Raw genomic sequence first — 115,343 nt, 5'->3', positions numbered from 1 at the left:
TTTGGCCCGCACCGCGGTCGTCGTGAGCTCGAAGTCGGGTGGAACGATCGAGACCCGCAGCCACCTCGCCGCGTTCGAGGATGCGTTCCGCGTAGCCGGGATCGAGCCGTCTGAGCGCATCATCATCGTGACCGACCCGGGCTCCCCGCTCGACGAGGAGTCCCGTGCCGCCGGCCGTCGCGTGTTCACGGCCGACCCGAATGTGGGAGGCCGCTTCTCAGCACTGACCGCATTCGGCCTGGTGCCCGCCGGGCTCGCCGGAGCCGACCTGGGGCGCCTCCTCCAGGATGCGGAGGATGTGCGCGCCCGCGTCTCCTCAGACCACGCGGAGAACCCCGCGTTGCGCCTCGCTTCGGCGATCTACGCCGGGCTGCCGCGTCGCTTCGTGCTGGCTCTCGTGGAAGACGGTTCGGCCGCTTGGGGGCTCGGCCACTGGATCGAGCAGCTCGTCGCCGAATCGACCGGCAAGGAGGGGCAGGGCGTCTTGCCGGTCGCACTCGATGCGGGTGCTCCGGAGTTCGCGACCGTGCCCGCGAGCGTGACCGTGGTCGGGCTTGCCGACGACGGTGGCGAAGCAGCTGAGGTCTCCGGCCAGCGCGCGTCGATCGGCGTCGCAGGCACGCTGGGCGCTCAGATGCTCACCTGGGAAGTCGCAACTGCAGTGCTGGGCCGGCTCATGGGCATCGACCCGTTCAACCAGCCCGATGTCGAGTCGGCGAAGGTCGCTGCGCGGTCGGCGCTCGACAATGACACAGCTGCACCGGGCGGTGACGACGGAGCCGAACTCGCCGGCTCCGGAGGCGCCAGGGTACTCTCGACCCCGTCCGGAGTGGACGTGTCCGACGTGACGGGATTCATCGGGCAGGTGCGCCAGGCGGCTCAGCATGCGGGCTATCTCTCGCTCCAGGCGTACCTCGACCCGCAGGGCGACGAGTCGGAACCGTTGCACAAGCTTCGCGACCGGCTCGCGGAGGCGACCGGCTGCCCGGTCGCCCTCGGGTGGGGCCCGAGCTATCTGCACTCCACCGGCCAGCTGCACAAGGGCGGCCCTGCAGCGGCAGTCTTCCTGCAGCTCACGGAGTCGGATCCGGAACCGCTGCCGATCCCAGGCTCGGATCGCGGCTTCGACGCTCTGATCACAGCGCAGGCCCGAGGCGATCGCTCAGTTCTCGCCGAGCGCGATCGGCCCGTGTTCGCGATCGAGTGCGCTGACCCTGCAGCCACGGTCCGCGCACTCACCGAGGCGTTGTCGTCGCTCGACTGAGAGCGAAAGCGCCGATCGACGAAAACGGCCCCAGAGCGTAGTGCTCTGGGGCCGTTTTCGTCTGCGGGGCTACGCCGACTTGCGCGCGGTGCCTCGTCGAGTGCGCAGCTTCTGCAGCGCAGCCTCGAGAAGCTCTTCCGCCTCCTCGGGCGTGCGACGCTCCTTCACATACGCGAGGTGCGTCTTGAACGGTTCGTTCTTCGGAAGCAGCGGAGGATTCTCCTTGTCGCGCCCGGCGGGGAGGCCGGTCGTCGGAGAATCGATCTGCTCGGGAATCTCCTCATCGGGAACGTCGGATGCGAAATAGCGCACCGTTTCGTTTCCGAGGGCATCCCAGTATGAGATCTGCGTGCGTTCGGCGCGTGAGCCGTGATCCTTCTCCCCCATGGGGCCGGAACCGACTCGGGCGCCACGGATGGCGTTACTGCCTGCCACGAATTGCCTTTCTACTGCTGGATCGGGTGAGCGCGCCGTCTAGACGACGGAGAAGCGCGCGATGAGCCCGAGCGCGATGATCGAAGCTCCCCAAATGAGGGACACGACGACGGTGATGCGATTGAGGTTGCGCTCCGCGACTCCCGATGAGCCGAGGCTCGACGTCACCCCGCCTCCGAACATGTCGGAGAGCCCTCCCCCGCGCCCCTTGTGGAGCAGGATGAACAGGGTGAGCAGCAGGCTCGTGATCACGAGGATGACGAGCAGGATGATCTTCAGAATGAGCACGAAGTGCACCTTTCGAGGTCGCGGGCGCGTAAGGCCAACGACCAGTATAGCGTGGAGTCGTTTTAGCCGGCCGTCACATGCTTCTGGAACTGAATGATCCGAGTGAACTCATCGACCTTCAAGCTCGCTCCGCCGACAAGAGCACCGTCGACATTGGGCTGGCGCATGAATCCGGCGATGTTCTGGCTGGCGACTGATCCTCCGTAGAGAATGCGCGTGCGCGCGGCGCGGTCATCGCCTCGCAGATCGCGCAGGTGCTCGCGCAGCGCCCGAGCGACGTCTTCCGCCTGCTCCGGGGTGGCCGCCTGCCCGCTGCCGATCGCCCACACGGGCTCGTACGCAACGACGAACTCCGCATCCTCCGGGAGCTGCGCCAGAGCGGTCGTCAGCTGAGCGACGGGGATCGCCGCAGCGCCGTGCTCCTCCAAGTCCGCAGCCGTCTCACCGACGCAGATCATCGGCACCATTCCCGAAGCATGAGCGGCCCGGGCCTTCAGCCCGACGGTCTCATCGCTCTCGCCGTGTCCCTGACGTCGCTCGGAGTGCCCGACGAGTACATACGATACGTCGAGCTTCGCGAGCATCGCCGCGGAGATGTCTCCGGTGTACGCGCCGGCTTCGTGCGGCGAGACATCCTGTGCTCCGAGGGTGAGCGAGAGCTTGTCGGCTGCGAGCAGGGTCTGCACCGAGCGGAGATCGGTGAACGGAGGGAAGACGGCCACTTCGGCGGCCGAGAAATCATGCCGCACATCTGACAGGCCCCAAGCGAGCTTCTGCACGAGTGCGATCGCCTGAAGATGGTCGAGGTTCATCTTCCAATTGCCCGCGATCAGCGGCGTGCGCTCCGTGAACGGCAGCGGCTGCCTGGCATCCGCGCCTTCCTGGGTGTTTCTGGTCATGCCAGTACCTCCAAGCCGGGCAGTGACTTGCCCTCCAAGTATTCGAGACTCGCACCGCCGCCGGTGGAGATGTGGCCGAACTGGTCGTCCGAGAACCCCAGCGCGCGGACCGCTGCAGCGGAGTCACCACCCCCGACGACGGTGAAGCCATCGGTCTCCGTCAAAGCGCGTGCGACGGTCCGAGTGCCCGACGCGAACGCGTCGAGCTCGAACACGCCCATCGGGCCGTTCCAGAAGACGGTCGCCGATTCGGCGATGACGGCGGCAAAGGCGTCTGCTGACTTCGGCCCGATATCGAGACCGAGGCCCTTCGCTCCGAAGCTCGAGGACTCGATGGCATCGGCCGGCACCGTCTCATGCGCGGCGTCGGCGGCGAACTTCTCGGCCACGATGATGTCCGTGGGGAGCACGATGCGCACCCCGCGACGTTCAGCCTCCGAGAGGTACCCGCGCACGGTGTCGAGCTGGTCGGCTTCGAGGAGGCTCGCAGCGACCCTGTGACCTTGTGCGGCGAGGAATGTGAACAGCATCCCTCCGCCGATGAGCAGCGTGTCGACCCGCTCGAGCAGATGGGAGATCACACCGAGCTTGTCGGAGACTTTCGAGCCGCCGAGCACCACGGTGTACGGCCGAGCCGCGTTCACGGTCAGGCGCTGCAGCACGTCCAGCTCTGCGACGACGAGACGACCGGCAGCGCTCGGCAGCAACTGCGCGAGTTCGTAGACGCTCGCCTGCTGCCGGTGCACGACGCCGAAGCCGTCCGAGACGAAGGCGTCCCCGAACGCTGCCAAACGCTCAGCGAAGGCACGTCGCTCGGCAGCATCGGCGCTTGTCTCCGCGGCCGAGAACCGCAGATTCTCGAGGAGCACCACCTCGCCGTCGGAGAGACCGGAGACCGCAGCCGAGGCGGCGTCTCCGATCGTCTCTTCGACGAAGCGCACCGGTGCCCCGAGCAGTTCGCTCATGCGCTCAGCGACCGGACGCAACGAGTACCGAGCGTCCGGTTCGCCCTTCGGGCGACCGAGATGGCTGATGAGCACGAGCTTCGCCCCGGCATCGCGCAATTCGCGGATGGTCGAGAGCGAAGCACGGATACGGCCGTCATCCGAGATGACGCCGTCGCTCAGAGGAACGTTGAGATCGCATCGGACGACGACCGTCTTCGATCGCAGCGATCCGAGTGATTCTATGGTGCGCATGAACAGGTGGGCTCCTCGAGGTGCGGAATTCAGATCAGGCCGGAAGTCTGCGTGCGCGCCGCTTCGAAGCGACGTGCCACGTCCTGCCAGTTCGCGATGTTCCAGAACGCCTTGACGTAGTCGGCGCGCACGTTGAGGTAGTCGAGGTAGTAGGCGTGCTCCCAGACATCGAGCTGCAGCAGCGGAATCGTGCCTGCGGGGAGGTTGCCCTGCTGGTCGAAGAGCTGCACGATGTTCGGGCGCTGACCGAGCACGTCCCACGCGAGCACTGCCCATCCCGAGCCCTGAACGCCGAGAGCCGTCGCGGTGAAATGCGCCTGGAACCTCTCGAAACCGCCGAAGTACTCGTCGATCGCAGCGGCGAGCTCGCCTTCGGGGCGGTCTCCACCCTCCGGCGAGAGGTTGTTCCAGAAGATCGTGTGGTTGACGTGGCCGCCGAGGTTGAACGCGAGGTCCTTCTCCAGCTTGTTGACGGCCGCGAGGTTGTTCGACTCGCGCGCCTCTGCCAGCTGCTCGAGAGCGGTGTTCGCGCCGGTCACGTAGGCCTGGTGGTGCTTGTCGTGATGCAACTGCATGATCTTGCCGCTGATGTGCGGCTCGAGAGCGGCGTAATCATAAGGAAGCTCGGGAAGTGAGTAGGCGGCCATGTGGCGATCCAATCTCTCGGTGAACAGTTGTCGGATTCAGTCTATGGCGGGAGCTCTCCCCGTGGTGGGAAAGGCAGTCCGAGACGACCGTCTGATCGCCGCTGTTCGCCAGACGCTAAATTCTGTCGAGTTCGTCGGGCAGGCTCGCCTCCGTGCCCGGCACGCCGCGCACTTCCGCTTCCTTGTCGGCCATTGCGAGCAACCGCCTGATGCGGCCGGCCACGGCATCCTTCGTGAGGGGCGGATCAGCCCGTGCCCCGAGGTCGTCGAGGCTCGCCTCCCGATGTGTGAGTCGCAGTTCGCCGGCGTAGCGCAGATGCTCGGGAATGCTGTCTCCGAGCAGCTCCATGGCTCGCTCCACTCGGGCGCACGCAGCAACCGACGCCTGCGCGGAGCGGCGAAGGTTCGCATCGTCGAAGTTCACGAGGCGGTTCGCGGTTGCACGAGTCTCCCGGGCGCGACGCAATTCGTCCCAGTTCTTCCGCGCCTCCTGGGCGCCGATCAACCCCAGCATCTCGCTGATCGCTTCGCTGTCGCGAATGAGCACCTTGTGCTGCCCGCGGATCTCACGGCTCTTCGCGTCGACGCCGATGCGGCTCGCCGCTCCGACGAGCGCCATGGCGACCTCGTTGCTCGGGCACACGATCTCGAGGTTCGCGGAACGACCCGGTGCGGTCAGCCCGCCCCTGGCGAGGAACGCGCCTCGCCAGATCGCTGCGAGTTCAGCCTGCGCGCCCGTGGTCAGTCGATTCGGCAAGCCGCGAATCTGTCGGCGCCGCTGGTCGAGCAGTCCGAGCTGTCGGGCGAGTGTCTCGCCGTCGAGGACGCGGACGAGGAACTGCGGCGCGCCGGGTCGGGTGCTCGAAGGGGGCAGCTGCTTGGCGTCGGAGCGGATTCCGTACAATTCGGCGAGATCCTTGCGCACGCGCTGCACGATTTGGGGGGTGTGAAGCTCGGCCTCCAGAGCGATGCGGCCGGAAATGGTGTGCAGCCCGCCTGCAAGACGGAGGATCGTGGCGACCTCGGCAACGCGTTCGCCGGTGCTCTGCACCGGGAATCGCACGAGTTCGCTCTTGACCTCGGGGGTAGACAGCACGAATGAGTCCTTTCGGAGAGGGTGTTTCAATGAATCGGTCGACGTGCGGAACGTCGACTACTCGCGACCGAGGTCGCGGTGGCGCAGGCTCACGCTGACGCCGGGAAGCCCGGCAAGTCGGTCGGCGAGCTCTCGAGCGGTGGCGACCGAGCGGTGCTTGCCGCCGGTGCATCCTACCGCGAGCGATGCATGTCGTTTGTTCTCGCGCTGGAATCCGGCCAGGACCGGAGTGAGCGCAGCGACATAATTATCGAGGAACTCGGCGGCACCCTCGCGGCCGAGTACGTATTCTTTGACCTCGGGATCGACTCCGGTGAGGGCCCGGAGCTCCGGCTCCCAGAACGGATTCGGGAGAAAGCGCATGTCGACCATCAGGTCGACATCGGTCGGCGCGCCGTACTTGAAACCGAAACTCGACACCGAGAGCTGCAGCCCGGGGGTGTTGTCATCGGAGAACAGCTCCCGCGTTGCGGTCGAGAGATCGTGAACGTTGTAGCGCGAGGTGTCGATGACCACATCGCACGATGCGCGGAGCTCCTGCAGGCGTTCGCGCTCGAGGCGGATGCCCTCGAGCAGACTGCGCTCTTCGCCCTGCAGCGGGTGCGGACGACGCACCGACTCGTACCGGCGCACGAGAATCTCGTCGGTCGCGTCGAGGAAGACGACGCGCACCGTCGCGTTGTCGCGCAGCTCGTCGACTGTCGCCTGAATGTCGGCGAACAGGTCGCGGCCGCGAACGTCGACGACCGCCACGATGCGCGGCAGAGCGCCGCCCGAACGGTCGGCCATGTCGGCGAGCGTCTTCAACATCGGGAGCGGGAGATTGTCGACGACGTACCAACCGAGGTCTTCCAGCGTGTTGGCGACCGTGCTACGGCCGGCTCCGGACATGCCGGTGACGATGAGGATCTCCTGCTGGGATGCCGCGTCGTTCATGCGCCGAGTTCCTCTCCCTGCTTCGCGTCCACGTGAGCTTCTAGCTTAGCGCCCGCCCCTGCGTCCGATTGCAGATGGGCCAGGATCTGCTCTCCCAGTTTCGGTCCGACGCCTGGCGCGGCGGCGAGCTCGGCGAGTGACGCCGCACGGAGCCGTGTCACCGAGCCGAAGTACTTGAGCAGGGCCTGAACGCGTTTGGGTCCGAGCCCGGGGATTTCTGAGAGTCGGCTCGAGATCGAAGTACTGCGACGCTGACGCTGGAATGTGATCGCGAACCGGTGCGCTTCGTCACGGACGCGCTGCACCAGGAAGAGCGCCTCGCTGGTGCGCGGCAGGATGACCGGGAATGGGTCGCCTGGCAGCCAGATCTCCTCGAGTCGCTTCGCGATCCCGCACAGGGCGATATCGGTGATTCCCGCCTCTGCGAGCGCCCGAGCTGCGGCCTTCACCTGCGGCTCACCGCCGTCGACGATCAGCAGCTGCGGTCGATCGCGGTAGATGCCGCTCGGCTGCTCCCCCGCTTCCCGAGCGGCGTTCAGTTGTGCGGCACGGCGCGAAACGACCTGGTAGATGGAATCCGTGTCGTCCGTCGTCTGCTCGATGCGGTACTTGCGATAGGCGCCCTTCGCAGGCAGCCCGTCCTCGAAAACGACCAGTGACGCGACGACGCCCGTGCCCTGAAGATGCGACACGTCGATGCACTCGATGCGCAGCGGCGCTTCGTCCATGTCGAGGGCGCGCTGCAGCTCGGCGAGCGCGTCGGTGCGTGCGGTGAGGTCTGCAGCTCGTTTGAGTTTGTGCCGGATCAGGTGCTCACCGGCGTTGCGCATCGCTCGATCCATCAGTTGCACCTTGTCGCCGCGCTCCGGCACGCGCACGGTGACGCGCCCGCGACGAGGTCGGCGTGCGCCGAGCGCCTCCTCGAGCGCTGCCGAGTTCGCCGGGAGCTGGGGGACGAGGATCTGCGGCGGCGGTTCGCGATCGCCCTCGTACGCGGATTGCAGTACCTGCTCGAGCAGCGTCTCGGGCGAATCGTCGAGTTCGACGTCGACGATCCAGCTGCGTTCGCCGCGGATGCGCCCGCCGCGGATGATGAACTGATGCGCAGCGGCGGCGAGTTCGTCCGATCGGAGCCCGAACACGTCGAGATTCACGTCGAGCCCGAGCACGACGGCGTTCTTCTCCATGACGTGCTCCACCGCTTGCGCCTGGTCGCGGAGACGGGCGGCCTCCTCGTATCGCTGCTCGCTCGCGGCCTCGCGCATGGCGCGCTGCAGAGCCTTCAGATGGCTCGTGTCGCTGCCTCCGAGGAAGGCGACCAGTTCGCCCACTCGTGCGCGGTGCTCCTCCACGGTGAGCTTCTGCGAGCAGGGGCCGCTGCATCGCCCGATCTGCCCGGCGAGGCAGGGCTTGCCGGAGCTCATCGCGCGCTGGTAATCGGCGTCGTTGCAGGTGCGGATCGGAAACGCCTGCTGCAGCAACGCGGTGGTCTCGCGCAGCGCCCACACCTTCGGGTAGGGGCCGAAGTAGCGCGCTCCGCGGATGCGTTCGTTCCGGGTGATGACGAGGCGCGGCGCTTCCTCGCGCAACGTCACCGCGAGGTACGGATAGGTCTTGTCGTCCTTGAATTGGACGTTGAACGGCGGTTTGTACTCGGTGATCCACGTGTGCTCGAGGATGAGCGACTCGGTGTCGGTTGCGACGACCGTCCAATCCACCTTGGCGGCGATGGAGAGCATCGTGCGCGTGCGCGGCATGAGCGAGTGCAGCGGCTGGAAGTAGTTCGCGAGGCGGGCTCGCAGGTTCTTCGCCTTGCCGATGTAGAGCACTCGCCCATGCCGGTCGCTGAACCGGTACACGCCGGGCGACGTCGGGATCTCCCCCTGGGCGGGTCGGAACGACGCGCGGTTATCGGTGCCGTTCAAGCGGAGGCTTTCGCCCGACCGTTCAGCACCTCGTTCAGGAACTGACCGGTGTGGCTCTCGGATGCGTTCACCAGTTGCTCGGGTGTGCCCTCGGCGATGATCATGCCGCCGCCCGATCCGCCCTCCGGACCGAGATCGATGACCCAGTCGGCGCTTCTGATGACGTCGAGGTTGTGCTCGATCGTGATCACCGTATTGCCCTTGTCGACGAGACCGTTGAGCACGAGCAGGAGCTTGCGCACGTCTTCGAAGTGGAGACCCGTCGTCGGCTCGTCGAGCACGTAGATGCTGCGGCCGTTCGATCGCTTCTGCAACTCGGTGGCGAGCTTCACGCGCTGGGCTTCACCGCCCGAGAGTGTTGTCGCGCTCTGACCGAGCCGCACGTAGCCCAGTCCGACATCGACAAGCGTCTTCATGTAGCGATGAATCGAGGAGATCGGCTCGAAGAACTGCTCAGCCTCGGCGATCGGCATTTCGAGCACCTCGGAGATGTTCTTGCCCTTGTAGCGCACCTGCAGGGTCTCGCGGTTGTAGCGCGACCCACCGCAGACCTCGCATGCCACGTACACGTCGGGGAGGAAGTTCATCTCGATCTTGAGCGTGCCGTCGCCGGAGCACGCCTCGCACCGGCCGCCCTTCACGTTGAAGCTGAACCTTCCGGGAAGGTAGCCTCGTGTCTTCGCCTCCTGGGTCTCGGCGAAGAGGTTGCGGATCTTGTCGAAGACCCCCGTGTACGTCGCGGGATTCGATCGCGGTGTGCGACCGATGGGCGCTTGATCGACATGGACGACCTTGTCGAGGTGCTCGAGCCCGGTGACGCGCGTGTGCTTCCCTGGGACGAGTCGCGCACCGTTCAGCTGGTTCGCGAGCACCCGGTAGAGGATGTCGTTGACGAGCGTCGATTTGCCCGATCCGGAGACCCCGGTCACGGCGGTCATGACGCCCAGGGGGAACGTGGCATCGACGTTCCGGAGGTTGTTCGAGCGAGCGCCCACGACCTTGAGCTCTCGCTTGCGGTCTCGCTTGCGACGACGCTTCGGGGTTTCGATGCTCCGCCGCCCGGCGAGGTAGTCCCCCGTCATGGAGTCGCGGTTGTTCAGCAGTTCATCGTAGTGCCCCGAGTGCACCACGGTCCCGCCCTCGACGCCCGCCCCTGGGCCGATGTCGACGATCCAGTCGGCCGCTTCGATGGTCTCCTCGTCGTGCTCGACGACGATGAGCGTATTCCCGAGATCGCGCAACTTCATCAGCGTCTCGATCAGGCGCCGATTGTCGCGCTGGTGCAGTCCGATGCTCGGCTCGTCGAGCACGTAGAGCACGCCGGTGAGTCCTGACCCGATCTGCGTGGCCAGGCGGATGCGCTGCGCCTCGCCGCCGGACAGCGTCCCGGCCGCACGCGCCAGGGTGAGGTAGCCGAGGCCGACCTCGATCAGGAAGTCGAACCGGAGCCGGATCTCGCGGAGCACCTGCGCCGCGATCTTCGCCTCTCGCTCGGTGAGCACGACATCGTCGAAGAAGGTCTTCGCATTGAGCAGGCTGAGCTCGCCGACCGAAGCGATCGACCGATCATTGACCGTCACCGCGAGCACCTCGGGCTTGAGCCGCTGCCCCTGGCACGCATGACACGGAACCTCACGGAGGAACTCCGCCCAGCGATCGCGCTTGGCGTCGGATTCAGCTTCCGCGTACTGGCGCTCGATGAACGGGATGACACCTTCGAATCCCGAGGAGTACTTCACCTCCCGGCCGAAGCGATTGCGCCACCGCACGTTCACCTTGAAGTCGTTGCCGTACAGGACCGCCTGCTGCACGTCCTCGCTCAGGCCCGACCAGGGCGTCTGCAACGAGAACTTCAGATCGTCGGAGAGGCCGATCAGGAGCTTCTCGTAGTACTGGTAGAGGCTCTTCCCCTGGCTCGTCCAGGGCACGATGACGCCCTCTGAGATGGAGAGTTGCGGATCGCCGAGCACGAGATCCTCGTCCACGGACATGCTCGTTCCCAGCCCCGAGCAGACCGGGCATGCACCGAACGGCGCGTTGAATGAGAACGTTCGCGGCTCGATCTCGGTGAGCTGCACCGGGTGCTGGTTCGGGCATGAGAGCTGCTCCGAGAACTGCTGCACGCGATCGTCAGCCTTCGCCTCACGGTCGACGAAGTCGACGGCGACGATGCCTCCGGCGAGGCGCAGAGCGGTCTCGAGCGAGTCGGTGAGACGGCCGAGAATATCGGGGCCTGCCACGAGGCGATCGATCACGACCGAGATGTCGTGCTTGACCTGCTTCTTGAGCTTCGGCGGGTCGGAGAGCTGGATCACGTCGCCGTCCACGATCGCGCGGGAGTATCCGCTCGCGGCGAGGTCCTGGAAGAGATCGACGAACTCTCCCTTCTTCTTGCTGACGACCGGCGCGAGCACCTGGTACCGCGTCCGCTCCTCGAGTCCCATGAGGCGATCTGCGATCTGCTGGACCGTCTGCGCCTCGATCCGCTCACCGCAGACGGCGCAGTGCGGGACGCCGATGCGCGCCCAGAGGAGACGCATGTAGTCGTAGATCTCGGTGATCGTGCCGACCGTGGATCGCGGATTGCGGTTCGTCGACTTCTGATCGATGGAGACCGCCGGGCTCAGTCCCTCGATGAAATCGACGTCGGGTCGGTCGACCTGCCCGAGGAACTGCCGAGCGTAAGCGCTCAGCGATTCCACGTATCTCCGCTGGCCCTCCGCGAAGATCGTGTCGAAGGCGAGACTCGACTTCCCGCTCCCCGACAACCCCGTGAAGACCACCATCGAGTCCCGCGGGATGGCGAGATCGACGTTCTGCAGGTTATGCACACGGGCGCCCTGCACGCTGATCTGCGCGTGGGCTGCGGAGGATCGGATCGGAGTTGAGTGCTTCGAAGTCACCGACTCATTCTATCCGCTCCTGCGCCCGAATTCGAACATACCTACGATGCTTTCGCCAGGAGCGCACCGATCGACGGCATTATCGGTTACTATTGTCGTAAGCACATGCAAGGAGTACTCATGTCGATCGCGCATCTCAGCCCGTCCCCGATCAGCGCGGCGTCGCGTGCGGGCGACCCCACTCGGAAGCGTCTGATCGATCTCGTGGCTCACCTCGATTCGTCGCGGATGGATTCAGCGGAAGCGCTTCTCTCGGGGCTGCTCGCGCATCAGCAGGCGGGAACTCGGGCGCTCACGGAGACGGAGGTCTCGGCGCTCGCTCGGTTCGGGGTGTCTGAAGATGCGTTGCGTCGACCGGACGCACTGGAGGCGACAACACAGGGGCTCATGGCAGACCAGTCGTTGGCCGCTCGGAGCGCGACCGTGGCGGAGGCTGCGGACATGCTCGGCGTCACTCCGGCTCGGGTGCGTCAACGCTGCGCTGCTGGCACCCTCCTCGCGCAGCGACGCAGCCACGGGTGGCATCTCCCCCGCTTCCAGTTCCCCGAGGATCGTGAGCTGCCGGGGTGGGCGTCGGTCGCGCTGGTGATCCCGCGCGGCACCCCTCTGCTGTTCGCCGAACGTGTATTGACTTCGCCCGCCCCCGCGCTGCTGAGTGATGGTGAAGAACTCGCACCCTTCGAATGGCTGGCGCAGGGCGGAGATCCTCGGGTCGCGGCGACGGCGGTGGACGACGCACTGCATCGGCTCCCGTGAGCGAGTACCTGCCGCCGCCCCGAGCGGACGCACTCCCCGACCTCGCGCGGGATCCCGGATGGGTGCGAGAGGTACCCAGCGGCACAGCGCTGGCGCGGATTTTCACAGCGGGCGGACGCTATCCGGTCGCGTGGCACGAGTTTCGCACGTACGGACCGGTCGATGCACGTTTCGATCCGCATCCCGAGCCGCCTGCTGAGTATGCGGATTCCGGCGTGCTCTACGCCGCGCTCGAACTGCCCGGCGCTGCACGAGAATCTGCTTCACCACTCGCTGCGTGTCTCCTGGAGGTGTTCCAGTCCACCCGAATCGTGCGCCGCTCCGACGGAACACCCACACTCGCCATCTTCGAGACGTCGAGGACGTTGCGCCTCCTCGACCTGAGCGATAGCGACTGGGTCGCGGTGGCGGGCGGCAACGCGGCGATCTCGTCGGGAGACCGCATGGCGTCCCGCGCCTGGGCGCGGGCGATTCGCACCCGGTATCCCAGCCTCGACGGCGTGGTCTCCGCGTCGTCCGTCGTTCCCAGTGCGCGCGTCGTCGCACTCTGGTCGCCGGCGGAGGACGCGATGCCGCGCCATCCGATCGCCCAGCTGCGTCTGGATCGAGACGAACTCACCGGCGTGATCGACCGGATCGCAGCGCGGTACGGCTATGTGGTCGTGTGAAGCCCCGTCGTGGCGCGGCGCCTCCCCCGGTGTCACGACGGCTTGCCGCGTGTCCGATTCATACAAGACGGGGATCGCGCCCTCCGCGTAACCTGAGCCCATGACACTGAATTTTGATTTCATCGGCATCGTCACCGCGGATCTGGGACGTTCTCTCGACTTCTATCGTTCGCTGGGGGTCCCGATTCCAGAAGGGCTGGATGACGCGCCTCATGTGGAGGTTCAGTTGCCCGGCGACATGAAGCTCGCGTGGGACCCGGTGGCGACGATCGAGAGCTTCTTCCCCGGGTTCGAGCTCCCGGAGGGCGAGAACCGCATCGCCTTTGCGTGCAGTGCGGCGTCACCGGCCGAGGTGGACTCCGCCTACGCCGAGATCGTCGAGCGGCACCCCGCTGCGGCGGACACGGAGCCGTGGGACGCACCGTGGGGGCAGCGGTACGCCACCGTGCGGGATCCCGACGGCAACTCCGTCGACATCTACGCACCGCTCCCGACGGCCCCGGCAGACGACTCCGCGACAGCCTGAATCGAGCGTGCGTATCGGGAGGGCGACTCGCCGGTCAGTCGTGAGAACTCCCTCGTGAAGTGGGCTTGATCGCTGTAGCCCGCCTCGACCGCGACTTCGGCGAGCGTATCGCCGGCCTGCAACCGGGCGCGGGCGCGTTGTCCTCGACGTACGCGGCGCAGCGCCGCGTACCCGTATCCGAACTCGCTGATCATGCTCCGGTGCAGCTGTCGTTCCGATCGTCCGAGCCGACGGGCGAGGGGGCCGAACGCCTCCTCCCGATCGGCTGCGCGAATCACGGTGCGCGTCCAGAGGGGCGGCGAGCCGCCGGCGTCGCCCTCGGTGTCGATCGAGGTCATCAGGGTCTCGATGTAGGTGCGGTCGTGCATCAGGTGCCGAGCGGCCGACACTGTGCCAGCTGCGAGTGCGCGCAGCACTCCGGCAGTGCGATGGGCTGCCGCACGTTCGACGGCGTCCTCCGCGAGCACCAGCTCGTCGCGGAGTGCTCGGAGCGGGCGTTGAAACGCCGTCGCGGCGGTCCCGGGGGCGAAGCGCATGCCCACAGTTGGACCCGCCAGTTCGACGGGGCTCCGCAGCCAGGTCGTCGAAGGGCCGGCGATGAGGAGTGCATCTCCCCGCAGCACGAAGTCGGCGCAGCCGTCAGCGGGAACGATCGTGGACGCCGGCTCCGAGTGCTCGTGCGGCGTCGGCGGCTCGACCCGCCATACGACGCCGAGCCCCTGAACCGCCCATTCCGAGTACATCGACGTTACAGGTGTCCCGCTTGGTCCATGCTGCGGAGTTCGCGCTTGATCTCCGAGAGCTCGTCGCGCAGTCGCGCGGCGAGCTCGAACTTCAGCTCCTCGGCCGCGGCCAGCATCTGGTCGGTGAGGTCGCTGATGAGCTCTTCGAGCTTCGCAGCGCCCTCGCCCGCGATCGCTCCGGCGCGCGCTGCCGACTTGCTCTTGCCGCGCTGCGGCGATGGACTCTTTCGCTGCGCGTGTGCACCGGAACGCGAGAGGATGTCTTCGGTGTCGGCCGCTTCGCGATTGAGCATCGCTGTGATGTCGCCGATCTTCTTGCGCAGCGGTTGCGGGTCGAGGCCGCGTTCGGTGTTGTAGGCGACCTGAATCTCGCGACGACGGTTCGTCTCATCGATGGCCTCGCGCATCGAGCGCGTAATCGTGTCTGCGTACATGTGCACCTGGCCCGAGACGTTGCGCGCGGCGCGGCCGATCGTCTGAATGAGCGAGGTACTCGATCGCAGGAACCCCTCTTTGTCGGCGTCGAGGATCGATACGAGCGACACCTCGGGCAAGTCGAGCCCCTCTCGAAGAAGGTTGATGCCGATGAGCACATCGTACACGCCCGCGCGCAGCTCCGTCAGGAGCTCGACGCGTCGCAGCGTATCGACATCCGAGTGCAGGTAGCGAACCCTGACACCGGCCTCTTCCATGAAGGTCGTCAGCTGCTCGGCCATCTTCTTCGTGAGCGTTGTGACGAGCACTCGCTCATCGCGCTCGGCGCGCACGCGCACCTCTTCGAGCAGATCGTCGATCTGACCTTCGCTCGGTTTGATCACGATCTCGGGATCGATGAGTCCGGTCGGGCGGATGATCTGCTCGACGACGCCGTCTGCGCGCTCCAGCTCGTACTTTCCCGGCGTCGCTGAGAGGTAGACGGTCTGACCGACCCGTTCCTTGAACTCGCTGAACTTCAGCGGCCGGTTGTCGAGTGCGCTGGGCAACCGGAACCCATGGTCGACGAGGGTGCGCTTTCGTGACGCGTCGCCCTCGAACATCGCTCCGATCTGCGGCACGGTCACGTGGGACTCGTCGATGACGACGAGGAAGTCGTCGGGAAAGTAGTCGAGCAGGCAGTGCGGCGCCTCGCCCGGTCGCCGTCCGTCCATGTGCATCGAGTAATTCTCAATGCCGGAGCAGAAACCGATCTGCTCCATCATCTCGAGGTCGAAGGTCGTGCGCATGCGCAGTCGCTGCTCCTCCACGAGCTTGTTCTGCTGTTTGAGTTCGCGCGTACGACTCTCGAGTTCGTTCGTGATCTGGCCCATCGCCCGGTTCATCACGTCGCGACTGGCAACGTAGTGCGACCCGGGGAACACGGAGATCGTCTCCACCTGCTTGATCACCTCGCCTGTCAGCGGGTGCAGGTAGTACAGTGCCTCGATCTCATCGCCGAAGAACTCGATGCGCACCGCGAGCTCTTCGTACATCGGGATGATCTCGACGGTGTCGCCCCGGACACGGAAGTTGCCGCGCACGAACTCGATGTCGTTGCGCTGGTACTGCATGTCGACGAATCGGCGCAGGAGCACGTCGCGGTCGAGCCGGTCGCCCACCGCGAGCGGCACCATCGCCTCGTAGTATTCCTCAGGCTTGCCCAAGCCGTAGATGCATGAGACGGTCGACACGACGATGGTGTCGCGCCTGCTGAGCAGGGCATTCGTCGTCGAGTGACGGAGCCGCTCGACCTCTGCGTTCACCGAGGAGTCTTTTTCGATGAACGTATCGGTCTGCGGCACGTAGGCCTCAGGCTGGTAATAGTCGTAATAGCTGACGAAGTACTCGACGGCGTTGTGCGGAAAGAGCTCTCGAAGCTCGCTGGCCAACTGGGCGGCGAGGGTTTTGTTGTGCGCGAGCACGAGCGTCGGGCGCTGCACCGCTTCGATCAACCAGGCCGTCGTCGCGGACTTACCGGTGCCCGTCGCGCCGAGCAGGACCACATCGGTCTCGCCGGCGTTGATGCGACGCGTCAGATCTTCGATCGCGCCGGGCTGATCACCGCTCGGCTCATAGTCGCTGACCACTTCGAATGGGCGGACGCTACGGGTGGGTTCCATGTCTTCGAGAGTACTCGGGACCACCGACATTCATGATTCCGCGTCGAGAGGGTTGCGCGTCCGCTCTGGTGCGACCATCTCTCGTGTGTTTCACTTGCCGCATGAGTACGCGCGCGAGGTGGGGCCTGAGCGCAGTTCTGCTGAGCGGATTGCTGGTGGCGGGCTGCGCGCCGCTCGCTGCTGACGCGAAGCACGGCGAGGATGCCCCGCATGCCTCCGGTGATGCCGAGACGTTCGCGTCAGCCGTCGATGCGGCACTCGCCGGGAGTGGTGTTCCTGGGGGTGCGATCGTCGTAACGGGCTCCGACGGCGGCAATGCGTTCGAGTACGCCTTCGGCAGAGCAGCGGAGGGTCGCGACGTCACACTGCAGACACCGTTCGCGTATCGCAGCATGACGAAGTCGTTCGTGGGGACGGTCGTCCTCCAGCTCGCCGACGAGGGCGTCCTCTCGCTCTCCGACCCGGTGAGTCTGTACGTGGACGGCGTGCCGAACGGCGATGAGATCACGATCGAGCAGCTCGGAACGATGCGCAGCGGGGTCGCGAACTACTCGGGCTCCCCTCGACTCACCGACCTTCTCGTCGTCGATCCGGCGCGAGAGCCCGCTGTGACCGAGCTCCTGGATCTCGCGTTCCCGGATTCTCCCGAATTCGCCCCAGGCGCTGCGTACGAGTACTCGAACACGAATACGCTGCTGCTCGGCGAGATCATCACGTCTGCGACGGGACGACCGTGGTACGACGAGGTCGACGACCGCCTGCTCGCCGCCCTCGACCTCGATTCCGTCACCGATGGTCTCAGCGACAGCGATCGCGATGCGGCCGGGTACCAACTCGCCGACGGCGCCGTCGTGGAGGAACTCCCGTGGGTCGCTCCCGGATGGTTCGGGGCCGCTGGCGCACTTGCCGGAGACGTCGGGGATCTGGCCGTCTGGGGCCGTGCGCTGGGCACGGGCGCCGAGCTCGCTGCCGACACGCAGCAGTGGAGGCTCGACTCCTTCGGCGCGACGGACGATGACGCGCGCAGTCCGGAGTACGATGCGTACGGCTTCGCCATCGGCGAGATCGACGGCTGGGTCGGGCACACGGGCAACGGTCTCGGATTCCAGGGTCTCGTGATGCACGATCCCGATTCGGGGAGAACGGTCGCCCTGCTGATCAACGGCACCGGCGAGGACCCGGATCTCCCGGCCCACGTCTTCACAGAGATCCTGCCGGTCATCGATGACGCGCCCTGATCACTCGGCTGCTTCGAACCGCAGAGGCAGCTCCAGATTGCCCGCGCCGGACCAGCGCACCTCGGCAAGGCCCTGCCATGCCGCCGCCCGGGCGAGCAGCGCGCGTGCCGCGCTGCCCGTTCGCACTGGCGCGCGCGATTCCCGCCACGCGGCCTGCACGAGCAGCGCGCCGCCCGCGCGGTCCGCCTTCAGATCGAGGCGCCCGGCCATGCGCCCGCCCACCATGAGCGGAAGGCAGTAGTACCCGAACTGCCGCTGCTCTTTGGGGGTGTAGATCTCGATGCGGTAGTGGAAACCGAACATCCGCTCCGCGCGGGGCCGGTACCAGACCATGGGATCGAACGGCGTGAGCAGCGCATCGGGGGCGAGCCGCGAGGGCACGCTGGCGTCGCGGTGCACCCACGCCTCGGAGAACTCGCCGGCAGCGGAGGTCCACCCCTCGACCTGGACCGGGAGCAGTTCGCCCGCCTCGACGAGGTCTGCGACGGCCGCTCTCGCCGGCCCCAGCCGGAGCCGGTGATAGTCCGCGAAGTCGGCCAGCGTGCCGATGCCGAGGGAGCGGGCAGCGCGAGAGATGAGCTCGCGTTGAGCGTCTCCAACTGGAGCGCTGCCGAGATGCTGCTCCGGGAGCACGTGATCGGCGAGCGCATACCGGCGCTGGAAGCCCTCACGGCCCGCAGAAGCCACCTCGCCCCAGGCGAAGAGCGTTTCGACGGCGCGTTTCGTTTCGCTCCAGTCCCACCACGGCCCGCGATTCGCGCGCGGACCGTCCTCGAGGTCGCGTACGAACGAGGGGCCATCGCTCTTCAGCCGGGCCCGCACCCGGTCGAGCGCGGGCGCGAGCTCTGCCGCTCTGCCCGTCCGCTCGTCGCGAGCTCTGCGCTCGGCCATGCGCCAGCCGAAGAGCGGCCGATCCTGCACGGGAATGAACGCCGCCTCGTGGGCCCAGTACTCGGTGAACCGGCCGCTCCGCCACAGATGCCGATCGAGCGCCGTGGCGTCGTAGCTCCCATGACGGGAGAACACCGGAAGATAGTGGCTCCGTGCGAAGACATTGACCGAATCGATCTGCAGCACGTGCAAGCGCTCGAGGGCGGCGTCGAACGGGCGGCGTTTGCCGATGCGCGCGGTATTCGCGAAGCCTTGCGCGGCGAGCGCTATGCGCCGCGCCTCTCCAGCTGAGATTGAAAGCATGAGCGTACGCTACCGCGAGCCACGGACGCGCTGGATCGCTTCGTGCGCGGCCGGGACGCGTCTCGCGCAGCGGATCCGCGCACACGGCGACGCGGCCGCGGAGTGAACTCCCCCGCGACCGCGCACCGGCAATTTCGTGCCTGACCTCAGGCGAACCAGAGCGCCAGCTCGCGCGAGGCCGACTCCGGCGAATCGGAGCCGTGCACGAGGTTCTGCTGCACCTTCAGGCCCCAGTCGCGGCCGAGGTCGCCGCGGATCGTTCCCGGAGCCGCGGTCGTCGGATCGGTCGTGCCGGCGAGCGACCGGAAGCCTTCGATGACTCGCTCGCCCTGCGCGCGAATCGCGACGGCCGGGCCCGAGGCCATGAATTCGAGCAACGGCTCGTAGAACGGCTTGCCCTCGTGCTCCGCGTAGTGCGCGGCGAGCAGTTCGCGATCGGGGGCGACGAGACGGAGATCCGCGAGGCGATAGCCCTTCGCCTCGATGCGCCGGATGATCTCGCCGGTGAGGCCGCGAGCGACGCCGTCGGGCTTCACCAGGATCAGTGTTTCTTCAACCGACATACATACTCCTCATGGGTCGGGGGCGGGAAAACTCGCAAGTGGCCGCGCAGATGCGCTCCGATCTGAGAGTGTATCGAATCAGGCGGCGCCGCCCTGTGCCGCCACCCAGGCCGCGCGGTCGCGGTCGATGCGCGCGCCGCGCACCATGCAGTAGACCCAGAGGGCGGTGAACAGCACGCTCACGATGAGCGACATCGGCAGGATGATCGCGGTGAGCAGCATCAAGACGTGCACGACCCATCCGACCAGGATGCCGAAACGGCCGCGCCGCATACCGACGAGGGCGATCAGGATCGCGACTCCGAGTCCACCGCCGAGGACGAGCCCCAGCTCCCGCGGGTCGAGCGCGCTCAGCCCGAAGATCGTCAGGCCGAAGAGCGCCACGATGAAGAGTTCGAAGCCCAGAACGATCGAGGCGAGGGCCTTCTGCGTTGATGCGGGTCCGCGCCGTGCCCCGGCGATGCGCATCGCGGAGTTGTGCGCGACGGTCTCCGAAGGAGAGAGGACGAGTTCCGGCTCGCCGTCGTCATCCGGCCGGCGTGATGCCTCAGCGCCGTTCACGCTGCGCCCCAGCCCTCGGAGCGGGCGAACGCGATGGCCTCGCCTGCGAGGAGCACTGAACCGACGACGAGTACTGCCCGTCCCTCGGCGCGCATCGCCCATCCTCGTGCTTCTTCGAGCGCTTCGGGGAGCGACTCGGCGATCTCGATCGGGGTGCCGGGGATCTCGTCCTCGGCGATCTGCTGGAGATCACCAGCCGGGATGCTCCGCGGCGAGTCGACGGGCGCGACGGTCACGCGATGCGCGATGGGCGCGAGCGTCGCCATCAGGCCGGAGACGTCCTTCTCCTCGAGGACGCCGACGACCAGGGCGAGCTCTGAGAAGGTGAAGGACTCAGACACCGCCGAGACGAGCGCCGCAGCGCCGTGGGGGTTGTGCGCCGCATCCACATAGACGACGGGGTCGGTGCCGATGAGCTGCAGACGTCCGGGCGAGGTCAGCGAACCGAAGCCGTCGTCGAGCACTTCTTCCGGCAGCGGGCGACTCGCACCGAAGAACGCCTCGGCCGCTGCGATCGCAAGTGCTGCATTCTCCGCCTGGTGGTGACCGAACAACGGTACGAAGATCGGATCGTACGACTGGCCGCTGAGACCGACGACATCGATCTGCCGGCCGCCGACCGCGAGACGATCGTCGACGAGCGCGAAGTCGCGCCCCAGCACCGCGAGCGCCGCATCGTGCCGCTCCGCCGCTTCTGCGAGCTCGGCGAGCGCGTCGGGTTCCTGCGCCGCTGACACGACCACGGATCCGCTCTTGATGATGCCCGCCTTGGTGCGTGCGATCGTCGCGACGTCGGATCCCAGAATGCTCGTGTGGTCGAGGTCGATCGGGGTGAACACGGCGACGCGAGCATCCACGATGTTCGTCGCATCCCACTCGCCGCCCATGCCGACCTCGACGACCGCCACGTCGACCGGCGCGTCGGCGAAGACGGCGAAGGCGAGCACAGCGAGGGCCTCGAAGAACGTGATCCGACCGTGGCCGGCCTCGGCGAGTTCTGCATCGACGACTTCGAGCGGCACCTGCAATTCATCCCATGCCGCGGCGAGCACATCGCCGTCGACGGACTCGCCGTCGAGCTGGAACCGCTCGGTGAAATCGACGAGATGCGGACTGGTGAAGAGCCCCGTCCGCAGACCGTGCGCCCGCATCAACGACGCGATGGCGCGGCTGGTCGAGGTCTTCCCGTTCGTTCCCGCGACCTGGATGACGGGGAACGAGAGCTGCGGCGACCCCGCGAGTTCGGCGAGCCGCCGCACCGGGTCGATGCGCGGTCGCGGCTGCGCCTCTCCGACGCGCTCGAGCAGAGCGGCGTAGACGCGTTCCGCGCCGGTCATGCCACGACTCCCGCCTGCTGCGATGCCGCTTCCGTGGCATCGATGGTGATGACGATCGCCGCCTTCTCGGCGCCGATCGCCCGCGCTGCCGACACGTGAACGCCGTTGCCTGGCGAGGAGATATCGTCGGCGATCGCATCGATGCCGATGGCCTCCTGCACGGCGAACCCTTCAGCCAGCGTTTCGGCGGCGATGAGCGAGGAGTGCATCTGCAGTGCGGCGGCGTGCTCGGGCTCTGCGTTCAACGCCAGCACGATCCGATCGCTGACCTCGAGCCCGGCGTTCTTCCGCGCCTCCTGCACCGCACGGATCGCGTCACGAGCGATGCCCTCAGCCTCGAGTTCGGGGGTCAGCGTCGTGTCGAGCAGCGCAAAACCGCCCCCTGGCAGCAGGGTGAGCGCCGGACCGCCCTCGGCGTCGTCTCCCGCTCGAAGCGTGAGCTCGTACTCGTGCGGTTCGAGGGCGATACCGCCCGCGATGACGACTCCGCCGTCCTCGCTCCAATCGCCCGACTTCGCCGCCTTGATCGCCTGCTGCACCTGCTTGCCGAGACGGGGCCCAGCGGCGCGTGCGTTGACGGCGAGCGTCTGCACGATGCCGTGCTCCTGCGCGCTCGTCTCCGTCTGCTCGACGAGCGTGACCGATTTGACGTTCAGCTCTTCCCGGAGAATGTCCGCAAACGGGGCAACGGCGTCCGGGTGCTCGACCACGACCGTCAGCTCGGCGAGCGGGAGGCGGACGCGAAGGCCGCGGCTCTTGCGCAGAGCGAGGGTCTGGGAGGTGATCTGTCGCACTTCGTCCATCGCCTGCACCAGGGTGTCGTCCGCGGGGAACTCGGCCGCCTCGGGCCAGTCCGCGAGGTGCACCGATCGGCCGCCGGTGAGCCCGCGCCACAGTTCTTCGGTGACGAGGGGCGCGAGAGGAGCCGCGACGCGCGCGACGGTTTCGAGCACGGTGAACAGCGTGTCGAAGGCCTGGCGATTCTCGCCCGCGCCCTGATCCCCGCCGGTCCCCGCCCAGAAGCGATCGCGCGAGCGGCGCACGTACCAGTTCGTGAGCACCTCTGCGAACCCTCGCAGGGCGTCGGCGGCGGAGGTCGTGTCGAGCGCGTCGAGATGGGCCTCGACGTCTCGTACGAGCCGTCCGGTTTTGGCGAGGATGTAGCGGTCGAGCGGATCGACGGAGTCGGTGCGGCGCTCGGCCGCGACGCCGTCGGCGTTCGCGTAGAGCGAGAAGAAGTACCACGTGTTCCAGAGGGGCAGGATGAACTGTCGAACGCCCTCCCGGATTCCCTCCTCAGTCACCACGAGGTTGCCGCCGCGCACGACGGGCGAAGCCATGAGGAACCAGCGCATCGCGTCCGACCCGTCGCGATCGAAGACTTCGTTCACGTCGGGATAGTTGCGGAGCGACTTCGACATCTTGTTGCCGTCGGAGCCGAGCACGATGCCGTGGCTGATCACGTTCGTGAACGCCGGGCGGTCGAAGAGCGCGGTCGCGAGCACATGCTGGACGTAGAACCATCCCCGGGTCTGGCCGATGTACTCGACGATGAAGTCCGCGGGCTGATGGGTCTCGAACCACTCCTGGTTCTCGAACGGGTAGTGGGCTTGGGCGAACGGCATCGATCCGGAGTCGAACCACACGTCGAGCACGTCCTCGATCCGGCGCATGGTGGAGCGCCCGGTCGGATCGTCGGGATTGGGGCGCGTGAGTCCGTCGATGTAGGGGCGGTGCAGGTCGATGTCGCCGGATTCGTTGCGGGGCAATGCTCCGAAGTCGGCTTCGAGTTCTGCGACGGAGCCGTACACGTCGACCCTCGGGTACTCCGGGTCATCGCTCTTCCACACCGGAATGGGGCTGCCCCAGTAGCGGTTGCGACTGATCGACCAGTCGCGCGCCCCCTCGAGCCATTTCCCGAACTGACCGTGCTTGACGTTCTCGGGCACCCAGGTGATCTGCTCGTTCGTCTCGAGCATGCGTTCCTTGATGTCGGTGACGCGCACGAACCAGCTGGACACCGCCTTGTAGATGAGCGGGTTGCGGCAGCGCCAGCAGTGCGGGTACGAGTGCTCGTAGCTCTGCTCGCGGAGCAGCCGCCCGCGCTCGCGCACCAGGCGGATCAATGGGCGGTTCGCGTCCATCCAGAGCTCACCGGCGACGTCGGTCACCGCGCTGATGAAGCGGCCCCCGGCATCGACGCTGACGATCGTCGGCATTCCCGCCGCCGTCGTGATCCGGTAGTCGTCCTCGCCGTACGCTGGCGACTGGTGCACGATGCCGGTGCCGTCGGTGGTCGAGACGTAGTCATCGACGAGGATCTGCCAGCAGTTCTCCGTGCCCCAGGTCTCGGCATCTGCGAAGTAGTCGAAGAGCGGGGCGTACGTCACACCCGAAAGGTCGGAGCCGCGCACCGTGCGGGACACCGCGGAGACGGCATCCTCGATCGAGGCGTATCCCAAGTCCTTGGCATGCGCTCCGACCAGATCCTGCGCGAGCAGGTACTGCGCCGTTCCGGCCGCACCGCCGTCGCCGGCGCCGCCGGGTCCGGCGGGCACCACGGCGTAGTCGATGTCAGGCCCCACCGCGAGAGCGGCATTCGTCGGCAGCGTCCATGGAGTCGTCGTCCAGGCGAGGGCGCGAACGCCGGTCAGATCGAGCTGTGCCGCACGTTCCCCCGAGAGCGGGAACGCGACGGTGACCGAGGGATCCTGGCGCATCTGATAGACATCGTCGTCCATGCGCAGCTCGTGGTTCGACAGCGGCGTCTCATCGCGCCAGCAGTACGGCAGAATGCGCGATCCCTCGTACGCGAGCCCGTCGTCGTAGAGCTTCTTGAACGCCCAGATGACACTTTCCATGTAGCTGAGATCGAGAGTCTTGTAGCCGTTCTCGAAGTCCACCCACCGCGCCTGACGCGTGACGTACTCCTCCCACTCGCGCGTGTACTGCAGCACAGAGGCGCGCGCCTTCCCGTTGAACGCCGCGACGCCCATCTCCTCGATCTCCGACTTCTCGGTGATGCCGAGCTGCTTCATCGCCTCGAGTTCAGCGGGGAGGCCGTGCGTGTCCCAACCGAAGCGTCGCTCCACCTTCTTGCCGCGCATCGTCTGGAATCGCGGGAAGACGTCCTTCGCGTACCCGGTCAGCAGGTGACCGTAGTGAGGCAGGCCGTTCGCGAACGGCGGTCCGTCGTTGAAGACCCATTCCGATGCGCTCTCTCGCTGACGAATCGAGGCGCGGAACGTGTCGTCCGCCGCCCAGAAGTCGAGCACGCGTCGTTCGATCTCGGGAAGCCGCGGCGAAGCGGCGACGCCGAAGGCGGCACCCGCCTGAGGGTCTGCGGCTGATGCGGTGGACGGGGTTCCCGTGGGCTGCTGAGGGTACGGCATGGGTTCCTTCTCGGTTCCGGCGTGAGTGTTGTTGCCTGCGCCGGGACGAGGTCCGGATCGCTCTCCGTCACCCGCGGTACCACCCCGCTTGCCGCTCGCGGCTCCCGTCGGGAGACACGTCGACCACTTCATTGGGCGATGACGGGCCCGACCCGTTCGGTTCTACTGGGCGGCCCGCACCCTGTTACTTCCGAGAGCGTCGAGCCGCTGTTCTTCCGAAGACTCCCCGATGATGGTCGGTTCGCAGTCGTTGAAGCCAGTCTAGCGCAGCGTTGGGCGGTCTTCACCATGCGACGAGGGGCCTCGGCGGCGGGCCGGAAGTGCGCCGTTGGTAACGAACGAGTAACGATGCGGTTAGTGATAAATACCAGATCAGCGCAGAGAATCACGTCGCCTGAGCGCCGCATGCGCCCGGACGCGCCTTGCACTCCATTGCGCGACGTTGTTAGCGTCGTCTCAGCGTTGAGGGCGGCCGCGTGCCATTCTTCCTGATCCGCTCCGGGACATCCAGCGCCGAAATTCGGTGCCCCGGAGTGCGGGAAGTCGAGTGCGGCCCGATCCTCCGCAATAAGAACTGGCCAATTGAGAGGCTGCCGGGCGACGCTTGCGCCGCGATCGCCGCGATCCCGCGAGTCGCCGGCGTGCCTCCGATTTCGTCGTGCCAAGAACGAGGAGTTTACAGTGACCAGTACAACGGAACAGCCCGGGGTTGCGGGCGAAGTGCGGCCGGGTGAGACCCCGGATACGGTGTCGCCCGCGATCGCGGTCTCCCACGCCTACAAGGTGTTCGGGCGACGCCCCAGAGAGGTCGTCAAGCGCCTCCGGAAGGGCGCAACGCGGGAAGAGGTCCGCGGGCAGGGCACCGCGGCTGTGATCGACACGAGCTTCAGCGTCAATCAAGGCGAGATCTTCGTGGTGATGGGCCTGTCGGGTTCCGGCAAGTCGACCCTGATCCGCATGCTCAACGGCCTGAACGACACGACTGACGGGTCGATCACGGTCTTCGGCACCGAGGTCGTCGGCCTGAGCGGACAAGAACTGCGCGAGTTGCGTCGCGACCGGATGTCGATGGTGTTCCAGCACTTCGCACTGCTCCCCCACCGCAGTGTCCTCGACAACGTCGCCTACGGACTCGAGTTGCAGGGCGTTGCGCCAGCGGAGCGTCGAGAGCGAGCGCAGCACTGGCTCACGCGCGTCGGTCTGGGCGGCTGGGAGGAGCACTTGCCCGGTGAGCTCTCGGGCGGCATGCAGCAGCGCGTCGGCATCGCCCGCGCGTTCGCCGCTGACACCGACATCCTGCTCATGGATGAAGCGTTCTCAGCGCTGGACCCGCTGATTCGGCGAGAGATGCAGGAGCAGCTCGTCGAACTGCAGCAGGAGCTCAACAAGACGATCGTCTTCATCACGCACGACCTGAATGAGGCGATGTTCCTGGGCGACCGCATCGCCGTCATGCGCGACGGGAGGATCGTGCAGGTCGGAACGCCGAACGACATCCTCACCGACCCGGCCAACGATTACGTCGCCCAGTTCGTGCAGGACGTCGATCGCGCCCGGGTGCTCACCGCGGGAGACGTGATGGAGCCGCCCCGCGCCGTGGTCCCGGCGACCGCCGGCCCGCGCACCGCGCTGCGCACCATGCGCGATCTGCAGACGTCGGCGTGCTTCGTCACGTCCTCGTCGCGCAAGCTGCTCGGCGTCGTCCGCGATAAGGATGTGCTGCGCCAGGTCCGCGAAGGCGGTACCGACATCACGGAGCGCCTCCGGCCCACGCCCTCGATCGTGAAGCGCGATCAGTACATCTCCGAGCTCTTCGAGCTCGCAGTGGAGAGTCCGCTGCCCGTGGCTGTGACCGACGACCAGGATCGGCTCATCGGCGTCGTTCCGCGCGTCACGCTGCTCGCAGCACTGACCGACCTCCCGACCATGACCACGGAGATTCCGATCATCGAACCGACACCCACCGTGTCGGCGGCGATGATCTCAGAGACACTGGGCGATGCTCCGGAGAGCGCCGCCGGAGCCGGGTTCGCACCCGAGAATGAGGAGGTGCGCTGATGGACGACTTCCGCATTCCCCTCGGCGACTGGGTAGCCGATGGGCTCAACTGGTTCAAAGCGACCTTCGACGGCTTCCTCGACGTCGTCACCCTGGTGATCAAGTTCCTCGTCGAGGGGCTGGCCGACGGACTGACGTCCGTTCCCTTCCCCGTCCTCATCATCGTGTTCGGGCTGATCGGCTGGCTGCTGCGCTCCTGGCAGCTCGCGGTCGGCACCGTCATCACGATGCTCCTCGTCGTCGGCATGGGCCAGTGGGAGAATGCGATGCTGACGCTCGCGCTCGTGCTCATCGCAGCCCTCATCGCCATCGTCGTCGCGATCCCGCTCGGCATCGCGGCAGCGCGGAGCGATACGTTCAGCGCGATCCTGAAGCCCGTGCTCGACTTCATGCAGACGATGCCGGCCTTCGTCTACCTGATCCCCGCCGTGATCTTCTTCAGCATCGGGTTCGTGCCGGGCGTCTTCGCAACGGTCCTGTTCTCGGTCGCTCCTGGCGTGAGGTTCACCGAACTCGGCATCCGCGGAGTCGACTCCGAGACGGTCGAGGCCGGCTACGCATTCGGAGCCGCACCGGGGAAGATCCTCCGAGGCATCCAGCTGCCGCTCGCGATGCCGACCATCATGGCCGGCATCAACCAGGTGATCATGCTCGCCCTCTCGATGGCCGTCGTCGCCGGTATGGCCGGCGCGAACGGACTCGGCAAGGAGGTCGTCGCGGCCATCTCGACCCTGAACATCGCGCAGGGCGTCGAGGCCGGCCTGAGCGTCGTGATCCTCGCCGTCTTCCTCGACCGCGTGACCGCAGCCCTCGGCAATCCCGGCGATTACAAGCACTCGCTGCTGGGCGGCATGCGCCGCCGCCGTGACGCGCGCCGCACGGGCGCGCTCGCCAAGGCTGCATGACGCACCGCACGTACCCCTCGCAACACACGTACCCCCACACCGTGCGCCCCGCGCACGAAACGAAAGGACGAAGTATGCAGAAGCGCACTCTCACCGGAATGCTGGCTCTGGGAGCCGCCGCAACCCTCGCCCTTGCAGGCTGCTCCGGCAATGGGTCCGGCAGCGGCTCCGACGGCGACGGCGGCGGCGAGAACGGCACCGTCACACTGGGCTACCTGCCGGGCTGGACGGACGGGCTCAGCACCGCCTACCTGCTCGAGGATCAGCTCGGCAAGATGGGCTACGACGTCGAGATGGAAGAGCTGACCGATGCGGGCGTGCTCTACGCAGGACTCGCCGGTGGAGACTTCGACATCTACCCCTCAGCATGGCCGGAGGTGACGCACGCCTCGTACATGGAGGAATTCGGCGACCAGATCGAGGATCTCGGCGGCTACTACGACGGCGCCGTGCTGACGCTCGCGGTGCCCGAGTACGTCGACATCGACTCCATCGAAGACCTCGCCGGTGAAGCGGATCGATTCGGCGGCGAGATCATCGGCATCGAGCCGGGCGCAGGACTGACCGCGCAGACGCAGGACGTCGCGATGCCGGAGTACGGCCTGGACGGCGACTTCGAGCTCGTGACCTCCTCCACCGCGACCATGCTCGCGACGCTGCAGGACAAGATCGACAACGAAGAAGACGTCGTCGTGACGCTCTGGCGCCCGTTCTGGGCGAACGATGCCTTCCCGCTGAAGGATCTCGAGGACCCGAAGGGTGCGATGGGCGAGCCCGAGACCCTGCACTTCCTGGGGAAGAAGGGTCTCTCGGAGGAGTATCCCGAGGTCGCCGACTACATCGCCGACATCAAGCTCGACGACGTCGCCTACGGCGCGCTCGAGAGCATGGTCACCGGTGACGAGTACAAGGACGACCCCGAGGCCGCCGTCGATGCATGGCTCGAGGAGTACGGCGATGCGTACCCGGGTCTGATCACCAGCTGACCGATCCGTCGTTTCCCTTCGGGGAATCACGCAGTACGAAAGGAGCCCTTCCCGAAACACAGTTCCGGGAAGGGCTCCTTTTTTCATGCCGCACAGCGGCACCACGCTTTACGAAAGGACACCATTTGCAGTTCCGCACCCTCACTTCTGCTCTCGCACTCACCGCAGCAGCCGCTCTGGCGCTCGCCGGATGTTCTGCCGAAGACGCCGCCGATGCCAGCGCAGACAGCATCACCATCGGCTACGTCCCCTCCTGGAGCGATGGCAAGACCAGCGGCTTCCTCCTCAAGGACCAGTTCGAAAAGCTCGGCTACGACGTTGAGATGCAGGAGCTCACTGAGGCAGCCGTGCTGTACACGAGTCTCGCGGAGGGCAGCATCGACGTCTTCTCGGGTGCTTGGACCGAGCGCACGCAGGCCGAGTACGTCGCGGGGCGGGAAGATGACTTCGAGGATCTCGGCACCTGGTACGACAACGGCACGATCACCCTCTCGGTGCCCGACTATGTCGATATCACGTCACTCGAAGAACTCGCGCCGAGTGCCGATCGATTCGACGGGAAGATCATCGGCATCGAGCCGAGCGCGGGTCAGATGAAGCACACGGAGGAAGTCGGCATGCCTGCCTACGGACTCGACAGTGAGTTCTCCCTCGTGTCCTCGTCGACGGCGGCGATGCTCGCCTCGGTGAGCGACGCGGTCGAGACCGGCGACGACATCGTCGTGACGAGCTGGCGCCCGTTCTGGGCGAACGAGGTGTACGGCCTGCGCGACCTCGAAGACCCGAAGGGTGTCATGGGCACCCCCGAGGGCATTCATGTGCTCGCGACCCAGGGATTCACCGAGCGCTTTTCCGACGCGGCAGACTACGCCGCAGATTTCAAGCTGAACGACGAGGCCTTCAGCACGCTCGAGAACGCGATGACGAACGAATACGAGGTGGGTGAAGAGGCCGAGGCCGTCGACGCCTGGATCGACCAGCACCCCGACGCATTCCCCGGCCTGCTCGCCGAATAGAGAAATCAGGAGCGCCCGGCGCCGTTGCCGCGTAGGATCGGCGACGTCGGGCGTCTCCGGCTCGGCCTGCATCAAGGAGATCTGATGAACGATTCGCCCGTCACGCCCGAGATCGACACACGACCCGAGTTGCACCTCGCGGTCGTGCGGGAGACCGTTCCGTTCGACCGCATTCCCGAGCTCTACGACCGCGCGTACCCGGCGATCTTCCAGGCGTTGGCAGAGACAGGCGTGTCTCCGGCCGCCGCCCCGATGGGCGTGATGCACGGCTCCCCGGCGGCGGAGGGCCTCGACCTGTCGGTGGCCGTGCCGATCCCTCAGCCATACACCGGAACCGGCGGCGGGATCACGGCCGAGACGATTCCGGCCGCCCGCACCGCCACGATGCTGCTGCGCGGCGACTTCAGCGGGCTGTCGGCTGCCTATGAGCGTCTCTACGCCTGGGTCAGCGAGCGGGGAGAGCAGCCGACCGGCATCGCCTGGGAGCAGTACCTCACCGAACCCGAGCCCGGCGGCGACCCAGCCCTCAACGAGACGCTGATCGGGGTGCAGCTCGCCGGTGACTGATGGCCGGTAAGCTGGATCCACACCATCAGGCACCAGCGCGGCGATGAGCTGCCGCGCGACCACGCGGTGCCGTCCACATCGAACCCCGATGCCGCAGCTGAGCGCGGTATCGAGAAGCGGAGCCCCACGCATGAGCGCGATTCCCGACAAGCCCGTACTCGAAGGCCTCGAAGCGAAATGGGGCCCGGTGTGGGAGGAAGCGGGCACGTACGCGTTCCCGCGAGCGCGCGCTTCCCGGGAGAACGTCTACAGCATCGACACGCCCCCGCCGACGGCGTCGGGATCGCTGCACGTGGGGCACGTCTTCTCGTACACGCACACCGATACCATCGCGCGGTACCAGCGCATGCAGGGCAAGGCCGTCTTCTACCCGATGGGGTGGGACGACAACGGGCTGCCGACGGAGCGACGCGTGCAGAACTACTACGGCGTGCGCTGCGATCCGTCGCTGCCGTACGTCGAGGGATTCGTCCCTCCGCACGAAGGGGGCGACGGCAAGAGCATCAAGGCGGCGGATCAGCAGCCGATCTCCCGCCGCAACTTCATCGAGCTGTGCGAGCGCCTCACCGAGGAGGACGAGCAGCAGTTCGAGGCGCTCTGGCGCACGCTCGGGCTCTCCGTCGACTGGAAGCAGAGCTACCGAACGATCGGAGCCGAGTCACTGCGTGCGTCCCAGCTCGCCTTCCTCCGCAACGTCCAGCGCGGCGAGGCCTACCAGGCCCAGGCGCCGACCCTGTGGGACGTGACGTTCCGCACGGCGGTCGCCCAGGCGGAGCTCGAGGATCGCGATCAGCCGAGCGCCTATCACACGCTCGCCTTCCACAAGTCGGACGGATCGGGCGACATCCTCATCGATACCACTCGTCCCGAACTGCTCGCAGCGTGCGTAGCGCTCGTCGCGCACCCCGACGATGAGCGCTTCCAGCCGCTCTTCGGCTCGACAGTGCGCACTCCCCTGTTCGACGTGGAGGTGCCGATCCTGGCCCACCATCTCGCGCAGAAGGACAAGGGCACCGGAATCGCGATGATCTGCACGTTCGGCGATGTGACCGATGTGGTCTGGTGGCGCGAACTCGACCTGCCGAACCGTGCCATCCTCGGATTCGACGGCCGCGTGATCTCTGAGGCGCCCGACGTCATCACGAGCGAGACCGGGCGGGCAGCCTACGCGGAGATCGCGGGCAAGACCGTGTTCAGTGCGAAGCAGATCGTCGTCGACTCGCTGCGCGCCTCCGGCGAGCTCGTCGGCGACATCCGGAAGATCACGCATCCCGTCAAGTTCTTCGAGAAGGGCGACAAGCCGCTCGAAATCGTTTCGACCCGCCAGTGGTACGTCGTGAACGGTGCTCGCGATGAGGCGCTCCGCGATCGCCTGCTCGCGCACGGGCGAGAGCTCGAGTGGCATCCCGACTTCATGCGCGTGCGCTACGAGAACTGGGTCGAGGGCCTCTCCGGTGATTGGCTGATCTCGCGTCAGCGCTTCTTCGGTGTCGCGATCCCGGTGTGGTACCCGCTCGACGCCGACGGCAATCCGGTCTTCGACGAGCCGATCCTGCCGAGTGAGGATCAGCTGCCCGTCGACCCGTCGAGTGACGTCCCCGCCGGGTACACGGCCGATCAGCGCGGAGTCGCAGGCGGGTTCCAGGGCGAGGTCGACGTGATGGACACGTGGGCGACCTCTTCGCTCACCCCGCAGCTCGCGGGCGGCTGGGAGCGCGACCCGGAGCTGTTCGATCTCGTATACCCGTTCAGTCTCAGGCCGCAGGGTCAGGACATCATCCGGACGTGGTTGTTCTCGACGCTGCTGCGTTCGGAGCTCGAGTGCGGCCAGCTGCCGTGGCAGCACGCGGGCATCTCCGGGTGGATCCTGGATCCCGATCGGAAGAAGATGTCGAAGTCGAAGGGCAACGTGGTGACGCCCGCCGGCATGCTCGAGCAGCACGGGTCGGACGCTGTGCGCTACTGGGCGGCCTCGGCGAAGCTCGGCACCGATGCGGCGTTCGACCCGCAGAATCCGACGCAGATCAAGATCGGCCGTCGTCTGGCGATCAAGCTGCTGAACGCGGCGAAATTCACCCTCGGTTTCGACGACTCGGGCGCCGGGACCGTCACGGAAGCGCTCGACCGCGCCGTGCTCGCCGGACTCGCGGGAGTGATCGAGCAGGCGACGCGCGCATTCGAGAACTACGACCATGCTCGTGCACTCGAGCTGACCGAATCGTATTTCTGGACCTTCTGCGACGACTATCTCGAGCTCGTGAAGGAGCGCGCGCACAACGGTGAGGGCCAGTCGCGGGCGTCTGCAGTGACCGCCCTGCGCACCTCGCTCTCCGTGTTCGTGCGCCTGCTCGCGCCGTTCCTGCCGTATGCCACGGAGGAAGTGTGGTCGTGGTTCGGCGAAGGGTCTGTGCACCAGGCCGCCTGGCCCGTGCCCGAGGAGGCCGCCTCGCTCGCCGGGGACGACGCCGATGCCGCATTGCTCGGGCTCGTCGGCGAGGCGCTCGTGGGCATCCGAGGAGCGAAGACGGCCGCAAAGGCTTCGCAGAAGACCCCGGTGTCGATCGCGGTCGTGCAGGCCCGGCAGCCCGATCTCGCCCGCCTCGAGTCGGCCTCGGCTGATCTCGCCGCAGTCGGAAAGATCGCCGAGCTTCGGATCGAGGCCGGCCCGGACGATCTGAGCGGAGTCACCGTCGCCGACATCCAGCTCGCACCAGTGGAGGCGTGACGATGCAGCTCGGGGCGCGCTGGCAGAGGGGCACTCCCCCGCACCGCAGCGTGCCCGAGGCGCTGCATGCCGCGATCGCCGAGCAGGAGAACGGGCATCCGGAGGCTGATTCGTGGACGCTGACCTGGCTCGAAGGCCGGCCGCGCTGCGAGCTCGATGACCTCGTGTTCGTCGCGCTCGACGTGGTCGGTCGCGTGCGCACCGGGCCCGTGAGCGGGGGCGGCGAGCCGGGGCTCGCGGAGGAGCGTCTGGCCCACAGCGCAGACGACGACGACGCCGACGATGATGACTGGCTGAGTTGAGGAGTTCGATGTTTCGCGGAGACGACCTGGTCGGGCGCCGGTTCGGCGCGAGTATGGCGGCGGCAGCCATCGCCCTCATAGGGCTGAGCGCCTGTGCTCCCGAGCCTGCGGCGGACGGCGGTGCGCGCGGCGACGGATCGTCGTCGGCGTCCGCCTCGGCCTCCGCGGAGGCGGACGCAGACGCCTCCGGGTCTGACGAGAGTGCGACTGCCGGTGAGGACGCCGGGGCGGACGATGAAGCGGGCAGCGATGCATCGAGCGTCGGCGAGGGCGACCGCAAAGCGAACGGCGCTGCCTCCGGGAGCAGCGAGGGCGGATGGCCGCAGCAGGGCGATCCGCAGGACACGTCAAAATCGACGACGCTCCCCGCATCATTCCCGGTAGCCGATTTCGTCGTGCCCGACGGCGCCCGCATCGACGATGCCGGTGAGCGATCGGCGAGCGAATGGTATCTCGTGCTCACCGCTGAGGACCGGGCTGCCGCTGATGCGCTGTGGCAGTCGATCGTCAGCGCGAGCGGGTTCGCCGAATCGGAGCGATCCGAGACCGGTGATGGCGGCGTCGCCGCCACGCTCGCACACGGCACGCTGAGCGTCACCGCTCTGCAGATCCCCCAGAAGAACGGGTCCGTGCTGCTGAGCTTCGATATCACCGCAGTGGGTGGTTGAGCGTGCGCATCGCTCTCATCCGGCACGGGCAGACCGACTGGAATCTCTCCGGTCGCATGCAGGGTCGCACCGACATTCCGCTGAACGCCACCGGCCGAGAGCAGGCCAGCGACCTCGCCGAGCGACTCTCACGAGCAGGCGGGTTGGACGCGGTCGTGACGAGTCCGCTGCTCCGAGCTCGGCAGACGGCTGAGATCCTCGCCGAGCGGCTCGGTCTCGAGGCGGTGACGTGCGAGGGGCTCGTCGAGCGCTCCTTCGGCGATGCGGAAGGCTTGTCGCACAGTGTCGCCCTCGAGCACTGGCCGTCACGCCAGTACCCGAGCATGGAGGGTCATGACGAGGTCGCTGAGCGGGGGGTATCGGCGCTCGACCGCATCGCCGATCAGTTTCGGAACGGCCGCGTCATCGCTGTGACGCACGGTTCGTTCATCCGGCATCTGCTCGCGGACATCTCCGGGCTGCCGGCAGATGAGGTGCCCCGGGCCGAGAATCTCGCCATCTCCGAGGTCGAGCGCGACGAGTCAGGCACGTGGCACGTGCGTTCCATCGCAGGCCGCGCCTGGGAGCCTGGCGAGGGCATCCGCCGCGCTTGACGTCGCGTACCGCAGGAGACGCGCCGCGGGCGCGCCCGAGCACTCAATCAACAGAGAGCCGATGATTTACGCGCTCTCGCGGCCTCCACGGGCCTGCAGCACGCGCGGCGCAGCGTCCCCGTTCACCGATTCCCGGGTCACGATGACCTTCGTGATGTCACCGTCGGAAGGCACCTCGAACATGACGGGCCCGAGGATCCCTTCGAGGATTGCACGGAGCCCACGAGCGCCGGTCTTGCGTTCGACGGCGAGTTCAGCGATGGCTTCAAGCGCGGCATCCTCGAACTCGAGACTCACGCCGTCGAGTTCGAACATGCGCTGGTACTGCTTCACGAGTGCATTCTTCGGCTCGGTGAGAATGCGCGTCAGCGCTTCGACGTCGAGCGGATCGACCGTCGCTACGATCGGCAGGCGCCCGATGAACTCGGGAATCAGACCGAACTTGTGCAGATCTTCAGGTTGCACCTGAGCGAAGAGCTGATCGTCGTTGCGCTTGCTCGATACCGGCGCACCGAACCCGATGCCGCCCTTGCCGAGGCGAGACCCGACGATCTCCTCGAGGCCGGCGAATGCGCCGGCGACGATGAAGAGCACGTTCGTGGTGTCGAGTTGGATGAACTCCTGATTCGGGTGCTTGCGCCCGCCCTGCGGAGGAATCGATGCGACCGTGCCTTCCAGGATCTTGAGGAGCGCCTGCTGCACGCCTTCGCCCGAGACATCGCGCGTGATCGAGGGGTTCTCGGCTTTACGAGAGATCTTGTCGATCTCATCGATGTAGATGATGCCCATCTCTGCGCGCGCGACATCGAAATCGGCTGCCTGTAGAAGCTTCAGGAGGATGTTCTCGACGTCTTCGCCGACGTACCCCGCCTCGGTGAGGGCCGTGGCGTCGGCAACCGCGAACGGCACACCGAGCTGTCGTGCCAGCGACTGCGCGAGATACGTCTTGCCGCACCCGGTCGGGCCGATGAGCAGAATATTCGACTTCGCGATCTCCACCTGCTCCGAGGCGACCTCAGCGCTCGCGAGCGACGAGAGCGCGCGCACGCGCTTGTAGTGGTTGTACACCGCAACGGCGAGTGACTGCTTGGCGCGGTCCTGCCCGATGACGTACTGGTCGAGGAAGTCGGCGATCTCACGAGGCTTGTGCAGAGTGAAGTCGGAGGTCTCCCCCGTCTGGTGCTCCGCGAGGCGCTCCTCGATGATCTCATTGCAGAGCGCCACGCACTCATCGCAGATGTAGATCTGCGGGCCGGCGATGAGCTGCTGCACTTGCTTCTGCGACTTGCCGCAGAAGGAGCACTTGAGCAGCTCGCTGCTTTCGCCGATCTTCGCCATGCGGAGCTCCTTCACCTAACTCGGTCTGATCCGATGCCTTCGAGACTAGCGGGAGCCTCAGACATTGATGGGCGGCGCGCCGGAGCCCCGGGGTCGCCCCCGAGGCTCCGTGTGACTACTTCGCGATGACCGGCTGCGGGTTCTTCCGACTCGTCAGCACCTGGTCGACGAGCCCGTATTCGAACGCCTCCTGTGCGCTGAGAATCTTATCGCGATCGATGTCGCGATTCACCTCTTCGATGCTGCGCTTGGAGTGCTTCGACAGTGTCTCCTCGAGCCATTCGCGCATCCGCAGGATCTCGCGGGCCTGGATCTCGATGTCCGAGGCCTGGCCGTGGCCGCCCTGACCGCTGGATGGCTGGTGGATCAGCACGCGCGCGTTGGGCAGCGCGAGCCGCTTCCCCGGGGTTCCACCGGCGAGCAGCACCGCCGCAGCCGACGCCGCCTGACCGAGGCACACCGTCTGCACGTGCGGGCGAATGTACTGCATCGTGTCGTAGATCGCCGTCATGGCGGTGAAGGAGCCGCCCGGCGAGTTGATGTACATGGTGATGTCCCGCTCAGGGTCCTGGCTCTCGAGCACCAGGAGCTGGGCCATGACATCGTCGGCTGACGCATCGTCGACCTGCACACCGAGGAAGATGATGCGATCCTCGAAGAGCTTGGCGTACGGATCCTGACGCTTGTAGCCGTAGGCCGTGCGCTCTTCGAAGGTCGGGAGCACGTAGCGCGCATCGGGCATCTGCAGGCTCGATCCGCCGGACTGGGGCATGTATGGAGTATTCATCGAGTGAGTTGCTTCCTGTCCGTCACGTTAGTTACTGGTGCCGCCGCCGCCGATGACATCGGTGGCTGAATCGCGGATGAAGTCGATGAAGCCGTACTCGAGCGCCTCATCTGCGGTGAACCAGCGATCGCGGTCGCCGTCCTCGTTGATCTGCTCCAGCGTCTTCCCGGTCTGCGCCGCGGTGATTTCGGCGAGGCGGTTCTTCATCGAGGTGATGAGCTGCGCCTGGGTCTGGATGTCGCTCGCCGTGCCACCGAATCCGCCGTGCGGCTGGTGCAGCAGCACGCGGGCGTTCGGGGTGATGTAGCGCTTGCCCCTGGTGCCGGCGGTGAGCAGGAACTGGCCCATCGAAGCGGCCATGCCGATGCCGACGGTGACGATGTCATTCGGAACGAACGACATCGTGTCGTAGATCGCCATGCCCGCGGTGATCGAGCCGCCGGGAGAGTTGATGTAGAGGTAGATGTCGGCCTTGGGATCCTCTGCAGCCAGCAGCAGGATCTTGGCGCAGATCTCATTCGCGTTGTCGTCACGGACTTCGGAACCGAGCCAGATGATACGGTCCTTCAGCAGTCGTTCGAACACGCTGTTCGGTGGCGTCTGTTCAGCCATGCGGCGCTCCATTCGTTGTTGCTTGGTTCGAGCGTACCGAGTCGTTCGCGCCTCGTGAGCCGTGTTCGCCGTGGGCGCATGGCCGCCGATACGCAACGATCCCCCACCTCGAAGTTCGAGGCAGGGGATCGCGGATGCGGCGGGATGCGACCTACTTGCCGGCCTCTTCAGCCTCGGCGGCGGCCTTCTTGGCGGCGCGCGTGGCGGCAGCCTTCTTGGCGGCAGCCGAACGAGCGGCCTTCTTCGCGGCCTCGTCGTCAGCGGGAGCGCTCTCGGTCGACGCGGCGGCCGGCTTCTTCGCGGCGGACTTCTTCGCAGCGGGAGCCGGAGCCTCTGACTCCGGAGCGGCTTCGGTCTCGACCGCCTCAGCGGCGTCGTCCGATGCGTCGGCTTCCTCATCGGAATCGACGGCCGTGAACTCGCTCAGATCGACGGCGTTGCCGTCCTGATCCACGACCTCCGCCTTTGCGAGCGCGACCGCGAGAGCCTTGTTGCGCGTGACCTCTCCGAGGATCACGCCCATCTGGTTGCCCTGGCTGATGGCCTGGAGGAACTGCGTCGGCTCCATGCCGTACTGCTGCGCCGACTGGAAGATGTACTGCGAGAGCTCGTTCTGCGTCGGCGTCACGCCTTCAGCTTCGACGATCGCGTCCAGCAGCAGCTGGAGCTGAATCTGCTCCTCCGACGACTTCCGCACCTCGGCGCGGTGCTCGTCGTCCTCGAGGCGGCCTTCGCCCTCGAGGTGACGGTGCACCTCTTCCTCCACCAGCTCTTCGGAGACGGGGATGCCGGCCTGCTCGATGAGCGTTGCGGTGAAGAGATCGCGTGCCTGCTGACCCTGCGCGAAGACGGAGGCCTTCGAAACCTGATCCTTCAGGCTCTCGCGGAGCTCGTCGATCGTGTCGAACTCGCTCGCGAGCTGCGCGAACTCGTCGTCGGCCTCGGGAAGCTCGCGCTCCTTGACCGCGGTGACCGTGAGCTCGACCTCGGCGTCCTGGCCCTCGTACTCCCCGCCCAGCAGCTGCGAGGTGAAATTCGTCGTCTCGCCGGCGGTGAGGGTCTCGACTGCCTCATCCGTACCTGCGAGCAGGTTGCCAGCGCCGACCTCGTAGGAGACGCCGCTCGCCTGATCGACCTCGTTGCCGTCGATGGTCGCGGTGAGGTCCAGCTCGACGAAGTCGCCGGTCTTCGCGGGGCGATCCACGGTCACGAGGGTGCCGAAGCGCTCGCGGAGCTTGGTCAGCTCGGCCTCGACCGCATCCTCGTCCACCTCGACGTTGTCGACGGTCAGCTTCAGGCCGTCGTACTTGGGCAGCGTGAAGTCGGGGCGCACCTCGACCTCGAACGCGAGCACGAGGGTGCTCTCCGGATCCTTGGCTTCCGGCCACTGCTCGACATCCGCGGTGGGGCGGCCCATGGGGCGCTCGTCCGCCTCGGCGAGAGCAGCCTGGTAGAAGTCGTCCAGCGAGCTGTTGACAGCCTCCTGAATGACTGCCTCACGGCCGACGCGCTGATCGATGATCGGCGCGGGGACCTTGCCCTTGCGGAATCCGGGCACCGAAACCTGCTCGGAGATGGTCTTGTACGCCTGCTTGAGGTAGGGCTCCAGCTCGTCGAGCGTAACTTCCACGCTCAGCTTGGCGCGGGTCGCAGTGAGCTTCTCAGCTGTCGTCTTCGGCAATTTGGCCTCTCATCATCAGAATGTCGTTCGGATGCCGGTTTCGGGCCGGCGGACCCTGGTCGGGGCGACAGGATTCGAACCTGCGACCTCCCGCTCCCAAAGCGGGCGCTCTAGCCAAGCTGAGCTACGCCCCGGTGTACCCGGGAGTTCCATCGTGCTGGCGCGCGGTCGCGCGCAACCCGAGCAAGTCTAGCCGATGCGCGAACCGCTGCGCTGCAGGTGCCCGGAGAAGTGCCGGAATCCGCGCGCACGGAGGCGCGGCGACGGGAGAAACGGAGAAGGCCCCGCGTGAGCGGGGCCTTCTCGGCGGAGGGGATGACGGGAATCGAACCCGCGTAATCAGTTTGGAAGACTGAGGCTCTACCATTGAGCTACATCCCCGTGCTGCGTGCAGCGCGTGCCGAAGCACCTCACCGATCATACTGCATCGTCGAGCCCGACACGAACGCGCCGTCACTCGTCGCGTGTCGCGGCCCGATGATTGTCGGTGGTCTCCAGATAGCGCGCCGAGTTGAGGCGCACCGCCTCGCGGTCCTCGTCCCGCAGTTCGCGCACCACTCGACCGGGCACGCCGACGACGAGCGAGTGCGGCGGGACGATCATGCCCTGCGGCACGACCGCTCCCGCGGCCACGAGACTGCCCGACCCCACGACGGCGCCGGTGAGCACGGTGGCGTGCATGCCGATGAGGCAGCCGTTCTCGATGGTGGCACCGTGGATCATCGCCAGGTGGCCGACCGAGACGTCGTCGCCGATGATCGCCGCATCCCCGCGTTGCGTGTGCACGACCGCACCGTCCTGAATGTTGCTCCGCTCCCCCACCCGCACGGAGTCGGAGTCGCCGCGCAGCACTGCGTTGTACCAGACGCTCGACCGCGCGCCGATGCGAACGTCACCGACGACCACGGCTCCAGGCGCGATCCAGGCGCGCTCGTCCACGACGGGGGTTCCGTACGGAGGCACACTGATCACGCGTGCACCCGCCTGGGCAGAGGAATCGTTCGAAGTCATAGCGCCTCCCTGCGCGTCGGATGAAACGAAAAAGCCCTTACCGCAAGGGTAAGGGCTTCGCTCGCTCCCCCGGCTGGGCTCGAACCAGCGACATCCTGATTAACAGTCAAGCGCTCTGCCAACTGAGCTACAGGGGATCATTGCGACTGCAACCAGACTAGGTTAGCAAGCCCCGAAGCGGGTGTGCAAATCGTCCCGGTTCGGGCGATTCGCCCGCCGAGCGCACGCTATTCTTCCGCGATCTCGTCGTACGCCGTCGCGCGCAGCGCCTGCGCGAGACGCTGCACGTACCCGTGGTCGGCGTTGCGGAAGATCTCATTGATCTCCCCGCGCCCCACGAGCCGACCCTGCTGCATGACGAGCACCTCCTGCACCAGGGCCTCGAGCATGCCGATGTCGTGGCTGATCAGCAGCATCGTGGCACCGCTGCGCTCTCGGTACCACCGCAGCAGCTCGACGATCTTCGGCCGGTTGTTCGCGTCGACGCCGAGTGTGGGCTCATCCGCGATCAGCAGCCGCGGGTCGAGCATGAGCGAGCGCATCACCGCGACGCGCTGCCGCTGGCCTTTCGACAGCTCGTACGGATACTCCTGCAGTTTCGCGAGCGGAAGGGCGACGATGTCCATCATCTCCGCGATGCGCTCGCCGAGCTCATCGCGGTCGAAGTGCTTGCTTCGCTCGACGATCGGCTCGAAGAGGATGTCGCCGACGTTGAGCTCGGGCGTGAGCGTGGCGCCGGCGTCCTGGGCGAGGTGGCCGACGTACGCCGTCAAACGCGCGCGGGTGCGGCGCCACAGGCGGTTCATGGGCACGTCCATCACGGTGGCTTCACCGCCGGTGAGCCGAATGCGGCTCGATTTCTCGCTGGCATCGGGCCCGCGGCCCGCCAAGAACTTCGCAAGCGTCGACTTGCCCGAACCGCTCTCGCCGAGGAGGGCGAACACATCGCCGCGCGCGACATCGAAGGAAAGCCCCTCGACGGCCTCGAACTCCCGGCCCCCCGCGTGCGCCGGGTACGAGAGCGAGAGGTCCGAGACCCGAATCATCGGATCGGCGTCGACTACGGGGTGGGGCATCCTGAATTCTCCTCGGTGGCTCGTGGTGCGCTCCGGCTGACCAGCAGCCTAGGGCATCGGGATGCGCACGGCGGGAGCGGTTTCGGCACGCCGCTCAATCTGCGCGCAGACTGCGGCGAGCTGATTCGAGCGCGACGAGCTGCTCCTGAATCTGACGAGCGCGCGGGTCTGCGGAGTCGCCGATGCGCTGATGGCGTGCGAGCAGTTCGCGTTTGAGCTCCACGAGATCCCGGTCGAGCAGCGAGACCACCACGTCGCGGGCGTACGCCGCCAGCTGATCGAGATTTCGCTGCGGCATGGGGGCCATGGCGAGCTCGCGGATGAGTCCGTGATGCGACTCGGGTGCAGCCGCCATGACGGCGTCCCACCACGCCGGCGTGCCGAGTACCGGCAATGCGGCGCCGAGTGCATCGCGCACGACACGCAGGTCGGGTTCGAGCACCTGCGCCGTCACCGCCTGCTGCAGCAGGTCAGGGCCCACCGATTCGCCCTGCTGCAGCATCGCCATCAGGGCGTCGCGTTCGAGCCAGGTCGTAGGGGCGTTGCGAAGTGAAGAGAGTCCGATACGACGCGGCGCGGCGGGTGTCGTATCACGCTGCGGATCGGAGGGTCCACCGTACGGGTCCGAAGCGTCGTCGTACTGGGCACTCGGGCCGGAGGCGTACGGATCCTCCTGCTGCCCCGACGACCCTGGCCGGCGCGCGGCCCCGCGCTGCCCGTACCCGCCGCGCTGCTGCTGTCGTTGGTTCTGCACGTGCTGGCCCTGCCGTTGCGGCCCGTTCTGGCCCTGACCCGACCGGTCCTGGCCGCCGCGATCGCTGCCCCGAGGGCTGCGCTCGGCGCTGCGCACAGCATGCTGCACCTCATTCAGCTCGGCGCCCAGCAGGCGCGCGAGCTCTCGCGTGTATCCCGGGCGGAGTGACGGGTCCCTGATCTCCGCGATGATCGGCGCGGCCTCGCGCAGCGCGGCGACCCGCCCTTCCACGCTGTTCAGGTCGAAACGCGCGATCGCCTGCCTCAGCGCGAACTCGAAGAGCGGAATCTTGCGCGTGAACAGCTCGCGAACCGCCTCGTCCCCGCGATGCTGACGCAGATCGGAGGGATCGAGCCCTTCAGGCGCGACAGCGACGTAGGTCTGCGCAGTGAAGCGCTTCTCCTCGCTGAAGGCGCGGAGCGCGGCTTTCTGCCCGGCCTCATCCGGGTCGAAGGTGAACACGACCTCGGCGGCGGAATCATCGCCCATGATGCGTCGGAGCACGGCGATGTGATCCTTGCCGAACGCCGTTCCGCAGGTCGCCACCGCGGTCTCCACGCCCGCGAGATGACAGGCCATGACATCGGTGTATCCCTCGACGACCACGGCGCGTTTGCCACGCGAGATCGCCCGCTTCGCGAGATCGAGGCCGTACAGCACCTGCGACTTGTGGTAGACCGGGGATTCAGGCGTATTGAGATACTTGGGGCCGTTGTCGTCCTCGTAGAGCTTGCGCGCTCCGAAGCCGAGCGTCTGGCCGCTCGTGTCGCGGATGGGCCAGACGATTCGCCCGCGGAAGCGATCGTAGGCACCGCGCTGCCCTTCGGAGGCGAGACCGGACTGCACCAGCTCCTGCGGCGTGTATCCCAGTCCGCGCAAATGGCCGCTCATACCGTCCCAGCCTCGCGGGGCGTACCCGACGCCGAACCGTTCGCAGGCGGCCTCGTCGAAACCGCGCTGCGTGAGGAAGTCGCGCGCCATCGCGGCTTCTTCACCGGCGAGCTGCGCCGAGAAGTACTCGGCCGCTGCGGTGTTCGCCGCGAGCAGCCGGGCGCGATTCGGGCCGTCTTCGCGCGCGAAACTCCCCTCCTCGTACGTCAGACTGTAGTGGATCCGCGCTGCAAGACGTTCCACCGATTCGGCGAAGGTGAGATGGTCCATGCGCTGGAGGAAGGTGAACGCGTCACCGGATTCCCCGCACCCGAAGCAGTGGTAGTAGCCGAGCGCCGGACGCACGTGGAAACTGGGACTGCGCTCATCGTGGAATGGGCACAAGCCCTTCATCGAATCGATTCCGGCGTTCTTCAAGGTGACGTAGTCACCGACGAGATCGGCAAGGTTCGTGCGACGCTTCACTTCCTCGATATCGCTCGCACGGATCCGACCTGCCATAGCTGTACAGTCTACTGCCGAAGCCCGCCGACCAGGCGACGCTGCGGCGCCGGTGCCGCTGGTACGAAACGCTGCGCGTTTCGCCTACACCAGCGGCACATCACACAGCCGCTTGTGCCAGGCGATCGCGGACTGATCCGTCAGCGATGCCACCTGGTCCACGATGGCGCGCCGCCGCCCCGCATCATCCGCAGCCTGGCGGAAGTCGGCCGCGAAAGCGGGCTCCAGCTCGTGCTCCCCCGATTCCCACAGCACCTCGAGCAGTTCGCCCAGCAACTCGCGCTGCCGACGATACGTCGGTTGACGCCGCCCGCTCGCCATGACGAACGCCGCGACGATCCCCTTGAGCACGGCGATCTCTGCACGGATCTCGCGGGGAACGATGACGGAAGCGTTGTAGCGCGCCAGCGGTGAGCCGTCCGCCGCCTCAAGCGTCGCCCCGATCGATGCTCGCGCGAACCGGCCGATCATCTCGCTCGTGAAGTTCTTGAGCTGCGCCTGGTGGGCGCGGCTCTCGTCCCAGCGGGTCAGCCAGGTCTCGGATTCGGAGATGCGGTCGTACGCCGCCCCGAGCTCGTCGCTCGAGTAGGAACCGCCGGCCCACTCCGACACAGCACGGATCAGCGAGTCATGGCCTGAGCGGGCGGTGAGGATCTCGGGGTCGATGAACCCGCTGACGACGGCGTCCTCGAAATCATGCACCGAGTAGGCGATGTCATCCGAGAGATCCATCACCTGGGCCTCGGCGCACTTCCTCCGCTCCGGCGCTCCCGCGCGCAGCCATGCGAAGACTGGAGCATCATCCGCGAAGTAGCCGAACTTCGCGCTGCCGGGCTCGGCCTCGGCGAGGCTCCAGGGGTACTTGCAGCTGGCGTCGAGCGTCGCGCGGGTCAGATTCAACCCCACGCTCGCACCGTCGGAGGTGAACCGTTTGGGTTCGAGTCGCGCGAGCACTCGGAGCGTCTGCGCGTTGCCCTCGAACCCGCCTGCGTCGACGGCCCACTCGTTGAGCGCCTTCTCCCCGTTGTGGCCGAAGGGCGGATGACCGAGGTCGTGCGCGAGGCACGCAGTGTCCACCACGTCCTGCGCAAGGTTCAGCGAGACGGCGAGCTCCCGGCCGATCTGCGCGACCTCAAGGGAATGCGTCAGACGGTTCCGCGCGAAATCGATGCCGGCCGTGGGGCTGAGCACCTGCGTCTTCGCCGCGAGGCGTCGCCAGCCGCTCGAGTGGAGCACGCGCGCACGGTCGCGGGCGAAATCGCTGCGCGATCCGGAATGCGACTCCGGCACGTAGCGTTCGGCGTCGACCGCATCGTATCCGGCGGGCAGGCCCGACTCACCCACCCGAGTCGTCTCGCTCGGCATCCGCCAAATCGGCGTAGTCGATGTTCTCGCTCGTGCGGCTCTCGAGCCAGCGGTCCGGCAGCACGACCCGCTTCGGGCTGCCGGCGCGACCGCGCTGCCCTTCGGCGCCTTCGCCGGGGTACGGCAGTGAGGCATCCATCGTGGCGAAGATCTCGTCCATCTGCTCGAGCGATTCGACGGCCGCCAGCGCGCGACGCGTGTCGCCGCCGACCCCGTAGCCCTTGAAGTACCAGGCGACGTGCTTGCGGATGTCGCGGCACGCATGCGGCTCATCGTCGTCGTAGAACTCGACGAGCAGCTCGGTGTGGCGACGCATCGCATCCATGACGAACCCGAGCGGCGGCTGAGCGATCGACGCCGCCGCTTCCTCTGCCGTGATCTCGCCGGCCTCAGCGCGGAACGCCGCTGCGAGGTCGCCGAAGAGCCACGGGCGACCGAGGCACCCGCGGCCGACGACGACGCCGTCGCAGCCGGTTTCGCGGACCATGCGGATGGCGTCATCGGCCGACCAGATATCGCCGTTGCCGAGCACGGGCACGCTCGTGATGGTCTCCTTGAGCGTCGCGATCGAACTCCAGTCGGCCTGGCCGGAGTAGAACTGATTCGCTGTGCGCCCGTGCAGCGCGATGGCGGCCACGCCTGCGCCCTCGGCAGCACGCGCGGCATCGAGGTACGTCAGGTGATCCTCATCGATGCCTTTGCGCATCTTCACCGTCAGCGGAATGTCGCCAGCGGACCGCACCGCCCCCTCGACGATCGCTCGGAACAGATCGCTCTTCCACGGCAGCGCAGAGCCCCCGCCCTTGCGAGTGACCTTCGGAACCGGGCACCCGAAGTTGAGATCGATGTGATCGGCGAGATCCTGATCGACCAGGAAGCGCACGGCCTCCGACACGGTCTTCGGATCGACGCCGTAGAGCTGGATCGAACGCGGCGTCTCGCTCTCATGATGCTTGATGAGACGCAACGACGCTGGCGTGCGTTCGACGAGCGCCCGGCTCGTGATCATCTCGCTCACGTAGAGCCCTGCGCCGTATTCGCGGCAGAGCCGCCGGAATGCCGTATTGGTGATACCGGCCATGGGGGCGAGCACGACGGGCACATCGAGTGCGAGCGGCCCGATGCGCAGGCGGGCGTCACCGAGAGTCTGGGAAGTCATATCCGTACCATTCTCGCAGATCAGGATCCGTTGGGCGTGTCGACGGCACCGCCGAAGCGACGATCCCGGTCGTGATAGATGCCGATCGCCTCCCAGAGCTGCCGCCTGCCGAAATCGGGCCAGAGCGTGTCGAGGAACACCATCTCCGCGTACGCAGACTGCCAGAGCATGAAGTTGCTCGTGCGCTGTTCGCCGGAGCTGCGGAGGAACAGATCGACATTCGGCAGTTCGGGAACGTACAGGTGACGCTCGATGGTGCGTTCTGTGATGCCGTTCGGTGAGAGCCGACCGGCGCGCACCTCGGAGGCGATTGCGCGCACCGCGTCCGTGATCTCGTTGCGCCCGCCGTAGTTCACGCACATCGTCAAGGTGAGTCCGGTGTTCGACGCAGTCGCGCGCTCCGACGCCTGCAGCTCGTTGATCACCGATCCCCAGAGCTTCGGGCGGCGCCCGGCCCAGCGCATCCGCACGTTCCAGGCATCGAGCTGCGCCCGACGGCGGCGCAGCACGTCGCGGTTGAATCCCATGAGAAACCGGACCTCATCGGGCGAGCGCCGCCAGTTCTCGGTCGAGAACGCGTACACGCTGAGATGGGCGACCCCGGCCTGAATCGCCCCGGCGACCACGTCGAGCAGTGCCTGCTCCCCCATCCGGTGCCCTTCGACCCGCGGGAGGCCTCGCCGGTTCGCCCAACGCCCGTTGCCGTCCATGACGATGGCGACGTGCTGCGGGGGCGGGCCGGCGAAGATCGGAGGCTGCTCCCCGGTCCAGTCGACCGGCACGAGCGAGGACGGAGCGCGGTGCATGACTGCCAGTGTAGATGCGGTCCGCGGCCCCGCAGCTCAGCGCCGCGGCGCGCGGAACGAGCGCAACCCGCGCTCGAGGTGCCACTGCGTGTACGCAGCGGCGATGCCGGCGGCCTGACCGCGCTCCCGCTCCGAGGCCTGCAGCGCGTCGTCCCAGTTCCCCGAGAGCAGGGCCCCGAGCAACAGAATGCTGCCCGGATCCAGCCTGGGTGAGCCGGGGGTGCGGCAGTCCTCGCACACGACGCCACCGAGCTGCACGACGACGGCGGTGTGGGGCCCCGCGGCTCCGCACCGGACGCAGTCGACGAAGCCGGGCGTCCAGCCGGCGATGGAGAGCGCGCGCAGCAGATACCCGTCCCGCACGAGCTCCGGCGGAATCCTGGCGGCCGCGAGGGTGCGGAGCGCGCCCACGAGCAGTTCGTACAGCGGCCGGGAGGGGTCGCCCTCGGCGAGGCGCTCCGCGGTTTCCACGATGACGCTGCCCGCGCGGTACCGGTCGTAGTCGGCGCTGATCGCCGGACCGTATGCGCCGAGCGTCTCCGCCTGCGTGATGGTGTCGAGCGAGCGACCCTCGAAGCACTGCACATCCGCGACCATGAACGGTTCGAGACGGGCGCCGAACTTCGACGAAGTGCGGCGCACGCCCTTCGCGACTCCCCTGAGCAGCCCGCGGTCACGCGACAGCATGGTGACGATGCGATCGGCCTCACCCAGCTTATGGGTGCGGAGCACAACACCTTGTTCGCGGTAGAGGGGCACGAGTCCAGTATCCTCCACCCTCGCGACGGCGCGTACCCCATTCCGCCCGCGGCGCAACGACGCATGCGGCCCGTCGCATTCGCCCGATCGTGCGCGAGAATGGAGTCGTGTTCGACGAGACGTTCCGCATTCCGCTCTACGCCGATCTCGCCGCGGTCGGAGTCGGCAGCCTCCAGGGCGCGCTCTTCGCCGCGGGCTTCAAACGGCTCGATCTGCTGGGCGTCGCGATCATCGGAATCTTCTCAGGGGTGGGCGGCGGCTTCCTCCGCGACGTCTTCCTGGGCACGACGCCGGCGGCGTTCGCCGACAACTGGTACCTCATCGTGGCAACAGGCGCCGCGCTCATCGGAATGCTGCTGCAGCGGCTGCTCGAGAAAGCAGACCCGGTGATCACCGTGCTCGACGCGATCAGCATCGGAATGTTCGGGGCGATCGGCGCGACGAAAGCGCTCGCACTCGGCATGCCGGTCGTACCGGCGCTCTTCATCGGCACCGTCTCGGCGGTGGGCGGCGGCGTGCTGCGCGACCTGATGCTCAACATTCCGATCGCACTCATGCATGTCGGCTCGCTCTACGCCGTGGCGAGCCTGGTCGGAGTATCGGTGCTCGTCGGCCTGCTGGCGCTCGGCGTCGCGGTCATCCCCGCGAGCATCGTCTGCGTCGTGGTGACTGCACTCGTTCGTCTGCTCGCCGTGCGGTTCGGGTGGAGCCTGCCCGAGCAGCGCGCCCTGAGCCGCATCCGACTTCGGCGTCAGCGCCAGGTCGAACAGGTCATCGAAGAGGCGCTGCACACCGGCACCATCACACTGCCGATCACGCTGCCAGAACCGGGAGACATCGGTGAGCGGGAACCGCGCGCCGGCGCTGAGGATCGCGACGTCGACCAGGACCCTCCCGCAGAGCGGCCCTGACGCGTCGGTGGAGTTCCGACTGCCGTGAGAGTTCTGGCGCTTACGCCCGAGGGCCGCTGCGGCGTCGGCCGACCTTGGCCTCGGCCTCGCGCCACGCCCGTTGAGCAGGCGTCTCCCCCGCCGGCGCCGTAGCCCGGATGGAACGATCGGCCGTCCCGCCCCGCGAGAGATGCCAGGCGTGAGTGATCGCCAACGCGAGCGCATCAGCGGCGTCCGCCGGCTTCGGGGGCGCGGCGAGCCTGAGGAGCCGCGTCACCATCGTCGTGACCTGCAATTTGTCGGCGCTGCCGTAGCCCGTGACCTGCGCCTTGACCTCGTTCGGGGTGTAGAGCGCCACCGGAATGCCGCGCCGCTCGGCGAGGAACATCACAACGCCGCTGATCTGAGCGACGCCCATCACCGACGGGAGGTTCTGCTGAGCGAAGACGCGCTCGAGAGCGATCGCCGCTGGTTTCTCGCCGTCGAGCAGCCGTTCGATCGCGGACCCCAGCTGATGGAGCCGAGCCGGCAGTTCGGCCGTCGCCGGCGAACCGAGCACCTCCACGTGCTCGAACGTCACGCGCCGCCCGGCCCCGGCCGTCACCACGCCGATGCCGCAGCGCGTGAGGCCGGGGTCGATGCCGATGATGCGCGTCATCGTCGAGGATCCGGTCTCGACCGGTGCGTCACTCGTCTTCAGCGAGTTCGGCCTGCACCTCTGCGGTCAGGTCGACATTCGTGAAGACGTTCTGCACGTCGTCGCTGTCCTCGAGTGCATCGATCAGGCGGAACACCTTGCGCGCCGTGTCGGCATCGACTTCGACCTTGAGGCTCGGCACGAACTCCGCGTCCGCCGAGTCGTAGTCGATCCCGGCGTCGACGAGCGCGGTGCGAGCAGCGACGAGATCAGAAGCATCCGTGATGACGTCGAACGTCTCGCCATTCGGAGCGGCGTTGACCTCTTCTGCACCGGCTTCGAGCACCGCAGCGAGCACGTCGTCCTCCGTGGTGCCCTCGGCGGGAACGACGATGACGCCCTTCCGCCCGAAGTTGTACGCGACGCTGCCCGGATCAGCGAGGGTGCCGCCATTGCGATTCAACGCGGTGCGCACCTCCGCCGCTGCACGATTCTTGTTGTCCGTCAGGCACTCGATCATGAGGGCGACGCCGTTCGGGCCGTACGCCTCGTACACGATCGTCATGTACTCGACTGCGTCTCCGTCGAGCCCGGCACCGCGCTTGATGGCGCGATCGATGTTGTCGCCCGGAACGGAGTTCTTCTTCGCCTTCTGCACGGCGTCGACGAGGGTCGGGTTCCCTGAGAGATCAGCGCCGCCGATGCGCGCCGCGACCTCGATGTTCTTGATGTACTTGGCGAACGCCTTTGCACGGCGCGAGTCGATGATCGCCTTCTTGTGCTTCGTCGTCGCCCACTTGGAGTGTCCGGACACGGGAGCTCCTCTTTGATTGTTTCGGAATGAGGGTGGTCTGAGTTCAGTCTATGGGGCCGGAGCGCGGCGCCCCGCCGCAGTCGGCTCCTGCGCCGATCAGGGACGGGGCCAGGCTTCGGCGAACAGCTCGCGCACCTCGCCGAGCAGTTGGGGCATCGCTTTCGTCTTCGCGATGATCGGGAAGAAGTTCGCATCGGATGCCCACCGCGGCACGACATGCTGATGCAGGTGCGATGCGACTCCGGCACCGGCGATGGCTCCCTGGTTCATACCCAGATTGAATCCGTCGCACTGCAGCGTCGATCGTGCGACGCGCATGGCCGTCTGCGTGAGCGCGGCGATCTCGGAGGTCTCCGCGTCGGTAGCCTCGTCGTAGTTCGAGATGTGGCGGTAGGGGCAGACGAGCATGTGGCCGCTGTTGTAGGGGAAGAGGTTCAGCAGGACGTATGCGTGCTCGCCCCGCGCGACGATCAGTGCTTCGGAATCGGCGCGCTCCGGAGCCGCGCAGAATGGGCAGTCGTGCTCACCGGGCTGATGATGGTCCGACACGTACACCATGCGGTGCGGCACCCAGAGTCGACGCAGGTCATCGGCGACGCCGACGGCGCCGCTCTCCTCGAGCGACTCCGGCCGCACCCCACCGGGTGCGGAGCTCGGCATCGACGCCTCGTCAGCTCCCGAACCCGCGCCTCCGTCTACTCCGACCATGCCGTCGAGACCTGCTCGTGCGAGCGGATCGCAGCGGTGATGCGATCGATCGCCTCGTCGACCGGCACGCCGTTCAACTGCGTGCCGTCGCGGAAGCGGAAGCTGACGGCGCCCGCCGCCCGATCCTCCTCGCCCGCGATGAGCTGGACCGGGACCTTCGCCTTCGTGTGCGTGCGGATCTTCTTCGGCATGCGGTCGTCGCTGTGATCGACTTCGGCCCGCACGCCCTGCTCGCGCAGGCGCGCGACGACCTCGTCGAGGTACTCGCCGTACTGCTCGGCCACCGGAATGCCGACGACCTGCGTCGGCGACAGCCAGACCGGGAACGCGCCGGCGTAGTGCTCGAGAAGGATCGCGAAGAAGCGCTCGACCGAGCCGAGCAGCGCCCGGTGGATCATGATGGGCTGCTTCCGGGTGCCATCCGCCGCCGCATACTCCAGCTCGAACAGCTCTGGTTGGTTGAAGTCGAGCTGCACGGTTGAGAGCTGCCAGGTGCGGCCGATGGCGTCGCGGGCCTGCACCGAGATCTTCGGCCCGTAGAACGCGGCGCCGCCGGGGTCGGCGACGAGCTCCAGCCCCGACTCCTCGCCGACCTCGCGAAGAGTGTCGGTCGCGAGTTCCCACTGCTCGTCCGAGCCGACGGACTTCTCGGGATCGCGGGTCGACAGCTCGAGATAGAAGTCGTTGAGCCCGTACGCGCGCAGGGTGGAGAACACGAACTCGAGCTGTCGCTTGATCTCGTCCTTCACCTGCTCGTCGGTGACGTAGATGTGCGCGTCGTCCTGCGTCAGGCCGCGCACGCGCGTGAGGCCGGAGAGGGTGCCGCTCTTCTCGTACCGGTACACGGTGCCGAACTCGGCCAGCCGCAGCGGCAGCTCTCGATAGCTTCGAGCGCGCGCGCGGAAGATCAGGTTGTGGAACGGGCAGTTCATGGGCTTCAGGTAGTAATCCTGCCCCTGTTTGACGACATTGCCGTCGCCATCCGTCTGCTCGTCCAGGTGCATCGCCGGGAACATCCCGTCCTTGTACCAGTTGAGATGCTGACTGGTCTCGAACAGCGTGCCCTTCGTGATGTGGGGGCTGTTGACGACCTCGTACCCGTTCTTCAGCAGCTCGGAGCGCATGAAGTTCTCGATCTCGTGACGGATGATCCCGCCCTTGGGGTGGAACACCGCGAGGCCGGATCCGATCTCGTCCGGGAAGCTGAAGAGGTCGAGCTCGACCCCGAGCTTGCGGTGATCGCGCTTCGCCGCCTCTTCGAGACGCGTCTGGTAAGCACGCAGTTCGTCCTTCGACGGCCACGCGGTGCCGTAGACGCGCTGCAGCATCGGATTCTTCTCGCTGCCGCGCCAGTAAGCGCCCGCCGATCGCATCAGCGCCCAGCCGTTGCCGAGCATGCGCGTGCTCGGCACATGCGGCCCACGGCAGAGATCCTTCCAGCAGAGCTCGCCCGTCTTCGGGTCGATGTTGTCGTAGATGGTGAGCTCGGCACCGCCGACCTCGACGCTCTCACCGTTCTCATCTCCGGCTGCTCCACCCTTCAAGCCGATGAGTTCGAGCTTGTACGGCTCGTCCGCGAGCTCGGCGCGAGCCTCGTCCTCGGTCACCACGCGTCGCACGAAGCGCTGCCCCTGCTTGACGATCTTCTGCATCTCAGAGGAGATCGCCTTCAGGTCTTCCGGCGTGAACGGCTCCGCGGGGTCGAAGTCGTAGTAGAAGCCATCGGCGATGGGCGGGCCGATGCCGAGCTTCGTCTCAGGGTTGATGCGCTGCACCGCCTGCGCGAGCACGTGAGCCGCCGAATGCCGCAAGATGTTGAGGCCGTCCTCCGAGTCGATCGTGACGGGCTCCACCGTGTCCGTATCCGTGATCTCCGCCGCGAGATCTCGCAATTCTCCATCGACGCGCATCGCGACGATCGAACGATCGGTGAAACGGGAGAAGCCATCGGCCACGGGTGAACTCCTTCACTGTGGAGGTCGGAAACGACGGGAACGCGAACGCGAACGCGCCGGGTCGGCGCAGATGCCGGCCACCGTACGATCCTACTGGGTTCGCGAGGTGTCGACCTGCGGAGGGTCGACGCGCTCATCGGGGTCGCTCGGAGTGAACCGTCGGCGCCCCGCCGTGAACCAGACCGTCGCTCCCACGAGCGGAATGGCGGCGATGAAGAAGATCCAGGCGATCATCTTGGGCCAGCTGAGCTGCGCCCCGAACTTCGCGAGCGAGAGGATCGCCCAGAGGCCGAGGACCGCATGGGTCAGGGCGAAGATCCCCGGCAGGAAGTCGAGCGCGGTGATGGCCGGAGCGTGCATGGGCGCCAGACTACCTGAGCGCCGCGCCCCGTCTGCGCAGGGCCTCCGGCGCGAGCATTCGCGTGCGCGCGGGCGCTCAAACAAGAGCACCCCCGCGGTGTGAACCACGGGGGTGCTGCGGTGGGCGATACCAGACTCGAACTGATGACCTCTTCCGTGTGAAGGAAGCGCGCTACCAACTGCGCCAATCGCCCGTGTGCACTCCCGGAATGCGATGATTCCCGTGCGTGCCAACCTCAAAGATCATACACGGAACCAGAGTGCGGATTGCACCGTCGCCGACAAGCGGCAGCTTTCCGCGGATCCCCCTTACTCGTTCGGGCGTGTCGTAATGGGGGCGAGGTCGCTGTCGAGGTGCTCATCGAGTTCCGCGCTGACCTTCCCGAGCGTCTCGAGCTCGTCGCGCAGCGCGTTGTATCGATCGATGTCGGCCTGGAGCTGGGCGAGCTCGGAGTCGATCTCAGCTCGCCGCTGCTGCAGCGCGGCCGCATCGCGCTGCTGCTGCTCAGGATCATCGCGGTATCCATCGCGTTCGAGTCGGGACGCGTAGTCCGTCGCATCCTCGTTGAATGCTTCGACGGTCTCGCTGTATGCGGAGCTGCGCCGCTCCACATCCGCGCGCAGATCCGCCATCTCGGCCTGCAGTGCGTCGACCCTGGCCTGCAGATCGTTGAACACCGTCACGTAGGTTTCGAAATCATCGATCAGTGCGGACCGATTCGTGAACCACTGCGCGTAATGATCTTCCAACCACTGCGGCAGCTCGCGCACCTCGGTGCCCAATACCGAATGCAGCTCGTTCGCGAAGGCAGCGTCCGGCAGATGCTCGTACACGCTCATGCGTTCTGCGAGCGCGGCATCCGTTGGCGCGAGTTCGTCGTACACCTCCCGCAGGCGCGAGGCGAGCAGCGACCGGTCTCCCTCGCCGAGTCGATGGAACGCCGCGTGGAGCAGTTCATGGGCCGCAGTGATCTCGACGACCTCGCTCACACGGTCATCCGTGACGTCGAAGAGGTGGATGCGGTCGGCGGTATAGCAGCCGAGCACGTGCCCCTGCTCCGAGTGGTCGACGTCGGCGCACTGCTCGTTGAAGTGCTGGCTGCCGTCCACGGTGGGGTGCGTCGCGATGAAGATGCGACGTCCGGTCTCCGTGAGCTCGAGATCGTCTGCCAGATCGCTCACCCGAGGGCTCATCTCGTAGTTCATTCCCGCGAGGTGATCGCTGATCTCCTGACGCAGCAGCATCGCGCCGACCGCGAGGGCGACGAGAGCGAGGAACACGGAGAAGCCGATCCATCGCTTCAGAACCGCTGCCGCCCCTTCAGCCATGGAATAACAGTATCCGCGCGGCTGCCCGGCGGTGGGAAAAACTTGCCGGATCCGCGCGAAGACGGCACGAATCGAGGCGGCGCGCCCGGGATGGCCGCACCGATTTGCACCCCCGGCGCCGCTTCCCTATAGTTATTCAGGTCGCGGTAACGCGGTGAAATGCGGATGTAGCGCAGTTGGTAGCGCATCACCTTGCCAAGGTGAGGGTCGCGAGTTCGAGTCTCGTCATCCGCTCTAGTGCCCGAGCTTGCTCGGAAACTTATGGTAACAAAACTACGGTGGCGTGGCCGAGAGGCGAGGCAGCGGCCTGCAAAGCCGTATACACGGGTTCGAATCCCGTCGCCACCTCGTCTCACAACTGAATAGCCTGAACAGGCGCGATTGGCGCAGCGGTAGCGCGCTTCCCTGACACGGAAGAGGTCACTGGTTCGATCCCAGTATCGCGCACAGATAGACCCGGCCCCGGCCGGGTCTTTTTCTTTCCCCAGTGACCTCGCATCACGCGGCGCACTAGGGTGGAGCGATGTCAGCCACCGCGATCCGACGCTCGTACGATGCGCGGGCGGCCGAATATGCCGACCTCTTCGCCTCCGTCGACGCAGCCCCCGCTCACGATGTCGCAGAGATTCGCGAATGGGCGGCACGGTGCAGCGGCCCCCTCGTCGATGCCGGCTGCGGCCCGGGCCACTGGACCGACGATCTGCGCCGTCAGGGCGCTGAGATATCGGGCTTCGACCTCTCCCCCGCGTTCATCGAGATCGCGCGCCAGTGCTTTCCGCGCAGCGAGTACCGCGTCGCGGATCTCGCGCGGAGCGGCGTCGCCACGGCTTCCGCGGGTGGAATCCTCTCGTGGTTCTCGCTGATCCACACTCCGCCGGCTGAGGTCGACGCAGTTCTCGCCGAGTTCGCCCGCATCTTGGCTCCCGGCGGCCGTCTGCTTCTCGGGGCCTTCGCCTGGCCGGAGCTGGAGCCGTTTGCGCACGCCGTGGTCACCGCCTACCGGTGGCCACCCGGAGAACTCGCCGGACGGCTCGTCTCTGCAGGGTTCGAGCTGCATCGAGTGAGTGAGCGCACACCCGAGGGGGCGCGACCGCAGTGCTCGCTCGAAGCCCGACGTGTCGAAGAGTGATTGCCGGGCGAGGAACCGCACCGCACAATGGAGGTGACCAGAACATCGGCGTCGAGATGGGAACACTCATGGCACACCTCGGTACCCTTCACAGCTTCGTTCTCGACTGCCCGGACCCGCGGGCGCTCGCGGAGTTCTATCGCGGCCTCGTCGGGGGGACGATTCAGGCTGACGGGGACGACTGGGTCGATCTTCGGATCGATGGCATCGGGGCGAAGCTCTCCTTCCAGCAGTCCCCAGGCTATGCCGCACCCGTGTGGCCGAGCGATGACGGCGATCAGCAGGCGCACCTCGATATCGCGGTGCCTGATTTGGCCGGTGCCCACGACGACGTGCTCGCGCTCGGCGCTCGCCACATCGAGTCCCATGACACGTTCCGGGTCTACCTCGATCCCGTCGGCCACCCGTTCTGCACTGTCGTGTAGCGCGGCAGGATCACTGAGCGTGCGGACGGCTGGGCGCCGACCGCTGCGAGCTGCGCCCGAATCAGCCTTCGGGCGCGTGGACTCCGTGCGCGCGCATCACGGCGCCGGCGGCGTCGACGAAGCGACCGCGCTCGAGCACGTGTCCTTCTCGGCGCACCCGCGCGTCCGGTAAGCGCAGCACTCGGTCGGTCGCGAGGAAGCTCTCGCGCCCCTGACCATCCCAACGACCGGTTCCGACCGAAACGAACCCGCGGTGCTGCTTCGTGCTCAGGTAGCATCCGGCGGTCGTTGCCGCATCGATTCGCGCGATGATGAGCACGGGGCGATCCTTGCCCCTGCCGTCATGCTCGGCATACGGAACCCAGGCCCATACGATCTCGCCCGGATCCGGGGCGCCGTCCGGGTCTGGCGCGTAGGCGAGGCGCAACCCGCGAATCTCGGCGAGCGTGAGGTCCCGATCCTCTGCGACGTCGTTCCGCCCGAGATCCCGCCGAACGGAAGGAGTGGGCCGCGCGGGCTTCAGGAGCGCCGAGGCCAGCGAACGCAGGAGTCCAGAGACCGTGCGCGATACGTTCCCCCGCCCCATCTCCGTTACGCGATCTCGCTCGCCGAGAGCGCGTTGAGACGCGACATGCAGCGCAGGTACTTCTTGCGATATCCGCCGTCGAGCATGCCTCCGCCGAAGACGGTGGTGATCGGCGCACCCGTAGCGCGGATGGGGATCTGAGCGTCGTACACGCGGTCGATGAAGGCCACGAATCGCAAGGCGGACGACTGGTCCGTCAGCACGTGAACGTCGCGCAGGCCGATGCACTGCACGCCCGTCAGGAGGCCGCTGTAGCTCGACGGATGCACGGTCGCGAGATGCTCGATCAGCGCGGAGAAGTCGTCGTCCGTCATGCGCTCGTGCGCTGCAGCGACATCGGCGAGGGCGAAGCGGTACTCCTCGTCGGAGAGCGGAACCGCGTCTCCTTCGAGGTCGCGCTGCCGGTAGTCGACGCCATCGATGCGAATCGTCGTGAAACGATCGGACATCGCCTGGATCTCGCGCATGAAGTCGGCGGCCGCGAAGCGCCCCTCTCCGAGCGCGTTGGGCGGCGTATTGGAGGTTGCGACGAACTTGGTGCCGGTGGACGTGAGATCGCCGATCAGGCGTGTCATCAGCATCGTGTCGCCCGGATCATCGAGCTCGAACTCGTCGATGCAGATCAGGCGAGCGCCCTGAAGCACGCTGACGGCGCCGTTGTACCCGAGAGCACCGACGAGCGCGGTGTACTCGATGAACGTTCCGAAGTACTTGCGTCCGGTCGTGGCGTGCCAGGTCGCCGCGAGAAGGTGGGTCTTACCCACCCCGAATCCGCCGTCGAGGTAGATGCCGGGCTTGGTGGGCGCGGCTGAAACAGACTCCGCCTTCTTCCGCCCGAAACCGAAGAATCCCCCGCGAGACACGGCTGGAGCTGGAGCCGCGAACGCGCGCAGCAGCTCCCGAGCCTCCTCCTGCGACGGATAATCGGGGTCCGGCCGGTACGAATCGAACGACGCGCGATCGAACTGCGGCGGTGGAACCAGCGTCGCTACGAGTTCGGTGCCACTGATCGTGGGGCGCCGATCGACGAGACTGGCGGTGCTGTGCTGGGAGTCTGAGACCATCACCGATAGTGTACCGTCGCCGCGTTGCTCAGCCGCGCCAGGGCTGGTGCGGCAGGGCACGGACGAACACGCGGGTCACCGCTTCCCAACCGCTGCGGTCCACGTTCCACAGCTTCACGTGCTCGGCCCCGGGTTGCATTCGAAGCTGTACGAGGTCGGGGCGCAACTCGGCGAGCCGCTCCGCTCCCGCCGACGGCACGAACGTGTCAGCTGTGCTGGCATGGATGAGGACCGGCACAGTGAGTTCGGGCGCGAACGTCTCGGGGTGCAGCGTCGCGATCGGAAGCCCGCCGCTCTCGCCACCCGTGACGAGGCCCCTGGAGAGCATCTCGACCCCGAGACCTGCGATCGGCGCAGGCACTGACTGCGCCGTGGCGTGGTAGCGGAGCAACGCGCTCCAGTCCACTGCGGGCGAGTCGAGGATCAGACCGTCGATGAGTGCGCGGTGGACGCCTCGGGTGGCAGCAACGAGGCACGCGGTACCGCCCATGGACCAGCCGAAGAGGGTCACCCGCTCGGCTCCTCGTCGCCGGGCTTCGGCGATCGCCGCATCCACGTCTCGGCTCTCCGAGAACCCCACGCCGTAACGACCGCCAAGGCCGGGAGGCGCGCCCGGATCGTTGCGGTAGGAGATGACGAGGTTCGTGATCCCGCTGCGCGCGAGCGGGATCACGCCTCGCAGCGTCTCCTGCGGCAGCGCCCCGCGTCCGTGCACGTGGACGGCCCACCGACGCTTGCGCGCGAAGCGCGGATGCACGATCCAGGCGTCCGCCTCGCCGAGCTCGGTGCGGTACGTGATCCGATCAACGCGGTACCCGAGCTCTTCCGGGGCGGTGAACCACCACCCCGTGATTCTTCCGCGGGTCTCCGCCTGAAGCGTTCCGCGATCGACGGCGACGAGCTCGCGCACCACCGTCTCGCCTTCGATCGCGATCACCTCCCCCAGTCGCGCATGGCCAGCGCCTCCGTCGAAGATGAACGAGTACCGGCCGGGGAGATCCGCATCGGCACCCCGCAGATGCACCTGCCTCCGCTCCGGTGAGCCTCCGGCCTCGGATATCCGGATCACGGTGACCGGAGATTCGGGAACGACAGCCGGGGTCACCGCTCGTCGCGCGAGCGCGGCTCCGCCGAGTATCGAGCCGACGGACGCCGCGATCGCACCGCCGCCGAGTACGCCGGCAATCCCGAGTGCGAGCGCTCGCCCCCAGCGCAGTCCTTGCATGGGCTTGCCCTCCCCTGTTCCCCGCATCACGGCGTGGCACCGGCGTGATGTTCACAGCAAACTCTAGTGTCGCCTGTGTGATGGCACGCATCAATGGCACCCACGTCGACTTCGACACGGCGTCCGAGCAACTCCGGAACGCGCGCCTGCGTGAAGAACTCGTCTCCGAGGAGATCCCGGCGCCGGAGCGCATCGCTCCGAAGTCGATTGCGTTCGCAGCGGGCGTCGCCCGTGGAGCGCGCGGTGGAGCGACGGCGGAGACCGCTCTCGAGTCACCCTATGGCGCCGGCCGGATCGTGCTCATGCACGACGAATCAGCCGTCGACGAGTGGGGTGGTCCCTTCCGGATCGTGTGCTTCGCCCAGGCACCTCTCGAGCTCGAGATCGGCGTCGATCCGTTCATCTCCGATGTGGCCTGGTCGTGGTTGGTCGACGCGCTGGACTCGCGCGGCGCTCGATACGTCTACTTGTCCGGCACCGCGACGAAGACCCTGTCGAGCAGCTTCGGCGCACTCGAGGCGCGCGGTGACTCCGCGCAGATCGAACTGCGAGCCTCATGGACTCCGACGGGTTCGGATTTCGGCGTCCATGCGGAGGCGTGGTCGGAGCTCGTCTGCCTGCTGGCGGGACTGCCCCACGCTGAGGGAATAGACTCCATCGCGGCACGGCGATCCCGCCAAGCCGCGGAAGGGGTATGAACAGCATGACGATCTCCCAGGCGGAGCTCGACATCGAGTGGACGATGGTCACCGACGCGGAGGGTCTCCTGGCCGCTTCGACGGCGCTCGCGGCGGGGCACGGCCCGGTGGGCGTGGATGCCGAGCGCGCCTCGGGATTCCGCTACGGCGGCGAGGCGTACCTCGTGCAGGTGCACCGCGCTGGCGCCGGCACGTATCTCTTCGATCCGATCGGGATCGAGGATTTCGCCCCGCTGCAGCGAGCGATCGGCGATGCCGAGTGGATCCTGCACGCGGCGTCGCAGGATCTCGCCTGTCTTGCCGCCTTGGGACTGGTGCCGACGCAGCTCTTCGATACCGAACTGGCCGCGCGGCTGCTCGGATTCGAGCGTGTGGGTCTCGGAGCGATCGTCGAACTCCTGCTCGGGATCACACTCGAGAAGGCCCACTCGGCCGCGGACTGGTCGCAGCGTCCGCTTCCTGCCGACTGGCTGGAGTATGCAGCGCTCGACGTCGTCCTGCTGCCGGATCTGCGGAACGCCGTCGCGGCCCAGCTCGAGGCGCAGCAGAAGACGGAGTTCGCCCGCCAAGAATTCGAAGCGACGCGCACCAAGCCGGAGAAGCCGCGCTTGGAAGAACCATGGCGCAAACTCTCCGGCGGGAATTCGCTGAAGACTCCGCGAGCACTCGCTTTGGCGCGAGAGCTCTGGGAGGGCCGTGACGCTCTCGCTCGTGAGCGCGACGTCGCACCCGGGCGCCTGATACCGGACTCCTCCGTGGTCGCAGCAGCGAGCGCGAATCCTCGGTCCAAAGGCGACCTTGCGCGGTTGCGCGACTTCAAGGGCCGGGCGAGCCGCAGCGAGCTCGACCGGTGGTGGGCGGCGATCCTCCGGGGGAAGACCACCGAGAATCTTCCCGGCCAGAAACGTCGGGATCCCGATTCGATTCCGCACCATCGCTTCTGGGCCCAGCGGGATCCCGATGCCGCGGCGCGCTTGGACGCGGTGCGAGCGCGGATCGAGCAGGAATCGGCGGCGAGGAACATCCCGCTCGAGAATCTGCTCACCCCGGATACCCTTCGGCGCCTTGTATGGCGCCCGCCCGTGGATCGTTCGGAGACCGGCGTCGCACTCCGTCTCAAGGAGCTCGGCGCGAGGGACTGGCAGATTGGCATCACTGCACCAATCATTGCCGAAGCTTTTGTAGATCTTCCATAAGCGAATCGCAACTCCCCCGCGAAATCACAGTGCCCTCGGTACGTCCGGTTCCGCGTGACACTCCGTCTCTCTAGTATGGAAACGACGCAGATCACCAATGCTGATGGAGGCGAAGTGGCCGCAATGAGAGAAGTCGTGTTCGTAGACGGTGTCCGCACCCCGTTCGGGCGAGCAGGCGACAAAGGCATATATGCAGGAACGCGTGCAGACGACCTGGCGGTCAAAGCACTCCAGGGGCTCATCGAGCGCAATCCCGAGCTTCCGCTCGATCGCATCGATGACGTGGGCATCGCGGCGACGACGCAGCAGGGCGACCAGGGGCTGACACTCGGTCGCACGGTGTCGATGCTCGCGGGCATCCCCGTGACGGTGCCCGGCTTCGCGCTGGACCGCATGTGCGCCGGCGCACTGACCGTGGCTTCGTTCATGGGCGCAGCGATCGGAGCGGGGCAGTACGACCTCGCGGTCGCCGGAGGCGTCGAGCACATGGGGCGCCACCCGATCGGGCTCGACGCCGACCCGAATCCGCGATTCGTCGCTGAGAAGCTCGTGAGCCCCGATGCGCTGAACATGGGCATCACGGCTGAGCGCTTGCACGATCGCTTCCCGGCCCTCACCAAGGAGCGCTCCGACCGGTTCGGCATGCTGAGCCAGCAGAAGGTGCAGGCCGCCTACGACCGCGGAGACATCCAGGCGGACCTCATTCCGGTCGCCACGCGCTCCGAGTCGGGCTGGGGCCTCGCGACGGAGGATCAGGGGCGCCGCCCTGAGACGACGATGGAGGGTCTGGCCACGCTGAAGACCCCCTTCCGCCCGCATGGCCGCGTGACCGCGGGTAACGCCTCGCCGCTCACCGACGGTGCGACGGTTTCCCTGCTCGCCGGAGGAGACACGGCCAAGCAGCTCGGTCTCTCCGTCAAGATGCGCCTGGTCGGATTCGCATTCGCCGGTGTGGAGCCCGAGGTCATGGGACTCGGACCGGTGCCTTCCACAGAGAAGGCGCTCGCGCGCGCCGGCCTGACCATCGATGACATCGGTCTCTTCGAACTGAACGAGGCGTTCGCGGTGCAGGTGCTGTCGTTCACCGACCACTTCGGCATCGCCGACGACGACCCTCGCGTGAACCCCTGGGGCGGGGCGATCGCGTTCGGGCACCCGCTCGCGGCGTCGGGGGTCAGGCTGATGACGCAGCTCGCCCGCCAGTTCGCGCAGCGACCGGACGTGCGCTACGGCGTCACCGCCATGTGCGTCGGCCTCGGTCAGGGCGGTACCGCCATCTGGGAGAACCCGCATTTCGACGGAAAGAAGGGCAAGTAAGCCATGACCGACTACCGCAGCATCGACTTCTCTCCGCTCATCGCAGCTTCCGACGACGAGGTCGTCACCGAATCCCTCGTGCAAGATGTGCGGCTCCCGTCCGGCGGCACGCTCGCGCTCATCACCCTCGACAACGGGCGCGACCACACCCGCCCGAATACACTTGGGCCCCGGACCCTCCAGGGGCTCGGGAACGTACTCGACGAGCTCCGTCGTCGCGCCGCCGCAGGTGAGATCGCAGCCGTTGCCGTTACCGGAAAGCCGTTCATCTTCGCCGCCGGAGCCGACCTCTCGAAGGTGTCGACCCTCGCGACGGAGGAGAACGCGCGACTCATGGCTCAGTTCGGCCACTTCGTTCTGGGCAAGTTCGGTGAGCTCGGCGTTCCCTCATTCGCATTCGTGAATGGCCTCGCGCTCGGCGGAGCGATGGAGATCGCTCTGCACTGCGATTACCGCACGCTCGACGCTTCGACCGCTGCCCTCGCCTTCCCGGAGGTGTTCCTCGGCATCATTCCCGGCTGGGGTGGCGCGACGATCGTTCCGAACCTCATCGGGATCGAGCAGGCGCTCGAGATCATCGTCTCGAATCCGTTGAAGAACAATCGTATGCTGAAGCCGAAGCAGGCGTTCGAGATGGGACTCTTCGACGCGATGTTCGGCGCCGCGAGCTTCCTGGAGCGTTCTATCGCTTGGGCCGACGGCGTCATCTCGGGGTCCGTGAAGGTGGACCGCAAGCATGTGCCGGGCAAGCTGGAACGGCTCACGAAGTGGCCGGCTGCCATCAAGATCGCTCGCGACACGCTGAAGGCGCGTATCGGCACCACCGCGAAAGCGCCGTATGCAGCCCTCGATCTGCTCAGCGCTGCCAAGGACAATGATCTGGCGCGCGGGTTCGAGCGCGAGGATGAAGCACTCGCCCAGCTCATCTCGGGAGATCAGTTCGCAGCTTCGGTCTACGCCTTCGACCTCGTGCAGAAGCGTGCGAAGCGACCGGCGGGAGCCCCGGATACGCAGCTCGCGAAGCCGGTGCGGAAGGTGGGCGTCATCGGCGCGGGACTGATGGCGAGCCAGTTCGCCCTGCTGTTCGCCCGCAAACTGCGTGTGCCGGTGCTGATCACGGATCTCGATCAGTCGCGCGTGGACAAGGGGCTCGAGTACATTCGCGGTGAAGTCGACAAGATGCTCGACAAGGGTCGGCTCACGGCTGATGACGCGAACCAGATCAAGGACCTCGTGCGCGGCACGACCGACAAGTCGCAGTACGCAGACTGCGACTGGGTCATCGAAGCCGTCTTCGAAGAGCTCGGCGTCAAGCAGCAGGTCTTCTCGGAGATCGAGTCGATCATCTCGGAAACCGCCATCCTCGCGACGAACACCTCCTCGCTCTCGGTGCACGAGATCGGCGAGCGGCTCTCCCACCCCGAACGGCTCGTCGGATTCCACTTCTTCAACCCGGTCGCGGTCATGCCGCTCATCGAGGTGGTGCGCACACCGACAACGAACGACGAGTCTCTCGCGACGGCGATGGTCATCGCGAAGAAACTCGGCAAGAGTGCGGTCATCACCGCCGATCGCCCCGGCTTCGTCGTGAATCGTCTCCTTGCGAAAGTCATGGGCGAAGCAGCGCGCGCCCTCGACGCTGGCACCCCACTTCCGGTCGTCGAACGTGCGTTCGCTCCCATCGGGCTGCCGATGGGGCCGTTCGAGCTCATCGACCTCGTCGGTTGGAAGGTCGCCGCCCACGTGCAAGACACCATGGTGGCCGCGTTCCCCGACCGCTTCTACGCCTCCGAGAACCTGCACCGGCTCGCTGAGGTGGAAGAGCCCCTCGTCAAGTCGAAGCTGGGGAAGGTCGAAGATCTCTCCAAGTCGGGCAAGAAAGTCGTGACGCTCGGCAAGACAGCAGTGAGCGAGGAGGAGATCCTCCGTCGGGTCGAAGACGAGCTCGCGGGTGAGATCAAGATCATGCTCGATGAAGGCGTCGTCGCCGCGGCGGAAGACATCGATCTGTGCCTGATTCTCGGCGCCGGTTGGCCTTTCCAGGCGGGCGGTGCGACACCGTATCTCGACCGCTCGGGCGCGAGTGAGCGCGCCTTCGGTGGGACGTTCCACGATCCTCGGATCGCGGGAGCTCGCTAAGGCCGACGGGACGGCGAAGCGGGGCGGGTGGGAGTCGATCCCACCCGCCCCGCTTCACCGTTCAGCGCCCGTCGGGCATCGGCATCGGCGACGTACTCGCCCGACCCTCTCAGCTCACAGGGCGATCGCTGGCTGCAGGGCGAGCGATCGGTACGCGATCGCCGCGCACCTGCTCGGCCACGGCAGCGGCGATCTGGTCTGCAGTGAGGCCAGCGTCGGCCAGCAACTCCGCACGGGAGGCGTGACCCGGGAACGCGTCGGGTGTGCCGAGTTCGCTCACCGCGGTGTCGACGCCCGCATCGCGGAGCGCTTGGCGAATGCGAGTACCGACGCCGCCGACGCGAATACCGTCTTCGATCGTGATCACCAGGCGGTGCTGCTCCGCGAGCTCGACGAGTGACCCGGAGACGGGCACGACCCAGCGTGGATCGATCACGGTGGAAGAAATGCCGTCGCGCTCCAGTTGTTCAGCCGCAGCAAGCGCAATGGAAGCCATGGGCCCCACCGCGACGAAGAGCACATCCCGGTACTCCCGTCGCGCGATCTCCGTCTCGCGGAGTACCTCGACACCGTCGTGCAGACGACGCAGCGCGGGGATGTCGTCGCCGATCGCACCCTTGGGGTAACGCAGCACTGTCGGGCCGTCGTCGATCGCGACCGCTTCGCCCAGTTCCTCCGACAGCGATTGCGCGTCGCGCGGTGCGGCGATCCTGATGCCGGGGACCACCTGCAAGGTGGCGAGGTCCCAGACGCCGTTGTGGCTCGCGCCGTCCGGGCCCGTGATTCCGGCTCGGTCGAGCACGAAGGTCACGCCAGCCCGGTGCAGTGCCACATCCATGAGGAGCTGGTCGAACGCACGGTTCATGAAGGTCGCGTAGACGGCCACCACCGGGTGCAGACCACCGTATGCGAGGCCAGCAGCACTCGCCACTGCGTGCTGCTCTGCGATACCGACATCGATCACACGGCCGGGTAGCCGTGATGCGAGCAGGTCGAGTCCGGTCGGCACGAGCATCGCCGCGGTGATACCGATGATGCGATCATCTGCCTCCGCGAGATCGACGATGCGCTCCCTGAACACCGATGTCCAGCTCCGGCCACCCACCACTTCCACGGGTTCGCCGCTTCCGGGATCGATCTGGCCGATCGCGTGGAACTGGTCAGCGATGTCGTTCTCGGCTGGTGCGTAACCGCGACCCTTCTCGGTGATGACGTGCACGAGGGTCGGGCGTCCGTAGCCCTTCGCCTGGCGCAGCACCTCCTCCACGGCGTGGAGATCGTGGCCGTCGACCGGTCCGAGATATTTGATGTCGAGATTCGAGTAGAGGTCTTGGTTATCGGAAGCGCGGCTGACGAATCCGCGCATCGCTCCCCGCGCCGCACGATAGACGGTGCGGCCCGGCGTCCCGAGACGGGAGAACAGCTTCTCGCTGCCCTCCTGCAGATCGCGATAGGCGTCCTTCGAACGCACGGAGTTCAAGAACCGGGCCATGCCGCCGATCGTCGGGGCGTACGACCGTCCGTTGTCGTTCACGACGAGCACGAGGTTGCGGTCATTGTCGTCGGTGATGTTGTTCAGCGCTTCCCAGGTCATCCCGCCCGTGAGCGCACCGTCGCCGACGACGGCGACGACGTGGCGATGCTGTTGCGAGGGGTCCGTCTCGGCGCGACGCGCGAACGCTCGGGAGATACCATCGGCCCAGCTCAGTGAACTCGAGGCGTGCGAGCTCTCCACGATGTCGTGCTCCGACTCTGCACGCTGCGGGTAGCCGGCGAGCCCGCCGCGACTGCGCAGACCTGAGAAGTCCCGTCGACCCGTGAGCAGCTTGTGCACGTAGCTCTGATGGCCAGTATCGAAGACGATCGGGTCTCTCGGCGAGCGGAAGACGCGATGGAGCGCGATCGTGAGTTCGACGACCCCCAGGTTGGGTCCGAGGTGCCCTCCAGTGCGCGACACCGCGGCGATCAGGAACTCACGGATCTCCGCGGCGAGCAACTCGCACTCCTCGAGCGTCAGCGCGTCGAGATCACGCGGTTCTCGGATTCGATCCAGGATCGCCACCCGCCGACCTCCGTTCCGCCCGACCGGGAGGGTCAGAGCATCCCCTCAGTCTACTCGGGGCCGCCATCCGAACTGCCGCCGCACAGGCCTCTGCGTCCGGGCGCTGGTCGCGCACGGACGCAGAGGCGTGATCCCGAACTAGACGAGCGAACGAAGCACGTACTGCAGGATGCCTCCGTTGCGGTAGTAATCCGCTTCACCCGGGGTGTCGATGCGAACGACCGCGTCGAAACGCACCGAGGTGCCGTCTTCGCGCGTCGCCGTGACGGAGACCGTTCGCGGAGTCACGCCCTCGTTGAGCGCCGTGATGCCCGAGATGTCGAAGGTCTCGGTGCCGTCGAGTGCGAGGCTCTCCGCGTTCTCCCCCTCCGGGAACTGCAGCGGCAGCACGCCCATTCCGATGAGATTGGAGCGGTGAATGCGCTCGAAGCTCTCGGTGATGACGGCCTTCACGCCCAGGAGGCTGGTGCCCTTCGCTGCCCAGTCGCGAGACGAGCCCGATCCGTACTCCTTGCCGCCCAGCACCACCAGCGGAATACCAGCTGACTGGTAGTTCTGCGATGCATCGTAGATGTACGACTTCGGGGCGCCTTCCAGCGTGAAGTCGCGCGTGAAGCCGCCTTCGACGCCGGCGCCGTTGTTCTCGCTGGCGAGCAGCTGGTTGCGCAGGCGGATGTTCGCGAAGGTTCCACGAATCATCACCTCGTGGTTGCCGCGCCTCGACCCGTAGGTGTTGAAGTCCTTCGGAGAGATGCCGTTCTCGACGAGGTATCGGCCCGCAGGGGTTTCGGCACGGAAGCTGCCGGCAGGGCTGATGTGGTCGGTGGTGACCGAGTCGCCGAGCTTGGCGAGGACCCGAGCCCCCGAGATATCCGTGACCGGCGTCGGCTCGAGCTGCATACCGTCGAAGTACGGTGCCTTCCGCACGTACGTCGACTTCTCGTCCCAGGCGAAGGTGTTGCCGTCAGGGGTCGGCAGCGACGTCCAGTGCTCATCACCGTCGAACACCGTCGCGTACTTCTCGAGGAACATGCCCGAGTCGATCGACTCGTCGGCGATCTTCTGCACCTCGACCGGGTCGGGCCAGATGTCGCGCAGGAACACATCGTTTCCGGCCTCGTCCTGGCCGAGCGCGTCGGTGTCGAAGTCGAAATCCATCGTGCCGGCGAGTGAATACGCGATGACGAGCGGCGGGCTCGCGAGGTAGTTCATCTTGATGTCGGGGTTGATGCGCCCCTCGAAGTTGCGGTTGCCCGAGAGCACTGCCGTCACAGCGAGATCGTGCTCGTTGACCGCGTCGGAGATCTCCTGGTTCAGCGGACCGGAGTTGCCGATGCACGTGACGCAGCCGTATCCGACTGTGTAGAAGCCGAGCTTCTCGAGATCGTGGTTGAGGCCGGACTTCTCGTAGTAGTCGGTGACGACCTTGGATCCCGGCGCCAGCGTGGTCTTCACCCACGGCTTCGCGCGAAGCCCGCGCGCGGCGGCATTTCGCGCGAGGACGCCGGCCGCGAGCATCACGGACGGGTTAGAGGTGTTCGTGCACGACGTGATCGACGCGAGCGTCACCGCGCCGTGATCGATCTCGAACTCGCGCCCCTGCTCGTCCTTCACCTTCGCCGGGTTCGCTGCTTGTGCGTAGTTCTTCAGGTCGGTTTCGAACTGCGACTTCGAGTTCGTCAGCTCGATGCGATCCTGCGGTCGCTTCGGGCCTGCGATGGACGAAACGACGGTGCTGAGATCGAGCTCGAGGTACTCGCTGAACTCAGGCTCGCGAGACGGATCGTGCCACATGCCCTGCGCCTGCGTGTACGTCTTGACGAGCTCGATCTGATCCTCGGGCCGCCCCGTGAGTCGCATGTAGTCGAGCGTGACATCGTCGACGGGGAACATCGCGGCCGTCGAGCCGAACTCCGGGCTCATGTTGCCGATGGTCGCGCGATTCGCGAGCGGCACGGACCCGACGCCTTCGCCGTAGAACTCCACGAACTTGCCGACGACGCCGTGCTTGCGCAGCATCTGAGTGATGGTGAGCACCACGTCAGTCGCGGTGACGCCCGCAGGGATCTGACCGGAGAGCTTGAACCCGACGACGCGCGGGATGAGCATCGAGATCGGCTGGCCGAGCATCGCGGCCTCGGCCTCGATGCCGCCGACGCCCCAGCCGAGAACGCCGAGGCCGTTCTCCATCGTGGTGTGCGAGTCGGTCCCGACGCAGGTGTCGGGGTAGGCGAACAGCTCGCCATCGATCTCGCGAGTGAAGGTCACTCGCGCGAGGTACTCGATGTTGACCTGGTGCACGATGCCGGTGCCGGGCGGAACGACCTTGAACTCATCGAAGGCGCCCTGACCCCAGCGGAGGAACTGGTAGCGCTCGCCGTTGCGCTGGTACTCGATCTCGACGTTGCGGGCCGCGGCGTCAGCCGTGCCGTACACGTCGGAGATCACGGAGTGATCGATCACCATCTCGGCGGGAGCCAGCGGGTTGATCTGGTCGGGCCTGCCGCCCAGATCGACGACCGCCTCGCGCATCGTGGCGAGGTCGACGACGCAGGGCACACCCGTGAAGTCCTGCATGATGACGCGAGCCGGGGAGAACTGGATCTCGGTGTCGGGCTGCGCTGCAGGATCCCAGTTGCCGAGCGCCTCGATGTGCGCGCGCGTGACGTTGGCGCCGTCTTCCGTGCGGAGGAGGTTCTCCAGCAGTACTTTCAGGCTGTACGGCAGCCGCTCATGACCGGGGACCTGGTCGATTCGGTAGATCCCGTATTCCTTCTCGCCGACGGCGAGGGTGCTCTTCGCTTCGAAGCTGTTGACGGCTCCCATTGAGCTCCTCCAATGTGTCTCGATGTCAAGATAATTCTACACCCGAGTCGGCCGTGGAGGATGTCAGGTGAGCGGGGTGTTTTGCCCAGTGCTCGCGCCAGTTTCGCCAGTGGGTTCATCTGATGATCGCGTCAGCTTGCTGAGCACCATCCAGGTGAAGACGACCACGAGTGCGAACAGCGGCACCCCCATCACGAGCCGAGCGATTCCGAGGGCGTCGGTCGCGGCGATGCCCTCGGGCTCGCGCGCTGCGAAGTAGAGAGGCACCTGGACGGCGAGGCGCGCGATGAAGAGTCCGCTCCACAGCAGGGTGAGCCACATCGCCACCCGCTTCAGGGTGCGGTCGCGGCGCCATCCGGTGAGGTCGCCCCGAAGCGCTCCGAGGGCGACGCCGACGAGCGGCCATCCGACCGCCATCGAGATGAGCAAGCCCGCCGACCACGCGATGTTCGTAATGAACCCCGGAACGTAGTAGTCGGCGCCCCGGCCCGTGAGAAGCGTCGCCACGACAGCGATCGCGACGCCGGCGGCGCCGGAGAAGACGGAGACGAGAGGCTCGCGCCGGACGAGGCGCACGACGACCGCGACGAGCGCGAGAGCGGCTGGGGCGATCGCTGAGACTCGCGCATCCCGGGTGAAGGTGAAGATGACGAGGAAGAGCAGACCGGGTACGAGCGTCTCCGCGACGCCACGCCAGCCGCCGATCGCGTCAAGCACACCTCGACCCGAGAGCGACTCCCCTGACATGCCGGCACGCACGGTGCGGCCGAGTGCACCTCCGAATGCCGACGATTCGGCCGCACCAGCGCCTCCGGCATCGGGCTCCGATGCCGGAAGCGTCAGCGGTGTTCGATGATCGGCCCCGGAGCCGTCGAACCGCTCCTCCGCAGAGCCGCGCCCGGTGTCGTTCACACCGGGAGCGTTCCGGCGGGAGGCGCCTGTCGCTGGCCCTGGACGCCCGCGGGAACCTTCAGCTGCAGCAGCTCGCTCGGCGGCATCGGCTGTTCGCCTCGCACGACGACGAGTTCGCGGAACAGCTCGATCACGCGTTCGCGCGCCTCGGCATCGAGTGCCGCCTTGCCCATGATCACTCCGCGAAGCATCCACCTCGGCCCATCGACCGCGACGAAACGGGCGACGCGCGTTCCCCCTTGATCTCCAGGGGCGGGGGTCTGGACGAGGAGCTCCGGACCGAGCACCCCGTGTTCCTCGGAAACAGTGCCGCCCTGCGACGTCATCTGCTGAGTCAGTTCCGCTCGCACCGGACCCCAGAGCCCCGTCTTCTTCGGAGCGGCGAATGCCTGCACCTGCAGCAGTGATTCCGCGTACTCGAGCGACACCGCGATCACACGATTCGCACGTTCGTCCACCTCGAGCCGCAGTTGCAGACCTTCGCGCGGAGCGACCTTGATGCCGCCGAGGTCGACGTAGGGACGCATCGCCGGAACCTCTGCTGCGTCGAATGGGCCCGCGGTATCGCGGTCGGAGGGCGCTGACTTCGCATCGTCGACGACGTCCGCCGTCCGTTCGCTCAATTCGACTTCGTCAGCCGAGCCCTGCTCTGGCGTCTGCGATTCGCTCATAGTTGCTACTCCTTGATCTAGACCGCGGGGGTCGAACTCGTTCGGCGGCCATCCGCCTCGGATGCGCGCGGTGCATCGCTCACGCCGGTGGACCCGAAGCCTGCAACGCCGCGCTCGCTCAACGGCAGTTCAGCGACCGGCACGAATACCGCGCGGGTCACGGGCATCACGATCAGCTGGGCGATTCGATCACCCTCGGCGACGGCGAAGCGCTCCGACCGATCGGTGTTCAGCAGCGTCACCTTGATCTCGCCCCGGTACCCGGCATCGACCGTTCCGGGCGAGTTCACAACGGTGATGCCGTGCTTCGCCGCCAAACCGCTCCGTGGGACCACGAACGCGGCGTATCCATCGGGAAGGGCGATCGACACGCCCGTGCCAATGAGGGCGCGCTCCCCCGGTCCGAGTTCGACGGCCTCAGCCGCGCGCAAGTCAGCGCCCGCATCGTTGGCGTGGGCGTAGTGCGGCGGAAGATCCGCCACGATCGGTACTTCAACCACATCAGTCACCAGCTCAGGCTAGCGGATTCCTCCGTGCATGCGTACAGGCGAGCAGTCGCGGAGCACTCTCCGAAGTGGGCCGCGGGATAATGGAGGGTATGACCCGAGACCCCATCACCGTCACGCCCACCACGACGTATCGGGAGCGGCTCCTTCCTGGCGTGAGCCTCTTCATCGCGCTGGTGCTGGTGATACCCGCGGTGGCGCTGGTGCTCACCCCGATCAACGCGCAATGGGCGATCCCGACGGGCGTCGCCGTGTACGTGATCCTGGCAGTGACATTCCTGCTCCTGAGCCCGTCGATCACCGTGGAGAATGGCCGATTGGTCGCAGGACGCGCCGAGATCCCGGTCGCGCTCCTCGGCGACATCGAGTTGCTGGGCGCCGAACGGTTGAAGGCCGCCATCGGCCCGGGCAGCGACGCGCGGAACTACCTGCTGCTGCGCGGATGGATCCATCGGGGCGTGCGGATCGCCAACGTCGACCCGGCCGATCCCGCTCCGCACTGGATCCTCACGAGCCGCCACCCGCAAAAACTCGCAGACGCGATCACTGCCGCCCGCGCGGAGTGAGTCGCCGCGGCCTCCGCCCGCTGCAATACGACCGGCCGCCCCTCCTCGACGGAAGGGCGGCCGTTCTCGCGCCGCGGATCCGCGGCTCAGTTGGAGCATTCTGACGCGGTGGCGTCAGCCGCGAATGCCTGAATCGCGATGCGATTCAGTTGGAGCATTCTGACGCGGTGGCGTCAGCCGCGAATGCCTGAATCGCGATGCGATTCAGTTGGAGCATTCACGGCACACCGGGCCGAGGTCGGTCTCGTGGTCGATCTGCGAGCGGTGGCGCACCAGGAAGCAGCTCACGCACGTGAACTCGTCGTCCTGCTGCGGAAGCACGATGACGTCGAGTTCGACGTCGGAGAGGTCATTCCCACCGAGGTCGAAACTCGGGTTGTCAGCGTCATCGGAGTCGAGGCCCGACGCGCCCTTTGCCGGCCCGCGCTCCTTCAACGCCTCGATCGACTCGGCGTCTTCTTCAGTCTTGCGCGGGGCGTCGTAATCCGTGGCCATTCTCTCCTGCGTTCCCGGGCCGGTATGTCGGCACCTTATCCTTCGAGCGGCCATAGTCTGCCGCACGATGCACTTCTCGCGCAAACCCTTGCTCCGAAAGTTCTCTGAGCGCGAAGTTTCGACCTCTCCCGTTTCGCCACGCGCCGCATCAATCCCCGCAAGAGGCCGTTCCGTGTGACACTCTGGGTCGCGACTCACGAAGGGATGCGCCGATGGACGAACTGCGCTTTGTGCGCCGAGATGACCGGTCGCTGATCGTCGCCAACGACGCTGGCGACGAGTTCCGCTTCGTCGTGGACGAGGCCGCGTTGAGCGAACTCCGCCACCTCGCGCGTCGGGAGCGCCAGCCGGGCAAAGTCGGGCCGCGCGAGATCCAATCGTTGATCCGCGCCGGGAAGACCCGCGCGCAGGTCGCCTCGGAGACCGGGCTCGACGATGCGGACATCGAGCGCTACGAGGAGCCGGTGCTCGCCGAGCGCCGATACATCCTGGAACGCGCTCACGCGGTTCCCGTTCGTACTGAGGCCAACGACGACGGAGATCAGCGGTTCGGGGCAGTCATAGCGGAGCGCCTCGCCGCTCTCGGTTCGGAGACCAGCGAGTGGTCGTCCTGGCGAGATGAGGAGCGCGGCTGGATGGTCAGCCTCGAATTCGCCTCCCATGATGTCGGGCACCGCGCGGTGTGGACGTTCGATCATCGCAAGAGCGTGCTGTCTCCGATCAACCCGGATGCGGTGAATCTCTCGAAGCAGGGCGACGTCGGCGAGCGACTGATTCCCAAGCTCCGCGCCGTGGACACGGCGGAGCGCTCCGGTCGATTCGACTCGGGCGCTTTCGACGCCGAAGGCCTGCCGAGCGATGGCGACGATGAGGGCCGGCCCGAAGACGAAGGAGCTCGGGAGACGAGTGACGAGGCGACGTCATCGCCCGCCGACCCGAACGTCGAATTCGCGCGGCGGCGGGAGATCGACCAGCGTGCGATCTCGTCGGATGCCGAGGCTCCCGCCGATCTCAGTCAGACCGCCGACCTGCTCGATGCACTGCGAAAGCGGCGCGGCGAGCGTGATCAGGGAAAACGCCAGGAAGCCGATCCCAGCCCCGAGCTGCAACCGCAGGAGCTCGATCTCGCGGCGCTCGGCAACTCGGAAGCCGACGGTGGGTCGGGATCTGGCGCCGCACCCGATCCCGCTCGCGGCGAGCGTGCGCATCCGACCCGCACCCCGGAGCCCGGGTCGGATGCGCCCCCGGCTCCCCGAAGCATCTGGAGCACCGCTGGCGTCTCCGGAACGCCGTCTCGAACGGTCACTCCGGCTCCCACTCCGCCCGAATCATCGGCGGAGGCGCCGGAGGCCGAGCGCACCACGAAAAAGGGTCGCGCCTCGATCCCGAGCTGGGATGACATCCTGTTCGGAACGCGCAGCGACGAAGACCCCGCGAACTGAGCGGCGGTCGCGCGGCCCTGCCGGTCGACCGCCGCCGCGCCCGGTTATGCTCGGCGCGCCGTAGCCTGTACGCTCGCTCCGAATGAGGAACCCGCGAGAGCTCCGCCGAGGGCCAGCGGCACTCCGCGCTCTTCGTCAGTGAACGAGCCGTGCTGGCCGACCATGGAGAGTACGCGGGCATCCTCGGTACTCGTGAAGTAGGCGACCTGCTTGCGGGCTGCGATCAGCACGTCACCGAGACGCGGGGCCACATCAGACCGCACGGGCCCGAAACTGCCGGCGGCGATCGCCTCTGCGCGTGTGCCGACCCACGCCCGGTTGCCCTCGGCTCGTTGCCACGCCGCTGCGACGGCGTCGGCGTCTCCGCCCTCGTGCAGGTAGAGGGATCGGAAGCGCGGCTCGCCCCCGATCGCCGCAACGCCTTCGAGCAGATCGGGATCCGCCTCGAGCATCACCTGCTGGTGCGGCGCGATGTCCACCATTCCATGGTCGGCGGTCAGAGCTACCCCGACCTGGCCAGGAATGCTGCGCAAGAATCCCTCGAGCGAGGCGTCGAACTGCTCGAGGCGCCGCCCCCACTGCTCGCTCTGCCAGCCGTGCTCGTGGCCGGCCTTGTCGAGTTCGTCGATGTACAGGTAGACGATCGCGGGGGCGTCTTCGCGAAGCACCCGCGACGCGATGGCGAACCTGTCCTCGATTCGCTGACCGCCGAGGTATTCGGCGCCCGTGAGAATGGCCTCCGTCAATCCTCCCGATGCATGAGCGGGTCGGCCGATCGCGACGGCACGCGCACCGATCGATGCGGCGTGCGTCAACAGCGGTGTGGCGTGCTGCCAGGAGGATCGCTCCTCGATGCCGTCCCAATCGCGGAGCGTCGTGACGAGACCGAGTTCCGGGTGCCGAATGCGGTACCCGATCAAGCCGTGGTCACCGGGAAGGCGCCCGGTGAGCAGCGTGGTGAGCGCCGCCCCCGTCGTCGACGGAGCCACCGTCTCGATCCGTTTGCGCGGGAGTCTGGCGAGGGCGGGAGCGTGGCCGGCGCGAGCCGAGAGGTTCGCACTGCCGAGACCGTCCACCACGATCATCACGAACGATCGGAGTGCGGGAAGCTGCTCGGAATCCGCATAGTGCAGCTGCGGCGGGAGTGGGGCCGCAAGGCCTCGCGCGACCGCGGCGAGGCCGCTTGGCAGAATCGCGGCAAGCCTCGCGCCGTTGTCGGCGGTCGTCGGTAGCATGAAATCCATTATGACCGACCCCCGCAGTACGTCCGCCGGCACACCGGACGCGTCCCACGAACTCGCCGGCGAGCGCATCGAAGATATCGACATCCTGCAAGAGATGGAAGGGTCGTTCCTCGAGTACGCCTATTCCGTCATCTACTCGCGGGCACTTCCCGACGCGCGCGATGGCTTGAAACCCGTGCAGCGACGCATTCTGTACATGATGCAAGACATGGGTTTGAGGCCGGAGAAGGGGCACGTCAAGTCCGCGCGCGTCGTCGGCGAGGTGATGGGAAAGCTGCACCCGCACGGCGACTCCTCGATCTACGACGCGCTCGTGAGGCTCGCCCAGGGGTTCGCCATGCGACTCCCGCTCGTCGACGGCCACGGCAACTTCGGGTCGCTCGACGACGGGCCTGCGGCCTCGCGGTACACCGAGGCGCGTCTTGCGGGAGCAGCGCTCGCGATGACGGAGTCGCTCGACGAGAACGTCGTCGACTTCGTACCGAACTACGACAGCCAGTTGCTGCAGCCCGAGGTGCTGCCCTCTGCGGTTCCCAACCTGCTCGTGAACGGAGCGAGTGGGATCGCGGTCGGAATGGCCACGAACCTCGCCCCGCACAACCTCATCGAGGTCGTCGACGGGGCCAAGCACCTGCTGCGACACCCCGATGCGACCGTCGATGAACTCATGGAGTACATCCCCGGCCCCGACCTGCCCGGCGGCGGCACCATCGTGGGTCTCGACGGCGTGAAAGACGCGTATCGCACGGGCCGCGGCGCGTTCCGCACGCGCGCGAAGGTGGCCGTCGAGCAGCTCGCTCCTCGACGCACCGGACTCGTGGTGACCGAACTCCCGTATCTCGTCGGTCCTGAGCGCGTCATCGAGAAGATCAAGCAGGGCGTTGAGGGCAAGAAGCTCTCGGGTATCTCAGACGTCGCGGACCTCACCGATCGCAAGAACGGGCTCCGGCTCGTCATCACGCTGAAGACCGGCTTCTCCCCCGAAGCAGTGCTCGAACAGCTGTTCCGGTACACCCCGCTGGAAGATTCGTTCAGCATCAACTCAGTCGCACTCGTCGAGGGGCAGCCGCAGACGCTCGGGCTTCGAGAGATGCTCCGAGTGTTCCTCGACCACCGCATCTCCGTCGTGACGCGTCGCTCCGAGTACCGGCTGATGAAGCGGCGCGAGCGCCTGCACCTGGTCGAAGGCATGCTCATCGCGATCCTCGACATCGATGAGGTCATTCAGCTCATCCGCACCAGCGATGACGCGGAATCTGCGCGATCGAGGCTGATGCAGGTCTTCGAGCTGTCCGAAGCGCAAGCCGAGTACATTCTCGAACTGCGGCTGCGCCGACTGACCAAATTCTCGCGTGTCGAGCTCGAGGCCGAACGCGATGAGTTGCAGGCTGAGATCGATCGCCTGCTCGCCATTCTGGGTGATCAGGATCGCCTGCGCGACGTCGTCGCCCAGGAGATGGACGAGGCAGCGGAAGCCTTCGGCACCCCGCGTCGCACAGTGCTCACGGGCGCGGTCCTTCGCCCGACCCGCACGGCGTCGACGGCGGCCTCGCTCGAGGTCGCCGATACCCCGTGCACGGTTCTCCTTTCCGTGACCGGCCGCGCGCTCCGGATCGACCGAGATCCCGATGCACCCAGCGCCATTCGCCCCGCGCCCCGGGCGACGAAGCACGGCGCCGTGCTCACCTCGCTCGAAGGCACCGTCCGCGGTGAGATGGGAGCCATTCTCTCCGACGGGACGCTGCACCGCTTCACCCCGGTGGATCTGCCGCTGGTTCCCGCGGCGAGCATCGCGTTCTCGGCCGGAGCGAAGCTCCTCGATTACATCGGCGTCACCGACAAGCACCTCACGGTGGTCGGGCTACTCCCCCTCGAATCGGATACGCCGGTCGGAATCTTCACCCGACAGGGCATCGTGAAGCGCGTGCTGCTGACGGACCTCCCGGCGAAACCGTCCTTCGAGGTCATCGGCGTGAAGTCGGGCGACGCCGTGGTCGCAGCGTTCGCCGCACCCGACGACACGGAGATCGCGGCCGTGTCGAGCGATGCGCAGTTGCTGCGCTTCCCGGCGACGGCCGTGCGTCCGCAGGGGCGCCCCGCCGCGGGCATGGCAGGGATGCGGCTCTCGCCCGAAGCGCGTGTCGTCTTCGCCGGGGCTGTGCCTGAGGGCGCTGAGGCGCGCGTCGTGACCGTCGCGGATAGCTCGATCACGCTTCCCGGCACTGACGTCGCCACGGCGAAGGTCTCGGATTGGGCTGAGTTTCCGGCCAAGGGCCGTGCGACGGGCGGAGTCAGGGCCCAGCGCTTCCTCAAATGGGAAGACCAGATCGCCTGCGCCTGGGTCGGCGCGGGCGAGCCGCGCGCGCTCGCCTCGGATGGCACGGCCCGGAAGCTTCCGACGGAGCTGGGCAAGCGCGATGGATCTGGCCAGCCCATCGACGGGTCCGCGGCGTACGTCGGAGTCGCTCCGTAGGGTGCGGAGGCGCCTCAGCGCTCGAAGGCGCAGTTCGTGCCCTTCCGCACACGCAGCGGAGCGCGAACTGCGCTTTCCGTGCTCTTAAGGGTCTGAGCAGAGCGCGAAAGGAGGTCTCGGCGCGATAGGGCGCCAGGGTTAGAGCGCTAGCGATAGAGCCCTAGGCATCGATGCGTTCCCGATCGAGATCGTCGGCGTTCTCGATAATGAACTCCTTGCGGGGAGCGACCTCGTTGCCCATCAGCAACTCGAAGATCTGAGATGCTGCATGCGCGTCTTCGACGCGCACTCGCCGGAGTGCCCGGTGCTCCCGATCCATGGTCGTCTCGGCGAGCTGATCCGCATCCATCTCACCGAGACCCTTGTACCGCTGAATCGGCTCCAGATACTTCTTGCCCCGCTTCTTGAGATCGGCGAGAAGCGTCGTCAGCTCTCGCTCGCTGTAGGTGTAGATCACATCATTCGGCTTGCGTCCGGCGTTCTGCACGATGACGCGGTGCAGAGGCGGCACGGCTGCGTACACCCGCCCCGCCTCGAGCATGGGGCGCATGTAGCGGAAGAACAAGGTCAGGAGGAGCGTTCGGATGTGCGCGCCGTCGACATCCGCGTCGCTCATGAGAATGACCTTGCCGTACCGAGCGGATTCCAGTTCGAAGTCTCGGCCCGACCCCGCGCCGATGACTTTGATGATGGCGCCGCACTCGGCGTTGCTCAGCATCTCCGCGACCGAGGCTTTCTGAACGTTGAGGATCTTGCCGCGAATCGGGAGGAGGGCCTGGAACTCGCTGTCACGGGCCGGGCGCGCCGTGCCCAGAGCGCTGTCGCCCTCCACGATGAAGAGTTCGGTCTCAGCGACGGTCTTCGACCGGCAGTCGATGAGTTTCGCCGGCAGCGAGGAGCTCTCGAGCGAACTCTTGCGACGCGCGGTGTCGCGCTGCGCCCGCAACGCAATCCTCGCCTTCATCTCAGAGACCATCTTCTCGAGCAATGCGCTCGTCTGGGTCTTATCGGGCTTCTTCGTCGATTCGTAGCGCGCGGTGAGTCCCTGCACGATCGCCTTCGAGACGATGGCGCGCACGGCCGCGGTGCCGAGCACCTCTTTCGTCTGCCCCTCGAACTGCGGCTCCGGAACGCGCACCGTCACGACCGCCGTGAGACCGGTGAGGATGTCGTCTTTGTCGGGCTTATCGCTGCCCGCCTTCAGCTTGCGCGCGTTGACCTCGATCTGCTTGCGGAAGAACCTGGTGAGTCCCTGCTCGAAGCCGGCCAGATGGGTGCCGCCCTTCGGCGTCGCGATGATGTTGACGAAACTCTGGATCTCCGTGTCGTACCCGGTTCCCCAGCGCAGCGCCACGTCGACTTCGCATTCCCGTTCGACCTCGCGCGAGACGAGGTGCCCGCTCTTCTCGTCCATCACCGGCACGGTCTCCGTGAACTTGCCGGTATCGGTGATGCGCCAGGTGTCGGTCAGCGGCGTATCGACGGCGAGGAAGTCCACGAACTCGGACAGACCGCCCTCGTACGCGAAGCGGTGCACGGGAGCATGCCCGTCCTTGTCCAGCGATTCCGCTCGCTCGTCCGTGATCTCGATGGCGAGGCCGGGCACCAGGAAGGCGGTCTGGCGCGCGCGGGCGACCAGTGACTCCGGCTCGAATCGCGCTGAGGACAGAAAGATCTGGGGATCGGCCCAATACCGGACGCGGGTTCCGGTGATGCCGCGCTTGACCTTGCCAGCGACCCGCAACTCCGACGACTCTTCGAACGGAGTGAACGGGCTGTCGGGCCCGTCGCCCGCGAATACGCCCGGTTCACCGTGGCGGAAGGACATCGCCCAGGTCTTGCCGTCGCGGTCCACTTCCACATCGAGCCGCGACGAGAGCGCGTTCACGACCGACGCGCCGACGCCGTGCAGGCCGCCGGAGGAGGCGTACCCTCCGCCGCCGAACTTGCCGCCCGCGTGCAACTTCGTGAACACGAGCTCGACTCCGCTCAACCCGCTCTTCGGCTCGATGTCGACCGGGACGCCACGGCCGTTGTCGGTGACGGTCACGCTGCCGTCGTCGTGGAGCGTGATCCCGATCTCATCGCCGTGCCCCGCGAGAGCCTCATCGACCGAGTTGTCGATGATCTCCCAGAGGCAATGCATGAGCCCGCGCGAATCGGTCGTGCCGATGTACATGCCGGGTCGCTTGCGGACCGCTTCGAGCCCTTCGAGTACCGTCAGGTGCCGCGCGGAATAGTTGGAATCTGCCACTGCTCAGATCTCCTCAGGTTGATGACGGCTCAACACTAGGGCACGCCGCCGACACTCAGTCGGAGGTGCCCCGGCGAGTGAGCGGGTGGACGAGTCGGATACGCGGTCAGCGAACCCGCGAGCACGAATGGGGGGATTCCGAGCAGAGCGTGCTTGGATGGTCACGAAGTGAATGAAGATGAAGAGGAGGTTGCCATGACGACACTCGAGCAGGAGCGCACCGATGAGGTCGAATCCGCGGATCGTCCCCTGAGCGCGCTGGATCGCTGTGACAGCTGCGGCGCGCAGGCATACGTCCGAGTGCTGCTGGGCGGGAGCGAGCTGCTGTTCTGCGCGCACCACGCCAACAAGCACGAGCCGAAGCTCCGCCCGATGGCGGAGGCCTGGCACGACGAGACCCACAAGCTCAACGCATAAGCTGCGTGATCGAGAAGGCCCCCGGTGATGTTCTCCATCACCGGGGGCCTTCTTCGTGCTCGCTCGCTCAGTCGAGGTAATCGCGCAGCTGCTGGCTCCGCGACGGGTGGCGCAGTTTCGCCATCGTCTTCGACTCGATCTGACGAATTCGCTCGCGAGTGACGCCGAAGGTGTCGCCGATCTGATCCAGCGTCTTCGGCATGCCGTCTCCCAGGCCGAAGCGCATGCGGATCACGCCCGCCTCGCGCTCCGACAACGAATCCAACAGCTGCTCGAGCTGCTGCTGCAGCATGGTGAAGCCCACCGCGTCAGCCGGCACGACGGCCTCGGTGTCTTCGATCAGGTCGCCGAACTCGCTGTCGCCGTCCTCGCCCAGCGGAGTGTGCAGGGAGATCGGCTCGCGCCCGTACTTCTGCACCTCGACGACCTTCTCAGGCGTCATGTCCAGCTCGCGGCTCAGCTCTTCCGGCGTGGGTTCGCGTCCCAGGTCCTGGAGCATCTGCCGCTGCACGCGGGCGAGTTTGTTGATGACTTCGACCATGTGGACCGGGATACGGATGGTGCGCGCCTGATCCGCCATCGCGCGGGTGATCGCCTGGCGGATCCACCACGTCGCGTACGTCGAGAACTTGAAGCCCTTGGTGTAGTCGAACTTCTCGACTGCACGGATAAGTCCGAGGTTGCCTTCCTGAATGAGGTCCAGGAACTGCATACCGCGACCGGTGTACCGCTTCGCGAGGGAGACCACGAGACGCAGGTTCGCGCCGAGCAGGTGGCTCTTCGCGCGCTGCCCGTCGCGGGCGACCCACTTGAGCTCGCGTTCGAGCTTCTTCGGGAGGCCCTTCTCCGTCGAGAGCTTCTCCTCCGCGAACAGCCCTGCCTCGATGCGCATGGCCAGCTCGACTTCTTCGGCTGCGTTGAGCAACGCGACCTTGCCGATCTGCTTGAGGTAGTCCTTGACGGGGTCGGCGGTCGCGCCGGGAATCGCCGTCGTGATCGTGGGAACGTCTTCTTCGTCCCGAGCCTTGAGCACGATGGCGCCCGTCGGCAGCGGTTCGGTTACGGCCGGAGCGGGCTTTTCCTCTTCGGCGGACTCGGCCTCTTCATCGACGTCGGGAGCGTCGAGGTCGATCTCATCGGCCTCGCTCTTCTTGGTCGCGCGCTTCGTCTTCGTCGCGGCCGGCTTCTTCGCCGCAGCTGGCTTCTTCGCCGCCGTGGTCTTCTTCGCCGCCGCCTTCTTGCGCGGAGCCGCCGCGGTTTCGGTCACTTCACCGACCTCCTCGGTCTCGACAGCCTTCTTCTTCGCATCCGCAGTGGACGCTCGAGTTGTGGTCGTGGTTGCAGTTGCCACGCAGCCGCCTCTCTCATCTCAGATTTCGGCCTGTGCCGCCGACGAAAACCGTCAGCGAGTGCTCACAGCATGAAAACCCATGTCAAGCCCGGCGTATTCCCGCGGAACGGAAATTGCGACCGGATTGCATGGGCAGCATCTCAATTATTGCACGTCCACCACGAAGTTCTTGTCACGCGCGTCGCAAAGTGATATTTACCCGCATTCACATCACTTCACGGGCGCGTCGTCGTCCCCGCCACGGCGCCGATGCTCGGCGAGATAGCGTTCGAGCTCACTCGCCAGCTGATCGGCAGTCGGGATCGAGCCGTCCTCCGAGACCAGAGGCGAGCGCGGGCTCTGATCCTCCATGTACGCGTCGTAGCGCTGCTCGAGCGTGCGCACCATCTCCGTCGACTCGTCGTTCTCAGCGATCTGGGTGTCCACCTGCGCGTTGAACTGACGGGCGAGGCGCCGCACGTCGTCCGTGGGAAGTATCAGACCGGTCGCCGCCATGATGCCGTCGAGCGCGGCGAAGAGCGCGTCAGGGTACTCAGTATTGGCGAGGTAGTGCGGGATGAGGAGGGCGAAGCCCGCCACCTCCTCCCCGAGGCTTTGCAACCGGTACTCGAGCACGTGGGACGCGGAAGCGGAGAGCTTCGTCGTGGGCTTCCACACGGAGCGCGCCTCGATGAGGTCGTCTCGCGAACCGCTCACCGTCGTCGAGATCGGCCGGGTGTGCGGCACCGGCATCGGGATCGCGTGCGACCACACCGTGATGGACACCTCGAACTCGTGCACGAGCAGCAGCACGGTGTCGATGAACTGCTCCCACCTGAAGTCGGGCTCGTACCCGCTGAGCAGCAGGAAGGGTGCCCCGAGTTCGTCGTGCAGCAGGGAGAGCGTCAGCTCTTCGGGAGCGTAATCGACGAAGTGATCCTCGTCGAAGGTGATGATGGGCCGCCGAGCGCGGTAGTCGAGCAGCAGGTCGGCGTTGAATCGCACCAGTTCCTCAGGCCCGCACTGCTCCCAGAGGTACTCCTCGAGTTGCGCGATGGCACCGCCGGCGTCCGTGAGGCCCTGCATCGCAACGACGAGCGGAAGCCCGCGAGGAACCCGAGCGCGGCGCTCGGCGTAGTCAGCGGAAAAGATCGATTCGGTCACTGTTCCATCCTACGAACGCCGCGCGCTCTGCCGGCGGTTTCGGTCACGCCCGCAGCGAAACGACCCGCATGGCAGCACGCACTCACAGGTGTAGTCTGGACAAGGCGCGCCCGGCATCTCATGGGCGCCTTTCACATTGCGAGCTTTCCGAGGGAGACCCCACTTGGCCGATCAGCAGTTTGACATCGTAGTACTCGGCGGCGGCAGCGCCGGCTATGCGGCGGCGATCCGCGCGACGCAGCTGGGATACAGCGCCGCGGTCATCGAGAAAGACAAACTCGGCGGCACCTGCCTGCACCGCGGTTGCGTGCCGACGAAGGCGCTCCTGCACTCGGCAGAGATCGCGGATGCGGCCCGCGATGGCGAGGCGTACGGAGTCAAATCGAGCGTCGCCGGCATCGACATCGAGGGCGTCACGCGCTTCCGCGAGAAGCTCGTCGCCAGCAAGTACAAGGGCCTGCAGGGCCTGCTCAAGGCCAACAAGATCACCGTCATCGAGGGCGAAGGCAAGCTCGTCGCCGCCGATGCGGTCCAGGTCGGCTCGGATCGCATCGTCGGGAAGCACATCGTGCTGGCGACCGGCTCCTTCTCGCGATCGCTCCCCGGTCTCGACATCGAAGGCCGCGTCATCACCAGCGAGCAGGCGCTCGAGCTGCACGAGATTCCGAAGCGCGTAGCGATCCTCGGCGGTGGCGTGATCGGCGTCGAGTTCGCGAGCGTCTGGAAGTCGTTCGGCGCCGAGGTGACCATCATCGAGGGTCTGCCCCACCTCGTCCCGAACGAGGAAGAGTCGATCTCGAAGCAGCTGGAGCGCGCCTTCCGCAAACGCGGCATCGACTTCAAGCTCGGCGTGCGGTTCAAGTCGGTCTCGCAGGACGCCGACAGCGTCACGATCACGCTCGAAGACGGTGCGACGATCGATGCCGACTACCTTCTCGTCGCCGTGGGTCGAGGCCCGGTCACGCAGGGCCTCGGTTTCGAGGAGGTCGGAGTCGAGATGGATCGCGGTTTCGTGCTCGCCAACGAGCGACTGGAGACCAACGTTCCCAGCGTGTACGCGATCGGCGACATCGTGCCGGGCCTGCAGCTCGCGCATCGCAGCTACCAGCAGGGCATCTTCGTCGCCGAGCAGATCGCGGGGCTCAACCCCGTGACTGTGCTGGATGCGAACGTCCCGAAGATTACCTACTGCGATCCCGAGGTTGCGTCGGTCGGGCTCACCGAAGCCAAGGCGAAAGAGCAGTACGGGGAGGATCAGGTCACGACCTATGAGTACAACCTCGCCGGCAACGCGAAGAGCTCGATCCTCGGCACCGCCGGAAGCGTCAAGGCCGTGCGGGTCAACGACGGGCCAGTCGTGGGCGTCCACATGATCGGCGCACGCGTCGGTGAACTCGTCGGAGAAGCGCAGCTCATCGTGAACTGGGAGGCGTACCCGGAAGACGTGGCGCCGTTCGTCCACGCACACCCGACGCAGAACGAGACCATCGGCGAGACGATGCTGAAGCTCGCCGGCAAGCCGCTGCACGCAATCTGAGCGCGGCGAGAAGATTGATCAACGAACGGAGAAATGCACGATGAGTGAATCGGTGGTCCTCCCCGCACTGGGCGAGAGTGTGACCGAAGGGACGGTGACGCGCTGGCTCAAGAACGTCGGCGACTCCGTCGAGGTCGATGAGCCCTTGCTCGAGGTCTCGACCGACAAGGTCGACACCGAGATCCCCTCGCCTGTCGCCGGCGTCGTCGAAGAGATCCTGGTGCAGGAGGACGAGACCGCTGAGGTCGGTGCCGTGCTTGCGAAGATCGGCGACGGCAACGGCTCGGCGGAGGCGGCACCAGCAGAAGAGCCTGCAGCGCCCCAGGAAGCGGAGCAGGCTCCTCAGCCCGCTGCTGAATCGGCTCCCGCGTCTGAGTCGGCTTCGGAGCCGGTGTCGGCGCCCGCATCCGAAGCGGCGGGATCCGAATCGCCGTCCGGCGACTCGCAGAGCATCGTGCTTCCGTCACTCGGTGAGAGCATCACCGAGGGCACCGTCACGCGCTGGTTGAAGAGCGTGGGCGACTCCGTAGAGATCGATGAGCCCTTGCTCGAAGTGTCGACCGACAAGGTGGACACCGAGGTTCCTTCTCCCATCGCCGGCGTGCTGCAGGAGATTCTCGTGCAGGAGGACGAAACGGTCGAGGTCGGCGGAGAACTCGCTCGTGTGGGAAGCGGCGCAGCCGCTCCTGCCGCGGAGACCGCCCCCGCAGATGAGCAGCCTGCGGACGATTCCGCTGCGGAGCCGGCTGCCGAATCGGCATCCAGCGCTGAGGCTGAGACCAGCGCACCGTCGGAGTCGGCACCTTCCGAGGCGTCGCCTGCGCAGGCGGCTTCCTCGCCGGCTGAGACGCAGGGCACCGCCGGCTACGAGAAGCCGGCTCCGGCTGATGAGCAGGCCGGCGCAGCCACCGAGGCCCCGGCAGCACCGGCACCGGCAGCGGGAACCGCGTCAGGTTCGGCCGATTCGAACGCGGGGTACGTCACCCCGATCGTGCGCAAGCTCGCTCACGAGCGCGGCGTGGATCTGTCTTCGCTCAGCGGTTCGGGCGTCGGAGGCCGCATCCGCAAGGAGGACGTGCTGGCTGCCGCTGACCGCGCATCGTCCGCTCAGCCTGCCGCTGCAGCTGAGCCCGCGAGTGCAGCGCCTGCTCCCCAGGTCTCGGAGCTTCGCGGCACCTCGCAGAAGATGAGTCGCCTGCGCAAGGTCATCGCCGAACGCGCCGTCGCGTCGCTGCAGGGCACCGCCCAGTTGACGACGGTCGTCGAGGTGGATGTCACCCGCATCGCGAAGCTTCGCCAGGCGAAGAAGGACGAGTTCCTGGAGAAGACGGGCTCGAAGCTGTCCTTCCTGCCGTTCTTCGCTCTCGCGGCGGCGGAAGCACTGCAGACGTACCCGATCATCAACGCGACGGTCGATGGTGATTCCATCACCTACCCGTCGACGGAGAACATCAGCATCGCCGTCGACACCGAGCGCGGACTGCTCACCCCGGTGCTGCGCGATGCCGGCTCGAAGAATCTCAGTGAGATCTCGGGCGAGATCGCTGACCTCGCGGCGCGCACCCGAGACAACAAGCTGACCCCGGATGAACTCAGCGGTGGCACCTTCACGCTGACGAACACGGGATCGCGCGGCGCGCTCTTCGACACGCCGCTCGTCTTCCTCCCGCAGGTAGCCATCATGGGTACCGGTGCGGTCGTCAAGAAGCCCGTGGTCGTCTCCGGACCGGAGGGCGACTCGATCGCGATCCGCTCGACCGTGTACCTGGCCCTCTCGTACGATCACCGCATCGTCGACGGCGCAGACGCGGCGCGCTTCCTCACGCAGGTGCGCGAGCGCCTGGAGGGCGGCCAGTTCGAGGCGAACCTCGGCATCTAACCGTGCCGCCCCTGAGGGGTCGCGTCCGTCATTCCTGATGGTCGCGGCCCCTCCTTGGTGTTGCGGGGGCGCTCCTCGGCCGCCACGGGCTCGGTCACGCGGTTGTCAGCGGGCATCGCTCCCGCGGGCCCCGGACCTTCCACGGCCGGTCGCTTCACGGCCGGCGTGATGCGGCGCTCCACCGCTTCGCCGAGTAACTCGCGCGCGGTGTCGAGTCGCCAGCCCGCCCCGCGGGAGGCGAGGTCGATGATGGCCTCGTTCACCGCGTCGAGCAGCAGCTTCGCCGCGCCGACGGTGTCAGCTCGTTCGATCATGCGCGCGAGCTCGTGACGCGGAACGCCGATTGCAGCGCACCCCGCGTCATGGCCTCGCGCGCGGTGTCGGGCTTCGGCGCCGTCGGGCACCCCGCACCGGCCGACCGCCCGCCGACTGAGCCCCGCCTCGCTCCATTCGAGCAGCTCCCCCGCGAGTCGAGCCGCGGCGCCCGCTCGGCGAAACGCCTCCCCCGGTTTCGTGCGCACTGATGCACCCTCCTCTCCGCCCCGCCGAGCGAGGTCCGGCTCGTCGCGCGAGGTCTTCGCCATCAGTGTTCCGGCCCTGAGTGTGCCCGTTCGGCTGTGCGCTCCATTCTGTGAATAGACGCGCCGCCCGCCGCTTCGGGGTCCACTGTGAGCGAACGCGCGCCCTCAATGTCCGAGCCGGGTCATTCCTCACCTCCGCGACGCGATATCCTGGATGCATGGCAGCAGAAAAGGCGAAGCGCAGCGGACGTATTCGGCAGATGTTCGAGATCTACCGCACCACCAAGGTGCACGATACGAACCTGCCGTGGATCCTGCTCCTGTGCTTCGTGGCGCCGATTCTGGTGTCCGTACTGCTCGCCTGGCTGCTGCCCGGCAGCTGGTTCGCGTGGATCCTGTGGCCGGTCACCGGCATCCTCGTCGGCATTCTCCTCGTGATGATCGTGCTCGGCCGTCGCGCGGAGCGCACTGCGTACGACCAGATCGAGGGGCGACCCGGCGCGGTCGGCGCAGTCGTGCAGAGCGCCCTGCGCCGTTCATGGCGCGGGTCCGAGACCCCGATTGCCATCAACCGGAATCAGGACGCCGTGTACCGCGTGGTCGGCCGCGGAGGGGTCGTCCTGATCTCCGAGGGCTCGCGCCAGCGCACGCAGCGCATGGCAGCCGATGAGGAGCGGAAGGTGAAGCGGGCGCTCCGCAATGTGGAGGTCGTCCACCTGTATGTGGGTCCCGACGGCGACGGCATCCCGCTCTCGAAGCTCTCCCGCACGCTCGTCAAGCTGAAGCCGGTCATGAGCCGCAACGAGGTCGGGGCGGTCTACACGCGTCTGTCGTCACTGCAGAGCTCGCCGGTCGGCATTCCCAAGGGCATGGACCCGAACCGCGTTCGCTCGCAGCGCCCGCGCTGATACATGCCGTCCTCAGCTCCCCAGCGTTTCGGCGAACTCGAGCCGAGCCAGTGGCCCGGCGAACGGCTCGGGCTCCCAGACGAGGGACCAAGATCGGTGGCGCGGGTGGGTCGGCGCGTCGTGGCGATCCTCATCGACTGGGGCCTCGCAGCGCTTCCCGCCTACCTGCTCATCGGCGGCGCCCACCCGGAACTGTGGAATGTGCTCGTGTTCGCCATCCTGCAGATCGTCTTCATCCCGACGATCGGCGGGTCGCTCGGCCATCGCATCGTGGGGCTTCGCGTTGTACCGCTCACCGGCGGGTGGGTCGGGCCGTGGAGGCCGATCGTCCGAACGGTGCTCCTTTGCCTCGTCGTCCCGGTGCTCGTCTGGGACTCGGATCAGCGCGCGTTCCACGACAAGATCGCCGGAACCGTGCTGATCCGGTCCTGACACACCCGTATCGCGAGGCATCGTGCATCGGGTCCGCGTAACCTCCGTGAAACACACGACTCATGGTTTTGAAATCAAGGTCCCCTAAGGTGGAGACACACGATCGGCGCGGTGAAGATCCGATATCCGCGGCCGGAACGAACCCGAGGAGCAGAATGTTCACCACCCCGCAGGAAGTCATCGACTTCATCAAGGACACCGATGTGAAGTTCGTCGACATCCGTTTCACCGACCTGCCCGGGGTGCAGCAGCACTTCAACATCCCGGCTGCGACGGTCGACGAGGACTTCTTCGAAATCGGCCAGATGTTCGACGGCTCCTCGATCCGCGGGTTCGCGGGCATCGCTGAATCCGACATGCAGCTCATCCCCGACGTCTCGACCGCGTACCTCGACCAGTTCCGCGCAGAGCGCACGCTGATCGTCATCTGCGACATCTTCAACCCGCGTACCGGCGAGATCTATTCGAAGGATCCCCGTCAGGTCGCGAAGAAGGCGGAGCAGTACCTGGCGTCCACCGGCGTCGCGGACACGGCGTTCTTCGCCCCTGAAGCCGAGTTCTACATCCTCGATTCGGTCAGGTACGAGACGACTCCTCGCCGCACGATGTACGAGATCGACTCGGAAGAGGCGAGCTGGAACTCCGCGCGCGAGATCGAGGGCGGCAACCTCGGCAACACGACGCACGAGAAGGGCGGCTACTTCCCCGTCTCCCCCGTCGACAAGCAGGCGGATCTGCGCGACGACATCTCGCTGCGACTCATCGAGGCAGGCCTGAAGCTCGAGCGTTCCCACCACGAGGTCGGCGCTCCCGGCCAGGCCGAGATCAACTACCGCTTCGACACGCTCGTCAAGGCGGCGGATGACGTGCTCAAGTTCAAGTACGTGGTGAAGAACACCGCTGAGCTGTGGGGCAAGACCGCGACCTTCATGCCGAAGCCGGTCTTCGGCGACAACGGCTCGGGCATGCACACGCACATGTCGCTGTGGAAGGGCGGCGAGCCCCTCTTCTACGACGAGAACGGCTACGCCCAGCTCTCCGATATCGCGCGCTGGTACATCGGCGGGATCCTCCATCACGCCCCTGCGCTGCTCGCGTTCACGAACCCGACGATCAACAGCTACCGTCGCCTGGTCAAGGGCTACGAAGCCCCCGTGAACCTCGCCTACTCTGCCGGCAACCGTTCAGCAGCGGTGCGCATCCCGCTCACCGGTTCGAACCCGAAGGCCAAGCGCATCGAGTTCCGGGCGCCCGATGCCTCGGGCAACCCGTACCTCGCCTTCGCCGCGCAGATGATGGCCGGGCTCGACGGGATTCGCAACCGCATCGAGCCGATGGACCCGATCGACAAGGATCTCTACGAGCTGCCCCCGGAGGAGGCCAAGAACATTCCTCAGGTGCCGGGCTCGCTGGAAGAGGCGCTCGCCGCGCTCGAGGCGGACCACCAGTTCCTGCTCGAAGGTGACGTGTTCACCGAGGAGCTCGTCGAGACCTGGATCTCGTTCAAGCGCGATGCTGAGATCGCCCCGATGGCGCTGCGGCCGCATCCCTTCGAGTTCGAGCTCTACTACGGCGTGTAACGCTCGCGAGGCGCTCGTACGGCGGCCCCGCTCCTGATCATAGGAGCGGGGCCGCCGTGTGCGTTGCGGAGGTGTCGTGGGCGCAGAAGCGCCCCTGCTCGCGTGCGGCGATTCGGGGCGCGATAGAGCGGCGCGACGGCTGTGTCGCACCGGTTCGAAGGGACTAGGACTCGAGTTCGTCCTCGAACTCGGCGCCGTCTTCAGCGAGCAGCGCCTCGAGGAACCTTTGCAAATACTGCATAACGATCAGGTTACGCTTCCGGTGAGGTTTGCGCGAGCGTTTTCGGTGAACGGTGTCCGAATTCCGTTTTGCTTGTCGTCGTTCGGCGCTGTCGAGCGACGTCCGATCATGTCACGTTGAACCGAGGAGCATCCTCGTATCCGAAGAACTCCCGTTCGAAGACGGCGCGCGCCCGGCGAGACACTGCGAACCACCGTTCCTCGAGTTCAGACGTGTGCGTCCGGGACATGCCGAGTACGCCCGCGATCCCCGCCAGGTCGTTCCAACCCGTGGGCAGTGAATTCGAAGAGCGGCCGGTCCACAGCTTCAGTGCCGTGCGCACCCGGCTCGCGAAGCGCCAAGAATCGAGCAGGTGTTCGATGTCGTCTTCCCGCAGGAGGCCGACCTCGCCCGCCGCCTGGAGGGCCGCGACCGTCGACACCGTGCGCAGCGCAGGGTGCTCTGCGCCCGAACGCAATTGGAGAAGCTGCACCAGCCACTCGACATCGCTGATGCCGCCCGGACCGAGCTTCAGATGCCGCTTGGGATCGGCGCCGCGCGGGAGACGCTCCGCCTCGACGCGCGCTTTGATGCGGCGCACCTCGCGCACCTGTTCTTCGGCGAAGTGCTGAGGGTATCTGATCTCATCGGCGAGCGACACGAAGTCGGCGCCCAGGCGCGCGTCGCCTGCTACCGGTCGTGCGCGCAGGAGCGCCTGCGCCTCCCAGGTGACCGACCAGCGAGCGTAGTAGGCGCGATACGCGTCGAGGCTCCTGACCAGGGGTCCGTTCTTGCCCTCGGGCCGAAGATCGAAATCGAGATCCACCGGGAATCGAGGATCGGCGACCGCTCGCCGCAGCTCGGATATCAGCCTGGTGGCTTCCCGGGAGGCGCGGTCGCTCGCAACGTCCGGTGGTGCACGGAACACGGCGATGAGGTCGATGTCAGACGCGAAGCCCAGCTCCCGCCCTCCGTACCGGCCCATGCCGATCAGCGCCAGCTCGATCGCGGGCGGCGCCTCACCGCCCGATTCCGAGTTCGCCGGAGCTCTGCCGTACGGGGCTGTGCCGCCGCGCACCGAGAGCAGCAGGGCGTCGAGGAGGGCCGTGTGCGCCGCATCGAGACCGGCGGCGACCGCGACATCGTCGATCACCCCGACGATGCGCCCCATGGCGAGTCGCAGCACCTCTCGGCGATGCACCGCTCGAAGCGCGACCGCAGCGGAATCGATGCCGGCTCGCCGCGAGGCGATGGCCCGCATCTCGTCGAAGAGCGTCTGCAACTGCATGGGTTGCAAGGATTCGTCGCGCTCGAGCCACGCAACGGCCTCGGGGATGGATTCGAGGAGCTCGGCGGCGTACCTGGAGTTCGAGAGCACTCGGGTGAGGCGCTCAGCGGCCTCGGTGCCGTCGCGAAGCAGTCGCAGATACCAGGGGGTCTCACGATTCGCCTCGCTCACCCGGCGGAACGCGAGCAGTCCGAAATCAGGGTCGGTTCCATCGGAGAGCCACTGGAGCAGCACCGGCATCAGGTTTCGTTGGATCATCGCTCGCCGGGACGTACCCCGCGTGAGCGCCGCCATGTGGCGCATCGCGCCATCGGGATCCCGGAAGCCCACGCTCGCGAGCCGCGCCCGCGCGGCGTCGCTGCCGAGCACGAGCTCCTCCTCGGGGAGGGACGCTACGGCGCTGAGCAGCGGGGCGTAGAAGATCTTGAGGTGCAGTTGGCGCACCTCTCGCTTTCTCGCCGACCACCGGGAATGGAGCTCCGCGGCGGACGGCGCCAGGCCGGTCGCGCGAGCCAGCACTCGGAGTTCGTGCTCCTCGGTCGGCATCAGCGCCGTGCGGCGCAGGTCGCGCAACTGCAGACGGTGTTCGAGCACGCGAAGGAAACAGTAATCGGACGCGAGGCAGTCGCCGTCGCTGCGCGCGATGTACCCGCCGTCCACGAGCGCTCGCAGTGCCGGCAGCGTGCCGGCGACGTGCAGGCTCTCGTCGTACTGGCCGTGGACGAGCTGCAGGAGCTGCACGCTGAACTCGATGTCGCGGAGGCCGCCGGGTCCGAGTTTGAGCTGCACGTCGAGCTCTTCATCGGCGATGTGCTCGGTGACGCGTTCGCGCATGCGCTGCACGGACCCGACGAAGTCCTCCCGCGACGACGACGTCCACACCAGCGGGCGCGTGTCTGCGACGAAGGCTGCGGCGATCTCCAGGTCGCCCGCCAGGGGGCGCGCCTTGAGCAGCGCCTGAAACTCCCACGCCTTCGCCCACCGATCGTAGTAGCTGCGCATCGAGCCGAGAGTTCGCACGAGCGGCCCGTGCCGGCCCTCGGGCCGCAGGTTCGCGTCGAGCTGCCACAACGGCGGTTCGATCGCCGGATCATGGATGCCTCGCATCACCTCGCTCGCAAGACGGGTGCCGAGACGGATGAGCGCGTCGCCGTCGAGGGCATCGGCATTGCTGCTCTCGACGACGAAGATGACGTCGACATCGGAGACGACATTCAGCTCACCGGCGCCGCACTTTCCCATCGCGATGATACCGAGCTGCAGGGCATCCATTCGTTCCGGCGAAACGACCGGGCCAGATGCACCCGCTGCGAGCGTCGCTCTCGCGACGTGGAGCGAGGCATCGATCGCGGCAGCTGCAAGGCCGGAGAGGGACGCGGCTACCGCCTCGAAGACCTGCTCCGCCCGCCCGTCACGCCCGGCGTAGAGATCGAAGAGCATGAGCTGCGCGAGCAGCTCGCGGTAGCGCGTGCGCAGCGCGATCCACCCCGCCTCTGCGACGAGCGGCTCTGCGGTGTCGCAATCCGACACCGCCCGCAGCAGTTCCTCACGCGCGTCATCCGCCGAGATGACCGCTCCGCCCTCGTGCAAGATCTCAGGAAGCCGGGCCGGGTGCCGCGTGAAGAAATCCCCCAGTGCGGGCGACGCGCCCACCAGTACGCAGAGCCGTGCGAAGTCGTCGAAGTCGATGGCCGCGAGCACGTCGCGGTGCTGTTCCGAGAGCTGCCGCACGCGATGCAGCGCCGCGTCGGGATCCGCCGCAGATGCGAGTCCGGAGAGCAGCGGGGCGATCGGTTGCGCCAATCGCTCTGCCAGTTCCGTCAGTGCGTCCCGTGCGTCAGCCAGATCCTGGAATCCGGCGCGGGCGATCTCCGACAGAGTGACGGTGAAATGCTCGCGTGCCATTCGTCCAGCGTAGACCGATCAGATGGTGTCGAGCATCGATGAGAGCTCGTACGGCGTGACCTGGCTGTGGTACTCGGTCACCTCGCGGCGCTTGTCGCGGATGAAGTAGGCGAACACCTGCTCCCCCAGCGTCTCCGCGACCAGCTCCGAGCGCTCCATCACTGCGAGGGCGTGGTCCAGGCTGGCCGGCAAGGGATCGAAGCCCATGGCGCGGCGTTCCCCGTCGCTCAGGGCCCAGACGTTGTTCTCGGCCTCCGGAGGAAGTTCGTACTCTTCACGAATACCCTTCAAGCCGGCGGCGAGCAGCATCGAGAACCCGAGGTACGGGTTCACAGCGCTGTCCATGCCGCGGTACTCGACGCGCGCCGCGTCGCCCTTGCCCGGCTTGTACATCGGCACGCGCACGAGCGCCGACCGGTTGTTGTGGCCCCAGCTGACGAACGACGGCGCCTCGTCTCCGCCCCAGAGCCGCTTGTACGAGTTGATGTACTGATTCGTCACGGCGGTGATCTCGGGCGCGTGCCGCAGGAGGCCGGCGATGAAGCGGCGCCCCGTCTGCGAGATCTGGTACCTGGCCCCTGGATCGTAGAAGGCATTCGTGTCGCCCTCGAGCAGCGAGAGGTGCGTGTGCATGCCCGACCCGGGTTGCCCGGCGAGCGGCTTCGGCATGAACGTCGCATGCACTCCCTGCGCGATCGCGACCTCTTTGACGACCGTGCGGAAGGTCATGATGTTGTCGGCCGTGGTGAGCGCGTCGGCGTACCGCAGGTCGATCTCGTTCTGCCCCGGGCCCGCCTCGTGGTGGCTGAACTCGACGGAGATGCCGAGTTCCTCCAGCATGTTCACGCTCTCGCGGCGGAAGTCGTGCGCCGTGCCGCCGGGAACGTTGTCGAAATAGCCGGCACGGTCAACCGGTACCGGACCGCGGGCGTCGAACTCCTTCGACTTCAGCAGGTAGAACTCGATCTCGGGATGAGTGTAGAAGCTGAACCCCTGCTCCGCGGCGGTCGCGAGCGTGCGCTTGAGCACGTTCCGCGGATCCGCGACGGCCGGTTCGCCGTTCGGGGTGCTGATGTCGCAGAACATGCGGGCAGTCGGAGACGTCTGGCTGCGCCACGGCAGCAGCTGGAAGGTCGACGGATCGGGCACCGCGAGCAGGTCCGACTCGTACGCGCGCGTCAGTCCCTCGATCGCAGAGCCGTCGAAGCCGATCCCTTCACTGAACGCTCCCTCGACCTCGGCGGGCGCGAGCGCGACCGACTTGAGCGTTCCCGAAACATCGCTGAACCAGAGTCGAACGAACCTGACACCGCGCTCCTCGATGGTGCGCAGAACAAAATCGCGCTGCTTGCTCACGCCTACTCCGTTCGTCGTTGCTGTCTGCGGGCACGTCGCACGCGAAATACGCGCTCCGCCTCCGCCGATGGCCACAGACTATCCCCTGACCGTGACAATCGTGTTACGGCGCGATCAGTCCTCGGCGGCTTCCTCTTCGCGCCATTTGCGAGCTCGCTCGGCGACGATTTCCTCAGCACGTGCGGCTTCTTCGCGCGTCGCGAACGGGCCGATGCGATCGACCGAGAGCGACTGCGGCCCGTCCTCGACCTGACCCGTGCGGGTATTGAACCAGAACGTGTCGGCGGGGTCCTCGATTCCCCACTCCTGCTTGCTCATGTCGGCCTCCACTCAGCGCTCGCGCGCACTCGATGACGTCTGCGTTCGGCTCCGCCTCCCGCACTTCCTAGACTAGAGGCATGCCCTTCGACGCACACGGACACCTGATCCCCGGTTCCCGACCGGCGCCCCGCGCTGTTCCGAGTGCGATCACCCGACCGCCGTACGTCGGCCTCGCTGCTCCGCCCGCGTATGAGGGCGACAACACCTACACGAGCGACGAGGTGGACCGCATCCGAGCCGCGGGTCGCATCGCGGCAGGAGCGCTCGATGCGGTTGCGGAGGCGGTCGCGCCCGGTGCGACCACCGCAGCGCTCGATCGCGTCGCGCACGAGTACGTGACGGCTCACGGCGCTTACCCGTCGACTCTCGGGTACCGCGGGTATCCCGCGTCGTCCTGCACGTCGGTCAACGAGGTGATCTGCCACGGCATCCCGGATGACACGGTCCTGCGAGACGGCGATCTCGTGAACGTCGATGTCACCGCGTTTCTCGACGGCTTCCACGGCGACACCAATCGCACCTTCCGCGTCGGCCGAGTGTCGGAGGAGGTCGACCTGCTCGTCGAGCGCACGCACGAGGCGATGATGCGCGGCATTCGCGCCGCGAAGCCCGGACGCGCGGTGAACGTCATCGGCCGCGTGATCGAGACGTACGCCAAGCGCTTCGGTTACGGAGTCGTCCGTGATTTCACCGGGCACGGTGTCGGCTCGGCCTTTCACACCGGACTCATCGTCCCGCACTACGACTCGGCGCCCGCCTACGGCGACATCATCAAGCCGGGCATGGTGTTCACAGTGGAACCCATGCTCACGCTGGGAACTCACGAGTGGGAGCAGTGGGACGACGGCTGGACGGTGGTGACACGGGATCGGAGTGTGACCGCGCAGTTCGAGCACACGGTGCTCATCCGAGAGGACGGTTTCGAACTACTCACCGTGTCCGACTGAAGCCGGAGAGACGGGAGCCTCGGACGACGCACCCGTGCGCTGTGCAGTGGAATGGGCCGGATCATACGCCGGGTTCTGTTCCGGCCGGCGAACCGGCCGGTGACGATCATCTCTCTCGGAGTACCGTTGCCGGCACTCTCTAGCGGCCTACCCGAGGACTCGGCGGGGCGCGTCATCATCCTCTGTCTGGCCTTGCTCCGAACGAGGTTTACCTGGCCGCCCGTGTCACCACGAACGCCGGTGGTCTCTTACACCACCCTTTCACCCTTACCGAGCGCGGCGAACCACGCCAGGCGGTCTACTCTCTGTTGCACTTTCTCGCGGGTTGCCCCGGGTGGGCGTTACCCACCGTTCTCCCCTGAGGAGCCCGGACGTTCCTCGGCGGTCCCGCTGCCGAGGCGGCGGAACCGACGCGATCGTCTCACCGACCCATTCCAGAGATCAGCTTACTCGACGCGCCCTACTCCTCGTCGACGCGCACGAGAATCGCACCCGTGCCGGGGCAGAAGACGATCTCGTCGGGAGCTGCGGCACGGATTCCGCTCAGCTCGGCGGGGGCGAGCGCCATATTGCTGGCCTCTGAGACATTTCCGCGAAGACGAGCCGCGCCGATCCCGACGCGCTTGCGCAGTTCCTCGTACAGGCCGAGCACGTCGCGCTGCAGTTCGGCCGCGACGCCGGCGCGCTCCTCAGCGTTCGACGCCAACTCGCGATCGATCCGCTGCTCCGCCTCCGAGATACGGGCTTCGATATCGGCGCGTCGCGCGTCGACTCCTGCGAAGAGCTCCTCGGCCAGCGAGAACGCCTGCAGTGCGCGTTCCTGCGCCTCCATGAGTTCGAGTTCGCGATCCTCGAGCTCCGACTGCCGGCGGGTCAGCGTCTCCAGTTCGGCTTGGAGCGCCTGCGCCTCCTTGCTCGAGGTGCTCGCCGCGAGCAGCTGCTCGTCACGGTCGCGTCGCTGCTGCACGAGTGCGACGTCGGCCTCGATGCGCTCCAGGTCAGCATTCTGCGTATCGAGCTCGCGCTGCGCCGCCATGTACTTCGCTCTCGCGTCGGAGGCGTCGCCGCTCAACCCGATGAGTTCAGCCCGCTCGGGCAACGTCGCGCGCTTCCGCCGCAGACGGGCGAGCGTGTTGTCGAGGTCTTGGAGATCGAGCAGGAGTCGCTGCTGCCGCGGGCTGGCCTTCATGGGTGCCAGCCTACCGGCCCCGCCGGGTTCCGGCTCTCACGCCTGGCGGGCGCCGACGGAGAACGTCCACGGGTCGGTGCAGATGCCGCTCACGCGGAACTCGACACCTGGCAGTCGCTCGGCGAGGCGGTCGGCTGCTCCGTCCAACCACAGCGATTCGCTCGCCCAATGCGCGACGTCGACGAGAGCCGGCCCGCCGGAGACAGCACCCGTTTCGACGGCTTCCTGCGCCGGGTGGTGCCGGAGATCGGAGGTGAGGTAGACATCCGCTCCGCGGACAGCTGCGTGATCGAGCAGGCTGTCCCCCGCTCCGCCGAGGAGCGCGACGCGCTGCACGGAGCGATCAGGATCTCCCGAGACCCGCACCCCCGAGATCGTGGCCGGCAGCGCAACTGCGACACGATTCGCGAACGCCCGCAACGATTCAGGCGACTCGAGCTCGCCGATCCGCCCGATGCCGATCGACGGGTCCGACGCGTGCGGCACGATCGGCGAGCTTCCCACGAGACCGAGCCGCTCGGCGATGACGTCGGAGACGCCGCCGGCCGGCTGATCGGCGTTCGTGTGCGCGGCCAGCAGTGCGCAGCCTCCGCGGATCAGCCGCGCGATCAGCGCCCCCTTCGCCGTGTCCTCGGCCAGGGAGTGCACCCCGCGGAGCAGCAGCGGGTGGTGCGTGAGCAGGGCGTCGGCCCCCCATTCGATCGCTTCCGTCACGGTGGCATCGACCGCATCGACCGCGAGGAGCACTCGGCGCAGCGGTGCGGCGTCTGCGCCGGAGACGAGACCGACACGGTCCCACCCCTCAGCGATCTCCCCCGGCCACAGCTCCTCCGCGACCGCTCGCAGATCGGCGAGCTCGAACGATCGTTGCGTCTGGGACATGCGGCTACCTCCTCAGCAGCTTCCGCGCGATGACATTGCCGAGCAGCTGCACGATCTGCACGATGATGATGATGAGCAGCACGGCGGCCCAGGTCACCCACGGGTTGAACTGCCGGTACCCGTACTGCAGCGCGAGATTTCCGAGCCCGCCGCCCCCGATCACGCCGGCCATCGCGGTCATATCGACGACGGCGATGAAGGCGAAGGTGTACCCGAGCACGACGGGGCCGAGGCCCTCGGGAATCAGCACCGTCAGTATCGTTCGCCACGGGCCGGCTCCCATGGCGCGCGATGCTTCGATGACGCCCGGAGGCACGGTCAGCAGATTCTGCTCGACGAGTCGGGCGATGCCGAAGGTCGCGGCGAAGGTCAGCACGAAGATGAGCGCGCGATCACCGATGCCGGTTCCGACGACGACGCGGGCGAGCGGCTGGATCGCGGCGATCAGGATGACGAATGGAATCGGTCGGAAGAAGTTGACGAGGAAGTTCAGCACCACGTAGACGCCACGGCTCTGCAGCACTCCGCCCTGACGCGTCACCGTCAGCAGCACGCCCAGCACGAGCCCGAGCACGCCGCCCAGGCCCATGGCGATGACCACATACGTCAGCGTCTGAATCGTCGCTTCGAGGAACTTGCCGTTGGAGAGCAGTTCGATGAGATTGTCCATTACGCCAGCACCTCCAGAGCCGTCTCCTGCGCGAGCGCAGCGATCGCGTGCTCGACCTTCAGATCGTCGCCGATGAGTTCGAGGGTGAGCTTGCCGAAGCTCCGCCCGCCCACATCGGTGATGCCGCCGTGCACGATGCTCACGCCGACGCCGCGTTCGGCGAGGGTGCGGAACACGACGGGCTGATCGACATCGCCGTCCCGGAACGTGAGCGCGATGAGCCTGCCGCGATGCCGTTCTCGCAGCTCGTCGAGCCGTTCGGCCCGCGGCTCGGTCGGCAGCGCCGTCGCGACGAACCGCTTCGTGGTCTGCGACTGCGGGTCGGAGAACACGTCGAAGACGTCGCCCTGCTCCACCGCGCTGCCGCTGTCCATGACGGTGACGCGGTCGGCGATCTCCCGCACGACCTCCATCTCGTGCGTGATGAGAATGATGGTGATGCCGAACTCGGCGTTCACCCGTTTGAGCAGCGCGAGCACCTCCCGCGATGTCTGGGGGTCGAGGGCGCTCGTGGCCTCGTCGGCGAGCAGCACGCCCGGGTTGGTCGCGAGGGCGCGGGCGATGCCGACGCGCTGCTTCTGACCGCCGGAGAGCTGGTCGGTGAACGCGCCGCTCTTCTCTGACAGTCCGACGAACTCGAGCAGTTCCGCGACTCTGCGCTTCCGCTCCGCAGCCGGCACGCCGGCCACGACCAGCGGATACTCGACGTTCTTCGCGACGCGCTTCGAATGGAACAGGTTGAACTGCTGGAAGATCATGCCGATGCGGCCGCGCACCTCGCGCAGTTTCGACTCGCGAAGCGAGGTGATCTCGTCGTCGCCGACGAGGATCCGCCCGTCGCTCGCGTGCTCCAGCCCGTTCACCAGGCGCAGCAGCGTGCTCTTACCCGCACCGGAGTAGCCGATGATGGCGTGGATCTCGCCGGAGGCGACGTCGATCGTCACATCGTCGACGGCGACGACGGGCGCGGCGTTCGCGCCCCGCCCCGGGTAGCGCTTGGACACGCCGATCATCTGGACGCGGGTCATCGCGTCTCCTTTCGGGTCTCATAGCAACGGGGCGCTCGGAAAACCGAACGCCCCGATCCTATGCGGAAACAGCGAGCCGATTCAGCCCTTGCTCTCGGCGATCTGCGCCTCTGCGTCGTCCTGGATCTCCTGCAGCTCAGCAGCCGGGGTGTCGAGCAGGATCGCGGAGTCGCCCGAGTTCTCAGCGACGCCGGCCTGCACCTCTTCGTTGGTCTGGTAGATCTCGATCAGCTTTTTGAAGGTCTCGTTGTCGGCGTCGTCGGCGCGCGCAGCGAAGATGTTGATGAAGTACTTCGCTCCCTCGTCGCTCGGATCGTCCTGGTAGAGGGCCTCGGAGAACTCGAGGCCGGCGTCGGTGACGAAGTCGTTGTTCACGACCGCGGCATCGACATCGGCGAGCGACGTCGCCGTGAAGGATGCATCCATCTCCGTGACCTCGACCTTGGACTTCGCCGCGTCCACGTCGTCGGGCGTCGAGAAGAGTGTGCCGCCATCGGAGAGCTCGATGAGCTCGGCCGACTGCAGCACGTTCAACGCACGGGCGCGGTTGCTCGGATCCGACGGGACTGCGACGGTGCCGCCTTCCGGAATGTCCTCGAGCGCATCGTGCTTCGTCGAGAACACCGCGAGGGGGTAGATCGCGGTCGCGCCGACGGATACGAGGTCGTCGTCGTTCGACACGTTGTAGTCGGCGAGGTACTGGATGTGCTGGAACTGATTCAGATCGAGTTCGCCTTCGGCCAGCGCCGGGTTGGGCTGGTTGTAGTCGGTGAAGTCGATCAGCTCGACGGTGATGCCCTCGTCGGCGGCGGCATCCGTGAAGGTCTGCCAGTACGGATCGCTTGCGCCGACGACGCCGATCTTGACCGTCTCGGAGCCTTCGCCCGAGTCGGCGGCATCGTCGGACGCGCCGGTCGAGCACCCGGCGAGAACGGTGGCGGCGGCGAGAGCGCACGCCGTGAGCGAGGCGGCAAGAGTGCCGCGCTTCGTGAACGTCATAGTGTTCCTCAATGTAGGGATTGGGGATGCGGGCCGTCAGCCCGCGGGGTCGCATCCCAGGATGTGCGACGGACGCCGGGCTCCGAAATCCGCCTGTCACACAGCGTCATGCGCGCGCCGGGCGCGTTCGTCGCACACCCGTGGGATACTGGAGGCGAGACGTCGAACGTCTCCGGCGGGCAGGCCGATCCCTCGTGTACTCCTCAGGAAGGAACCCTCCGTTCACATGAACCAGCGTGCTGACGATCACCTCGAAGCGTGGAAGGCGAAGCAGGAGCTCGCAGAGCGCATGATCCCGCTCATCGGCCAGCTGTACCGGGACCACGACGTCGTCATGTCCGTGCACGGTCGCAGCCTCGTCGGCCGATCGCCCATCGACATCATCCGGGCCCACAGCTTCGCTCGGAAGATCGATGACGTCGAACTGCCGCTCGTCGAGACTTCGGCCATCGTGACGGCTCTGGCGCGCATTCAGCCCGGTCCCGCCTCCGTCGACCTCGCGCTCCTCGCCAAGGCGTTCCGGGATTCGGGCAGCGACGATCTCGACGCGTATCTGAGCGAGACGCTGCCCGCCGCGGATGCCGCTGCAGGCGGGAGCGGCACCGACGTCGTTCTCTACGGTTTCGGCCGGATCGGCCGCTTGCTCGCCCGCATCATCATCGAGCACACGGGCAGCGGCAACGGCCTGAACCTTCGGGCGATCGTCGTGCGCCGCGGCGCCGAGAACGACCTCGAGAAGCGCGCGAACCTGCTGAAGCGCGACTCGGTCCACGGCCCCTTCAACGGCACCATCAAGGTGCTCGAAGACGAGAACGTCATCCTGGCGAACGGCGTGCGGATCCAGGTGATCTACTCGGACGACCCGGCGAGCGTCGACTACGGCCAGTACGGCATCGAGAACGCGATCCTCGTCGACAACACGGGCCGCTGGCGCGACGCCGACGGACTCGCGCAGCACCTGGAGAACCCCGGCATCGCGCGCGTGCTGCTCACCGCACCGGGCAAGGGCGAGCTGCTGAACGTGGTCTACGGCGTCAATCACGGAGCCATCAGCGATGACCAGCGGATCCTCAGCGCCGCTTCGTGCACGACGAACGCGATCACCCCCGTGCTCAAGGTGCTCAACGACCGCTTCGGCGTCACGCGGGGGCACGTGGAGACCGTGCACTCGTACACGAACGACCAGAACCTCACCGACAACTTCCACAAGGGCGCTCGACGTGGTCGCTCGGCAGCCCTCAACATGGTGCTGGCCGAGACCGGTGCTGCGAAAGCCGTCGCAAAGGCGCTCCCCGAGTTCGCCGGCAAGCTGACCGGCAACGCGATCCGAGTGCCGACGCCCGACGTGTCGATGGCCGTGCTCAACCTGCAGCTCGAGCGGGAGACCAGCCGTGAAGAGATCAACTCCGCCCTGGAAGAGGTCTCGCTGACCGGAGCGCTGCGCACGCAGATCGATTACGTCGAGTCGGACGAGATCGTCTCGACCGATTTCGTCGGCTCCAACCGCGCCGGCATCGTCGATGGCCTCGCGACCATCGCGACTGGAGACAGCGCGGTCGTCTACGTCTGGTACGACAACGAGTACGGCTACAGCTGCCAGGTCGTGCGCATCATCGAGCACCTCGCGGGTGGCCACCCGGTCCACCTTCCGGTACTCGAGAGCTGAGTCGCTCGCGGCCCTGCTCACTCGAACATCAACGGAGAGAAAGGACAGACCATGTCTGAGAAGTACCTCATCGGAGTCGATGGATCCGAGCAGAGCAGGGTCGCGCTCGCCTGGGGCCTCGCGCGAGCCACGGAGCGCGGCGCCGCCGTGGAGCTCATACATGTGGCGGACGACTCGTTCCTGTCCGAGAGCGTCGCGTTTCTATCGGAAGCGCAGCAGGCCTCTGAGCAGATGCTGCAGGCCGAGACGGTCTACGCCCGCGAGCTCGGCTTCACCGGCACCATCACGGGAACCGCCGTTGTCGGGCACCCGATCGCCGAGATCGAGGCGGCGTCGAAGCGGGCAGACCTGGTGGTGCTCGGCGCGCACCAGGGCGGGCGTTTCTCGGGTTCGTTCTTCGGCACGCGCGCGGTGAAAGTGGCTGCTACCGCCCACTGCCCTGTCGCCGTCATCCCCCAGACCGAGACGCGACCGAACGCCCCCGTGGTGGTCGGCGTCGACGGGTCGGAGGCGTCCAAGCGGGCGATCGCTTTCGCGTCCGAGCAGGCGTCCCTGCGAGAGGTTCCGCTCGTCGCCGTGTACGCGTGGATGCCCCCGCTCACCCCGGGACTCGAGTACCTCTGGAGCGAAGAGCTGGTCGAAGCTCAGCGCGCCGCGGCGGAGGAGGCGATCGCCATCGGCGTCGCCGGCATCGCACATCGATACCCGGATCTCGAGGTGCGCCGCGAGATCATCCAGTCGTCGCCGGTCGCAGCCCTGGTGCAGGCAGCCGAGCACGCGGAGCTGCTCGTGGTCGGAAGCCGCGGCCGCGGCGGGATTTCACGACTGCTGCTGGGCTCGGTGAGCCACGGCGTGCTCCAGGCGCTGCCGTGCCCGGTCGTCATCACCCGTGGATAGCGCACCGTCTCAGGAACAGGAGCCTGCACCGATGAACGAAGTACGGGTCGAGTGCGTGACGACTCAGGGCACGATCCTCGTCGATCGCGGCGGTGCTGAGCCGGAGGCGTTTCCCATCGAGAACAACGTATGGATCGTCGGGGACGATGAACAGGTCGTCATCATCGACGCGAGCCATGACGCCGGCGCGATCGCCGAAGCTGTCGGCGATCGCGAGACCCTCGGCATCCTCCTCACGCATGGTCACAATGATCACGTCAATGCTGCGGTCGAACTCGCCCAGCGCCTCGACGCCCTGATCCACCTGCATCCCGATGACCTGTTCCTCTGGAGCGGGACGCACGGCGCCCGGCTTCCCGACATCGAGCTCGCCCACGCCGCTTCGTTCATGGTCTCGGGTGTGGAGCTGACGACGCTCCACACCCCGGGTCACACGCCCGGCTCCGTCTGCTTCGCCGCACCCTCGCTCGAGACGGTCTTCTCCGGGGACACGCTCTTCCAGGGCGGTCCCGGCGCGACCCGGTGGGAGTACTCGAGCTTTCCCGAGATCATCGATTCGATCAGCACACGGTTGTTCCCGCTCCCCGGCGAGACATCCGTGCGGCCCGGCCATGGAGCAGGGACCACGATCGCATCGGAGCAGCCCGCCCTCGAGAACTGGCTGGCGCGCGGCTGGTGAGATCCACCCGGTAGTCTTGCTGGGTCGCCGTGACGCGGCAGTACTTCGGCGTCGCGCACGTCGCTCCGCACACTTCCGGGAAGGCGTCTCTCGATGACCCACCTCACGCCGCTTCGCCGCGGATTCGCGCTCTTCGCACTCGCGCTCGGCGGTTTCGGGATCGGCGTGACGGAGTTCGCGACGATGGGGTTCCTCCCGGAGATCGCCCACGACCTCCTGCCGGGTTTCGCCGAGTCGCCCGACACGGTCATCGCGCGAGCGGGTTGGCTGATCACCGCCTATGCGCTCGGCGTGGTGGTCGGCGCACCCACCTTCGCGGTGCTGGCCGCCCGCATGTCGCAGACGAAGCTCGCCTTCCTCCTCCTGGGGCTCTTCATCCTCGGCACGATCGCCTCCGTCTTCATGCCGACGTTCGGATCGCTCGCGATCGCGCGCTTCATCGCTGCGCTGCCGCACGGCGCCTACTTCGGAGTCGCGTCGCTTCTCGCCGCTCGCATCATGGGCCCGGGAATGCAGGGCAGAGGGATCGCGCTCGCCCTCTCGGGCCTGACTGTCGCCAACGTCGTCGGCGTTCCGATCGCGACGTGGATCGGCCAGGTCGCCGGATGGCGCTGGGCGTACGTGCTCGTCGCGGTGATCTTCACCGCGACGCTCCTGCTGTGCGTCGCCTTTCTCCCCCGCTTCCCCGGAAACCCGTCGCGCAGTGCCATGCGCGAGCTCTCGGCGCTCCGCAACTACCGACTGTGGATCATGATCGGTGTCGGTGCCATCGGGTTCGGCGGGTTCTTCGCCGTGTACTCGTACATCGCCGAGGTCACGACGCGGCTCACGGGGCTTCCGGAGGCGGCGGTGCCGTGGGTGCTGGCCGGTCTGGGCCTCGGGATGACCATCGGCAATCTCGCGGGCGGCTGGGCGAGCGACAAAGATCTCACCCGCACGATCGTCTTCGGCTTCAGCTCGTTCATCGCCGTGCTCATCGCGTACGCCCTCGTCGCCTGGCATCCAGTTGGGCTCATCGTGACGACGTTCCTCCTCGGCGTGACGTCGTCGGTTCTCATGCCGTCCATCCAGTCGCGCCTCATCCGCGTCTCAGGGGAAGCGGCGCTTTTCGGCGCCGCCATCAACCATGCCGCGTTCAACGTCGGCAACAGCCTGGGCGCATGGCTCGGAGGACTCGCCATCGCCGGAGGCCTCGGCTATCTCGCACCCGGCTGGGTCGGCGTCGTGCTCGGCGTCATCGGCATGGCGCTCGCACTCGCCGGGATCGCCGTCGAACGTCGTGACAAGGCGCGAAACCTCGACACCGTCGGCGTCGCGGTTCCGCGCTAGCGCCGCGGAGCGGGCGGCGTGCCGTCGCCGAACGGCTCTCCGCCCAGACGCTCGCGCCCGTGAGGGGTCTCCCAGTTCGAGAGGTCGGGACCGAGTGGCACGATCCGCGTCGGATTGATGTCGGAGTGCGTGGCGTAGTAGTGCTGCTTGATCTGCGTGAAATCGATGGTGTCGCCGAAGCCGGGCGTCTGGAAGAGATCTCGTGCGTACCCCCAGAGGTGCTCCATCTCGCTGAGCTTGTTGCGGTTCGCCTTGAAATGCCCGTGATACACCGGATCGAAGCGCGCCAGCGTCGTGAAGAGGCGCACGTCGGCCTCCGTGATGGCGTCGCCCATCACGAACCGGCGCGTGGAGAGACGCTCCTCGAGCCAGTCCATCGCCGTCCACAGCCGCACGTACGCGGCGTCGTACGCCTCCTGGCTGCCAGCGAAGCCGCAGCGATAGACGCCGTTGTTCACCTCCGTGAAGATCCGCTCCATCACCGGCCACATCTCGTCGACGAGCTTGACGGGCAGCAGGTCGGGAGCCCCTGGCCGGTGGAACTCGCGCCATTCGGTCGAGAAGTCGAGCGTCATCTGCGGATAGTTGTTCGTCACGACGCCACCGCTCGGCACATCGACGATCGCCGGCACGGTGATCCCGCGCGGGTACCCGGGGAACCGCTTGAAGTAGTGCTCCTGCAATCGCTCGCTGCCGAGCACGGGGTCGCGGCCATCGGGGTCGAGATCGAAGGTCCAGGACCGCGCATCGTGCACCGGCCCCGGCTGCCCGAGCGAGATGACGTCTTCGAGTCCGAGCAATCGCCGCACGATGAGCGTGCGATTCGCCCACGGGCAAGCCGCGGCCGCGATGAGGCGGTACCGTCCCGGCTCGACCGGCCAAGCTTCCGCCCCCTCTGAGAGTCCGAAGCCGAGCGAGCCGATCTTCGACCCCGGCGGCGCCGGCAACGCGGCCACGGCGTCCGGGTCGGCGACGATGCGATCCTCGATGTACTGAGTGTCGCGCTCGAAGGCGCCTCCGGTCACGTAGCTTCCCATGGACGATTGGGATGATTCGGACGATGCGCTCATCGGTTCTCCTCTGGTCGTGCTGTCGATGCTAGGGGCGTTCGGCTGAGGGCAGCGTGTGGAAGCGGCGATCCACGTACACCATCGGATCAGCGGCATCCCCGAACACGGCTCCGAGCACCTCGGCGACCACGACCACCGAGGAACCGACGCCGAGCGTGTGGAGCGGGCGGCAGCGCAGCGCGACTCGCGAGGCAGGCAGGTACGGCTCGCCTGTGGCGAGAGACGACCAGCCCTGCTCGGCGGTGAAGCGCTCAGCGCCCGACACGGCGAACGCCTGCGCGACCTCCGCGTGACGCGAGTCGAGGAGATGCACGAGATGCGTGTCGGCGCTCAGCACGCCGCCGGCGCTGCCCGTGGCGCGCGTGACGGAGAAGGCGATTGCCGGCGGATCGATCCCCACGGAGGCGACGCTGGAGGCCGTCAGCCCCACCGGCCCATCCTCTGTCATCGCGGTGATGAGTGCGACGCCGGCGGGGTGTTCCCTGAAGGCCTGTTTCAGCGCATCCGCGCCGGTCACCCCGCTCGCGTCGAATCCCACCGTTGCATTCTCCGGGGCCGAACTCATGCGCACCGTGCCTCTCTCAGACTCAACGGAATGCGAACGCACCCCGACACCGATCCCAACGTATCGTGCGGCCGGTTCATTCCGTCGCGCCGCTGGCCTAGGCTGTGGACATGCAGCTTCGCGATATCTCTTTCACGACCATCGACGGCGACCCGGTCTCCCTCGCCGACTACGCCGACCGGGCGGTGCTCGTCGTCAACGTCGCGTCGAAGTGCGGGCTGACGCCGCAGTACGAGAAGCTCGAGGCCCTGCAGCGGCAGTACGGCGATCGCGGGTTCACCGTACTCGGATTCCCCTGCAACCAGTTCATGAATCAGGAGCCCGGTGACGGCGAGGAGATCAAGACGTTCTGCTCCACGTCGTACGGCGTCACCTTCCCCCTCATGGAGAAGGTGAAAGTGAACGGGCGTCGCAAGCACCCCTTGTACGAGCAGCTCCGCGAGATCCCGGATGCTGACGGCAAGGCCGGGCGGGTGAAGTGGAACTTCGAGAAGTTCTTGGTCGCTCCCGACGGGTCGGTCGCACGCTTCCGCCCCACCGTCGAACCCGACGACCCCTCGATCGTGTCGGCGATCGAAGCGGCACTGCCGAGGTAGGTGATGGTGGGCCCGGAGGGACTCGAACCCCCGACCCTCTCGGTGTAAACGAGATGCTCTAACCAACTGAGCTACAGGCCCGATGCCGCGTTGCAGCACCCCATAGCTTAGGGGAATCCCCTGCCCGCCGAGAAATCGGGAGGCTCACGGCGCACTTGGCGTTCGTCATTCCGCAGCGAGGGCTCGAAGCGCGTCGCCGTAGTCGGCGAGCGGGCGAGCTTCGCCCACCGGTGATTCGAAGGACGCGGCGACGAGTCCGTCGCGACCGATCAGTACGCTCGCACGCGAGGCCGCGCCCGTGCGTTCGACGAAGGCGCCGTACGCGCGCGAGACAGCGCCGTGCGGCCAGAAATCAGAGAGAATCGGAAACTCGAATCCTTCGTGCTCGGCCCAGGCTCGCAGCGTCCACACCGAATCGACCGTGACGCCGATCAAGCGCACCGAGTGCTCTGCGAACAGGCCCTGGCTCGCAGACAGCTCGGCGAACTCCGCGGTGCAGATGCGCGAGAAGGCGAACGGCACGAAGACCAGCGCGACGGGACCATCGAGCAGCAGCTCAGACAGAGCGACCTCCGCGCCGAACTGATCCGACAGCGTGAAATCGGGCGCCAGCGCACCCGCAGCGAGCACCATAAGGACTCCTATTCCGGCCGATCGACCCGATCGCGATGCAGTGCGACCAACTGTAGCCAAACACCGAACACCGTGCGGATTGTGCTGAAATCACACACGATGGGCGTCGGCTGAATGATCCTTCGTACAAATTCGATAGTCTGGAGCCACACCCGCGAATCCAGCGGGCGCCTTTCGTGCAGCGCGCCGACGCACCAACCAGCGGTTCTGGCTCCTGCACGCCTCATGGTGAATGGAGCACAATCTTGGCCGTCAACACGCAGGATCCCTACGCAAGCGGGAACGAAGATCAGGATCCGCAGGAGACCGCCGAATGGCGCGAGTCCCTCGACGCGGTCGTCGAAGAGCGGGGCGCAGGGCGCGGCCGCGAGATCATGACGAGCCTGCTCGACCGCTCGCGGCAGCTGCACCTCAACGTGCCCCAGGTGCCGACCACCGATTACGTCAATACGATCGCCTCCGACGACGAGCCCGACTTCCCGGGCAACGAGGAGCTCGAGCGCAAGTACCGCTCGTGGATCCGTTGGAACGCGGCGATGACCGTGCACCGCGCGCAGGCCCCCGGCATCGGCGTCGGCGGTCACATCTCGTCGTACGCGTCGGCCGCCTCTCTCTACGAGGTCGGGTTCAACCACTTCTTCCGCGGTCAGGATCACCCGGGCGGCGGCGACCAGATCTTCGCGCAGGGGCACGCCTCCCCCGGCATGTACGCACGGGCCTTCCTCGAGGGGCGGCTCACCGCCGACCAGCTCGACGGGTTCCGTCAGGAGAAGTCGCACGCGGGCGGCGGCCTTCCCAGCTACCCGCATCCGCGCCTGGCGCCCGAGTTCTGGCAGTTCCCCACGGTGTCGATGGGACTCGGTCCGATCAACGCCATCTACCAGGCGCAGCTCAACAAGTACCTCACGAACCGCGGCATCAAAGACGCCTCTGACCAGCACGTCTGGGCCTTCCTCGGCGATGGCGAGATGGACGAGGTCGAGAGCCGCGGCCAGCTCCAGGTCGCAGCTAACGAGGGCCTCGACAATCTGACCTTCGTCATCAACTGCAACCTGCAGCGCCTCGACGGTCCGGTCCGCGGCAACGGCAAGATCATCCAGGAGCTCGAGAGCTACTTCCGCGGCGCCGGCTGGAACGTCATCAAGGTCATCTGGGGTCGCGAGTGGGACGATCTGCTTGAGCGCGACGTCGACGGCGCGCTGCTCAACATCATGAACACGACGCCCGACGGCGACTACCAGACGTACAAGGCCGAGAACGGCGCGTACATTCGCAACCACTTCTTCGGCAAGGACGAGCGCGCCATGCATCTCGTCGACGACTACAGCGACGATCAGATCTGGCAGCTCCGCCGCGGCGGTCACGACTACCGCAAGGTCTACGCGGCGTACGCCGCAGCGCTCGCGCACAAGGGTCGCCCGACGGTCATTCTCGCGAAGACGGTCAAGGGCTACGGGCTCGGCCCGCACTTCGAGGGTCGCAATGCGACGCATCAGATGAAGAAGATGACGCTGGACGACATCAAGACGTTCCGCGACACCATGCGCATTCCGATCTCCGATGCGCAGCTCGAAGCCGATCCGTACCGCCCGCCGTACTACTTCCCGGGCAACGATGACGAGGCGATCCAGTACATCCATGAGCGCCGTCGCGAGCTCGGCGGATACCTTCCCGAGCGCCGCACGAAGCACACCGAGCTGGCGCTGCCCGAGAAGAAGACGTACGCCATCGCCGCGAAGGGATCCGGCACGCAGGAGGCCGCGACGACGATGGTCTTCGTTCGCCTCCTCAAGGACCTGATGCGCGACAAGTCGTTCGGCCCGCGCATCGTGCCGATCATCCCCGATGAGGCCCGTACCTTCGGCATGGATTCGTACTTCCCCACGTCGAAGATCTACAACCCCAACGGGCAGAACTACGTCTCCGTCGACCGCGAGCTGCTGCTCGCGTACAAGGAGAGCCCGCAGGGCGTGCTGATCCACGTCGGCATCAACGAGGCGGGCGCCGCCGCCGCGTTCACCGCGGTCGGCACCTCGTACTCGACGCAGGGCGAGCCCCTCATCCCCGTCTACATCTTCTACTCGATGTTCGGGTTCCAGAGAACGGGCGACGCATTCTGGGCTGCCGGCGATCAGATGGCGCGCGGCTTCGTGATCGGCGCCACCGCCGGCCGCACCACGCTCACCGGCGAGGGGCTGCAGCACGCCGACGGCCATTCGATCGCACTCGCCGCGACCAATCCCGCGGTCGTCTCGTACGACGCGGCGTACGGCTACGAACTCGGGCACATCATGCGTTCGGGTATCGAGCGCATGTACGGCGGAGAGCACCCGGATCCGAACGTCATGTACTACCTGACGGTCTACAACGAGCCGATCGTGCACCCTGCTGAGCCCGAGAACGTCGACGTCGAGGGCATCGTCCGCGGCATCCACAAGGTTCGCGCCGCGGAGTCCGGCACGCACAGTGCGCAGATCTTCGCGTCCGGCGTGGCCGTGCCGTGGGCGCTCCAGGCGCAGCAGATCCTCGCCCGCGACTGGGACGTCGCCGCTGATGTGTGGAGCGTCACGAGTTGGACCGAGCTCGGTCGTGACGGCGTCGCAGCGGAGGATCACAACTTCCGCAACTTCGGCGACGAGCCGCGGGTGCCGTACCTGACCGAGAAGCTGCGAGGCTCCGAGGGACCCGTCGTCGCCGTGAGCGACTGGGCCACCCAGGTGCCCGAGCAGATCCGCGCGTTCGTTCCGAACGACTACTCGGTGCTGGGCGCCGACGGCTTCGGGTTCTCCGACACTCGCGCAGCGGCGCGTCGCTACTTCGGCATCGACCGGGAATCGGTCGTCGTGAAGGTGCTGCAGCGTCTCGCGCTGCAGGGCAAGATCGACGCCGACGTGCCTCGCCGCGCTGCCGAGCAGTATCGCCTCGGCGACGTGAACGCCGGCTCGACGGGCGGCGCAGGCGGGGAGTCCTGACGGACGCCCCGATGCAGCCCGACGCCACGCCCATGGATCGAACGAAAGCGCAGGAGCTCGCGTGGCTCCGCACGATCACCGGTGAGCTCTCGACCCGCACGATCACCCGGCTCGACGACACACTCCCCTGGTACGGGAATATGCCGCCGAGCCGGCGATCGGCGATCGGGCTGGTCGCCCAGACCGGCATCAGTTCGTTCATCCAGTGGTACGAAGACCCGACGTCGACGCCCTGGATCGCGTCCGACGTCTTCAGCGCCGCTCCGCGCGAGCTGCTCAGATCGATCAGTCTGCAGGAGACCCTGCAGTTGATCCGGGTCGTGGTCTCGGTGGTGGAGGATCGCGTGGCGCCGAAGAGCGAGGCGCTGCGGGAGGCCGTGCTCCACTACTCGCGCGACGTGGCCTTCGCGGCCGCCGACGTCTATGCGCGAGCAGCGGAGGCGCGCGGGCTCTGGGACGCCCGCCTCGAAGCGCTCGTCGTCGACTCGATTCTGACGGGCGAGAGCGATGACGAGCTGCCCAGTCGAATCGCGGCGCTCGGTTGGCACGGCGATGGAGAGGCCGCCGTTCTCGTCGGCACCGCAGAACGCTATGTGGACGTCGACCAGTTGCGACGCTCGGCTCGCCACGCGGGCGCAGATGTGCTGATCGGCCTGCAGGGCACACGTCTCGTGCTCGTGCTCGGACGCCTCGACGCGCCCCTCCCCGAGCCGGGGGCCAATGGTGCTGCCGAGCGGCTGTCATTCCTCGAGATCGCTCAACGGCTCGCCGACGGGTTCTCGGATGGGCCGCTCGTGCTGGGCCCCACCGTCGAGAATCTGGTGGATGCATCGCGCAGCGCTCGAGCGGCACTCGCCGGGGTCGCCGTCGCACGCTCGTGGCGTCACGCACCCCGCCCGGTGGCGGCCGACGATCTCCTTCCCGAGCGCGCGCTCGCGGGAGACGGACTCGCACGACGCACCCTCATCGAGCAGATCTACGAACCGCTCGCCGCGCACTCTGGCGAGCTCCTCGAGACGCTCTGGTGCTACCTCGACAACGGAAGGTCGCTGGAGGCCACCGCACGAGAGCTGTTCGTTCATCCGAATACGGTGCGCTACCGCCTGAAAAAGGTCTCCGACGTCATCGGGTGGAATGCCACCGGTGCGCGCGAAGCCCTCATTCTGCAGTCCGCGCTCATCGCCGGGTCGATCGCGCAGCACGGCCGCCGCGCCCCGGCTCCGAAGCGGGAAGGGTCGCGTTAGCGAGCCCTCGTGGCCGATGACGGCGACGCCTCTGACGAGATTCCACAAAGAAATCCACAAAGTGTGGTCGGAAATATGCAGGCTGCACGGCCATGATCTGAGAAACTGGAACACGTGATTGTTATCGCCTGCCCTGGACAGGGCTCCCAGACCCCCGGCTTCCTCGCCCCCTGGCTCGAGCTGCCGGGCGCCCGCGACTTCCTCGGAGAGGCCTCGGAGCACGCGGGCGTCGATCTGATCGCCCACGGCACGCAGAGCGACGCCGACACGATTCGCGACACCGCGATCGCGCAGCCGCTGATCGTCGCTGCGAGCCTCCTCGCCTGGCGGGAACTGTCAGCTCGCGTCTCCATCGCAGATGCCGGGATCGCCGGCCACTCGGTGGGCGAGTTCGCCGCAGCGGCAGCGGCCGGCGTATTGACCGAGGCCGAGGCGCTGCGTCTCGTCGCGGTCCGCGGGCGCGCGATGGCCGATGCCGCCGCCCGCGCCGACACCGGTATGGCGGCCGTCGTGGGCGGCGGCGAAGCCGATGTGCTCGCCAAGATCGACGAGCACGGCCTCACCCCCGCGAATCGCAACGGCGGAGGACAGATCGTCGCAGCCGGAAGCCGCGCATCCCTGGACGCCCTCGCCGCCGATGCGCCGCGCGGAGCGCGCGTGATCGCTCTCCAGGTCGCGGGTGCGTTCCATACCGATGCGATGGCGTCCGCTATCCCCCTGCTGCGCGAGGCAGCGGAAGGCGTGACGCCGACCGATCCTCGTCATCCGCTCTGGACCAACGCCGACGGCTCGCGCGTCACCGACGGGGGTCGTTTCGTCGACCTCCTCGTGTCTCAGATCGCGAACCCAGTGCGCTGGGATGCCTGCATGGCGGGCTTCGAAGCGGCCGGCATCACCGGCCTCGTCGAACTCGCGCCCGCCGGCGCTCTGACCGGCATCGCGAAGCGTGCGCTCAAGGGCACGCCGGCTGTCGCCATCAAGACCCCTGATGATCTCGACGCGGCCGTGGCACTCGTCACCGGCCCCGCTGCCTGACCGAAACGGAACCGTGCACATGCCTGCTCTCGTGCAGCCCTCGGGCCCAGCTCATTCCCGCATCCTCTCCATCGGCGCCGCACGCGGCGACCTCGATATCCCGAACGACGATCTCGTCGGCCCGATCGACTCCTCCGATGAGTGGATCCGCCAGCGCACCGGCATCGTGCAGCGGCGACGCGCGAGCCGTTCGATCGGAGCCGTCGACCTCGCCGTCGAGGCGGCGGAATCCGCGATTCAGAGGTCGGGTCTCGATCGCGCAGAGATCGACGGAGTCATCATCGCGACCATCTCGAACGTCGCGGTGACTCCCTCGATGGCATCTCTCGCCGCTCACCGTCTCGGCCTCACACCGGCGGCGGCCTTCGACATCTCAGCCGCGTGCGCCGGGTACGTCTACGGCGTGGCGCAGGCAGACGCACTCGTGCGTTCGGGCGTGTGCCGCAACGTGCTGGTCATCGGCGCCGAGAAGCTCTCGGACATCGTCGATCCGACGGACCGCAGCATCTCCTTCCTGCTCGCCGACGGCGCCGGCGCTGTGGTCGTCGGCCCGAGCGACCACACCGGCATCGGCCCGACCGTCTGGGGATCCGACGGCGAGAAGTGGGACGCCATTCGCGTGACGTCCACCTTCGAGGAGTACCGCAGCAACCCCGGAGTCGTCGCGTGGCCGACACTCCGTCAGGACGGCCAGACCGTGTTCCGGTGGGCCGTGTGGGAGATGGCGAAGGTCGCGCGCGAAACGCTCGAGGCCTCCGGTATCGAGGCCTCCGATCTGGCCGCCTTCATCCCCCATCAGGCCAACATGCGGATCGTCGACGAGTTCGCCAAGCAGCTGAAGCTGCCGGAGTCGGTGGCCATCGCCCGTGACATCGAGATGCAGGGGAACACCTCAGCAGCATCGATTCCGCTCGCGCTGGACGCGCTGCTGCAGGAACGGCCCGAGCTCTCCGGAGGGCTCGCACTGACCATCGGATTCGGTGCAGGCCTCGTCTACGGCGCCCAGGTCATCGAGATTCCCTGACACCGCCACGACGCGCTCCCCTCGCGCGTCGAACCCGCGCACCCCGCTGCGCGACATACACTTTTCACCGACCGAAACCCCGATCAAGGAGAAACACACAATGGCATTCAGCAATGAAGAGGTCCTCGCAGGTCTGGCCGAGCTCGTCAACGATGAGACCGGCATCGCGGCGGACGTCGTCGCACTCGACAAGTCGTTCACGGACGACCTCGACATCGACTCGATCTCGATGATGACGATCGTCGTCAACGCAGAGGAGAAGTTCGACGTCAAGATCCCCGACGAGGAAGTCAAGAACCTCAAGACCGTCGGCGACGCCGTCGACTTCATCGTGAAGGCTCAGGCCTAAGCACGCGGTATCGAGCGGAGCGCGGCGGTCAACGGACACGTCCACCCGACAGGGCCCGCCGCGCTCGCTCCTCCCTCAACTTTCCCTCGACTTCAGCCCCACTCAGAACGCGGAGCACGAACATCATGACGAAGAAGATCGTTGTCACCGGCATCGGAGCCTCCTCACCCCTCGGCGGAACGGCTCCCGAGAGCTGGCGAGCACTGCTCGCCGGAGAATCCGGAGTTCGCACGCTTGAGAACGACTGGGTCGAGCAGTACGGCCTCGCAGTCGGTTTCGCCGGCACGGCGAAGGTCGACCCGGCAGAGGTGCTCGAGCGTCCCGTCGCAAAGCGCCTGGACCCGTCGAGTCGTTTCGCTCTCGTCGCCGCGCTCGAGGCGTGGGCCGACGCGGGCAGCCCGAGCGTCGAGTCGGAGCGCCTGGGCGTGGACTGGGCGACCGGCATCGGCGGCCTGTGGACCCTCCTCGACGCCTGGGACACCCTGCGTGAGAAGGGCCCGCGCCGCGTCATGCCGCTCACGGTTCCGATGCTCATGCCGAACGCTCCCGCCGCAGCCGTATCCATGCACCTCGAGGCTCGTGCATACGCGCGCACGGTCGCCTCGGCCTGCGCATCGAGCACCGAGTCGATCGCGAACGCATACGAGCATCTCCAGCTCGGGCTCGCCGATGTCGTGATCGCTGGCGGGGCTGAAGCCGCGATCCACCCCATCACGCTCGCTTCCTTCAACTCGGCGCAGGCGCTGTCGAAGCGCAACGACTCCCCCGCTACGGCGTCGCGCCCGTACAACACCGATCGCGACGGCTTCGTCATGGGTGAGGGCGCTGGCGCGCTCGTGCTCGAGACCGAAGAGCACGCGCTCGCACGCGGCGCGAAGATCTACGCCGAGATCGCCGGCGGCGGAGTGACCGCGGATTCGTACCACATCACCGCGAACGACCCGGAAGGCAAGGGTGCGAGCCGCGCCGTCGAGCTCGCCTTGGAGCAGGCGGGCGCGACCGCTGACGACGTCACGCACATCAACGCGCACGCAACGTCGACGCCGGTGGGTGACATCGCGGAGTACACCGCATTGCGCAACGTCTTCGGCGACCGCGTGAACGAGATCCCGGTATCGGCGACGAAAGCCGCGACCGGCCACCTACTCGGCGGCACGGGTGCGCTCGAGGCGATCTTCACGGTGCTCGCGGTGCAGCACCGCATCGCCCCGCCCACGATCAACCTCGTATCGAAGGATCCTGAGATCCCGCTCACCGTCTCGAGCGACCAGCAGTCGCTCGGCGACGGGCCCCAGCTCGCGATCTCGAACTCGTTCGGCTTCGGCGGTCACAACGCGGTCCTCGCGATCCGCTCGTACGAGTAGGACCGGGGGGCGAGGTCGCCCGTGACCGCGGATGACGCGGCGTGGACGGCGTCCGCCTCGCGCGCGGTACGGTAGAAGGATGAAGCCGTTCCTGCTCATCACCACGCGCGGCGAGGACGACGTCGCGGCGCATGAGCACGCCGCGTACTGCCGGTTGACCGGCCTGCTGCCCGATGAGCTCGAATGGATTCGTGCCGA

The 115,343-nt window shown here is 66.9% G+C and carries 101 protein-coding genes, 8 tRNA genes and 1 other RNA gene (2 of these 110 cut by a window edge); 46 read left to right on the top strand and 64 right to left on the bottom strand.

The window, feature by feature from the left end; translation table 11 throughout:
- Positions 1-1,264, top strand: the 3' portion of a protein-coding gene (locus ABFX18_RS07705; RefSeq protein ID WP_346057914.1) for a glucose-6-phosphate isomerase. Its footprint begins 365 nt before the window's first position; 1,264 of the gene's 1,629 nt are visible here — the last part of the coding sequence; the start codon falls outside the window, past its left edge; it ends in the stop codon at positions 1,262-1,264.
- 69 nt (positions 1,265-1,333) lie between these two features.
- Here ABFX18_RS07705 and ABFX18_RS07700 read toward each other — a convergent pair whose 3' ends face one another.
- From ABFX18_RS07700 to uvrA, 9 genes are all read right to left on the bottom strand, one after another.
- Entirely contained in the window at positions 1,334-1,699 is a 366-nt protein-coding gene (locus ABFX18_RS07700) for an RNA polymerase-binding protein RbpA (protein ID WP_090148964.1), read from the bottom strand.
- Positions 1,700-1,738: 39 nt separating this feature from the next.
- A complete protein-coding gene (gene secG / locus ABFX18_RS07695; RefSeq protein WP_090149806.1) occupies positions 1,739-1,987 on the bottom strand; it encodes a preprotein translocase subunit SecG in 249 nt (82 codons plus the stop codon).
- Between the two features lie 62 nt (positions 1,988-2,049).
- Positions 2,050-2,886 (bottom strand): triose-phosphate isomerase, encoded by an 837-nt coding sequence (tpiA, locus tag ABFX18_RS07690; RefSeq protein ID WP_346057913.1) that lies wholly within the window; start codon positions 2,884-2,886, stop codon positions 2,050-2,052.
- Positions 2,883-4,085 carry a phosphoglycerate kinase gene (locus ABFX18_RS07685; RefSeq protein ID WP_428833642.1) on the bottom strand — a complete coding sequence of 401 codons (1,203 nt, stop codon included), beginning with the start codon at positions 4,083-4,085 and terminating at the stop codon, positions 2,883-2,885. The genes tpiA and ABFX18_RS07685 overlap by 4 nt, the downstream gene beginning before the upstream one ends.
- Before the next feature lie 29 nt (positions 4,086-4,114).
- Positions 4,115-4,732, bottom strand: a complete 618-nt coding sequence (locus ABFX18_RS07680; protein ID WP_346057912.1) for a superoxide dismutase — start codon at positions 4,730-4,732, stop codon at positions 4,115-4,117.
- Between the two features lie 115 nt (positions 4,733-4,847).
- Positions 4,848-5,828, bottom strand: coding sequence for a DNA-binding protein WhiA (gene whiA / locus ABFX18_RS07675; RefSeq protein ID WP_090148955.1), 981 nt, complete (start codon positions 5,826-5,828; stop codon positions 4,848-4,850).
- A 57-nt stretch (positions 5,829-5,885) separates the two neighbouring features.
- On the bottom strand, positions 5,886-6,764 hold the full coding sequence (gene rapZ, locus ABFX18_RS07670) for an RNase adapter RapZ (protein ID WP_090148950.1): 879 nt from the start codon (positions 6,762-6,764) through the stop codon (positions 5,886-5,888).
- Positions 6,761-8,689 carry an excinuclease ABC subunit UvrC gene (gene uvrC / locus ABFX18_RS07665; RefSeq protein ID WP_090148947.1) on the bottom strand — a complete coding sequence of 643 codons (1,929 nt, stop codon included), beginning with the start codon at positions 8,687-8,689 and terminating at the stop codon, positions 6,761-6,763. The genes rapZ and uvrC overlap by 4 nt, the downstream gene beginning before the upstream one ends.
- Positions 8,686-11,592, bottom strand: a complete 2,907-nt coding sequence (uvrA, locus tag ABFX18_RS07660; RefSeq protein WP_176698325.1) for an excinuclease ABC subunit UvrA — start codon at positions 11,590-11,592, stop codon at positions 8,686-8,688. Before uvrA ends, uvrC begins: the two co-directional genes overlap by 4 nt.
- Before the next feature lie 120 nt (positions 11,593-11,712).
- Here uvrA and ABFX18_RS07655 point away from each other — a divergent pair, with 120 nt between their 5' ends.
- The 3 genes from ABFX18_RS07655 to ABFX18_RS07645 all read left to right on the top strand — a co-directional run bounded on the left by ABFX18_RS07655 (position 11,713) and on the right by ABFX18_RS07645 (position 13,542).
- Entirely contained in the window at positions 11,713-12,348 is a 636-nt protein-coding gene (locus tag ABFX18_RS07655) for a hypothetical protein (RefSeq protein ID WP_346057911.1), read from the top strand.
- Positions 12,345-13,016, top strand: coding sequence for an RES domain-containing protein (locus tag ABFX18_RS07650; RefSeq protein ID WP_346057910.1), 672 nt, complete (start codon positions 12,345-12,347; stop codon positions 13,014-13,016). The genes ABFX18_RS07655 and ABFX18_RS07650 overlap by 4 nt, the downstream gene beginning before the upstream one ends.
- 100 nt (positions 13,017-13,116) lie before the next feature.
- Positions 13,117-13,542: a VOC family protein gene (locus ABFX18_RS07645; protein WP_346057909.1), complete on the top strand. Its 426-nt coding sequence runs from the start codon at positions 13,117-13,119 to the stop codon at positions 13,540-13,542.
- On the opposite strand, the gene ABFX18_RS07640 is transcribed toward ABFX18_RS07645, so the two are convergent.
- Entirely contained in the window at positions 13,494-14,285 is a 792-nt protein-coding gene (locus ABFX18_RS07640) for a helix-turn-helix domain-containing protein (protein WP_200328846.1), read from the bottom strand. The genes ABFX18_RS07645 and ABFX18_RS07640 overlap by 49 nt on opposite strands.
- 5 nt (positions 14,286-14,290) lie before the next feature.
- Complete coding sequence (uvrB, locus tag ABFX18_RS07635) at positions 14,291-16,381, bottom strand: excinuclease ABC subunit UvrB (protein ID WP_200328848.1); 2,091 nt, start codon at positions 16,379-16,381, stop codon at positions 14,291-14,293.
- A 101-nt stretch (positions 16,382-16,482) separates the two neighbouring features.
- Between uvrB and ABFX18_RS07630 the strand changes: the two genes are divergently transcribed.
- Entirely contained in the window at positions 16,483-17,619 is a 1,137-nt protein-coding gene (locus ABFX18_RS07630; protein WP_346057908.1) for a serine hydrolase domain-containing protein, read from the top strand.
- On the opposite strand, the gene ABFX18_RS07625 is transcribed toward ABFX18_RS07630, so the two are convergent.
- The 5 genes from ABFX18_RS07625 to ileS all read right to left on the bottom strand — a co-directional run bounded on the left by ABFX18_RS07625 (position 17,620) and on the right by ileS (position 24,666).
- Positions 17,620-18,813: a winged helix-turn-helix domain-containing protein gene (locus tag ABFX18_RS07625; protein ID WP_336662040.1), complete on the bottom strand. Its 1,194-nt coding sequence runs from the start codon at positions 18,811-18,813 to the stop codon at positions 17,620-17,622.
- 146 nt (positions 18,814-18,959) lie between these two features.
- A complete protein-coding gene (gene ndk, locus ABFX18_RS07620; RefSeq protein WP_200328852.1) occupies positions 18,960-19,376 on the bottom strand; it encodes a nucleoside-diphosphate kinase in 417 nt (138 codons plus the stop codon).
- Positions 19,377-19,454: 78 nt separating this feature from the next.
- Entirely contained in the window at positions 19,455-19,937 is a 483-nt protein-coding gene (locus ABFX18_RS07615) for a DUF4233 domain-containing protein (RefSeq protein ID WP_346057907.1), read from the bottom strand.
- The gene (locus ABFX18_RS07610) at positions 19,934-21,274 is read right to left on the bottom strand and encodes a bifunctional folylpolyglutamate synthase/dihydrofolate synthase (RefSeq protein ID WP_346057906.1); all 1,341 of its coding nucleotides are present in this window, start codon (positions 21,272-21,274) and stop codon (positions 19,934-19,936) included. Before ABFX18_RS07610 ends, ABFX18_RS07615 begins: the two co-directional genes overlap by 4 nt.
- Positions 21,271-24,666 carry an isoleucine--tRNA ligase gene (gene ileS, locus ABFX18_RS07605; protein WP_346057905.1) on the bottom strand — a complete coding sequence of 1,132 codons (3,396 nt, stop codon included), beginning with the start codon at positions 24,664-24,666 and terminating at the stop codon, positions 21,271-21,273. Before ileS ends, ABFX18_RS07610 begins: the two co-directional genes overlap by 4 nt.
- A gap of 681 nt (positions 24,667-25,347) precedes the next feature.
- On the opposite strand from ileS, the gene ABFX18_RS07600 reads away from it, so the two are divergent.
- The 9 genes from ABFX18_RS07600 to ABFX18_RS07560 all read left to right on the top strand — a co-directional run bounded on the left by ABFX18_RS07600 (position 25,348) and on the right by ABFX18_RS07560 (position 34,486).
- Positions 25,348-26,724: a quaternary amine ABC transporter ATP-binding protein gene (locus ABFX18_RS07600; RefSeq protein WP_370567877.1), complete on the top strand. Its 1,377-nt coding sequence runs from the start codon at positions 25,348-25,350 to the stop codon at positions 26,722-26,724.
- On the top strand, positions 26,724-27,629 hold the full coding sequence (locus ABFX18_RS07595) for an ABC transporter permease (protein ID WP_346057904.1): 906 nt from the start codon (positions 26,724-26,726) through the stop codon (positions 27,627-27,629). Before ABFX18_RS07600 ends, ABFX18_RS07595 begins: the two co-directional genes overlap by 1 nt.
- Before the next feature lie 74 nt (positions 27,630-27,703).
- Entirely contained in the window at positions 27,704-28,615 is a 912-nt protein-coding gene (locus tag ABFX18_RS07590; RefSeq protein WP_200328860.1) for a glycine betaine ABC transporter substrate-binding protein, read from the top strand.
- A 125-nt stretch (positions 28,616-28,740) separates the two neighbouring features.
- A complete protein-coding gene (locus ABFX18_RS07585; protein WP_346057903.1) occupies positions 28,741-29,631 on the top strand; it encodes a glycine betaine ABC transporter substrate-binding protein in 891 nt (296 codons plus the stop codon).
- Positions 29,632-29,715: 84 nt separating this feature from the next.
- Entirely contained in the window at positions 29,716-30,198 is a 483-nt protein-coding gene (locus tag ABFX18_RS07580; protein ID WP_346057902.1) for a GyrI-like domain-containing protein, read from the top strand.
- A 130-nt stretch (positions 30,199-30,328) separates the two neighbouring features.
- Positions 30,329-32,923 carry a valine--tRNA ligase gene (valS, locus tag ABFX18_RS07575; protein ID WP_346057901.1) on the top strand — a complete coding sequence of 865 codons (2,595 nt, stop codon included), beginning with the start codon at positions 30,329-30,331 and terminating at the stop codon, positions 32,921-32,923.
- 2 nt (positions 32,924-32,925) lie between these two features.
- Positions 32,926-33,225 carry a Fe-S oxidoreductase gene (locus ABFX18_RS07570; protein ID WP_346058018.1) on the top strand — a complete coding sequence of 100 codons (300 nt, stop codon included), beginning with the start codon at positions 32,926-32,928 and terminating at the stop codon, positions 33,223-33,225.
- An 8-nt stretch (positions 33,226-33,233) separates the two neighbouring features.
- Positions 33,234-33,893, top strand: a complete 660-nt coding sequence (locus ABFX18_RS07565) for a hypothetical protein (protein WP_346057900.1) — start codon at positions 33,234-33,236, stop codon at positions 33,891-33,893.
- Between the two features lie 2 nt (positions 33,894-33,895).
- Positions 33,896-34,486, top strand: a complete 591-nt coding sequence (locus tag ABFX18_RS07560; RefSeq protein ID WP_346057899.1) for a histidine phosphatase family protein — start codon at positions 33,896-33,898, stop codon at positions 34,484-34,486.
- Positions 34,487-34,552: 66 nt separating this feature from the next.
- On the opposite strand, the gene clpX is transcribed toward ABFX18_RS07560, so the two are convergent.
- The 14 genes from clpX to recO form a co-directional block, all read right to left on the bottom strand.
- A complete protein-coding gene (gene clpX / locus ABFX18_RS07555) occupies positions 34,553-35,824 on the bottom strand; it encodes an ATP-dependent Clp protease ATP-binding subunit ClpX (RefSeq protein WP_346057898.1) in 1,272 nt (423 codons plus the stop codon).
- A 115-nt stretch (positions 35,825-35,939) separates the two neighbouring features.
- Entirely contained in the window at positions 35,940-36,611 is a 672-nt protein-coding gene (locus ABFX18_RS07550) for an ATP-dependent Clp protease proteolytic subunit (RefSeq protein WP_090148892.1), read from the bottom strand.
- A 27-nt stretch (positions 36,612-36,638) separates the two neighbouring features.
- Positions 36,639-37,319: an ATP-dependent Clp protease proteolytic subunit gene (locus ABFX18_RS07545; RefSeq protein ID WP_255536937.1), complete on the bottom strand. Its 681-nt coding sequence runs from the start codon at positions 37,317-37,319 to the stop codon at positions 36,639-36,641.
- Positions 37,320-37,374: 55 nt separating this feature from the next.
- The gene (tig, locus tag ABFX18_RS07540; protein ID WP_346057897.1) at positions 37,375-38,904 is read right to left on the bottom strand and encodes a trigger factor; all 1,530 of its coding nucleotides are present in this window, start codon (positions 38,902-38,904) and stop codon (positions 37,375-37,377) included.
- A 56-nt stretch (positions 38,905-38,960) separates the two neighbouring features.
- Positions 38,961-39,038 (bottom strand) — tRNA-Pro (locus ABFX18_RS07535).
- 176 nt (positions 39,039-39,214) lie between these two features.
- Positions 39,215-39,285, bottom strand: a tRNA-Gly gene (locus tag ABFX18_RS07530).
- Positions 39,286-39,357: 72 nt separating this feature from the next.
- Positions 39,358-39,915: a gamma carbonic anhydrase family protein gene (locus tag ABFX18_RS07525; RefSeq protein WP_346057896.1), complete on the bottom strand. Its 558-nt coding sequence runs from the start codon at positions 39,913-39,915 to the stop codon at positions 39,358-39,360.
- A gap of 64 nt (positions 39,916-39,979) precedes the next feature.
- A tRNA-Asn gene (locus tag ABFX18_RS07520) sits at positions 39,980-40,052 on the bottom strand.
- Positions 40,053-40,142: 90 nt separating this feature from the next.
- A complete protein-coding gene (locus ABFX18_RS07515; protein ID WP_090148883.1) occupies positions 40,143-40,991 on the bottom strand; it encodes an ABC transporter ATP-binding protein in 849 nt (282 codons plus the stop codon).
- Between the two features lie 94 nt (positions 40,992-41,085).
- Positions 41,086-43,137, bottom strand: coding sequence for a DNA primase (gene dnaG, locus ABFX18_RS07510; protein ID WP_346057895.1), 2,052 nt, complete (start codon positions 43,135-43,137; stop codon positions 41,086-41,088).
- 84 nt (positions 43,138-43,221) lie between these two features.
- Complete coding sequence (locus ABFX18_RS07505) at positions 43,222-44,502, bottom strand: deoxyguanosinetriphosphate triphosphohydrolase (protein ID WP_346057894.1); 1,281 nt, start codon at positions 44,500-44,502, stop codon at positions 43,222-43,224.
- Positions 44,474-45,661 carry a tRNA dihydrouridine synthase DusB gene (dusB, locus tag ABFX18_RS07500; protein WP_090148878.1) on the bottom strand — a complete coding sequence of 396 codons (1,188 nt, stop codon included), beginning with the start codon at positions 45,659-45,661 and terminating at the stop codon, positions 44,474-44,476. The genes ABFX18_RS07505 and dusB overlap by 29 nt, the downstream gene beginning before the upstream one ends.
- Before the next feature lie 20 nt (positions 45,662-45,681).
- Positions 45,682-46,467, bottom strand: a complete 786-nt coding sequence (locus tag ABFX18_RS07495; protein ID WP_090148876.1) for an isoprenyl transferase — start codon at positions 46,465-46,467, stop codon at positions 45,682-45,684.
- 36 nt (positions 46,468-46,503) lie between these two features.
- Positions 46,504-47,226, bottom strand: coding sequence for a DNA repair protein RecO (recO, locus tag ABFX18_RS07490; protein ID WP_090148874.1), 723 nt, complete (start codon positions 47,224-47,226; stop codon positions 46,504-46,506).
- 107 nt (positions 47,227-47,333) lie between these two features.
- Between recO and ABFX18_RS07485 the strand changes: the two genes are divergently transcribed.
- On the top strand, positions 47,334-48,137 hold the full coding sequence (locus tag ABFX18_RS07485; protein ID WP_346057893.1) for a trimeric intracellular cation channel family protein: 804 nt from the start codon (positions 47,334-47,336) through the stop codon (positions 48,135-48,137).
- Between the two features lie 40 nt (positions 48,138-48,177).
- Here ABFX18_RS07485 and ruvC read toward each other — a convergent pair whose 3' ends face one another.
- From ruvC to ABFX18_RS07450, 7 genes are all read right to left on the bottom strand, one after another.
- Positions 48,178-48,774, bottom strand: a complete 597-nt coding sequence (gene ruvC / locus ABFX18_RS07480) for a crossover junction endodeoxyribonuclease RuvC (protein ID WP_346057892.1) — start codon at positions 48,772-48,774, stop codon at positions 48,178-48,180.
- Positions 48,775-48,802: 28 nt separating this feature from the next.
- A complete protein-coding gene (locus ABFX18_RS07475; RefSeq protein WP_090148870.1) occupies positions 48,803-49,567 on the bottom strand; it encodes a YebC/PmpR family DNA-binding transcriptional regulator in 765 nt (254 codons plus the stop codon).
- A gap of 96 nt (positions 49,568-49,663) precedes the next feature.
- On the bottom strand, positions 49,664-50,227 hold the full coding sequence (locus tag ABFX18_RS07470) for an HIT family protein (protein WP_346057891.1): 564 nt from the start codon (positions 50,225-50,227) through the stop codon (positions 49,664-49,666).
- Positions 50,228-50,262: 35 nt separating this feature from the next.
- A complete protein-coding gene (gene thrS, locus ABFX18_RS07465) occupies positions 50,263-52,230 on the bottom strand; it encodes a threonine--tRNA ligase (protein WP_346057890.1) in 1,968 nt (655 codons plus the stop codon).
- A 90-nt stretch (positions 52,231-52,320) separates the two neighbouring features.
- Positions 52,321-52,590, bottom strand: a complete 270-nt coding sequence (locus ABFX18_RS07460) for a hypothetical protein (RefSeq protein WP_346057889.1) — start codon at positions 52,588-52,590, stop codon at positions 52,321-52,323.
- Positions 52,591-52,711: 121 nt separating this feature from the next.
- Positions 52,712-52,784: transfer RNA gene (locus ABFX18_RS07455), tRNA-Val, on the bottom strand.
- A gap of 115 nt (positions 52,785-52,899) precedes the next feature.
- Positions 52,900-53,919, bottom strand: coding sequence for a hypothetical protein (locus ABFX18_RS07450; protein ID WP_200328884.1), 1,020 nt, complete (start codon positions 53,917-53,919; stop codon positions 52,900-52,902).
- Positions 53,920-54,080: 161 nt separating this feature from the next.
- Here ABFX18_RS07450 and ABFX18_RS07445 point away from each other — a divergent pair.
- From ABFX18_RS07445 to ABFX18_RS07425, 5 genes are all read left to right on the top strand, one after another.
- Positions 54,081-54,153: transfer RNA gene (locus ABFX18_RS07445), tRNA-Gly, on the top strand.
- Between the two features lie 43 nt (positions 54,154-54,196).
- Positions 54,197-54,267, top strand: a tRNA-Cys gene (locus ABFX18_RS07440).
- A gap of 27 nt (positions 54,268-54,294) precedes the next feature.
- A tRNA-Val gene (locus ABFX18_RS07435) sits at positions 54,295-54,366 on the top strand.
- A gap of 76 nt (positions 54,367-54,442) precedes the next feature.
- Positions 54,443-55,048: a class I SAM-dependent DNA methyltransferase gene (locus ABFX18_RS07430; protein WP_346057888.1), complete on the top strand. Its 606-nt coding sequence runs from the start codon at positions 54,443-54,445 to the stop codon at positions 55,046-55,048.
- 68 nt (positions 55,049-55,116) lie between these two features.
- Entirely contained in the window at positions 55,117-55,473 is a 357-nt protein-coding gene (locus tag ABFX18_RS07425; protein WP_090149783.1) for a VOC family protein, read from the top strand.
- A 61-nt stretch (positions 55,474-55,534) separates the two neighbouring features.
- On the opposite strand, the gene ABFX18_RS07420 is transcribed toward ABFX18_RS07425, so the two are convergent.
- From ABFX18_RS07420 to ABFX18_RS07410, 3 genes are read right to left on the bottom strand one after another with little or no spacing between them, the layout of a single operon-like run.
- The gene (locus ABFX18_RS07420) at positions 55,535-56,059 is read right to left on the bottom strand and encodes a type II toxin-antitoxin system PemK/MazF family toxin (RefSeq protein ID WP_346057887.1); all 525 of its coding nucleotides are present in this window, start codon (positions 56,057-56,059) and stop codon (positions 55,535-55,537) included.
- Between the two features lie 5 nt (positions 56,060-56,064).
- Positions 56,065-57,123: a cell division protein ZapE gene (zapE, locus tag ABFX18_RS07415; protein ID WP_090148851.1), complete on the bottom strand. Its 1,059-nt coding sequence runs from the start codon at positions 57,121-57,123 to the stop codon at positions 56,065-56,067.
- 28 nt (positions 57,124-57,151) lie between these two features.
- Positions 57,152-58,348, bottom strand: a complete 1,197-nt coding sequence (locus ABFX18_RS07410) for an alpha/beta hydrolase family protein (protein WP_346057886.1) — start codon at positions 58,346-58,348, stop codon at positions 57,152-57,154.
- Between the two features lie 80 nt (positions 58,349-58,428).
- Here ABFX18_RS07410 and ABFX18_RS07405 point away from each other — a divergent pair, with 80 nt between their 5' ends.
- From ABFX18_RS07405 to ABFX18_RS07390, 4 genes are all read left to right on the top strand, one after another.
- Positions 58,429-59,046: a DUF3000 domain-containing protein gene (locus ABFX18_RS07405; protein ID WP_346057885.1), complete on the top strand. Its 618-nt coding sequence runs from the start codon at positions 58,429-58,431 to the stop codon at positions 59,044-59,046.
- Positions 59,047-59,051: 5 nt separating this feature from the next.
- Entirely contained in the window at positions 59,052-60,242 is a 1,191-nt protein-coding gene (locus ABFX18_RS07400) for a ribonuclease D (RefSeq protein WP_346057884.1), read from the top strand.
- 75 nt (positions 60,243-60,317) lie between these two features.
- Positions 60,318-61,559, top strand: coding sequence for a thiolase family protein (locus ABFX18_RS07395; protein WP_234037039.1), 1,242 nt, complete (start codon positions 60,318-60,320; stop codon positions 61,557-61,559).
- 3 nt (positions 61,560-61,562) lie between these two features.
- Positions 61,563-63,698, top strand: a complete 2,136-nt coding sequence (locus ABFX18_RS07390; RefSeq protein WP_211648364.1) for a 3-hydroxyacyl-CoA dehydrogenase NAD-binding domain-containing protein — start codon at positions 61,563-61,565, stop codon at positions 63,696-63,698.
- A gap of 109 nt (positions 63,699-63,807) precedes the next feature.
- On the opposite strand, the gene dxs is transcribed toward ABFX18_RS07390, so the two are convergent.
- The 5 genes from dxs to dut all read right to left on the bottom strand — a co-directional run bounded on the left by dxs (position 63,808) and on the right by dut (position 70,678).
- Positions 63,808-65,760 (bottom strand): 1-deoxy-D-xylulose-5-phosphate synthase, encoded by a 1,953-nt coding sequence (gene dxs, locus ABFX18_RS07385; protein WP_200328899.1) that lies wholly within the window; start codon positions 65,758-65,760, stop codon positions 63,808-63,810.
- Between the two features lie 138 nt (positions 65,761-65,898).
- Positions 65,899-68,586, bottom strand: a complete 2,688-nt coding sequence (acnA, locus tag ABFX18_RS07380; protein WP_346057883.1) for an aconitate hydratase AcnA — start codon at positions 68,584-68,586, stop codon at positions 65,899-65,901.
- Positions 68,587-68,649: 63 nt separating this feature from the next.
- Positions 68,650-69,498 carry a DUF3159 domain-containing protein gene (locus ABFX18_RS07375; protein ID WP_346057882.1) on the bottom strand — a complete coding sequence of 283 codons (849 nt, stop codon included), beginning with the start codon at positions 69,496-69,498 and terminating at the stop codon, positions 68,650-68,652.
- On the bottom strand, positions 69,495-70,169 hold the full coding sequence (locus tag ABFX18_RS07370) for a DUF3710 domain-containing protein (RefSeq protein WP_346057881.1): 675 nt from the start codon (positions 70,167-70,169) through the stop codon (positions 69,495-69,497). Before ABFX18_RS07370 ends, ABFX18_RS07375 begins: the two co-directional genes overlap by 4 nt.
- A gap of 17 nt (positions 70,170-70,186) precedes the next feature.
- Positions 70,187-70,678: a dUTP diphosphatase gene (gene dut / locus ABFX18_RS07365; RefSeq protein ID WP_346057880.1), complete on the bottom strand. Its 492-nt coding sequence runs from the start codon at positions 70,676-70,678 to the stop codon at positions 70,187-70,189.
- 89 nt (positions 70,679-70,767) lie between these two features.
- Between dut and ABFX18_RS07360 the strand changes: the two genes are divergently transcribed.
- Positions 70,768-71,241 (top strand): DUF3093 domain-containing protein, encoded by a 474-nt coding sequence (locus ABFX18_RS07360; RefSeq protein WP_346057879.1) that lies wholly within the window; start codon positions 70,768-70,770, stop codon positions 71,239-71,241.
- Positions 71,242-71,445: 204 nt separating this feature from the next.
- Here ABFX18_RS07360 and ABFX18_RS07355 read toward each other — a convergent pair whose 3' ends face one another.
- The gene (locus ABFX18_RS07355; protein WP_090148821.1) at positions 71,446-71,736 is read right to left on the bottom strand and encodes a DUF4193 domain-containing protein; all 291 of its coding nucleotides are present in this window, start codon (positions 71,734-71,736) and stop codon (positions 71,446-71,448) included.
- A gap of 212 nt (positions 71,737-71,948) precedes the next feature.
- Here ABFX18_RS07355 and sepH point away from each other — a divergent pair, with 212 nt between their 5' ends.
- On the top strand, positions 71,949-73,178 hold the full coding sequence (gene sepH, locus ABFX18_RS07350) for a septation protein SepH (RefSeq protein ID WP_346057878.1): 1,230 nt from the start codon (positions 71,949-71,951) through the stop codon (positions 73,176-73,178).
- Between the two features lie 44 nt (positions 73,179-73,222).
- Here sepH and ABFX18_RS07345 read toward each other — a convergent pair whose 3' ends face one another.
- On the bottom strand, positions 73,223-74,413 hold the full coding sequence (locus ABFX18_RS07345) for an alkaline phosphatase family protein (RefSeq protein ID WP_346057877.1): 1,191 nt from the start codon (positions 74,411-74,413) through the stop codon (positions 73,223-73,225).
- Positions 74,414-74,423: 10 nt separating this feature from the next.
- Between ABFX18_RS07345 and ABFX18_RS07340 the strand changes: the two genes are divergently transcribed.
- Positions 74,424-76,895, top strand: coding sequence for a DNA gyrase/topoisomerase IV subunit A (locus ABFX18_RS07340; protein WP_346057876.1), 2,472 nt, complete (start codon positions 74,424-74,426; stop codon positions 76,893-76,895).
- Positions 76,896-77,055: 160 nt separating this feature from the next.
- Here ABFX18_RS07340 and ABFX18_RS07335 read toward each other — a convergent pair whose 3' ends face one another.
- Positions 77,056-79,149, bottom strand: coding sequence for a DNA gyrase/topoisomerase IV subunit B (locus tag ABFX18_RS07335; protein WP_211648350.1), 2,094 nt, complete (start codon positions 79,147-79,149; stop codon positions 77,056-77,058).
- A gap of 195 nt (positions 79,150-79,344) precedes the next feature.
- Between ABFX18_RS07335 and ABFX18_RS07330 the strand changes: the two genes are divergently transcribed.
- Positions 79,345-79,566 carry a DUF7455 domain-containing protein gene (locus tag ABFX18_RS07330; RefSeq protein ID WP_090148810.1) on the top strand — a complete coding sequence of 74 codons (222 nt, stop codon included), beginning with the start codon at positions 79,345-79,347 and terminating at the stop codon, positions 79,564-79,566.
- 67 nt (positions 79,567-79,633) lie between these two features.
- On the opposite strand, the gene ABFX18_RS07325 is transcribed toward ABFX18_RS07330, so the two are convergent.
- Together ABFX18_RS07325 and ABFX18_RS07320 are read right to left on the bottom strand one after the other, a co-directional pair.
- Positions 79,634-80,917, bottom strand: a complete 1,284-nt coding sequence (locus ABFX18_RS07325) for an RNA polymerase sigma factor (RefSeq protein ID WP_090148806.1) — start codon at positions 80,915-80,917, stop codon at positions 79,634-79,636.
- Positions 80,918-81,127: 210 nt separating this feature from the next.
- Positions 81,128-82,060, bottom strand: a complete 933-nt coding sequence (locus tag ABFX18_RS07320) for a proteasome assembly chaperone family protein (protein WP_346057875.1) — start codon at positions 82,058-82,060, stop codon at positions 81,128-81,130.
- Positions 82,061-82,223: 163 nt separating this feature from the next.
- Here ABFX18_RS07320 and lpdA point away from each other — a divergent pair, with 163 nt between their 5' ends.
- Both lpdA and sucB read left to right on the top strand, forming a co-directional pair.
- Positions 82,224-83,597: a dihydrolipoyl dehydrogenase gene (lpdA, locus tag ABFX18_RS07315; protein ID WP_346057874.1), complete on the top strand. Its 1,374-nt coding sequence runs from the start codon at positions 82,224-82,226 to the stop codon at positions 83,595-83,597.
- Between the two features lie 40 nt (positions 83,598-83,637).
- Complete coding sequence (gene sucB / locus ABFX18_RS07310) at positions 83,638-85,476, top strand: 2-oxoglutarate dehydrogenase, E2 component, dihydrolipoamide succinyltransferase (RefSeq protein ID WP_346057873.1); 1,839 nt, start codon at positions 83,638-83,640, stop codon at positions 85,474-85,476.
- On the opposite strand, the gene ABFX18_RS07305 is transcribed toward sucB, so the two are convergent.
- The gene (locus ABFX18_RS07305) at positions 85,473-86,060 is read right to left on the bottom strand and encodes a hypothetical protein (RefSeq protein WP_090148792.1); all 588 of its coding nucleotides are present in this window, start codon (positions 86,058-86,060) and stop codon (positions 85,473-85,475) included. The genes sucB and ABFX18_RS07305 overlap by 4 nt on opposite strands.
- Positions 86,061-86,215: 155 nt before the next feature.
- On the opposite strand from ABFX18_RS07305, the gene ABFX18_RS07300 reads away from it, so the two are divergent.
- The 3 genes from ABFX18_RS07300 (at position 86,216) to glnA (ABFX18_RS07290) (ending at position 88,917) form a co-directional block, all read left to right on the top strand.
- The gene (locus tag ABFX18_RS07300; RefSeq protein WP_090148789.1) at positions 86,216-86,905 is read left to right on the top strand and encodes a DUF4191 domain-containing protein; all 690 of its coding nucleotides are present in this window, start codon (positions 86,216-86,218) and stop codon (positions 86,903-86,905) included.
- Positions 86,906-86,908: 3 nt separating this feature from the next.
- The gene (locus tag ABFX18_RS07295; protein WP_211648345.1) at positions 86,909-87,337 is read left to right on the top strand and encodes an RDD family protein; all 429 of its coding nucleotides are present in this window, start codon (positions 86,909-86,911) and stop codon (positions 87,335-87,337) included.
- A 155-nt stretch (positions 87,338-87,492) separates the two neighbouring features.
- Positions 87,493-88,917: a type I glutamate--ammonia ligase gene (glnA, locus tag ABFX18_RS07290; RefSeq protein ID WP_090148784.1), complete on the top strand. Its 1,425-nt coding sequence runs from the start codon at positions 87,493-87,495 to the stop codon at positions 88,915-88,917.
- 347 nt (positions 88,918-89,264) lie between these two features.
- On the opposite strand, the gene ABFX18_RS07285 is transcribed toward glnA (ABFX18_RS07290), so the two are convergent.
- The 3 genes from ABFX18_RS07285 to ABFX18_RS07275 form a co-directional block, all read right to left on the bottom strand.
- On the bottom strand, positions 89,265-92,330 hold the full coding sequence (locus ABFX18_RS07285; RefSeq protein ID WP_346057872.1) for a bifunctional [glutamine synthetase] adenylyltransferase/[glutamine synthetase]-adenylyl-L-tyrosine phosphorylase: 3,066 nt from the start codon (positions 92,328-92,330) through the stop codon (positions 89,265-89,267).
- Between the two features lie 18 nt (positions 92,331-92,348).
- Positions 92,349-93,686, bottom strand: a complete 1,338-nt coding sequence (gene glnA / locus ABFX18_RS07280) for a type I glutamate--ammonia ligase (protein ID WP_090148778.1) — start codon at positions 93,684-93,686, stop codon at positions 92,349-92,351.
- A gap of 114 nt (positions 93,687-93,800) precedes the next feature.
- Positions 93,801-94,004, bottom strand: coding sequence for a methionine aminopeptidase (locus tag ABFX18_RS07275; RefSeq protein WP_176698323.1), 204 nt, complete (start codon positions 94,002-94,004; stop codon positions 93,801-93,803).
- 80 nt (positions 94,005-94,084) lie between these two features.
- Between ABFX18_RS07275 and map the strand changes: the two genes are divergently transcribed.
- Positions 94,085-94,954 (top strand): type I methionyl aminopeptidase, encoded by an 870-nt coding sequence (gene map / locus ABFX18_RS07270; RefSeq protein WP_200328933.1) that lies wholly within the window; start codon positions 94,085-94,087, stop codon positions 94,952-94,954.
- A 48-nt stretch (positions 94,955-95,002) separates the two neighbouring features.
- On the opposite strand, the gene rnpB is transcribed toward map, so the two are convergent.
- From rnpB to ABFX18_RS07240, 6 genes are all read right to left on the bottom strand, one after another.
- An RNA gene (gene rnpB, locus ABFX18_RS07265) (RNase P RNA component class A) lies at positions 95,003-95,386 on the bottom strand.
- Between the two features lie 28 nt (positions 95,387-95,414).
- Positions 95,415-96,143 carry a zinc ribbon domain-containing protein gene (locus ABFX18_RS07260; protein WP_200328935.1) on the bottom strand — a complete coding sequence of 243 codons (729 nt, stop codon included), beginning with the start codon at positions 96,141-96,143 and terminating at the stop codon, positions 95,415-95,417.
- A gap of 36 nt (positions 96,144-96,179) precedes the next feature.
- Positions 96,180-97,025, bottom strand: coding sequence for a Nif3-like dinuclear metal center hexameric protein (locus ABFX18_RS07255; RefSeq protein WP_346057871.1), 846 nt, complete (start codon positions 97,023-97,025; stop codon positions 96,180-96,182).
- Positions 97,026-97,029: 4 nt separating this feature from the next.
- Complete coding sequence (locus tag ABFX18_RS07250) at positions 97,030-97,695, bottom strand: methionine ABC transporter permease (RefSeq protein ID WP_090148763.1); 666 nt, start codon at positions 97,693-97,695, stop codon at positions 97,030-97,032.
- Positions 97,695-98,723: a methionine ABC transporter ATP-binding protein gene (locus ABFX18_RS07245; protein ID WP_283242013.1), complete on the bottom strand. Its 1,029-nt coding sequence runs from the start codon at positions 98,721-98,723 to the stop codon at positions 97,695-97,697. The genes ABFX18_RS07250 and ABFX18_RS07245 overlap by 1 nt, the downstream gene beginning before the upstream one ends.
- An 81-nt stretch (positions 98,724-98,804) precedes the next feature.
- A complete protein-coding gene (locus tag ABFX18_RS07240) occupies positions 98,805-99,722 on the bottom strand; it encodes a MetQ/NlpA family ABC transporter substrate-binding protein (protein ID WP_090148757.1) in 918 nt (305 codons plus the stop codon).
- A gap of 226 nt (positions 99,723-99,948) precedes the next feature.
- On the opposite strand from ABFX18_RS07240, the gene ABFX18_RS07235 reads away from it, so the two are divergent.
- The 4 genes from ABFX18_RS07235 (at position 99,949) to ABFX18_RS07220 (ending at position 104,293) form a co-directional block, all read left to right on the top strand.
- On the top strand, positions 99,949-101,388 hold the full coding sequence (locus tag ABFX18_RS07235; protein ID WP_346057870.1) for a glyceraldehyde-3-phosphate dehydrogenase: 1,440 nt from the start codon (positions 99,949-99,951) through the stop codon (positions 101,386-101,388).
- Between the two features lie 51 nt (positions 101,389-101,439).
- Positions 101,440-102,285 (top strand): universal stress protein, encoded by an 846-nt coding sequence (locus ABFX18_RS07230; protein ID WP_090148752.1) that lies wholly within the window; start codon positions 101,440-101,442, stop codon positions 102,283-102,285.
- Positions 102,286-102,316: 31 nt separating this feature from the next.
- Positions 102,317-102,964, top strand: a complete 648-nt coding sequence (locus ABFX18_RS07225) for an MBL fold metallo-hydrolase (protein WP_346057869.1) — start codon at positions 102,317-102,319, stop codon at positions 102,962-102,964.
- Positions 102,965-103,057: 93 nt separating this feature from the next.
- Positions 103,058-104,293 carry an MFS transporter gene (locus tag ABFX18_RS07220; protein ID WP_090148747.1) on the top strand — a complete coding sequence of 412 codons (1,236 nt, stop codon included), beginning with the start codon at positions 103,058-103,060 and terminating at the stop codon, positions 104,291-104,293.
- On the opposite strand, the gene ABFX18_RS07215 is transcribed toward ABFX18_RS07220, so the two are convergent.
- Both ABFX18_RS07215 and ABFX18_RS07210 read right to left on the bottom strand, forming a co-directional pair.
- Positions 104,290-105,363 (bottom strand): glutathione S-transferase family protein, encoded by a 1,074-nt coding sequence (locus ABFX18_RS07215; protein WP_346057868.1) that lies wholly within the window; start codon positions 105,361-105,363, stop codon positions 104,290-104,292. The two genes, ABFX18_RS07220 and ABFX18_RS07215, sit on opposite strands and share 4 nt — an antisense overlap.
- Positions 105,364-105,391: 28 nt before the next feature.
- Positions 105,392-105,928 carry a flavin reductase family protein gene (locus ABFX18_RS07210; protein ID WP_346057867.1) on the bottom strand — a complete coding sequence of 179 codons (537 nt, stop codon included), beginning with the start codon at positions 105,926-105,928 and terminating at the stop codon, positions 105,392-105,394.
- Positions 105,929-106,038: 110 nt separating this feature from the next.
- Between ABFX18_RS07210 and ABFX18_RS07205 the strand changes: the two genes are divergently transcribed.
- Positions 106,039-106,524: a glutathione peroxidase gene (locus ABFX18_RS07205; protein ID WP_200328947.1), complete on the top strand. Its 486-nt coding sequence runs from the start codon at positions 106,039-106,041 to the stop codon at positions 106,522-106,524.
- Positions 106,525-106,528: 4 nt separating this feature from the next.
- Here ABFX18_RS07205 and ABFX18_RS07200 read toward each other — a convergent pair.
- Positions 106,529-106,605, bottom strand: a tRNA-Val gene (locus ABFX18_RS07200).
- Between the two features lie 84 nt (positions 106,606-106,689).
- Complete coding sequence (locus tag ABFX18_RS07195) at positions 106,690-107,157, bottom strand: redoxin domain-containing protein (RefSeq protein WP_336662000.1); 468 nt, start codon at positions 107,155-107,157, stop codon at positions 106,690-106,692.
- Between the two features lie 245 nt (positions 107,158-107,402).
- On the opposite strand from ABFX18_RS07195, the gene aceE reads away from it, so the two are divergent.
- From aceE to ABFX18_RS07160, 7 genes are all read left to right on the top strand, one after another.
- Positions 107,403-110,129, top strand: coding sequence for a pyruvate dehydrogenase (acetyl-transferring), homodimeric type (gene aceE / locus ABFX18_RS07190; protein WP_090148737.1), 2,727 nt, complete (start codon positions 107,403-107,405; stop codon positions 110,127-110,129).
- A gap of 32 nt (positions 110,130-110,161) precedes the next feature.
- The gene (locus ABFX18_RS07185) at positions 110,162-111,373 is read left to right on the top strand and encodes a PucR family transcriptional regulator (protein WP_200328956.1); all 1,212 of its coding nucleotides are present in this window, start codon (positions 110,162-110,164) and stop codon (positions 111,371-111,373) included.
- 114 nt (positions 111,374-111,487) lie between these two features.
- On the top strand, positions 111,488-112,408 hold the full coding sequence (locus tag ABFX18_RS07180) for an ACP S-malonyltransferase (protein ID WP_346057866.1): 921 nt from the start codon (positions 111,488-111,490) through the stop codon (positions 112,406-112,408).
- Positions 112,409-112,427: 19 nt separating this feature from the next.
- Positions 112,428-113,432: a beta-ketoacyl-ACP synthase III gene (locus ABFX18_RS07175; RefSeq protein ID WP_211648333.1), complete on the top strand. Its 1,005-nt coding sequence runs from the start codon at positions 112,428-112,430 to the stop codon at positions 113,430-113,432.
- Between the two features lie 100 nt (positions 113,433-113,532).
- Positions 113,533-113,781, top strand: a complete 249-nt coding sequence (locus ABFX18_RS07170; RefSeq protein WP_010157098.1) for an acyl carrier protein — start codon at positions 113,533-113,535, stop codon at positions 113,779-113,781.
- A 125-nt stretch (positions 113,782-113,906) separates the two neighbouring features.
- The gene (locus ABFX18_RS07165) at positions 113,907-115,145 is read left to right on the top strand and encodes a beta-ketoacyl-[acyl-carrier-protein] synthase family protein (RefSeq protein WP_200328962.1); all 1,239 of its coding nucleotides are present in this window, start codon (positions 113,907-113,909) and stop codon (positions 115,143-115,145) included.
- Positions 115,146-115,224: 79 nt separating this feature from the next.
- Positions 115,225-115,343, top strand: the beginning of a protein-coding gene (locus tag ABFX18_RS07160) for a glutamine amidotransferase (RefSeq protein WP_249290712.1). It continues 685 nt past the right edge of the window; only the first 119 of its 804 coding nucleotides appear in the window; the start codon lies at positions 115,225-115,227; its stop codon lies off the right edge, out of view.

This window comes from Leucobacter alluvii (assembly GCF_039530485.1).
GTDB lineage: Bacteria > Actinomycetota > Actinomycetes > Actinomycetales > Microbacteriaceae > Leucobacter > Leucobacter alluvii.
The sequence above is the reverse complement of the archived record's forward strand: the minus strand, read 5'-3'. Positions and strand labels throughout refer to the sequence as shown.

Coding starts and splice junctions, on each gene's coding strand:
- tpiA (WP_346057913.1), bottom strand. CDS start 2,886: ATGACCAGAAACACCCAGGAAGGCGCGGATGCCAGGCAGCCGCTGCCG.
- ABFX18_RS07685 (WP_428833642.1), bottom strand. CDS start 4,085: ATGCGCACCATAGAATCACTCGGATCGCTGCGATCGAAGACGGTCGTC.
- ABFX18_RS07680 (WP_346057912.1), bottom strand. CDS start 4,732: ATGGCCGCCTACTCACTTCCCGAGCTTCCTTATGATTACGCCGCTCTC.
- rapZ (WP_090148950.1), bottom strand. CDS start 6,764: ATGAACGACGCGGCATCCCAGCAGGAGATCCTCATCGTCACCGGCATG.
- ABFX18_RS07655 (WP_346057911.1), top strand. CDS start 11,713: ATGTCGATCGCGCATCTCAGCCCGTCCCCGATCAGCGCGGCGTCGCGT.
- ABFX18_RS07645 (WP_346057909.1), top strand. CDS start 13,117: ATGACACTGAATTTTGATTTCATCGGCATCGTCACCGCGGATCTGGGA.
- ABFX18_RS07640 (WP_200328846.1), bottom strand. CDS start 14,285: ATGTACTCGGAATGGGCGGTTCAGGGGCTCGGCGTCGTATGGCGGGTC.
- uvrB (WP_200328848.1), bottom strand. CDS start 16,381: ATGGAACCCACCCGTAGCGTCCGCCCATTCGAAGTGGTCAGCGACTAT.
- ABFX18_RS07630 (WP_346057908.1), top strand. CDS start 16,483: ATGAGTACGCGCGCGAGGTGGGGCCTGAGCGCAGTTCTGCTGAGCGGA.
- ABFX18_RS07625 (WP_336662040.1), bottom strand. CDS start 18,813: ATGCTTTCAATCTCAGCTGGAGAGGCGCGGCGCATAGCGCTCGCCGCG.
- ndk (WP_200328852.1), bottom strand. CDS start 19,376: ATGTCGGTTGAAGAAACACTGATCCTGGTGAAGCCCGACGGCGTCGCT.
- ABFX18_RS07610 (WP_346057906.1), bottom strand. CDS start 21,274: ATGACCGGCGCGGAACGCGTCTACGCCGCTCTGCTCGAGCGCGTCGGA.
- ileS (WP_346057905.1), bottom strand. CDS start 24,666: ATGCCGTACCCTCAGCAGCCCACGGGAACCCCGTCCACCGCATCAGCC.
- ABFX18_RS07595 (WP_346057904.1), top strand. CDS start 26,724: ATGGACGACTTCCGCATTCCCCTCGGCGACTGGGTAGCCGATGGGCTC.
- ABFX18_RS07590 (WP_200328860.1), top strand. CDS start 27,704: ATGCAGAAGCGCACTCTCACCGGAATGCTGGCTCTGGGAGCCGCCGCA.
- ABFX18_RS07580 (WP_346057902.1), top strand. CDS start 29,716: ATGAACGATTCGCCCGTCACGCCCGAGATCGACACACGACCCGAGTTG.
- valS (WP_346057901.1), top strand. CDS start 30,329: ATGAGCGCGATTCCCGACAAGCCCGTACTCGAAGGCCTCGAAGCGAAA.
- ABFX18_RS07570 (WP_346058018.1), top strand. CDS start 32,926: ATGCAGCTCGGGGCGCGCTGGCAGAGGGGCACTCCCCCGCACCGCAGC.
- ABFX18_RS07565 (WP_346057900.1), top strand. CDS start 33,234: ATGTTTCGCGGAGACGACCTGGTCGGGCGCCGGTTCGGCGCGAGTATG.
- clpX (WP_346057898.1), bottom strand. CDS start 35,824: ATGGCGAAGATCGGCGAAAGCAGCGAGCTGCTCAAGTGCTCCTTCTGC.
- ABFX18_RS07550 (WP_090148892.1), bottom strand. CDS start 36,611: ATGAATACTCCATACATGCCCCAGTCCGGCGGATCGAGCCTGCAGATG.
- ABFX18_RS07525 (WP_346057896.1), bottom strand. CDS start 39,915: ATGACTTCGAACGATTCCTCTGCCCAGGCGGGTGCACGCGTGATCAGT.
- ABFX18_RS07515 (WP_090148883.1), bottom strand. CDS start 40,991: ATGCCCCACCCCGTAGTCGACGCCGATCCGATGATTCGGGTCTCGGAC.
- dnaG (WP_346057895.1), bottom strand. CDS start 43,137: ATGGCAGGTCGGATCCGTGCGAGCGATATCGAGGAAGTGAAGCGTCGC.
- ABFX18_RS07505 (WP_346057894.1), bottom strand. CDS start 44,502: ATGCCGAGCGAGACGACTCGGGTGGGTGAGTCGGGCCTGCCCGCCGGA.
- dusB (WP_090148878.1), bottom strand. CDS start 45,661: ATGACTTCCCAGACTCTCGGTGACGCCCGCCTGCGCATCGGGCCGCTC.
- ABFX18_RS07495 (WP_090148876.1), bottom strand. CDS start 46,467: ATGCACCGCGCTCCGTCCTCGCTCGTGCCGGTCGACTGGACCGGGGAG.
- ruvC (WP_346057892.1), bottom strand. CDS start 48,774: ATGACGCGCATCATCGGCATCGACCCCGGCCTCACGCGCTGCGGCATC.
- ABFX18_RS07470 (WP_346057891.1), bottom strand. CDS start 50,227: ATGCCGAGCTCCGCACCCGGTGGGGTGCGGCCGGAGTCGCTCGAGGAG.
- ABFX18_RS07460 (WP_346057889.1), bottom strand. CDS start 52,590: ATGCACGCTCCGGCCATCACCGCGCTCGACTTCCTGCCGGGGATCTTC.
- ABFX18_RS07450 (WP_200328884.1), bottom strand. CDS start 53,919: ATGGCTGAAGGGGCGGCAGCGGTTCTGAAGCGATGGATCGGCTTCTCC.
- ABFX18_RS07430 (WP_346057888.1), top strand. CDS start 54,443: ATGTCAGCCACCGCGATCCGACGCTCGTACGATGCGCGGGCGGCCGAA.
- ABFX18_RS07425 (WP_090149783.1), top strand. CDS start 55,117: ATGGCACACCTCGGTACCCTTCACAGCTTCGTTCTCGACTGCCCGGAC.
- ABFX18_RS07420 (WP_346057887.1), bottom strand. CDS start 56,059: ATGGGGCGGGGGAACGTATCGCGCACGGTCTCTGGACTCCTGCGTTCG.
- zapE (WP_090148851.1), bottom strand. CDS start 57,123: ATGGTCTCAGACTCCCAGCACAGCACCGCCAGTCTCGTCGATCGGCGC.
- ABFX18_RS07410 (WP_346057886.1), bottom strand. CDS start 58,348: ATGCAAGGACTGCGCTGGGGGCGAGCGCTCGCACTCGGGATTGCCGGC.
- ABFX18_RS07405 (WP_346057885.1), top strand. CDS start 58,429: ATGGCACGCATCAATGGCACCCACGTCGACTTCGACACGGCGTCCGAG.
- ABFX18_RS07400 (WP_346057884.1), top strand. CDS start 59,052: ATGACGATCTCCCAGGCGGAGCTCGACATCGAGTGGACGATGGTCACC.
- ABFX18_RS07395 (WP_234037039.1), top strand. CDS start 60,318: ATGGAAACGACGCAGATCACCAATGCTGATGGAGGCGAAGTGGCCGCA.
- ABFX18_RS07390 (WP_211648364.1), top strand. CDS start 61,563: ATGACCGACTACCGCAGCATCGACTTCTCTCCGCTCATCGCAGCTTCC.
- acnA (WP_346057883.1), bottom strand. CDS start 68,586: ATGGGAGCCGTCAACAGCTTCGAAGCGAAGAGCACCCTCGCCGTCGGC.
- ABFX18_RS07370 (WP_346057881.1), bottom strand. CDS start 70,169: ATGAGCGAATCGCAGACGCCAGAGCAGGGCTCGGCTGACGAAGTCGAA.
- ABFX18_RS07360 (WP_346057879.1), top strand. CDS start 70,768: ATGACCCGAGACCCCATCACCGTCACGCCCACCACGACGTATCGGGAG.
- ABFX18_RS07355 (WP_090148821.1), bottom strand. CDS start 71,736: ATGGCCACGGATTACGACGCCCCGCGCAAGACTGAAGAAGACGCCGAG.
- sepH (WP_346057878.1), top strand. CDS start 71,949: ATGGACGAACTGCGCTTTGTGCGCCGAGATGACCGGTCGCTGATCGTC.
- ABFX18_RS07345 (WP_346057877.1), bottom strand. CDS start 74,413: ATGCTACCGACGACCGCCGACAACGGCGCGAGGCTTGCCGCGATTCTG.
- ABFX18_RS07340 (WP_346057876.1), top strand. CDS start 74,424: ATGACCGACCCCCGCAGTACGTCCGCCGGCACACCGGACGCGTCCCAC.
- ABFX18_RS07330 (WP_090148810.1), top strand. CDS start 79,345: ATGACGACACTCGAGCAGGAGCGCACCGATGAGGTCGAATCCGCGGAT.
- sucB (WP_346057873.1), top strand. CDS start 83,638: ATGAGTGAATCGGTGGTCCTCCCCGCACTGGGCGAGAGTGTGACCGAA.
- ABFX18_RS07305 (WP_090148792.1), bottom strand. CDS start 86,060: ATGGCGAAGACCTCGCGCGACGAGCCGGACCTCGCTCGGCGGGGCGGA.
- ABFX18_RS07300 (WP_090148789.1), top strand. CDS start 86,216: ATGGCAGCAGAAAAGGCGAAGCGCAGCGGACGTATTCGGCAGATGTTC.
- ABFX18_RS07295 (WP_211648345.1), top strand. CDS start 86,909: ATGCCGTCCTCAGCTCCCCAGCGTTTCGGCGAACTCGAGCCGAGCCAG.
- glnA (WP_090148784.1), top strand. CDS start 87,493: ATGTTCACCACCCCGCAGGAAGTCATCGACTTCATCAAGGACACCGAT.
- ABFX18_RS07285 (WP_346057872.1), bottom strand. CDS start 92,330: ATGGCACGCGAGCATTTCACCGTCACTCTGTCGGAGATCGCCCGCGCC.
- ABFX18_RS07275 (WP_176698323.1), bottom strand. CDS start 94,004: ATGAGCAAGCAGGAGTGGGGAATCGAGGACCCCGCCGACACGTTCTGG.
- map (WP_200328933.1), top strand. CDS start 94,085: ATGCCCTTCGACGCACACGGACACCTGATCCCCGGTTCCCGACCGGCG.
- ABFX18_RS07260 (WP_200328935.1), bottom strand. CDS start 96,143: ATGAAGGCCAGCCCGCGGCAGCAGCGACTCCTGCTCGATCTCCAAGAC.
- ABFX18_RS07255 (WP_346057871.1), bottom strand. CDS start 97,025: ATGTCCCAGACGCAACGATCGTTCGAGCTCGCCGATCTGCGAGCGGTC.
- ABFX18_RS07250 (WP_090148763.1), bottom strand. CDS start 97,695: ATGGACAATCTCATCGAACTGCTCTCCAACGGCAAGTTCCTCGAAGCG.
- ABFX18_RS07245 (WP_283242013.1), bottom strand. CDS start 98,723: ATGACCCGCGTCCAGATGATCGGCGTGTCCAAGCGCTACCCGGGGCGG.
- ABFX18_RS07240 (WP_090148757.1), bottom strand. CDS start 99,722: ATGACGTTCACGAAGCGCGGCACTCTTGCCGCCTCGCTCACGGCGTGC.
- ABFX18_RS07235 (WP_346057870.1), top strand. CDS start 99,949: ATGAACCAGCGTGCTGACGATCACCTCGAAGCGTGGAAGGCGAAGCAG.
- ABFX18_RS07230 (WP_090148752.1), top strand. CDS start 101,440: ATGTCTGAGAAGTACCTCATCGGAGTCGATGGATCCGAGCAGAGCAGG.
- ABFX18_RS07225 (WP_346057869.1), top strand. CDS start 102,317: ATGAACGAAGTACGGGTCGAGTGCGTGACGACTCAGGGCACGATCCTC.
- ABFX18_RS07220 (WP_090148747.1), top strand. CDS start 103,058: ATGACCCACCTCACGCCGCTTCGCCGCGGATTCGCGCTCTTCGCACTC.
- ABFX18_RS07215 (WP_346057868.1), bottom strand. CDS start 105,363: ATGAGCGCATCGTCCGAATCATCCCAATCGTCCATGGGAAGCTACGTG.
- ABFX18_RS07210 (WP_346057867.1), bottom strand. CDS start 105,928: ATGAGTTCGGCCCCGGAGAATGCAACGGTGGGATTCGACGCGAGCGGG.
- ABFX18_RS07205 (WP_200328947.1), top strand. CDS start 106,039: ATGCAGCTTCGCGATATCTCTTTCACGACCATCGACGGCGACCCGGTC.
- ABFX18_RS07195 (WP_336662000.1), bottom strand. CDS start 107,157: ATGGTGCTCGCTGCGGGTGCGCTGGCGCCCGATTTCACGCTGTCGGAT.
- ABFX18_RS07185 (WP_200328956.1), top strand. CDS start 110,162: ATGGATCGAACGAAAGCGCAGGAGCTCGCGTGGCTCCGCACGATCACC.
- ABFX18_RS07175 (WP_211648333.1), top strand. CDS start 112,428: ATGCCTGCTCTCGTGCAGCCCTCGGGCCCAGCTCATTCCCGCATCCTC.
- ABFX18_RS07170 (WP_010157098.1), top strand. CDS start 113,533: ATGGCATTCAGCAATGAAGAGGTCCTCGCAGGTCTGGCCGAGCTCGTC.
- ABFX18_RS07165 (WP_200328962.1), top strand. CDS start 113,907: ATGACGAAGAAGATCGTTGTCACCGGCATCGGAGCCTCCTCACCCCTC.